This window comes from Anabaena sp. WFMT, from assembly GCF_051781005.1.
In the GTDB taxonomy this organism is placed as follows: Bacteria; Cyanobacteriota; Cyanobacteriia; order Cyanobacteriales; family Nostocaceae; genus Anabaena.
On sequence record NZ_JBPWOA010000017.1, the window covers coordinates 1 to 115,343 of the forward strand.

The window sequence follows — 115,343 nt, forward strand, 5'->3', positions numbered from 1 at the left end:
GATAGTAAAGCCATATTAATTATGAAAGAAAAAGCCATTTTCATAAGTTTGCGAAACTAGATAATAATCTTTTTCCACTTACATTAAATGATGTAAATTTCTATAATCAGTTGCAAGTATATGGCAGTAATAGATTTGTTTTTTGTTCTGAAAATAGATTTGATTCGGTGGAAGAAATTTGTAGAAATAACCCAGATGTCTGTTCTAGTAATAAAACGAGAATTCAGTTAAAAGAAATTCCCGCAGATGATTTATAAGTGATAAAAAACAATTAAGGTAGAATGCGGTCAAGTTAATTTAAATGATATAATAATTTATTGATATTATAGAAAATTATCTTTAACCAAACCAAGTAATTAAAAAAATCACTATGACACAACAACCAATACAAGTAATAGGCGGCGGACTGGCGGGAACAGAAGCAGCATGGCAAATAGCCCAAGCCGGCGTTCCTGTAATTCTCCATGAGATGCGCCCTAAACGGTTCAGCCCTGCCCATCATACGGAAAATTTGGCAGAATTGGTCTGTAGTAACTCTTTTGGCGCTATGGCAAGCGATCGCGCGGCAGGATTATTACACGAAGAATTACGTCAACTTGGTTCTATTGTCATTGCCAAAGCAGATGAACACGCAGTCCCCGCTGGTGGGGCTTTAGCTGTAGACAGAGGACAATTTGGGGAAGATTTAACCCAAACCTTAGCGAATCATCCTTTAATTGATTTCCGACGGGGAGAAGTTACAGCAATTCCTGAAGGTATTGTTGTTTTAGCTAGTGGTCCCCTGACTAGTCCTGATTTATCCGCAGATTTACAGCGTTTTACCGGGATGGAATATCTCAATTTCTTTGATGCTGCCAGTCCTATTATTTTAGGAGATTCTATTAATAAAGATATTGCTTTTATGGCTTCTCGCTATGACAAAGGTGAGGCAGCATATCTGAATTGTCCTATGAATAAAGAGCAGTATTTACATTTTTGGGAAGAATTACGTCAAGCTGAACAAACAGAATTAAAAGACTTTGAAAAGGAAACGGCGAAATTTTTTGAAGCTTGTTTACCAATTGAAGAAATGGCTCGAAGAGGGGAAGATACCATGCGTTATGGACCCCTCAAACCTGTAGGTTTATCTGATCCTCGCACGGGAGAACGTAACTATGCAGTGATTCAATTGCGACAAGAAGATAAAGCCGGTCAACTTTGGAATATGGTGGGTTTTCAAACTAATCTGCGTTGGGGTGAACAAAAACGCGTATTTCAAATGATTCCTGGTTTGGAAAAGGCTGAGTTTGTCAGATTAGGAGTTATGCACCGCAATACTTTTTTAAATGCACCGCAGTTGATGTCTGCAAGTTTGCAATTTAAGGATCGTCCAACTTTATTAGCAGCGGGACAATTAATAGGCACAGAAGGTTATACTGCTGCATCTGCGGGTGGTTGGTTAGCAGGAACAAATGCAGCGCGGTTGGCTTTGGGTAAGGAACCTCTAATTTTGCCTGTAACAACGATGATGGGGGCTTTGTTTGAGTTTATTCGATCCGCTGCACCTAAGCATTTTCAACCGATGGCTCCTAATTTTGGCATTGTGCCTGATTTGGGTGTGAGAATCAAGAGTAAACCGGAAAAATATGGACGTTACCGCGATCGCTCTTTGGCAGATTTAGCCAGTTGGAAAACGGAAAATTTAGCAGTTTAAATGTAAGGAGTCAGAAGTCAGGAGTCAGAAGTCAGGAGTAAAACTGGCTTGGTGTCTGGCTATGAATTTAGATTCTGTACCTCATTAATCTGCAATCTGCTGTATACCAATTCCGTATAAAGATGCGCCAAATTTAGACAGGAGCGAACCACAGAGACACAGAGAACACAGAGGAGGAAAAGACAAGGTTACAAAATTCAGCGCAGCCTCATAAAGAAAAGGATTCTCAAAAATTCTCTTTTTCCCCTCCTGACTCCTGACTAACGCCAATCGAAAATCCTCAAGCTACACACTTGAGGGTGGAGTCAATCCAAAATCCAAAATCGTAAATCCAAAATTGATTGACTCCTTCTTCAATCTTTCTCCTTCAATGTGACTAAACCATGAATACCTACAGATGCAATCAAACATCCTAATAATCCCCAAGTAGCATCTGCAAAAACGTTAATACGATGAGCTAAGGCTTGATGATAGGCATGATCTAACTTTCTTTGATTTGTATTTTCAGCTTCTGCCAATTGTGTCGCATAACTTTCAGCTTTGACTAGTGCTGCATAATCTGTACCAAAATAATACAGTGATATTGCTAATACTAGAAAGCCTGGTATAAGCAAAGTCAGCAAGAGAATTCCTTGTCGTGTCTTCATAAAACCATAAAATTTTATTGGTAGTCAGCATCTGAGCAGATGGGTGTTAAATTTTCGCAAAATTTGGGCATAATACTGTTGTGCTTGCACCTCTTTGGCTGAATATAACGGCATGAACACGGCATTTTTGGGAAAAATCGGATTTAGGTGGTGGTTTGGGACATTGTGCTGTATTTTGTTCAGCTTTTTAGTATTGCTACCAGTATATGGGACATCTTCAATTGATAATTTGAAACAACAGCAGCAGCAAATTCAGCAAGAACGTGAGAATGTAGTGAAGGAGAGCGATCGCTTAACCAATCTGCAAAAGGAAGCGCAAAAACACCTAACTGGTTTAAATCAAAATCTGCAAACTACTAATAGCTATATTCAAGAGAGCGAAGCCAGGTTAAAGTCGGCAACGCAACTCTTACAACAGTTAGAAGCTGATTTACTAACAGCAGAACGTGTTTATCAAGAACGACAAGTAGCAACAGTGGCAAGATTGCGGTATCTTCAGCGTTCTTCAGCTTCTCAAGGATTAGCTGTTTTACTACAAAGTACAAATATCAGTGATTTTATCAGTCGTCGTTATCAGTTGAAATTAGTTTATCGAGCAGATCAGCGAATTTTGGCTAAACTGGCAGCACAAGCAAAGTTATTAATTACCCAAAGAACCGAAGTAGAAGGGCAAAAAAATCAGATTGCTTTGATTAGAGAGCAATTATTAGGGCAAAAAGCCGATTATCAAACTCAGGCACAATCACAAGCGGAATTAATTCAACGCTTAAATAGCGATCGCTTGGCTTTGGCAGCAGCGCAAAATCAGCTAGAACAAGATTCCCAAAATTTGACAGTTTTAATTCAACAAAAGATCGCTGAACAAATAGCCAGAGAAGCACGGGAAGCAGCACAAGCAAAAACCAATAGTAAAATTTGGATTCGTGGTACAGGTATCTTTGCATTTCCTAGTGATGCACCCACCAGCAGTCCCTTTGGTTGGAGAATGCACCCGGTGCTTGGTTATCGACGCTTTCATGCAGGTTTGGATTTTGCTGCTAGTTATGGTAGTACCATTAGAGCCGCAGATTCAGGAACAGTAATTTTTGCAGGTTGGTATGGTGGATATGGCAAAGCTGTGATTATCGATCATGGTAAAAGTATCACCACACTTTACGGACATAGCAGCGAATTATATGTGACAGAAGGGCAATCTGTGCAACAAGGACAAGCGATCGCTGCTGTTGGTTCCACAGGTTTATCGACAGGCCCCCACCTACATTTTGAAGTTCGCCGCAATGGTTCACCCGTTGACCCAGCAAATTACTTGTAATTCAAAAAATGTGCTATAATAGAAATTGTATGAGGGCGCGTGGCTCAGTGGATAGAGCAACAGGTTCCGGTCCTGTGGGTCGGGGGTTCAAATCCCTCCGCGCTCGTTTTTTATACCAAGCTCAATAGAATTGAGGATAGGGTATATTTTCAGAGTAATGGCAAATTAAACTAAATGACTCTTTATTACTAAATTCCTGAGAGTCATTGACTTAGGCTTTTAAAAGTGTAGCCACCATTTAGAGCATTTTCATTGCCAGGGTCTATAGTCCCTAAGCTTTCAGCCGCCTGGCTAAGGGTGTAATCATCCTGGGATGTCTCTAGGAGTTGCACCAAAGCTGCGATCGCTATTTCATTGCCAATACCTATCTCCCCTAAGCTTCGAGCCGCCAGCCAATGGGTACCCTCATCCTGGGATGTCTTTAGGAATTCCACCAAAGCTGCGATCGCTATTTCATTGCCAGTGCCTATATTCCCTAAGCTATCAGCCGCTTGCCTACGGTTGCACACATCCGGGGCTGTCTCTAGAAGTTGCACCAAAGCTGTGATCGCTATTTCATTACCAGTGCCTATATTCCCTAAGCTTACAGCCGCCTGCCAACGGGTACCCTCATCCTGAGATGTCTCTAGGAGTTGCACCAAAGCTGCGATCGCTTTTTCATTGCCAGTGCCTATCTTCTCTAAGCTTTCAGCCGCCTGGCTAAGGATGTACTTATCCTGGGATGTCTCTAGGAGTTGCACCAAAGCTGCGATCGCTATTTCATTGCCAGTGCCGCCTATATGCCCTAAGCTTTCAGTCGCCAGGCAACGGGTGTCATTATCCTGGGATGTTTCTAGAAGTTGCACCAAAACTGCGATCGCTTTTTCATTGCCAGGGTCTATATTCCCTAAGCTTTGAGCCGCCCGCCTATGGGTGTACTCATCCTGGGATGTCTTGAGGAGTTGCACCAAAGCTGCGATCGCTTTTTCATTGCCAGCACCTATATTCCCTAATCTATAAGCCGCCTCCATACGGGTGTCCTCATCCTGAGATGTCTCTAGAAGTTGCACCAAAGCTGCGATCGCTGTTCTTCGTTCCGTTTCTTCCAGCGCTGCTTTGGCTGTATTTTTAATTTCTGACATCATTTTTTCCGACAAACTCCACTGGATGATTTGATTGACTATCTCAACTTTTTTGCAACTGTCTTTGAACTCAGCAATTCCTGCCGCAGCTAGAAAATAGGCTTGATCATCATAAAATTTCCCGATGCCATCTTTAAAGTCTACCAACTTCAACAACTGCCACATCTTTGATGCACCCAGGAAATAACTCTTCGTGATCATCAATGTAGCTAAGTATATCCCGCAAATCATAAATATTTAACCATTTAGGGAAGTATTCTGGCAGAGTTCTCATCTATTTAGACCACACTCTTGATTCCTCTCTGTACCTCTGCGCTACGCCAGTTGCTACAACGCGGGGAACCCGCGCAACGCACTGGCTCCTCTGCGTGAGAAAAAAGTGGTTCATTTACCCAAAAAGTTTTTAGGTTTCAACTTCGGGATTTTCAAGTAACATTGATTTATAAGGGAAACATATTGAAAACATAAAGTTTTAGTTATATTAAATACAAAAGCGCCTGAGTACTCAATAATTAAGAAAGAGTTAAGGCTTTAAACCGACTGCACTGGGTGGAATCACTAGTATGAAAAATAAATTGGCTTCTCAGCAAGAGGTGTATCAAGGCAACCTGCTCAGTTACATCACCGATCGCATTTCTCAATCTCTAGAGTTGCCAGAAATATTAGCCACCACAGCAGCGGAAATTCGCACATTTCTCAAGATAGACCGTGTAAAAATCTATCAATTTCATGAAGATGGTAGTGGTGAGGTAGTTGCCGAATCAATTGAAAGCGATCGCTTACCCTCATTACTAGGATTGCACTTTCCGGCCAGCGACATTCCACCTCAATCACGGGAACTCTTCATCACAGCCCGTCAAAGAATCATTGTAGACGTGAGTTCTCAGCGCAAAACCCTGAGCCGCATCAAATCTTTCGGGGTTCTTAACAATCAAAATCAAGAAGATATTCGCTACAAATCTGTAGATCCGTGTCATCTGCAATATCTAAAAACAATGGGTGTAGCCGCTTCCCTAGCTGTACCGATTTTGTACCAAAATGAATTGTGGGGGTTGATGGTAGCACACCACACTCAACCTAGACCCTTTACAGAACAAGAATTACAGATAGTACAACTCCTAGTAGACCAATTGCTGATTGCGATCGCCCAATCAAACCTATTTGCCCAAGCGCAACAGCAAGCACAGCATGAAGCCTCAATTAATCACATTAAAGACTGGCTCGGTACTGCCGTGGTTCCAGAAGAAGTGCGGCAGACAGTTCTCGAACACATAGTTACCACACTAGGTGCAAGCAGTGGGAGACTCTACATCACAGCTGATATGGCTGAACGCCCTGCTCAGATATATACCTGCGGTGAACAACCAAATCAAAACTTCATTGAAGAAAGCAAAGTATGGCAGAAACTAATGGGATGGCAAGGTGTGCTGGCAGTCAGCCCTCGTCAGTTCTCAGAAGTAATGAAAACCTGGGAAAAAACAGAATCATCAGTCAATCAACCAGGTGCTGTTTATTCCTATACCATTGCTGACTTTTACCAAGATGCCCGCCTGAAACCGCTAGTTGCTGCCTTTGAAGCCACCTCAATTAGATCAGTACTCATCATTCCCCTGCAATATCAACAGCAGTATTTAGGTTGCTTAACGCTTTTCCGTCCAGAAATGGAAACAGAAACCTTGTGGGCAGGACGCTGGAATCAGGACAAACGCAATTTACGCCCCCGTGAATCCTTTGAAGCTTGGAGAGAAATCAAAACCGGACAGGCAAAACCCTGGACTCAGAATGAAATCAAGCTAGTGCAATCCTTTGGAATGCATTTGTATATCGCTATCATGCAGAAGCGAGTCGAGAATTTACTACGTCATCACACTTCTTGCGATTTACTCACCAAGTTGCCCAATCGGCTGTTATTTGATGAACTCCTGGCCTTGGCATTGGTGAACATTCACCAACGGGGAGAAATGTTGGCAGTCATGTTTCTAGACCTAGATCGATTCAAACGGATTAATGATAGCTTGGGTCATGCTGTAGGCGATCGCTTGTTGCAAATTGTTGCAGAACGGCTGAAGGGCTGTCTCAAAGAAGGAGACACCGTAGCGCGTTGGGGAGATGACGAATTTACCCTCCTCCTCACTCACCTCAATTGTGCAAACGATGCCACCCAAATTGCTGAGAACATTCTCGAAGTCATCGCTAAACCTATTCAAGTAGACCAACAAGAACTGCATATCACTGCAAGTATTGGTATTGCCCTAGCTCCCTATGATGGTGAAGAGGCAGAAACCCTACTCAAACACGCAGATTCTACCCTGAACCGCGCCAAGCAACAAGGCAAAAATAATTACTTGTTGTATACAGCAACCATGAATGCCACTTCCTTTGAAAAGTTGGTATTAGGAAATAACCTCTACAAAGCTTTAGGTAGACAAGAATTATTACTGCACTACCAGCCTCAAATAGACCTAAAAACAGGGCAAGTTAAAGGAATGGAGGCATTACTACGCTGGCATCATCCAGATATGGGGCTAATTTCGCCTGCCCAATTTATTCCCCTAGCAGAAGAAACAGGATTAATCTGCGAAATTGGTGAGTGGGTATTACGCACTGCTTGTTGCCAAAATCGCATTTGGCAGTTAGCCGGATTACCACCTTTGCGAGTTGCTGTTAATCTTTCTGCCCGTCAGTTCCAGCAGCCTAACTTGGTGCAAATCATTACCGAGATTTTACAGGAAACCCAGCTAGATCCTGAATATCTAGAATTAGAAATTACCGAAAGTCTGCTGATGCAAGATGTAGATTTTACCGTTTCTGCCTTGAGGGAACTCCAGGCTTTAGGAATTCACATTTCTATGGATGATTTCGGCACTGGTTACTCTTCTTTAAGTTTGCTGATGTATTTCCCACTAACTAGCTTAAAGATAGATCAATCATTCATCCGCAACTTAACTAAAAATTCCAGCAATGCGGCAATTATCACATCTGTAATTTCTTTGGGACATGGACTCAATTTAACCTTAGTCGCTGAGGGTGTAGAAACTTTAGAAGAATTAGAATTTCTGAGATTAGCTAACTGTGATACTGTCCAAGGCTATTTTTTAAGTAAACCCTTGAGTGGGAAAGCTGCTACCAAATTCCTGCTAGAAAAATTACCCCAAGCAGACTCACAGCATATTCTTCAGCCTAGTATTGAATCTATTCAAGCTTGCCCTTTACCAGACAGAGAACCGCAACGATTAGCCGCACTGAGGAAATATCAAATTATTGATACGCCTCCCGATGAAGCCTTTGATGATCTCACCCGTTTAGCGGCGCAGTTATGCCAAACACCCATTGCCTTTATCAGTTTGATAGATGAAGACCGACAATGGTTTAAGTCTAAGTTGGGGTTAAGTATTACCGAAACTCCTAGAGCGATCGCTTTCTGCTCCCACACTATCTGCCAAAATGATTTATTAATCGTCCCAGATACATTAGCTGATAGTCGGTTTGCCACTAATCCCCTAGTAACATCCCATCCGAAATTGCGGTTTTATGCTGGCGCTTCCCTGGTGACAAATGAGGGTTTTGCATTAGGAACTATTTGCGTTGCCGATTATGTACCCAGAGAATTAAGTCCAGAACAACTAGAAACATTGAAAATTCTCGCAGGTCAGGTGTTAACTACACTAGAGTTACGCCGTAACCAGATATCGCAACGACTTTTAAAAAAGAAACTGCACCGCACTCATGCCTTGCAAGGGTTACAACAACAACTAGAACAAACCATCACAGCCTATAAAGACACAGAAAAATCATTAGTTGAACAAGTCAACTTGGCTCGGTTAGCATCTCATATCGCTAGTCTTCTCTGTCAGCAGGAAAAGTTACCTGTGCTGCTGCAAAAGTGTACAGAAGCCCTGGCTAAACATCTAGATATTGCCTTCCTTGGCATCTGGACGCTTAATCAAACTAGCGAAAACATGGATTTACAAGCGATATTTGCAGAGCGTGTGCCTTGCACTCTACCCTCCGTAGGCATCGCTACTATGTCTAACCCAGACATGGCTATTAGCGCATTTAAAGTTGATTGGATTACTCAAAACTCTCAGCCATTCCAGACAAATGCAGTCAGGAAAGAACTTGATTTAAGCGATCAAGAATGGGCAAAGCAAGAAAAATTACAGGCTTTTGCTGGCTACCCATTGGTAAGAGAACATTCAGTAGTCGGAGTGATGACACTATTTACCCGTCAACCACTAACTCAATGTGCTTTGGCTCAATTAGCCGTTATTGCTGAGGATATCGCCCGTTGTGTAGAACACAAACAAACAGAAGATTTACTCCAGTTGCAAAATCAACGGGAAAGATTGGTGGCAACTATCACCCAACGTATCTTGCAATCCTTGGATCTTGACGAAATCATGTATACCACGGTGCAGGAAGTCCGGCAATTTCTGCAAACAGACAGAGTACTTGTTTACCGCTTTAAGCCAAATTGGACTGGCGTAGTCGCAATGGAATCCGTCGCTAATGGCTTTAATCCCATTCTCAAAACAGTGATTGATGAACCATGTTTTAAAGATATCTATGTTCCCCAATATCGAGATGGAAGAGTGCGGGCTATTGAGGATATCTATACTGCGGGGATTAGTCAGTGTCATTTGGATTTACTCGCTGAACACCAAGTCCGAGCTAATTTAGTAGTACCGATTCTTCAAGGACAAGAATTGTGGGGTTTACTGATTGCCCATCAATGTAGTGGCCCGCGCCATTGGCGACAATTGGAAATTAGTCTGTTGAGTCAATTAGCCACTCAAGTAGCGATCGCTATTAAACAATCTGAATTATATCAACAAGTACAACGTCAAGCCACAGTAGACGGCCTAACCCAAATTCCTAACCGTCGCCGATTTGACGAATACTGGACTCAAATGTGGGAACAGATGGCACAGACACAAGCACCGTTGTCAATTATTTTGTGCGATATCGACTTTTTCAAGCTTTACAATGATACCTATGGCCATCCCGCTGGGGATGATTGTTTGCGCCAAGTAGCTGCTGCTATCAACAAAGCCGGAAATCGGCCAGATGATTTAGTCGCTCGTTATGGCGGTGAAGAATTTGTAATAGTGCTACCAAACACCTCTATACAAGGGGCTGTACAAGTTGCAGAACGCATTCGCGCCGAAGTAAAAGCATTAAAAATTACCCACGAAAAGTCTGCTGTCAGCGATTACGTCACTATCAGTATGGGCGTTGCCAGTATCATTCCTGATCAGATATCTTCCCCTGCCGCTATAATTGCAGAGGTAGATCAGGCACTTTATCAAGCTAAAACAGAAGGACGCGATCGCTTAGAGAACTCCACAAAAAGAAATGCCCAATGTCATTCTGTTCACGAAGTGTGGCGTTAGCCATACGGAACGAAGTGTAGTGAAGAATCCTCCGAGATGCTAGAGCCTCCGGCACGCTAACGCGAACGTTTCGCTTTGCTACACTCAGCATGACAAAACAGGATCATTTATTTTGTGGCTTACTCTTAGTAATTCTGAATGCGGACGTTCCATGTAACGTCTCTATCAGGGTTTAAAGTCACGCACATTTAATTCTCGGAGATGTCTAGTATATGCAGCGATACTTTTAGTCTATCTTGCCCCTCAAGAAACCCTCGCTAGATTTACCCCTACCCGAAAAATAAAACTATTGACATACAGCCATATCTATAAAAAGAAATAAAAGCTACTCCCATAAAAAATATAACATTTACCTAAGTTTGAAATGTTTGTGATTGACTTTTAACTGTCTTAACTGTCCTTGCATTCTCATAAACATTTTGAAATCTTCAAAGTATGAAGTGCGCTGACATACACTTCATGCAGCTTATAGTAAAGCATTTGTCAAGCTAGACGCTTTAAGCAGCGACTATATGTACTGCTTCAATAGTATTCCTCCTTGGACTGATGTCTTGAGGCAGATACTGTTGTATTGAGTTGTCTTTTGTGTTGATAAAAACCAGCACTCATTCATTTTCAAAATCTAGTAATCTTCAGAGGTCAGATCATGGTAACAACAACAAGTATGCAAACTCAGACATTATCAGTATTGGATCAACGTGGTGGGATTATTGATCCTTTAGATGCAGATCGTTATAGAAATACTTGGCATAAGGTGACATTTGATCTGCCTTTTGCTAACAACAAGAAAGTAGTAGTTATACCAATGACCCAAACCTACAATGGAAATGGTACACCTGGCTTAAGAATCAAAAATGTAACTCCTTTAGGTTTTGAGATCCGCTTTGACGAACTTATTGGTATTGGCGATATATCTGATGGCAGTCATCTCACTGAGGTAGTCGGCTGGGTAGCTTATGGACTACAACTCTAAATAGAAATTTGAGGCTATGTAGTTAAGCCTTTGATTCTTATTGCTTTAAATAACAACTAATTTTTCTTTAACCGGCTACTGAATTTTAAGGAGTCGGTTTTTTTCCTTGGATTTCTCCTCCCAAGCGATCACCTACAGCGGTACATACACGTTGCCATTATCATCCAAGGAAGTTGCACGGTCGAGCTTTGCAGAGGGGAAAAGTATTGGGATTGAGCCATAATACTTACCATACATCCAATTTTTTGAATAATGACATTGTGTAATTAATTCTGTCTGACTACCTAAAATATCTTCAATTGCTGCTTTAACTCTGCTGGCAGATTTTTTGCTATTTCTAAACCTTCCACATTTTTCCAACTTGTCTTTTCATCCCAGCAAATATCACCTAATAAGCCATTACTCAACTTAGCACCACTGAAATTAACATCTTCCAAGTTAGCACCGCTGAGATTAGTACCACTCAGATCTGCAAGGCTTAAATCTGCGTAATTGAGGTCAGCACTACTCAAATCAGCACCAGTTAAATTAGCACGAATAAAGTTTGCTTCATGCAAATTTGCATGGGTAAATAATGCTTCGCTGAAATTAGCACTAATCATGTATGCACCACTACAGTTAGTCCGGCTGAAATTAGCACAATTGAGGTTAGCACGACTGAGGTCTGCATGAGCAAGATTAGCACCACTGAAGTCAACCTCAGCCAGGTCAGCACCTCTCAAATTAGCACCACTCAAAAACGACCCAACTATTTGATTAAAATTCTCTCCTGACAAGCAATTACTGTAGTTAATAATATTCTGTAATTGGGTAGTATCAACATCATTCTGCGGTTGACCAGATGGATAAAAAATGATGTCTTCCTTGAGTACATCATGCTCTTGAGCATAGCGGTGTAACTCCAACAGAAAAATCATCACATTCAAACCAGTATAGACATCTACCTGAGTTTGCTCTAAGTGATGAATTCCATATCTTTGTAATTGTTGCAGCTTGATTTTAGGTAAATTATTTTCTGAATCATTGATGAATTGTTTTTGACACCAGTTATTATAAAAATTCTCTAAACGTTTAAACAGCATCACCCAATCAAAATTGGGAACTTCTATCAGCAATTGCACCAAAAATTCAATAATTTCACTTGTGATTTTACCAAAACCTAGCAAATCATAAATTTGCCAATTCATCTCGGTTTCACTAACAACCACTTCCTGAGTATCTTCTGTTTTCTGAGTCCAAGCTATCAGCATCTCTTTGAACCGTTCCGCAAACAGAAAATCTCTAAAATTTCTATGAAAAAATTCAAACCGACCTTCTACTGAAAAAACACCACAAGCAACTAAACTTGTTTTCAGGAATTGATCATCTTGTTGGGTAATTATATCTTGAGTTTTGTGATCCTCTTGTAAATATGTTTCTAACATTAACATTGAGGTAGAATTACCTCCTGACTGCACAACACAATTTGCTGCTGCGGTGAAAATAGCTTTAAAATCTATTATTTTTTGCGAATTTAAATCATCGTGATGTAAATATTGATTAATCAACCAATTAATAGCTTCATGATAAATAAAAGCCTTAGCTGTTTTTTGTTTTGCTCGCTCTAATTTATCAACAGTTAACTGACCATCTCTATACATTGCTGCTAATAAATGCAGTAAAAGCGGTTCATGGGCTAATATTTGTAATGAAGATGGGAGTTTTTTTGGTTGTAAAAATTGCTGAAAATCTGTATTTTTACCTTGATTTACTGGTAATGCTGCCCATTTTTGTAGCCATTTCTCTTGTAGGGTTTCATTCAGAGCAATTATTTCTACCTGCTCTAAATTTTCAGGTAGCTTAGAAATAGCTTGTAAAGCATTTTTGTGACTAGTGATTAACACCCGATGACCCATAAAAGCATTACTTTTACATTTCTGCTGAAATGTGCCAAGTTGTTGCATGAATTGTGATAAATTTATTTGACTGATTATATCAGCAGTTAACTCATCTAAGCCATCTAGAATAAAGAAAAAGCGATGATTATTATTGTTTAACCAATCATCAGCTTGACTAAAATTAAATGGCAAGGCTAATTTTAAAGTATCCTCTAATTGTATAGAAATAAAATTAAGATTTTTTAAATCAATAACGATTGGTGTCCATAGAGGATAAAGATGTGTTTTTACCCAATTAGCAAATATTCGAGCAAATATACTTTTACCTCTGCCTATTTCTCCTTTAATTAATATTAATTGGGCTGCTTTATTAGGATTAAGTAGCATTCCCTTAGTCCATGTTTCTAAATCCAAAATGTCAGAACTTAGATTTTGAGATTTAGCCTGGAGAGGAATATAAATATCTTGAATAGAGTAGCCTTGTTGAAAAACTGTTTCTAAAGCTAGTGAGGTAATATACTTTTCTAAGTATTCATCAATACTGTAAATATTTGCTTGTGCTTGCTGCCAATATGTCAAATCTGGTTTAATTACATTTTCAATTACATCACCTAAATTAATCCAAGCTTGAATCATGTAACGCTGAGTATTAGCAGCAATTCTCTTTGTCAAAAGATTAGCTAAATATTTAGTGACATCTGGTGCTATTAATCGTCCTGATAATATTTGATTGAATGCTGTTGCTAGTTGGGATTCATGAAAACAGGAAATTGTATCTATAGCAATTTGATTATCTAATTCAAGATGATGAATATTTTGGAGTTTCTTTCTAATTTCTTGCGGATTATCAGTATTAGTATCCCAATTTATCGCCGGATATAAAGATAAAATTTCTTTGGTACTTTCTAAATAAGCTGCTTGACTGATTATAGATACACAGTCTTCTAAAGTAAGATTTACTGGAGATATGTCACCGTAAAACTTCAGTAAAGCAATACCTAAAGATACGAAGGAAAATTCCGAATCTATGATTTGTGCTAAAGGTAAACAAAACACATCTAATAAAGAAGATGAATTTTGCAGTACAGATTTTAAAGTTTCTAAACTAGCACCTTGCCTTTGAATGGTTTGTGTTGCTTCTATAACTGCTTGACCAGTTTCTATTGTTGTATTGAGATTTTCCTCTACCGAAAAAGATTGCTGAAACTGATGCCAAATTTGTGACAGGTTTTTTTTCATGAGTATTATTTGGGATTTTGCAGCTTGAATTTTCAACTTAGTTGGAAAAAGTAGGGGCGTATTGCAATAAGCCCCTAATTTCTCGTATCTGAGAGGATTTTTTAAAAGTCAGAGAAGGTATCATTTTGTCATTCTGAGCGAAGAATCTGAATCTAGGGTTTCATCTGTACACAGAGATATTTCACTCCGCTGCGCTGCGTTCAATATGACATAGAAAAACCCTTTTAAAACAGCCTCTGACAAAGATTCTAGAATTTACTGGCGGTTAATCCAAATACCCCTCATACCAGCGCTTCTAGCACCATGATAGTCGTCTATAATACTATCGCCAATGTGCCATGCCTCCTCTGGTGAACAGTTATGGTTTTGCAAGGCGATATCAAAAATTTGCGGGTCTGGTTTAGCTGTACGGACTTGGGTTGAAATGGTAATAGATTGGAAATAGTCTTTTAGTCCCAAGCTTTGCAATACAGAGTACAGACGGGAATCGAAATTAGACAACACACCCAATTCAACTCCTAACCGTCGCCAGTTTACCAAAGCTAGAGGCACATCTGGATAAACAAACCAAGGTTCAGCAGTACCAAAGTGGATATAGAGTTCGCTAAAAAAAGCTGAAAAATCGGTAAATTCTTGGAGAACACCTGCACCTTCAAAGGTATTGAGGGCAATTACCCGCCACCAATCAAATTCTCTTTGGGGAATATCTTTAATATCTGTATCGAGAAATATGGGTGGTGGTGAGGCTTTGAAGCTTTTAAAAAATTGTTTATTCAAGGTTTCGGGGGAAACCACAACGCCAAAGTCTTGGGCTATTTGACTATAAATTATGCCTACACTGCCTTTGACACCAAAGAGTGTACCTACAGCATCTAAAAAAATAACTTTCGGTTTTTTCATAAATCAAGAATGCTATTTACCCCTACACCAGCGTCATACAGGAATTTTACCTTTGAGGAGGTGTCATTACAGATTTGTTATTATTTTTAGTTTGCCATTGTCAGGTAATTTGATTTCAGAATCTTGATGATTTTTGGCATGAGGAATAGGAAACAGATAACAAAATCTCAGTCTATCTGTCATCTGTTACCTTTTTACTGAGAAAGAGTTTCGATAATCGGACGCACTAGCCAGTTGAAGCCAACTTTGAGTTGATGATCTAAAGTTGGTAAACGATATAGATAAGCTAGACGACGGGCTAGGTATGCGAGAGAACCGTCTAGTTTGATGCCTAAACCGGTGAGGGTGGCGTTGTCTATTCCTAATGCCATCATTTCTCCTAACTGTTGATAGCGGAAGGGAAGTAAAGGGCGATTTGTTAAAGATGCCCAGATGTTCCAAGCGGTATAATCAGCTTGTTGAAAGGCGACTTGCGCTGTAGCAGGTACTTGCTTTCCTTCGGCATCAATACAGTCTGCTAAATCTCCTAAGGCGAAAATTTCTGGATGTTCTAGGACTTGTAGGGTTGGGGTGGTGGTGATTTGTCCACGCTGGTTTTGTTTGAGGGGCAGGGTTTTTACCACTGGGGCGGATCTTGTACCTACTGTCCAAATTACCAAATCTACAGGAATTTCGTCTATTTGATTTTTATACTCTAGGGAGATGGTTTTTTCTCCAATTGAGACTACTTTGGTTTCTAAATCTATAAAGACGTTTCTGGCATCTAGGGCTTTTTTTGCAGCTTCGCGGTTAAATTCTGGGGAAGTTCGTAAAATTTGATCGCTGATTTCAATGAGGCGAAAACGTCCTTTTTCTCCAATTCTATCTGCGAGTTTACAAGCTAATTCTACGCCACTGTAACCTGCACCAACTATGGCAACACGAATTTTGTCGGTATCTAATTCTTCTAAGACTCTGAGGCTTTCTTCTAGGTGATAAGCATCTGTGATGGTACGGAAGGGGTAAGCCTGGGTTGCTGCGCCGGGAACTAGGTCTAGGGGGGTTTCGCCACCTAATGCTAGGACTAAGCGGTCATAGGAAATTCCTGGGCTATCTTGTAACTGTACTCTTTGTTTGTCGATGTCAATTTCGGAAACAGTTGCTTGATGAAAACGTACACCTGTGTTTTGTAGCAGTTCTTGGTATGGTGGGGCAATTTCCCAAGTTTGTAGTTCGCCGGTGAGGAGTTCGTAAAGGAAGGGAGAGAAGAGAAAGCGATCGCTCTGATCGACTAAAATAATCTCAGGTTTGGGTGTAGATTCCCACGGTAGCTGGCTTAAACGGAGGGCGGTGTACAGTCCACCAAAGCCACCACCTAGTATACAAATTCTTGTAGTTGGTTCAGTCATGGTTTTTATAAGAAGCTAAATCTCAGCAAGGCATTATAGTATTAGTGTAATGATTTATTGCGGTCTATTGCCATCAGCCAGCAATCCTGATATTTACCTTCATGCAGGTCATGACCGGGTAATAGCTTAATCTTCACAAACCCACATTTTTCATAGCAGCGAATAGCACGGGGATTTCTGACGTTGGGATCAATGACAATTTTAACAGCTTCTAGTTCATTAAAAATATAGTCTCTCGCAGCTGAAAGCACTTTTGTCCCAATTCCCTGATTCCAATATTTAGTTTCACCAATAAATAAATCAATTCCATATACATAATCTGTCTCCTCCAGAGAATACATTTGTCTAATATGTTCTGGTAGATGATTGAATAAATAATATTGTAAATAACCAATATCTATATTTTGATAAGAAAAAATGCACGGAATGAGAGGGTCTTTCCCCAAAATTCTTGGTTTATAGATGGCTATAACTTTTTCTAAATAATAAGGATAATCGCGTCCTCCATAAAATTTTAATACTTCCTCGTCGGTACGCCATTTAACCATTAATTGATAATCATCTATATCATTTTGCATGGGACGAATTTCAATTTCGTCTTCGATAATCAGCATATTCAATATTTCTATAGAAAAAACGGTCTACGTAAATTATAAACCGTCGGCAATGAAACATTGATTTAAAAAACGTAAGAATTCAGGAGAAAGAAGGAAGAAGGAAGAAGAATATTTTTCCCTTCTGTTAAGAGTTCCCTGCTATATCAAACATTCTGTATCCTGAATCCTTACTAAAAAATGATTAATTACCACCAGACATTACAGCTTTATGATGTATAGCGGGATCTTCTGGTTTTCTATGCCAGTTACCTTCTCTGTCTGCTTCATATTCATTATGAACACTATTCCAAGCTACTTCTAAAGCACCGTCTTCACTCATGCCATTACTTTGAGAAGCATTGAAAGCAGCTACAAAAATTTGTTGTGCGTGTTCTGGTAGTCGTGATTTAATGTCTTGAGGTAATTCATTTATTTTGTTATAAGGCATAAACCTAACTCCGATGCTCTAAGTTTGGTTTATATTAGTAATTTAGTGATTATTTTGCCTCTTTCTAGAAGCAGATATTTATATTACTAAACTAAGTTGCTGGTAATTGGCAAAATTAATGATTAAACTCTATTTTTCCTGTTACTCTTGCTTTAACTAACAACTTGGATGACTATACTTTAGATAGAGTTTAATGAGTAATATACAGAGGCTTGGGAATTAACAATTAGATTACCATGTTACACGTTCTTGCCATTTTTCTAAAGTTTTAGCACTAATACCGGGTATTTTTTCTATATCTTGTAAGGATGTAAATTTTTGTTTTTGACGGGCAATAATTATCTTTTGGGCTAATTTCTTACCCACTCCTGGCAGTGTTTCTAATTCTGACTGGCTTGCTGTGTTGAGATTGACTGTTGTAGTGCCTAATTTTCCCAGAGATAAAGGAGTTTGAATTTGAGGACATTTTTTTACTTGTGCATCAATTTTAGCTTGAATATTTGGTGGTAAACCTGGTTTAACTTTGGTGTAAAGACGGTTAAACTCACGTTGATAATGCTCCGCAACTGTAGGATTTTCAATTACCACTAAAGTTTCATCATTACCGTTATTAGCAGCTTCTGACCAATTATGTGAACCTGTAATTACGGTTTTTTTATCAATTAGTGAGAATTTATGATGTAGTAAGTCCCCTTTGGCTAAAATTGTTACTCCAACAGTAGAAATATAATTTTTCCAAGGACGGTTATTAAGTTCATATTTGCAGTTATCACTTAAAGATAAACCCATCATATCTAAAGCTTCACTATAGGGACGATATGCAAATTGGGGTTCAATTAAAGCACGAATTTCTACATTTTCTGCATGGCGCTTTTCTAGGATATTGGCAAGTTTTTGATCGGAAAATACAAATAATGCCATGTCAACAGATTTTGTGGCTGTTTCTAATGTTTTAGCAATTAACCCATTACTACTATTACTCCAAATTTCCCTTGAGGATGTAGGGGAAAAGTGTACGGTAATTTTAGTATTAGTTAAAGTAATTTCTTTGGGTAAACGGACAAGCTTTTTAACTCCAAATTTACTATCTGGTTTTCCTCCTACCCCATCACCCCACATGATGTTAAACTCTTGGGTAAATAAGGTTGCTAATTCAGGACTATCGATTTTTAATAAATTATTGGTATTACCTAAACTGGTAAAATTTGTTAAATCCCCAGAAGTATCACTAAAAGTAAAATTAGCTGAAGTAATCACGACAAAGCGATTATCGACAATTACAAATTTATGATGCATTAAACTGCTGCCATTAGAACCATCAGCGGTATCATCTATCCAAGGAATTTGGGCATTTTGGATAATTACTAAAGCATCACGTTGATTAATTTCTGCTGGTGTGATTTGATTATTTTGGTTGATATCAACAAATTTACGAAATTCGTTATATCGTTCTTGTTCCCTTTTTTCTAGTTTCTGGACTTCATTTGCGGTTAAACTACTCCAAGGACGAGAATAGTTATTTTCTAAAATTATCCTCACTTTAACCCCAGCTTTTTGTTTTTCTGCTAGTGCTTGGGCAATTTTGGGTAAACGCAATTCTTGTACTGCTACATCTATTGTAGATTTTGCTTGGGATATAACATCTACAATCTGTTTTTCTAAATCATCACCTAAGCGGGTTTGTGAACGATATGTTTCTTGATATTTGGAGGATTGAGAATGATTGAAGTAAACTTGAATTAATGGATCTTGGGGTAATGGTGCTAAAAGCTGATTTGAAGACTGGACTTTTTGACAACCGATGAGGGTAAATAGTAATAAAAAGATATAAGATAAATATCTTTGGTGAGGGAAAATAGACACGGTAACCTGCTAAAAGTGAATTCAGGGTTAATGTATTTATTATTCCCCAAAAGGTGTATGTCGAATTATGTAGAATTCAGGAGTAAAACTGGCTTGGTGTCTGGCGTTAAATTTAGATTATGTACTTTATTGATCTGCAATCTGCTGTGTGTAGAAACCTGACTGCGCCAAAAAAGCTAAAAATTCCCTATATACATAAAAGTACTCGTACATGATAATTTCGGCAATATTTTACCAGTGTGTTATCTCGCTCAACTATTAATTTTATGCAAATATATCTAGATTACAGTGCAACTACTCCCACTCGTCCAGAAGCGATCGCTAAAATGCAAGCAGTCTTAACTCAAGAATGGGGTAATCCTTCTAGTTTACACGAATGGGGCAACCGTGCAGCTTTGGTTGTGGAAACAGCGAGAATGCAAGTTGCGGGTTTAATTAACGCTGTCCCCGAATCAATTATTTTCACTTCTGGAGGAACAGAAGCAGACAACTTAGCAATTATGGGTATTGTGCGTAATTACGCTGTTCCCCAACATATAATTATTTCTAGCGTGGAACATTCGGCTATTTCTGAAACGGTGCAAATGTTAAAAATGTGGGGTTGGAAAGTTACCCACTTGGGGGTAGATAGCAAAGGAAGAGTTGACCCTAACGATTTAAAAGCAGCTTTGCGACGGAACACCGTTTTGGTATCTGTGATTTATGGACAAAGCGAAGTGGGGACTGTTCAACCTATTGAGGAATTGGGGAAAATTGCCAAAACACATGGTGCTTTGTTCCATACAGACGCGGTTCAAGTTGCAGGACGTTTACCTTTAGATGTGGAAACTTTACCTGTTGATTTATTGAGTTTATCTAGTCATAAATTATATGGGCCTTTGGGTGCAGGTGCTTTATATGTGCGTCCAGGTGTGAATATCAGACCAGTCTTGGGTGGTGGTGGCCAGGAAAACGGACTGCGTTCAGGGACACAAGCGACACCAGCTATTGCAGGGTTTGGAGTGGCTGCGGAATTAGCGGCAAAAGAGTTAGAGACAGAAAGGGTAAGATTGATAGAATTGCGCGATCGCTTGTTCACTAATTTAGCAGATGTTCCCGGTTTAATTCCCACAGGTGACAAAATTAACCGTTTACCCCATCATCTCAGTTTTTTTCTAGAATATGCAGATGGTGAAAAAATCAGCGGTAAAACATTGGTGCGTCAGTTAAATTTAGCGGGAATTGGAATTAGTGCAGGTTCTGCTTGTCATAGTGGAAAATTAAGTCCCAGTCCGATTTTATTAGCAATGGGTTATTCTCAAACAGCAGCCTTGGGAGGAATTAGATTAACTTTAGGAAAACAGACAACAGCAGCAGATATTGATTGGACTGCGATGGTTTTAAAACAAGTTTTACAAAGACTATTACAGGATTTATACCCATCTAAATCCCTATTTTCAATAAGAGAGTGAACAGTTAGCTTAGAGGATGTTTGAAAATTATCAGAATTGATTGAGATCCACCCAACTCACCTTAAAAAGCCAGGGATAAATTTCTCAAAGTCCCCCTTTTTAAGGGGGATTTAGGGGGATCTACAAGTGTTAGATACCACACGACCAAGTTTTCAAACATCCTCTTAAAAGTTATATTCAAAAATGTCAATGGTGCATTAGCGATAGCATAACGCACCATACAAATTTCAACTTTACATTTTTCCGTGTGCCATCACTTGTTGCAGATGGTGACGAATTTCTTGTGCTTCTTCAATTTCTGACTGACGCAATTTTTGAAACAGTTCTACACAAGGCTGAGAATTAGCTTCTTGTGCATCTTGGATATAACGTTCGTAAGCTTGCACTGCTTCAGCTTTATTGTGAAGTACGGTAATGAAATCGTACTCTAAATTACTAATTGGTAGTTGAGATTGCCCGTTACCAGTAGTCATAAATTTACCCTTTTTAAAGTTTATAATTAATTTATACTCACTCTAAAATAGTCATTCATCTACCTAAAAGCTGAGGGAAAAGTATCAAGGCTGCTAGTGCAGCCTCAAGCATTTATAATTCCCACTTGCTACTTTTATGGCTTGGTTTATCTAGCCAGAGAATGATGTCTGTTGGCTTATTTATGCAGGAGGTTGGTTTTCGTCACAGGTTCGTGAATATCGAAATTCTAGTTCATTTTCCTGTTCTCTACGTCCTTGATGCACAATTGGGCAAAACTTTGTGTTAGCACTCATGCAATCCATGTGTGGTGTTTTCGCACACACTAATAATAGTCCACCCAACATCAACAATAAGCCACAAATTGCTGCTGTCTGTATTCCAGAAATTTCTAGCGCACCGTGAACAACAACTTCTCTGAGAACAGAAACAATTGTTACTTCGACTGCTACACCAACAGCAATACTATGCTCTTGTAAGTAAACCATGAGTAGTCGAAATAACTCAACTAAAATCAACACAAATAACATTTTAGCTGTTACTTGTTTGTAGTCTAGTGACTGGCTAAGAGAAATAAATATTCCCCACAATTGTACTAACATGACTGCAAACAAGGATAAACAGAGGAAAATGACAATTAAGTCTTGGAAGGCCTCCATGTTACGAACAATTGCATGACGATCTAACCAGCGGTCAAAAAATAAAAATCGACTCTTGAAGCGTTTCTGCGTATGCATTTTCATTCCTATTGGGATTCAGACCACACCAGCCAGTTCACCCAATTAACTTATTTTTACGTAAAATTAATGGTTTACGCCTCAGCGTGGTTTGTTATTTAAGTTTTGTGTCTGGATTAACAATTTTTCGGCATTTATTGCCCATTGGGAATTATTCTGAGTTTTATATAAATCTCTGGCATATTGGAATACTTTTACAGCTTCTGAATATTGCTTTAATTGTATAAAAACTAATCCTGCACCATAATAAGCATCAGCATAATTGGGATTTACTTCGGCTGATTTTCTAAAAGCTGCTAATGCTTCGTTAAATTTGCCCTGATTAAACCAAATTGAACCAAGATTATAATGAGACTCTGCATATCTGGGATTTATGGCTATTGCTTTGCTAAAGGCTTCCTTTGCTAATTGAATTTTACCTTGTTGCAAATAAGACATCCCTAAATGATAGGCTGGTTCTGGGGAATTCTGACTATATGTGATGGCTTTTTGAAAAGATGCGATCGCACTCTCCCAGTCTTTTTGCAGTTCTTTCACCAATCCCAAGTTATAATGGGCAAAGCCCAGTTGCGGATCTAGCTGTAGCGATCGTTGTAAATAATCAACCGCTAACTGTAAATTATTCCCTTCTAACAACGCACCTCCTAAATTAGCAAAAGCCGGAGCAAATTGAGGATCTGCTTGCGTCGCTTGATAAAATGCATCTGCTGCTGGTTGCAGTTGTCCCGCTTGTCGCAGTGCTAAACCTAGATTATAATGCGCCGGCGCTAACGTCGAATCTAGTTGAATTGCTTGACGAAAAGCGGTAATTGCATCTTGCATATTTCCCCCCTGAATCGCCTGTAAGCCTCGATTTAACCAATCTAACGCCGCTTGACGGGTAGATTGAGCTAACAAAGACCTAACCCCCCAACCAGGGAAATCCGGGTTAAAGCCTCTTTCCTTGTAGGAGAGAGGTTTTATATTCAATTGAGTTGAGTTGACTGGGGGAGAAGTTGAAATTACTGGACTAATATTTACATTTAGTACCAGCAAACTGACAATTCCAATGAGAGAATATTGTTTTAATGGTAATGTCATAAATTTACTAGATAGAAAATATTGTGACAAACGAATTATTTTACAAAAATTTTAGATTCAGAATAAAACTTAGTACTACTTAAATCTTCTTAAAGTAAATCTTACAACAAGCAACGATTTTTTTATCTTTAGATTAAAAGGAGGATAATAAAAAATTACAGCAGGAATAATTCTCCTGAACCAGAAATGAATTACTCCTGAAAAACACAGAATGCGGTTAAGGGAATCACCGCAAGGAGGATTTATGAACGAAAAAGTAAAATCCGGTTCGCGGAATGTGGCCATTGTTGGCCCTTATTTAAGTGGAAAAACCACTTTACTCGAAAGTTTGTTATTTGTCACCGGAGCGATTTCTCGCAAAGGTAACGTTAAAGATGGTAACACAGTCGGAGATAGCGCCAACGAAGCCCGCGACCGACGCATGAGTGTTGAAGTATCCGCAGCTAATACCGAATATGAAAATACTCGCTTCACATTTATAGACTGTCCCGGTTCAGTAGAATTTGCCCAAGAAACATATAATGCTTTAATGGGAGTCGATGCCGCAATTGTTGTTTGCGAACCGATACGGGAACGTGTACTTACACTCGCACCATTATTTAAATTCCTTGATAATTGGGAAATTCCCCATATCGTTTTTGTGAATAAAATGGATAGGGCAAATATTCACGTTTTAGAAACATTACACGCCCTGAAAGCCGTTTCTAGTCGTCCTTTAGTTGCTCACCAATACCCCATTATGCAAGGGGAACAACTCACAGGATTTATTGATATGGTAAGTGAACAAGCATATCAATATCATCCCGGCGCACCTGCTGATTCTATCCCTTTTCCCGAAGAATTAAAAGTAGAAGAACATATAGCCAGAGCAGAAATGTTGGAAGCTTTGGCAAATTTTGATGATCATTTACTCGAAGAAATTTTAGAAGATATCGAACCTCCCCAAGAGGAAATTCTCAAAGATTTAAAATTAGAATTAGGTGCAGATTTAGTTGTACCAGTTTTCTTTGGTGTTGCAGAACAAGATTATGGTGTCAGACCTTTATTAGAAGCACTGTTAAGGGAAGCACCAGAACCAGAAATCACAAGAGAACGGCGTTTAAGTAAAATCAGCGATACTCCCTTAGCACAAGTTCTCAAAACCTTTTATACTCCCCAAGGTGGTAAACTTTCTTTAGTGCGAGTTTGGCAAGGTACATTAACTGATGGTATTGTTTTAAATGGTGTTCGTGCTGGTGGTCTTTACCGTTTAATGGGACAACAACAACAGCAAATTAATGAAGCTGTCGCTGGAGAAATTGTTGCTTTAAGTCGGTTGGAGGGAATTAAAACTGGAGATACAATTTCTACAGATTCCCAAATGATGGAATTACCAAAAGCTGAACAATTAGAACCAGTTTTTGCTCTAGCAATTACACCAGAAAAACGCAATGATGAAGTCAAACTTAGTGCTGCTATTACCAAGTTATTGGAAGAAGATCCGGCTTTAAATTGGGAACAACATGGAGACACCCACGAAGTTATTCTTTGGGGACAAGGTGAAATACATTTGCAAGTTGCTTTAGATAGATTGCGTCGCAAATATAATTTGCCTATGTCTACTCATTTACCCCAAGTTCCCTATAAAGAAACTATTCGTAAATCTGTAAACTCGGTTCATGGACGCTATAAACATCAAAGCGGTGGACATGGACAATTTGGGGATGTATTTTTAGATATTCAACCTTTACCAAGAGGGGAAGGTTTCAATTTTAATGAAAAAATTGTTGGTGGTGTGGTTCCTAGACAGTACATTCCTGGGGTGGAAATGGGAGTGCGGGAATTTCTCACCCACGGGCCTTTGGGTTTCCCTATCGTAGATGTTGCAGTGACATTAACCAATGGTTCTTATCACAGCGTTGATAGTTCGGAACAGGCTTTTAAACAAGCTGCGCGTTTGGCAATGCAGACGGGTATACCCCAAGCCCAACCGACCTTGTTAGAGCCGATTTTAAAGGTAGATGTGACTACTCCCAATGAGTTTACCTCTAAGGTGTTGCAATTGCTGAGTGGTAGACGGGGGCAGATTTTGGGTTATGAAGGTAGACATGATTGGCCTGGTTGGGATAACGTAGCTGCATATTTACCCCAAGCGGAAATGCAGAATTTTATTGTAGAATTGCGATCGCTCACTTTAGGCGTTGGTTCTTTCCATTGGGAACAAGATCATCTCCAAGAAGTCCCAGAAAAACTGGCTGAACGCATTCTCACTAATGGTAATAATGGCGTAAATAGTAACGGTAAATAGTTAAACCTCCTACCTCGTTCCCTCGTTCCCAGTCTCTGACTGGGAATGCTATCAGGAAGGTTCTACCTTCCGTTTTTTATCTCACGCAAAGGCGCAAAGACGCAAAGTAAAGAGGAATGATAAGAAAAAAATCAAGGTTATTGTGGTAAATAATCTTGATTTAAACATTCATCTGTAGTAAACGGAGAATCTACAGAAACCCAATACAAAAATAACCCCAATTTAAAATCACCTATTGATGACCAAACCTTAAAGCCATGATTATACTTGTATGTTAAGTATATATAACATCTTAACAACACAGGAAAACTTTATGGGCTTTATATTCTCCCTCCTCACCAGTCTCATAGCAAGTCTCATATATCTCCAAACAGGCAAAATTACCAACGCCAAGACTCAAATTGCAGTCCGTGGAATTACCATATTGATTGGTAGTATTGCCTTACTAGCTTCAATTTCCAGACTTTTGGTGATTGTTCCACCAGGAAATGTCGGCATTGTCAACTTCTTTGGTAAAGTTTCTGATAATACCCTTGATTCTGGTGTCCACTTAGTTAACCCCTTTGCCAAAGTTCTCAATTTTTCCACTCGTCTTAAAGATATCAAGGAAAACATAGACACAACATCTCAAGAAGGTTTGAGTTTAAATCTTGATGTTAGTCTTCAATATAGACTTGATCCTCAGAAAGCAGCGATAGTATATACAACAATTGGAACTGATGAAAAAGAATTAATAATTTCCAGATTTCGTTCTACCGTCCGTGCTATTACAGCAAACTATCCAGCTAGTGCAATTTACTCAACACAACGCCAAGAAATAGTTCAAAAAATTGATCAACAACTCACCCCCCAGATAACAAATTTAGGTTTTATTGTTGACCAAGCACTTTTGAGAAATATAAAAATGCCGGATACTCTGCAAACAGCAATTCAAGAAAAACTCAAAGCAGAACAACAAAATGAGCAAATGAAATTTGTCTTAGAAAAAGAGCGTCAAGAAGCTGAAAGGAAGCGAATTGAAGCCAAAGGTGTAGCTGATTCTCAAAAAATTATTTCCGGTGGACTTACTAATCAAGTGTTGCAATTACGCGCAATTGAAGCTACAGAAAAACTTGCTCAGTCTAATAATTCTAAAATTGTAGTTCTTGGTTCGGAAAAGGGAGGAATGCCTATTTTAATCCAGCCAGATTCAGGAACAACAAAACCATAAAATCTTTTTAGATTTTTGCGTCTGTGCGCGAAACCTAATGAATATTAATCATCATTACCGAAAGTCACACAAGGACTGTCAACTTCTACTGCTGGAGTAAAGGAATTACAGAAAATGACAGTAGCACAATTAACCCCAAATTCATCAGGGTGAGTGCATTTCATCTGCATAAAAAAAGCACAGTCTCTACAAAGACTCTGATATGAGATTGGTTGTGAATGAATGGAGTCTGACATCAATCAAAATCCTGAAGAAAAGATAAAACCCACTACTTTGTGTGTTCTGTAGTGGGTGATAGCAGTAACAAACAATGTCGTTCCTATCATCTGTTATTTATGTAACCAATTCAATTGATTAATGTAATAATTGCATTATTATCTTGCATTTATAGTAAGTCAACTACAAATCAAAATTTTCAAATGACAGAACAAAATACACAAACTTGGTATATTGTCAAGCGCAAATCTGAAAAATGTGAAATAGTCCCCAGCCCACAATTCGAGGACAATAACCCAGAAATTATCGAGAAATGGGGGCCTTTTAGTTCAGAAGGGGAAGCTCTAGCTCGGCGTGTAGGACTAATTAGGGCTGGAAAATGCCAACCCATCTAATTTTAGATTTGTTTTAGATTTGAGATTTTGGATTTAATTTGTATTTGTTGGCATGGTATTTTGAGCAGCTTTTTTACCCAAAATTTCTACTGCTTTGGCAAATTGGGGATCTTCTAAAGTAGCCAATTTATCCCGTTCCCGTAACCATAAATTTTCTTTTTGGGCATCGGTTAAATCTACCACTACATCTGGATCAATACCATGCTTATTAATATCTTTACCGCTAGGAGTGTGATATTTGGCAATTGTCACTGCTAATCCTGATCCATCTTCCAAAGGCCGCACAGACTGCACTAAACCCTTACCAAAGGTTTGTGAACCCACAACAACAGCACGTTTATTATCCTGCAAAGCACCGGAGAGAATTTCACTGGCACTAGCTGAACCCTTATCCACTAAAACCACCAATGGTTTAGTTGTCAAAGCACGACCCCTAGCTATTTCCCGTTCTTGCTCACCTTGGCGGTCAATCGTAGAAACAATGATTCCCCTATCTAACCACATCCGGGCAATGTCTACACTGGAGAATAATAAACCACCTGGGTTTCCACGCAGATCCAAAATGTAGCCAGATACTTTTTTAGCTTCTAACTTAGTAATTGCCTCTCTCATTTCCTTGCCAGCATTGGCACTGAATTGATTCAGGCGAATGTAGCCAAGATTACCAGCCGGGGTTTGCTTCTCAGAATACTTGACCGGATGGATTTCAATCCGCGCCCGTGTGATGTTGAACTGTTTTTTCTGACCATTACGCTGAATTGTTAGCCTAACGGGCTTTCCTGGTTCACCACGAATTAAGGATACAGCCTGGTTAGTGTCCATTCCTTGAGTACTTTTGCCATCAATTTCTAGGATCACATCCTTAGCCAGAATCCCTATTTTAAAAGCAGGAGTATCTTCAATTGGGGCAATCACAACCAATTGCTTAGTTTTTTCATCTTGGCTGATAGTGATACCAATACCTGTGAGTTCTCCAGAGGTATCAACTTGCATACTCTTGAATTCCTCTGGGTTCATAAACCGGGTGTAAGGGTCTTCTAGCCTTTTAAGCATTTCCCGGATGGACTTATAAGCTTCCTCTTGATTAGTGTAGGACTTGCTTAAATATTCCTTACGAACAGCCTGCCAATCTACCTGATTAAAAGTGCCGTCTACATATTGGCGATGAACAATCTGCCAAACTTCATCTATCAATTCCTTGGGACTTGCTTTAAATAAAGCCTGACCACGAGAATGAATACCAAGACTAGTAACCGCAATTGTAGAAAGCGTCACTGCCGTAGCACCTAAAACAAGCCTACTCTTTGTAATCACCATAATGACAGCTGTGTCAGAGGGAAAATTTATAGTCAGTATGCCCAATCTAACACAGGGATTAGTAATTGGTGATTGGTAATGGGTAATGGGTAATGGTGATTATCCCCAATCCCCATCTCCCCATCTCATCAGTCCCTTTAAGGTTCAACCCAACGTCCATCTGCCTTAATGAGGTTGATTAACTCTTCTACACCTTGAGCTTCTGGGACTTTTTTAATTTCTTCTCTGCCACGATATAAAGAAATGTAACCGGGAGTTTTGCCGACATAGCCATAGTCAGCATCTGCCATTTCTCCAGGGCCATTGACAATACAACCCATCACGGCAATGTCTAAGCCTGTTAAATGTTTGGTGGCTTCTCTGACTGTGTGTAGCACTTCTTCTAGGTTAAATAAAGTCCGTCCACAGGAAGGACAAGCGACATACTCAACCATTGTTTTCCGCAAACCTAAAGCTTGCAGAATGCTGTAACAGACAGGAATTTCTTTTTCTGGTGCTTCTGTCAAGGAAACGCGAATTGTATCACCGATACCATCTGCTAATAGTGTGGCAATTCCGGCTGTAGATTTAATTCTGCCATATTCCCCATCACCTGCTTCGGTTACGCCCAGGTGTAAAGGATAGTCCATACCCAAGTTGTCCATGCGCTTGGCCATTAACCGATAGGCTGCTACCATCACTGGAACCCGTGAGGCTTTCATGGAAATTACCAAGTTGTGAAAGTCCAAAGATTCACAAATGCGAATAAATTCTATGGCTGATTCCACCATGCCTTCTGGGGTGTCACCGTAGGTAAATAGCATTCTTTCGGCTAGAGAACCGTGATTTACGCCAATTCGCATTGATTTACCTTGATCTCGCAAGGAAACTACGAGAGGTGCTAAAGTTTCGCGGATTTTTTCGCCAATTTCATCAAATTCGTTTTTAGTATATTCAGTGCGGGTAGTATTTGGCTTTTCAAATACATATAACCCTGGATTAATTCGCACTTTTTCAATATGTTTGGCGACTTCCAAGGCGATTTTCATGCCGTTGTGATGTACGTCGGCAACGATTGGTACATCACGGTAAGTTTTAATTAATTTTTGCTTGATTTCCGCCAACGCTTTCGCGTGTGCGAGACTGGGTACTGTGACACGGACAATTTCGCAGCCTATTTCATGGAGGCGACGAATACCAGCAACAGAACCGTCAATATCTAGGGTGTCTTCATTAATCATGGATTGCACCACGACGGGGTAGCCTCCCCCAATGGTGACATCTCCTACTTTGACTGCGCGGGTTTTGCGGCGTTTGATAGCTGTATCAAAGGCAGGTTCAGTGGATGTGGTGTTGATAGTTTCAAGAGTTGGCAGCGTTTGCATAATCTAAACAGGTAGATTTTCTGTAGCTAAAATATCAGATTGCAAGGGGTTCTGCTTCTCAGATTGCCACAGTTGGGGCTGTTTTGGGTGATGGATTGGTGAAAAAAAGGAACATCAGTTACATCATTTTATGTATTGTGGTGACAAAATGACACCTTAGCGTTAAAATGGAGTTCCATACACATCCAAAATCAGCTATGTCTTCCACTTCTTCTGTCAATGATGCAAGGGTGACAGCAAGGATTTCCTCTCAGGTAAAGGAAACTTTGGAACAAGCAGCAGCCCTATCTGGAGCAACTTTAAACCAGTTTTTGGTTCAGTCAGCCCTCAAAGAAGCTCACAAAATTCTAGAAGCAGAACGGGTAATTAATTTATCCCAACGAGATGCTGATACAGTTTTTAGCCTAATTGAAAATCCTCCTGAACCTAATTCAGCTTTAAAAGCTGCGGCTGTTAAACATAAAGAATTTTTCCGTGAAAATTATTGAACTTCTGAATAAATCCCATAATCGCGAAAGTTTTAATTGTGGAAATGAGATACTAAATCAATTTTTGACACGCACCGCACGTCAGCATATTCAAAAAGGGATTTCTCGCACTTTTGTTTTAGTTGAAACGGAACAACCTAAAACCATTATTGGCTTTTTTACTTTGTCTATTTCTGAGGTACAAACCGAAAAGTTACCGCCACAACTTGCTAAAAAATACCCTACAAAAGTTCCCGGCGTTAAACTTGCGCGGTTGGCTGTCACCCAAGACTGGCAATATCAAGGAATTGGTGAAATTCTGATGATTGAAGCGATGAAACGGGCTTTAGTAATTGCTGAAAATGCGGGAGTAATTGGTTTATTTGTTGATGCTAAAGATGAGAAAGCGAAAGCTTATTATCAACGTTATGGTTTTGTTAGTCTATTGGATAATACTTTAGAAATGTTTTTACCTCTAGAAACTATTAAACAACTATTTTGAGGTAAATGAATAAAAAAGCAAATACCCAATTTATCGAATAAATTGGGTATATTATTCACAGCATTGTTTTTGGCTATCTGAAATTTTGACTGCTATAATTCCATAATTTTCTGGTTCAAAAAATTAACTGTTTCTTCATCTTCTATTTGAGCAAAGTTTTTTGCAGCATTTTCTAATAAAGTTTTAGCTTCTTTTATTTCTCCCTGCTGTAACTTAATTTCGGCTAATTCCCATTGAATTGTTCCTAGTTTTACAATTAGGTCATTTGCTTTTTCATTGTTTGGAGGAACTGCTCCACAAAAAGAACTTAGAGAATATTGATCATCATCACTTACTTCTTTGACTTCTAGAGGATTTGCATCACAAATCACTTTTGCACTCCCACTTTGGATAACTAATAGTTCACCAAATTTCAACTTTCTAGGGGCAATAAATTTAACAGGAGCTTTAGGTGGTTTTCTTATTTTTACATTACCTGTAAAAGATATAATTGTCGCAGACATTATTTTTCTCCTTTCTTTAAAGTTTCCGAATATTTTTTAGCAATGTTTATCCATCTGTCTATTTCTGGTAACCGGGGATTACCTTCAGCATGACACAAGTCATATTCTTCAGCTATTTTTTGTTGATTAACATTGGATATTTTTTTATTTTTAAACTCTGCAACCAAAACTTCAGCCAGTAAGCAATGAACAGCACCATCTTTATATTTCTCATCATTGGGTAATTTATTATAGTAAACAATTGAGTCATTTAATCTTCTTCTTGTTTCTTTGTAATCTCTCTGCTGAAATCTTGACCAAGCAAAATTTTTATATAGTTGATATTTCAATAAAATAGTTTCCATTGTTTCATCTTTATTTACTTTCTTGGTCAAAGACTCTAATATATGGAGAATAGAAACAGCTTCATCTGGTTTTTTTTCTAATAAATATAACCTTGCTAACCGATTATATGCCGTTAATACTTTTCCCTGGACTGCTAGACGGTATTCACTTCTAGCTTTTTCTAAATCTTGTAATTGTTCATAAATAAATCCTAATTGATTGTGGGCTATAGAATTGTCTGGATCGAGACTAATAGCTTTTTCATATTTAGAGATAGCCTTATCCCAATCATCATTTTTATAATCTTGAGATGCTGGTTGAATGTACCAATGTTCAGCTATGGAAGGTAGTCCAACTTTAATTGCAAATAAAAATCCTACTAGTAATAATGAAATTACCAATTTAGCTTCTGCCAAAAAATATGCCGGAATTAGCATTTTAGATAACATTTTTTCAATGACTATTTTTCCGGTTGCTGTTAATACTCCTCCTGCTGTAAATAAAGTTAAAACACTAGGAAAAATTGTTCCTAAAGCACTACCAAATCCTACTCCACCCCCTAAAAATCTTGTAGAAATATCAACTAATAAACTCAATGATGCAGTTAAAGAAGCAATAGTTAAAGAGTTCCATAGCCAATCATTTTTATCAAAACGATGACTTTCTGGTTTTAAAAACCACCACCAATGATTAACAGGTATTTCTAGACTATTACGCCATGTATCTAATTGTGCTTTTTGATTAATTTTATTTGCTTGTTTTTTTAAGCGTTCATCAAATTCAAATAATTTCAACAGAATGTCTGCTGGAACATCTGTTTTGTCAGTTAATAATTTCTGGATGCGATCGCGCACCAAAAAAACTTGTAAAATTTCTTTAGGTAATACTTTGGTAGATTCTTCTAAAATCTGAAGTTCTTTTTCGTACTGGTCAATTAGTAGCGTTAACACAGCAAAAGCATTAAACTATACTTACTAAGGTTTCATCAGAATACCTGACAGAATTAAAATTATCAAGTATCAGGTTACTTTTCTTAACATTGGCTACTGCGGTTTTCCACTATCCAAACCTATCTGTTACCAAGTTTTAATACACTTATGACTACCCGGATCCAACTCCCCATTCCCGCACACTTCAACCCTGCAAAAGTAGGTGCAGTATGGCGTGTACCTTACCAACAACGTGCGGCTGAAGCGGAAACATTTGCAAAACAACAAAATATCTCACCAGCAGCTTTAGATAAAACCCGCATTTGTCTATTATTAATTGATGTCCAAAATACCTTTTGCATTCCTGATTTTGAATTATATGTAGGTGGACAAACTGGAACTGGTGCAGTTGATGATAATAAAAGATTGTGTGAATTTATTTATCGCAATTTGGGAGTAATTACAAAAATTGTTCCTACGCTGGATACTCACTCAGCGATGCAAATATTTCATCCTATTTTTTGGATAAATGCAGATGGGGAACACCCAACACCAGCAGCTACTAACATTACACCCGCAGATATAGAAAAGGGAATTTGGCAAGTTAACCCAGCAGTTGCTAATAGTGTCACTAATGGCGATTATGAATTATTAAAACAGCAGGCTTTTCATTATGTAAAACAACTTAGCCAAAACGGGAAATACCCATTAACAGTTTGGCCTTATCATTCCATGTTAGGGGGAATTGGTCATGCTTTGGTTTCATCAGTAGAAGAAGCGATATTTTTTCATAGTATTGCCCGTCAAAGTCAAACCCAATTTGAATTAAAAGGTGAAAATCCTTTAACTGAAAATTATTCTATTTTACGTCCAGAAGTTTTAGTAGGTTTTGACGAACAGCCAATTGCTAAAAAAAATACAAATTTAATCAAACAACTTTTAGAATTTGATGCGGTGATTATTGGTGGACAAGCTAAAAGTCATTGTGTTGCTTGGACAATTGATGATTTATTAACAGAAATAAAGCAGGTAGATAGCACCCTAACAAATAAAATCTATCTACTCGAAGATTGCACTTCTCCTGTTGTGGTTCTGGGAGTAGTTGACTATACAGAATCAGCTAATGCGACATTTGCTAGATTTGCTGAAGCGGGAATGCACATTATTAAATCAACGGAACAATTGGTAATTGGTAATTGGTAGTTGGAAAACCTTTTATCCAGTTCCCAGTCTCCAAGACTTATTTTGTGAAATAAGCTTTGGGATCTTTTGCTTCCCAACCCAGGGAACCATTAAAACGCATTTCAAAATGTAGATGGGGTTCTCTGGAAGTTGGTGTTCCTGTAGTGCCGACAGTTCCAATTGTTTCGCCTGCTTTAATCATTTGACCCAAAGTGACATTTATTGTCTCAAGTTGGGCGTAACGGCTCTGATAGCCGCCAACGTGGTTAATTATTACTAACTTGCCATAACTACCTTGATCTTTAGCAAATACTACAATGCCTGGTGCGATCGCTTCCACAGAAGTACCCACTGGTGCTACTAAATCGACACCACTATGAAAAAAAACTTTACCTGATGTCGGTTCTATTTGCCAACCATAAGCTAAGGCTACAGTTGTCCCATTCGGTAAGGGATAACCTGTTATTGTTGCAGATGGTGCAGTTTGTGTAGGAGAAGCAGCAATAATACGATTAGGTGATGCTATCACTCCAGGAACAACTGGCACAAAAACAACTCTAGGGTTTTGTTGGCAACCATTAATCTCAAACAATGTATCTGGACGGACTTTGTACCTAGCGGCGACTTGTCGCCAAGTTTGCTCACGAGGTACTTCTACGACAGTTCCATTGAAGGGAGGAATCTGAAGTTGAGTACCAGCTGCGACTGTACCGTTGTTTACTGATGGATTCATGTTGATGATTGTTGCTGGCATCAGCTTGTAGCCCTGTGCTATGCTCTCCACAGTTTCGCCACGAGTAACTTGATGGCGTTGGATACGAGATAGGGCAGGAGTTTGACAACTGGCTGCATTGGCACTTTCCGGTTGTAGGAATGTGGAGATTAGTCCGAAAGTGCTAACTAAGCTACAGAGAAACATGGAACGAAAGGGAAAACTCATGTCAACAAGTCCAGAGATCGCTAATTCTAGATTTTAGTTGGGTAATTGTAAAGATGGGGTAATTTTTTTGCTTGACTGGAGGTGATCCCCAATTGTGTAGTCAAAATGATATAAATTCATCTTTTCAGTTATCAATTGCTTGACTACACTTAGAAATTAGTAACTGTCTTTCTGTCAGCTTAATTATTCTTAATTAATTAATATGAAGTTATCTGTGAAGCAACTGGCCGTTTATCTGAGTTTGGTGGTGGTTGGCGGTGGTGCAGGTGTTTTTGGTAGTCGATATTTCGTGCCATACAATCGCTCGTTTCAAGAGCTAAAAAATGTCACTGCCGCTTTACCTCCAGAATCTCTTACTGCTTATCCTGCTCAAGGAGTGGGAAATGCTGTTGGAGGTGATAATGTAAATTTTATTGCTGCTGCTGTACAGAAAGTAGGGCCTGCGGTTGTACGAATTAATGCGACTCGCAAAGTGGCAAATCCGATTTCTGAAGCTTTGAAAAATCCCCTGTTTCGTCGTTTTTTCGGGGAGGATGAAGAACCAATTCCCCAAGAAAGAATTGAACGTGGTACAGGTTCAGGTTTTATTTTGAGCGAAAATGGGGAATTATTGACTAATGCTCACGTAGTAGCAGATACAGATACAGTGCTAGTTACCCTTAAAGACGGTCGGACTTTTGAGGGCAAGGTGGTAGGAGTTGATACGGTGACAGATGTAGCAGTGGTCAAAATTCCGGCTGATAAGTTGCCTATAGTTAAGTTAGGCAATTCTCAAAACTTAATTCCTGGTCAATGGGCGATCGCTATTGGCAATCCTTTAGGTTTAGATAATACTGTCACTATTGGCATTATCAGTGCCACAGATCGCACCAGCGCCCAAGTTGGTGTTCCCGATAAACGCGTTAGCTTTATCCAAACGGATGCAGCCATTAACCCTGGTAATTCCGGTGGACCCCTCTTAAATGCTCAAGGTGAGGTAATCGGTGTTAATACCGCTATTCGCGCTGATGCTCAAGGACTCGGTTTTGCTATCCCCATTGAAACTGCTGCTCGTATTGCTAAAGAGCTATTTACCAAAGGACGAGCAGACCACCCTTTTTTAGGGATTGAAATGGTAGACCTTTCCCCTACGAAAAAACAGCAGTTAAATAAGGAAGATAAACTTAACATTCAGCCAGATGTTGGGATTGCGATTAAGAAAGTTCTGGAAAATTCACCAGCACAGCAAGGAGGAATACTCCCCGGAGACGTGATTCAAAAAATCAACGGTAAACCAGTGAAAATTGCAGCCCAAGTCCAGAAGATAGTTGATTCTAGTACAGTCGGTGACGTTCTCGAAATTGAAGTCAACCGCAAGGGCAAAACTCAAACCTTTAAAGTCATATCAGGAACTTATCCTCAAAAGTAGTGAACAGTACAGGCGCATTTTATAACGTCTGTACCATTGACTATTGATTAGACAAATGCTCTAATTGCATCCTTTGTTCCATCTGACGCAAAAAATACCCCGTCATCATTGCTGATGCTAACAGCCCCGCTAAGTTATCCCGGTCTGTAGTAATTTGGACGTTAAAACTTTCTGCTGGGAGCATTCCGACTAGCCCTTGGACGTTTTGGGAAATGATTTGTTTAATTTCCGGGCTAACAGACTGGGCTACACGGGCTAAGACTTCGGGAGATTGATGCTGTAAATATTTGAGTAACTGATTAGGGTTTTCCCCGAAGTGATCGTTCAAAAGCTGATTAGGGTGTTGCTCAGAGTTGTCATTCAAAAAGTCAGGATCAAACACCATTGGCAATTTCTTTTAGCTTAGTTGCTAATTCTACTTTAAACCATAGTACAAGCCTAACGCATTTTTCGCAGGTATTAGGAGTCAGGAGTCAGGAGTCAGGAGTCAGTACTCACTACTAGGTACTTCTAACTCTAGTTCTAGTTGTTGTTCTTTTGCGGCTGTGGGGAATATTTGGGGGAGTTGATCGATTTGAAAATATTGGTGAAATTTCGGTGTGATTTGTAATGAATACGAACGAGAATCGCTGTCTCGGCGTTTGCGAACAAAACCCAATTCCACTAGTTCGGGAACGTGTTGATATACTCCTGAACCCCGGAGTTCAATCAAGTCGCTTTGCAGAATGGGACTGTTAAGAGCGATCGCAGCTAAAGTCCGCAAAGCTCCTACACCTAATTCTACAGGTATCAAAGTTTGTACTAAATCATGAAAATCTGACCGTACTTGTAAACTGTAACCATTTGGGTTTTCTACGACTTCTAAGGCGCTATCTCGACGGGCATAATCATCCATGAGTTCAATTATCCCTTCTTCGGCTGTAGCGCGATCGCACCCAGCATATTCGGCAATCTCAGCCAAAGACAAGGGTTTCCCCTTTAAATAAAGGATTGCTTCTATTTTGAGGGCTATAGGTATATTTTTTTTGGACATTATGAAGCAGGAGGCAGGAGTTCAGGAGTCAGGAGTCAGGAGTCAGGAGTCAGGAGGCAGGGGGCAGGGGGCAGGGGGCAGGGGGCAGCCCTTCGGCTTCGCTCAGGGCAAGGGGGCAGGAGAAGAACAATACTCTCCTCTATCTTTCCAATTACGAATTACGAATTACGAATTACGAATTACGAATTACCTATTACTGAGGATAAATTCTGCCATCGCTAAATCTTGGGAAGTGGTAACTTTCAAATTAGTCTCCTCTCCCATCACTATATGTACTTCAATACCGCATTTTTCAAATAAAGCCGCATCATCCGTGACTTCCCACCCTTGACGTACACCCTCAGCATGACATTGTTTTAACAACTCCACATCAAAACCTTGGGGAGTTTGAGCCGCCCAAAGTTGACTTCGGTCTGGTGTACTTTGAATTATGCCACTTTCATCAACAATTTTAATTGTGTCTTTCACAGGTACAGCGGCAATTAACCCACGATAATGGCGAATAGCTTCAGCACAAGCATTCAGTAAATCAGGTGTAGCTAAACACCTAGCACCATCATGAATTAATACTTGTTGAGCATCTGCTGGTAATGCCTGCAAGCCATTGTAAACTGACTCTTGTCGGGTAGAACCACCGGGAATAAATTCAATGGGCTTTGATATTTTTAGATTAGCTATAATATCTTTAAAATCTTCCCAGTCATGAGGTTGAGAAATAATTCCAATCCAACTAATAGAACTCGCAGCTTCCGCAGCTAACAAAGTCCAAGCAATCAGGGATTGCGATCGCACTTGTAATAAAAGTTTATTGCGATCTGCACCCATTCTTTTACCACTACCTGCGGCAGGAATTAATAAATACACAACATTTCTCCAAAAGAGGGAATTAGGAATTAGTAATTTTTATACTCTACTGCTTTTTTTTGCGTTGCATAGTTGTCAATATTCAGCCGGCAAAGTCCACAGATTTTTGTCCAAATGATTTTTTCTCTTGTCAGAAATCCGGGTTAGACCTACTTGAAATACAAGTGCGTTGCAGCGATTGATTATTATGTAATTAAAAATACAACTTTACGCTTAAGGGATTGATAAATCATTTATACTTAAAGTATCTTCCTGGCTGTATGGTTAAACTTTCTTCATTCCATTTAATTAAACCTTATTGATGTAATTGCTTACCCTACTGGAAGCAGACTCTGCCCTTGTTGTTGCGTTCGTGGTAGCGTGCCGGAGGCATCAGCAACATTATATATATTTGCTGTTGTTTTTTTAGACATCCTCATAAAAATATCTAATCAATAAAAAAATATGCAAACACTAATTGTTGATAATTATGATTCTTATACCTTCAATTTGTACCAGATGATTGCTGAGGCAAATGGAAAATATCCCTTAGTAATTCGTAATAATGAAGTCACCTGGGATGAATTAAAAAAAATTGCCTTTGACAATATTGTGATTTCTCCAGGTCCAGGCCGCCCAGAAAAGTTGGAAGATTTTGGAGTTTGTCGGCAAATTATTAAAAATAATATAGATGTTCCTTTATTGGGAGTTTGTTTGGGACATCAAGGGCTTGGCTACCTACATGGTGCTAAAGTTATTCATGCACCGGAAGTTAGACACGGTAGACTAAGTAAAATTTATCATCATGAATCTGAATTATTCCAAGGTATTCCTAGTCCATTTTCTGCGGTGCGATACCATTCTTTATTAGTTGCAGATGAATTACCTGAGTGTTTAGAAAAAATTGCGTGGACTGAAGATGGATTGGTGATGGGATTACGCCATCGGTATCTGCCCTTTTGGGGTGTACAGTTTCATCCTGAGTCTATTTGTACAGAATATGGATCAACATTATTAAAAAATTTTAGAGATATTACACTACAATTGTCAAAGAAATTATCAATAAGTTCAGAACAACAATATTATCCAGGATATCAATCTCTTTATTCTTCTGTTGATGACATCTGTCAGCAAAAAGAGAAGTTTGAACTTCATACCAGAAAGTTGGATATTTGTCCGAATACAGAACAGATATTTGTCCATTTATTTCAGGAAGCACCAAATAGCTTTTGGTTAGATAGTAGTAGAGTAGAACCGGGTCTGTCTCGCTTCTCATTTATGGGTGATGGCAAGGGGAAAAACAGTTTATTGGTACGTTATCATACTCAAACTCAAGAACTGATCATCACGCAGTCAGATAGCGTTACTCGTCGTACCGAAAGTATTTTTGAATTTCTCAAACGGGAAATTGGACTCCGAAGTTGTCAAACTGATGAGTTACCTTTTGATTTTAACTGCGGATTTGTGGGTTATTTTGGTTATGAACTTAAAGCAGAGTGTGGAGCAAAATTAGTACATTCTTCACCATTGCCAGATGCAATTTTTTTACTAGCCGATCGCATGATTGCTATAGATCACCAAGAACAGTGTCTTTATTTGTTGCAATTAGTCAAAATAGGACAAACAGAAAAATCAGAAACTTGGTTTGATGCGACCCAACAACAACTGGAAAGTTTGAATATTCTTCCTCCCTTTGTAGCAAAGGGAAATGGTGAACCAATAAAGTTTTATTTAAGTCGTTCTTACCAAAACTATATTAATGATATTCGCCATTGTTTAGAGGAAATTCATGAAGGGGAAACCTATCAAGTTTGTCTGACTAATCAACTTCACACTGATATCAGCCCTGATCCATTAACATTTTACCGCCGATTACGGCAGATTAATCCCGCGCCATACTCTGCGTTTTTGCGGTTTGGTGAGATAGCGATCGCCTGTTCCTCTCCAGAACGATTTATGCAAATTGATCGCCAGGGGTGGGTGGAAACCAAGCCCATTAAAGGAACGCTACAACGAGGAGAAAACCCCGAAGAAGATTTTAGTCTACATGAACGACTGCGAAACAGCGAAAAAGACCAAGCTGAAAATCTCATGATTGTGGATTTGTTACGTAATGATTTAGGACGAGTCTGTGAAGTAGGTAGCGTTCATGTACCAAAATTAATGGATGTAGAAACTTACGCCACAGTGCATCAATTGGTGACAACTATCCGTGGACATTTGCCATCAAATCTCCAAGCCGTAGATTGTATTCATGCAGCATTTCCAGGAGGATCGATGACAGGAGCGCCCAAGATTAGAACTATGCAAATTATTGACCGAATCGAACAAGAAGCACGGGGAGTATATTCAGGAGCGATCGGCTTTTTGGGATTGAATGGTGCAAGCGATTTAAATATAGTTATTCGCACTGCTATTTTCACTCCTGATGGAACTTCTATTGGTATTGGTGGTGGTATTGTGGCGCTTTCTGAACCAGAAATGGAATTTCAAGAAATATTACTAAAGGCTAAAGCATTAATCCTGGCTATGGTGATGACGATGCACGGTACATTTGAGGAAAACCTATATAGTATCTTGGGAGTGGAATTAAAAACTTCAGATAATTATGAAACATTAATCGTGTAATCAGAGTTCAGCTTCAACCTGGTCTGTATTGTATTAGTCTATATTGTTCTAAGTGGTATGCAGTTATTGTTACCTCTTTTCCTAGAAATTGGGCAGAATTACCCTATCTGCCCCTACTCAAGAACAGCCTGTCGGATGTAGCAATCTTAAAGTAAAACGATATTACCTATATTCCCTTAAAATAAGGAGCGAGTAAGCGTCAATAAATATTATGCGTGTAGTAGCCCTTGTACCTGGTGGAATTGGCGATCAAATTCTCTTCTTTGCCACCTTAGATGATCTAAAGCGTGATTATCCCCACGCTCAAATAGATGTCATTGTCGAACCCCGGTCAAAGGCTGCCTACCGAGTGAGCAAATCAGTTCACGAGGTATTAACCTTTGATTACAAAGATCGCAACAGTCTAGCAGATTGGGGTAACTTGGTAGGCATGATGCGCGATCGCGAGTATGATGTCGCCATTACTGTCGAACCAAGCTGGTTTGTGGGTTTGTTACTTTGGTTGACGGGAATTCCCACACGCATTGGCTATAAAGGCAAAGGTGCAGGTTTTCTCACTAACACTGTATCTTTAAACACATCCCAATATTTAGCGGCAATGTATCATGACCTATTGCAACCTTTGGGTATTAACACACCTTGCCCAGATTTAGCAGTAAATGTACCCAAATCAGATCTGGAATGGGCGCAACAAGAACAAAAACGCTTAGGGGTACATGAAACAGGTTACATCCTGATATCTGGTGGTTCTGGCAATCGTTCAGACACAAGTTATCCTGTAGCAAGTTGGCAACAAATTATTCAAGATTGTCAAAATAAACAGCCTAATTTACCAGTGATGGTAATTAAAGAGGCTGGTGATGAGCAATTTGTACGCTCACTTCAAGAATCTTGTCCAGATATCAAAATAACTTCCCCTGATGATATTGGCAAATTAACTGCCATAATTGGCGGTGCAAGTTTAATGCTTTCTATTGAGAGTGCGCCACTACAACTAAGTGTAGCCGTCCAAACCTATACTATCTCCCTACTCGGTTCTACAGATCCAGGTAAGTTGTTACCAAAAAGTGATAAGTTCCTAGCGATTAAATCCCCCACTGGAAAAACGGCAGATATCCCACCTGCGATCGTTTTAGAAAAAATTTGGGGTGGTTGATAAAGCGTAGGGACAATTCATAAATTGTTCCTACAGAAAATTTCGGACTGTTACAACCTACTCTTTTCAATCATGTCAAAAAAAGTATCTTCTAATTCATAACCCAGGATTTGTGCTAAAGACTTGAGCCGGAATTGAGTGGGGATGCTTTGCTGTTTTAGCCAATCACTCAAAATAAATATCTTGTGCATCAAAAAGATTTCTAAGGCTTCAGGATTGTACTGTATCCCTTCTTTAGAACTAAATTGATGGGGTACTAGCATGGCTGTGTAACGGACAAATTCTCCCGCTTTCCAGTCCAGTAAAAATGGCAACCAAGGATACTTGGCATCAAGACGCACAAACCACAACCGTACCTCTGGTATTTCTGAAAGCTCTCTTGGATCATTTGCATCCCGTGTGTAGTTAATCTCAAAGCACAATTGCTGTTCCTGAGATGTAATGGATTCTTCTTGCAGCAGTGGTTCAATTACCGTTAATGCAGGTGACAAATCCAGATTGTTAATGGAGTCGTTATTGAGGGCGATTGTGATTGTCATTGACTGATTGCTGCTTTCTTGGTTTTTAAACAGTAGAATCGAGAATCCACAGTACCAGTTTTTAGCACTTGACGCTACTATCTATTGAGTTGAAGTGCAGTTCATCACTTTTTTATCTACTAATTGTTACTCATAAACTATTGATCATTTAATTTACTTGTACAAAAAGTACACCTACCCTCACCTGGACATTTACGGCATTTGTAAGCTAAAGTTGTAATGACTTTGTTTTAGAGTTAGGATTTAACATCATAACTGCCAATCAACTGCTAAGTAAGTTGGCACAATAAAACCGAGGTATGTGTAGTTTTGTAAAAGCAGTGAAATGACCTAATTATCAACGTATTTGTTAATGTTACATTTCGTTATATAGGTTGATTTTTTAACGCCAACTTACTTAAACTTGCTTAAACCTATGTTAACTAACGTTCTTAACAGCAACAACATAGGTAGAAGCAAAAAATTTTGTATTTAATATCCTGGCAGAGAAAAATCAACAATCGTCATTGAAAAGGAAAACCATCCCGATAGTTAAAACTGAAATATGCAAAAACAAGCTATTTCTACGAGACCAATTCGTTCCTTAGAAGATGCTATAGATCGGTGTCAATTGCTGGGTATGCGTGTCAGCCGTCAGCGCCGTTTTATACTAGAGCTATTATGGCAAGCAAATGAACATCTTTCTGCTAGAGAGATTTATGATCGCTTGAATCAACAAGGTAAAGAAATCGGACACACTTCTGTTTATCAAAATTTAGAAGCGCTATCCAGTCAGGGTATTATTGAGTGTATTGAACATTGCGACGGGCGTTTATACGGTAATATTAGTGATGCTCACAGTCATGTCAACTGTATAGATACAAATCAAATTCTCGATGTGCATATAGAACTACCGTCAGAGTTGATCCACCGAGTTGAGCTACAAACAGGAGTGAAGATTACTAGCTATACTGTTAATTTTTTTGGACACCGTAACTCACAAGAAACAGTACCGATTAACGAGTGCTGAGTACCGAATACTGAGTAGAAAGTTAAATACAGAGAGAATTTAGTTTTTTTTACTTGTTGCCTATTACCTACTGCCTATTGCCTTTTTCTGCTGACAACTGATGTCTGGGAATAAAGTCTACGTGTATTTGATCTGACTATGAGCGATCGCCCTTTAAGATTATTGTTAATTGACCCAGATCCCATATTTCGTCTAGGATTAAGGGTAGCTCTAGAAACAATTTCCCCCCTACAAATAATAGCAGATGTTCCCACAGATACCGCAGCCTTGCAAGTTTTAGCGGAAATTGCTGCTCTAGACCCCAGCCAAGTAGATTTAATAGTTTTAGAGTTAGGTAATGGAAGTTCTACCGACTCTCAGCAGATGGGTTTGCAATTTTGTAGACAACTCAAAGCTTTATATCCCCATATACCTATTTTGCTTCTGAGTTCTATTTCTACACCAGAACTGCTCTTAGCTGCCAAAAATACTGGTATAAAGGGGTATTGTCACAAAGGTATATCCATTGCTGAATTAGTTCCCATCATCCAAGAAATAGCAAACGGTGGTTACTATTGGTCAGCAAGAACAGAAATAAAAGATTTTCCATCACCTCATTTACCTTTAGCTAGGCTGCGGAATAATGTCCGTTTATCAGGAATTAGCTACATTAATACTACTCTTACCGCAGTTACAGCACAACTGAAAATACCTGGACTACCAATATTAGATAAAGCTATTCTCGCTGGACATCGCCGAGAACTATTAGCTGCTCGCTGGCTGGTTAATAAATTATTATCTGCACCGCAAGAAAGGCAAACAATACAAGCACCTCAACCACCACCAATTCCATTTCTGAGTAGTGCTATTAGCAAACCAGAATCACAACAAATGCAAACTTTTGTACCACCTTTACTGAGTCCAAAAGCACTACAATCTACATTATTTGCATCTTGTATTAATAAACTTCAGTTTTCTTTACAAAATATCACAGATATACCTTTAGAAATTGATATTTTTCGGGAAGATAAAAAGAGAGAATTACTTTATCTCATCTTACAAAAAGTATCGCAACAGTTAGACGAGCTAAATAATTCACAAGTAAAAATTAAGCAATTCCCTGATTTAAAGAATAAGATATTAAATAATTTATGGCAATCAGCAGTTACTGATTTTTATGGTAAATATTCACAAATACGTGTAGGCGATACAAATATAGAGATAGTCAGTTTTTTATTGAATAATGCAGCAGGTGTAGAAACTGAAATTCTGAATAAAATTCCCTTGGTTGAAGAGTTGTTTTCTTATCTACTATGGCAAACTGATTTGTATGTCGATAACACATCTTATACAGCAGGCAGTGAACAAGCAAATTCCCAAGCATCAATAATTTTAGAGAATTTATTAATTCAGATTGCTAATGGTGTAGTCCAACCATTGCTAAATTTTTTAGCCGATGTAGAAACAATTAAACAAAATTTTTATGATCGTCAATTGATTTCCACACGAGAAATTGAACGCTTTAGAAACAATTTATCTTGGAAATATAGATTAAACAATTATGTAAATGAGCCACAAGCAATATTTGAAAGTCGTTATGAACTATTCATATTTGCACATCGTGGCATTGCTAAAATATCAACTTATGCACCTCGTAATCAAGAGTTAGAAAAGCTTTCTGGTATTCCCTTAGTAATGACATTGTTGCTAGAATTTCGTGATGCGATCGCACCTAGAATACAATCTATAGTCAGCTTTGCAGGTAGTGGTATTGTGTTTATACTCACCAAAATAGTTGGTCGTGGTTTAGGTTTAATTGGACGTGGTATTCTCCAAGGTGTAGGTAGCGTTTCCTTAACAGAAAAAAGTCTCAAGCGTAATAGTGAAAAACAAAATAACAACTCAAAATTCTAATAATGAATCATGAATTGATCACTAACCAAGACTTAATAGGATTATTTACTTCCTATATCTACGCCATTAGTCTGCTTCTCTTTGGGGAAGGATTACATAGATTTTTTGGTGTCAAACAGGATATCACCCGCAAAATCATTCATATCGGTGGAGGAATGTGGGTTTTTGCTATTTTACTTTTATTCAAAAACTGGCAAATAGGAATTATTCCCTTTGCTACTTTTATCGGTATCAATTATCTTTTGTACCGTTACCGATTCATTAGTGCAATGGATAGAGAAGATAGTTCACCAGGTACTGTATATTTTGCCATTTCTATTACCTTGCTATTTGCCTTACTATGGCGACCAAATGGCCTCATTGATAACGTTCCCATTGCTGTAGCTGGGGCGATGTCTATGACTTGGGGAGATGCACTAGCAGCGTTAATTGGTAGGCGTTTTGGAAAACATCAGTACCAAGTAGGAAATTCTATCCGTTCTTGGGAAGGTTCAGCAGTAATGTTTTTGGTGAGTACAACTGTAATATTTTTGGTACTGCGGCTACTCCCTGGTTCATTATTTAGCCCTTTAGCAACTCTGGTAAGTATAAATAGGGCAATTTTAGCGGCTATTCTTAGTGGTGCTTGTGCCACCTTAGTAGAAGGAATTTCCCCTAGTGGTACTGATAACTTGAGTGTGCCTTTAGTAGTAGCAGGTGTAGTATGGGTGATGTTGCAAGTGTAAACTATGCGATTTATTGAAATTGGCTCATACTAATTTTATGTGAGGCTGCACATCATCCTGAAATCCCTTGATTAATCGCTATTTATCTGTGTTCATCTGCGTCCATCTGCGTTCAATTATTCTTCTCGCACTATTTAGGGCTTGCTGAATAAACCAAAAACCTAGATATATCAACAGTTTCAGGCTGAAAAAAGTAGGAGAAGGTGCAAGAAATAAGCGATGAAATCATCAAAAACTGTTCATTTACCCAGATTTGAGAATATTCTGATCTACTTCTAATTCTTCCTCCTGACTCCTGACTCCTGACTTCTGACTCCTAGCTCTAACGGAAAGACTTTTTCAGCAAGCCCTATTTACAAATTATTTTGAATTTACACGTTAAAAATTCCAATCACGACGAAAATGAAAGAAACTTTGTAAAAATTCTTGTAAAGTATGGTTTTTATTTAACCGTTTCTTACCCCATTGTTGTGCCGTTTCTACCAAAATTTCTGAGAAACTTGGATAAAAAGGCGCTAAATTTCCTAAATGCTTAACTTTGATATTTTGTGACATTGCCAAAGCAATTAAATTAATTAACTCTCCTGCTTCTTCTCCTAATATAGAAGCACCTAAAATTTCCCCATTTTCGCGGACAACTAATTTACAAATACCTGTAATTTCTCCCCGGATTTGGGCGGCTGTTAATGTTTTAAAATATTGCTTAAAAACTAAAACCTGATTTCGACCATATTGGCGTTGAGCTTGCACTTGTGTTAAACCTATTTGTGCTACCATTGGGTGCGAAGATATTACCCAAGGAATACAACGATAATTAACTGAGTTTCTAGGAAAAAATAGAGCATTCTTCAGAGCAAGGTTAGCTTCATAATTGGCGATGTTGGCAATATCATAACCACCGATAACATCACCGCAAGCGAAAATGCGTGGGTTAGTAGTTTGTAATTTTTGATTGACGATTAAACGGCGTTGATTCCATTTCACACCTACTGCTGCTAAATTAAGAGATTCTAAATTTGGCTGTTGTCCAGTTGCGACTAAAATTTCATCAGTTTCAATGGCTTTATCTCCTGCCTGAATCCATTTTTTATCTTCAATTTGCCGCACTTGAGTTACTACTGTTTCGGTGAGGACGCGTACTCCATCACTTTCTAATTTTGCTATCAATAATTGGGCTATTTCTGGGTCGAGAATAGAAAAAATATAGGGATGATTTAGTATCAGTGTAGTGCTGCAACCCAACCTTTTTAAGGTTTGGGCAATTTCAATGCTTTGGGGTAAACCACCAAGAATTACCCAATTTTTTGGTGGGTTTGGTTTTTCTAATGATTGCCAAATATTAGCTAAGGTTAGATAACCAGTAGTTTGCAATCCTTCAATGTTGGGAATTGTTGGATGTGAGCCACAAGCGAGTAAATAGGTACGAGCGCGTAACATTCGCTCATTAACTGCAAAACTTAGTTGGGGAGAAGATTGAAATTGACCATTACCAAGGATAACATCGACTCCTTGGGCGGCTAAATTAGTCAGAGAATTGATTTGTGTGAGGTTTGCTGCGATCGCATGGGCATATAATATTGTTTCTTTACAAGCTTTGGTGTAGTTGGTCGGAGACATCCCTATCTGTAATTTTTTCGCTAGTACTGCAGTACCGTTCGTGCGGTCTGAGTAAATATCTGGTGTTGTATTTACCTGTGAGTCAAGAATGCCAAGATTCGCCGCTTTACCCAATTCGCTAAGTGCGTAATGATAATTTAACTCATAGTTGATTTGAGGCTGTATCAAGGCAACTTTGGCGTGTAGTTGGGTTGCAGCTAAAGCAGCTTTGTATCCAGCAATAGTACCGCCAATAATTACGAGATCATAATCAATATTCATAGGGAACAGGGAATAGGGATTTTAGAATTGATTTCTCTACAAACTCGGTACTCAGTACTCGTTACTCAGTACTGATTGAAGGGCTGTTAGTAAGCGTTGGTTATCAGCGTCAGAACGGATAGATACGCGGAAATAGCGATCGCCTAATTCTTTAAAACTAAGACAATCACGAATTAAAATCTGGTACTGCTGGAGTAATTTTTTTTGTAACTGGGAGGTAGATTGTTGAGACTCCACCAATAAATAGTTAACAGCACCTTCTAGGGGTTGTAATCCGGGAATTGAGGCTATACCTTGAAAGAGTTGATTTCGTGCCTGTGGCAGCCATTTCCAGGTGTGTTGTTGAAATTCTGTATCTTGGAGTGCGGCGATCGCAGCAGCTGCGGCTAAGGTGTTGACAGGCCAGGGATCTCGCCATGATTGCCATTTAGCGAGACGGTGAGGGTGAGCGATCGCATAACCTAACCTGAGTCCAGGCAAACTATAAAATTTTGTGAGCGATCGTAATATCACTAAATTTTCATATTCCTGCACCAAACCAATCAGGCTTTGTTCCTCATCAGGAGGCAGAAAATCCATAAATGCCTCATCCACCACCACCAAAGCAAACTCTTCCAGGTAAGGCAAAATAGAAGCCCGTGAAAATAGCTCACCTGTTGGATTGTGGGGGTTATTCAGCAGTAAACCGCAATCAGTGCTGAGTGAATTTGGTAACTTAGCATGGGCTAAACGCCCTGCCACCGCTAACGGCACTCGTTGCTCAGAACTGATTAGGGGAAACTCCAGAACTTTAGCGTTATAAGCCGCTAGAGTGCGGTAATAATCGCCAAAGGCTGGAGTAATTAACATCGTTGCGGATAATTGCGCTAGTTCCCTACCTATTAACGTAAGTAATTCCGCAGAACCGTTACCAGGCAGAATCCACTCAGAAGGCACTTGATGGAAATGACCCAGAGCTAGTCTCAATTCACTATATTCTGGGTCTGGATAGTGCCTCAGATTACCTAGTTGGGACACAATCGCAGCAATAACGCTGTCTGGTGGTCCCAACGGGCTAATACTGGCAGAAAAATCCACAATAGCATCAGGGGAACAGCCAGCCAGTGCTGCTGCCCAAGCTAAATTTCCCCCGTGTGCTTGTTGTGGCATAAAAAAAAGATTTCCTAGAACAGAACCTACTCTTTTGGGGGTGCTACTCTTTCTCTAAACATCTTCCCAGCGGAGAAAGCAGGAACCTTGGTAGCAGGGATTTCCATTTTCTCATTGGTTTTAGGGTTACGACCTTCACGAGCTTTGCGTTCCCGTGATTCAAAAGACCCAAATCCTACCAAAGTTACCTTATCACCAGAGGAAACAGCCTCAATAATTGTTTCCAAAGCGGCGCTTAAAACAGCATCCGCTTGTTTTTTGGTAACACTTGCCTTTTCAGCCACTGCATCAACTAATTCGCCCTTGTTCATATCAAACTCCTTAATGTTTACTGAGATTTTTTCCAGATGTAATTTGTCCCATCTTTACGGAAATCTCTGTTTGCAGAATTACAAAAATCGTCCCTTAAGAGTATTTACACTCAAAACCGCTGTAAATCCGATTGGCTCGACTTTTCAATGAATCATTCTAAGGCGTTGTAGCCAGAAGTGAACAGATGAAAGCATTAATTTATATAGATTTCAGGATTTTTTGTGTTTTTTGGGTCATTGTTGCACTCAAAACACCCAATTTTTAAGCATAAATACTTACTTGGGACTGGATTTAGGGGACTGGGAATAAAAGTTATTTTTTTCCTTAGAGTTAAAATGGTACTAACGTTTTGAGGTTAAGAGTCAGGAAATTTTACATGGAGAAGGATCGCTTTCACAATAATTGCGAGAAATCGAATTAACCTACTCGTTTATGAGCCAAAAGAGGAGAGAATTGTTCAATGGCAGTAGAAGAGTATCGTCAAATAATTCAGAATTTAATTCTAGAAAGAGTGAAAAAGCGATTTTCGCCAGAAGAAATTGAAGCACAAGCGGTTATAGATACCCAACACGACCACTATCTTCTACTTCATAGCGGTTGGTGTGGGAATAATCGCACTCATGGCTGTAGTATACACATTGATATCAAAGACGGCAAAATTTGGATACAGCATGATGGCACTGAAGTAAGAATTGCTACACTACTACTTGAATAAGGTGTACCTAAAGAAGATATAGTGTTAGATTCCACTCTCCTAATATGCGTGAATTTACAGAATTTGCTCCACATTAATATTATCTGCGATACCCAACTTTTTGTATAAGCCGGGTATCTGCACAGCCTATTGTCTGCCAGGAACCTGCAAACCACGACGTTCCAGGACTTGCCGTACCTGTGGACTAGGAGTGTAGTTATAACCGTAACTAGAACGCTCAGAGTCATCCATCACCTGCGGGGTGAGCAAAACAATTACCTCTCTGCGTTCATTGGTTCTGTTTGTTCTTCTAAACAGTGAACCAATCAGGGGAATATCACCTAAGATAGGAACCTTGCTGATACTTGTCCGATCTTGGTCTTGAATAATACCGGAAAGAATTAGCGTTTGTCCGTCTCGCAGACGAATTGTGCCAGAATTTAGAGAGCGTTCAGATACTAAAAATATTGTTTGAGAGCCTGTACCAACGTTAATATTTGCTGGTGCTTGGGGTGCTTTAACTACAGGTGCAACCGATAGGGACACAAAACCGTTATCGTCAATGCGATCGACTTTCACCGCTAGGGTTAAACCTACTTCCTCCTTTTTTGCTTCTATCGTTTGTGTAGTAGCACCGTCACCACGAGTAATTTCATTCGTGATGTTTCCTATTACTTCTTGAGTAAGTTTGACATTAGCTGTTGAACCTTCTTGAACAATTAAGGTTGGGTCAGTCAAAATCTTGGCATTGCCGCTTGTAACTTGAGCTTGCAAACTAGCTAGAAGACGTTTGGGAAATTGGTATAATGTTGGTAGCTCGTATGTGATTTCAGTAGGAGTATCTGGTGTTCCTGGGGTAATTTCTGTTATACCTGCTACTCCAGGGTTCGTGCTTACACCAGCGGTGGGACTTCCTGTACTTGGATCTCTGCGATCCAGAAAAATATTTGCACTACCCAGTGGATTGGCTGTAGTAGGCGTATCATTCACAATACTTCTAGCTTCAGTGCTAGTAGGAGGTCTCGAACCACCAAAGTTCAGACTGGCAGCACCGCCATCAACAGAGAAGTAATTATTACCAATCCCAAAAGCAAAACTGGTGTTATACAGTTGGTCTCCTGATAAGTTAACATCAACAATTTTGACATTAACCACCACTTGACGACGGCGGATATCAAGTTGAGTTAATTGAGTTGTTGCCATCTCAACTAGCTTAGGAGAACCAATCAAAGTCACAGCATTTGTGCGCTCGTCTCCTAGTGCTTGTAACCCCCTTAGTAAAGGCGTTGAGTCTGTATAATTAATGCGTTGAGTTTCTACTTTTGTTTCTGTAGTGGTCTGAGTTTGGGTAATGGGAGCAACTCCAGTACCTACAGGCACAGCATTTACACTAGTAACTTGTCGTTCACGACTAACAGCACTTTCTGCACCCATACTAACTAAAAAGTTCAACGCGACTCCCACATTTACCTGATTTAGTCGCAGACTCCGCATCACAATATCACGGGTGGAATTAGGCAGTTTAGTACCGACAAAAATTGTTCTGCCACTACGGTTTGCTTCTAAACCACTCAAGCGCAAAACGTAGTTAAATACATCTTGAACCGGTTCATTTTCTATATCTAGGGAAATAGATTGGCTATTTGCTGTAGCACCTGGCTGACCTCCCGCAGATGGCGCTCCTGCTCCTTCGCTACCGACAAAAGCTAGGTTAAGACCAGCAGCACGAGCCAGCAGTGACAAAACTTCCCTAACTGGTGCATCTCGCAACACTAGACGCGGAACCCGTTCTTGAGTGCCTAAATCAATCACGGTTGGAGAAGTATCAGTATTAGATTGAGTAATATCTCCAACTGGTGGGGCAACTGCTCTAGGTAAAAAAGGAGGAGCTTGGTTATAAGGTTGATTAGGACCGGCTGCTTTTGCAGGTTGTCCGTCAATAGATACTTCTGGGTTAGGTACTAGCACCTCTATCTTTTTACCAGGTTCAGATGGAGTTGCTGATGATGATATTTCTGTATTTGGTGTAATGGGTACTGATGCTGTTCCATCTGTGCTGGGTGTAAAGCCAAGAGTTAAACCGTTATTTTGTCGGACTACAGGCTTACCAGTGGGGGCATTATCACTACCTGTCACTGTCACCCGCACACTATTAGCATCTAACTGATTAACCTCAACTGAGACAATTCCCGGTGCAGGATTTTCTTGTCGGAAACTTTTACCCTGAGGTAAACGCAATTGGGTATTAATAATATCTGCGACTAGGGCTTTATCCCTCTTGGTGGTAAAAACCTGAGGCTTGTCACCAGAGGAGGTCTTTAAAATAACACTAATTCCTCCATCAGCAGGATTTAGTTGCACTTCAGTAATTTGAGTTGTCTGAGCCAAAACTGGCTGCGCTGCTAAGATTACACAAGCAGTCACACTTGAAATTAAAGCATTACTATGAACCTGTTTCACAGTTCATTCCTCACATTAAATAGAAACCAGTCTGTATGTCTACTTGTTAACTAACCATCTGGAAGCAACCTTTCGTGCCTTAAATTTGCTTTTATACAAATCAGCACTCAGTAATTTGGATGGTTAGGGTTTAGGTGGAGCCGCTTTTGCTGTTGCTTCTGCGGCTTCTTCTGCTGTTAATGGCATTAATGCCTCTAATTCAAAAGAAGTACCCAGTTTAGCTGGGCCGGTCTGAACTATTTTCTGTTTTCCATCTACAGTTTCTGCTTCTGGTGGCACTAATTTAGAATCATAGTTTTTGACTAGCAATAAAGGCTGTAAACGCTCAATATTACGCATAATTGATTGCGTTTGCTCAAAAGTGCCTTCAATATCAACTTTGATAATGCTGCGTTTGAGTTTATTGTTGACTTTTTCTCCAAGACTGCTATCAGTAACTATTTGTGCTTCTTCTCCAGATGGTACAAACTTTTTGAGTTTGGCTCTGACGTTATTTCCAGCGCCTTGACCATTGCTAGACTCGACCAAGCGATTAGTATCCATCAACAATGTGCCTAAACTTTTTTCATTAGCAAATAACGCTAAAACTTGGATTTGTTGCTGCTTGGCTTGGGCTAACTCTGCTAATACATTGTCAATTTGTTTGGCTTGAAGTCTCTTTTGGTCAACTTGTCCTTGGAGTGTGTTACTTTCAGCTTGTTTCTGCTGATAGGTATCCCAAGCAGGCATAACCATGTTCAGTATCATATAACCAGCCGCAAGAACCCCTATACCTCCAACTAACGCACCAATAATTGGTGGTGTGAAAGTAATACCGAAAGCAACAGGATAGGATGATGGGGCATCATCAAAATTGTTAGCGTGTTGTGAAAAACTTAAATCATCACTCAGTGTCATTTGGTAATGGCTCCTGTTTTTTGAATGCTACGAAGCCTAGTCACTAGTCCGACTGTGCCTTTTTGCTCTAATTCACGAATTAATTCAGATGCTGGTACGTTACTCAGACCAGCTTTAATGGTGTACTTCACCACTTGAATTGGTTTAATTTTCTCCTGACCTTGACCTTCAGGTTGAACAGCACCTGTTTGTGAAGGTGCATCAATTAACTCTGCTGTACTAATTGTGCTGTTTGATGCATCCAAGAACTTAGATTGTCCGAGACTCAATACAAAATCGTTGACATCGTTAAAAGAGCGAGCAAAACCGTTAATTTCTAGGCTGCCAGCGGGATTGCTAGGCGTTTTATCCTGTGCTTGGATCACACCGGCCGTTTGCTTGATATTTTCAATCTGCACATTCGCAGGAATGCGATCGCGCAAATCTTGTAACATGGCAGACCAAGGACGAATTTGATCAAACACAGTCACTAAAGCTTGTGTTTGCACTTTAATATTTGTGGTTTCATCCTGGACTTTCTTAATGTTGGCTATTCTACCGTCTAACTCCTTATTTTCCTGATCTAGTTTTTGGATTGCCTGCGTTAACTCATCTGTTTTGGCTTGTAAAAACAACAAACCACCAAATACCAAAGCTGGGAAACATAAACCCACACCGACTCCCAAATACACTGGCATTAAATCTCCCAGATTAATTGGTTGTCTGACGGGTTTTTCCTTATTGATTTCAACAGGCGATCGGTCTTTAAGAAAGTTAATATCTAGACTGTACACGTTGTTATGCCTCCCGCATTCCTAAACCAAGTACTATCCCCAAACCAGGGCGTTGTACCAATGGATATTTTTCAGCTTCTACTTCCAAAGACAGATCTCTGATTGGATCTATTTGGGTAGTTGGAAAACCTAATCGTTGAGTAAAGAACTCATCTAGCTGTTGGAGTCCTCCTCCTGTACCCGCTAGGAGAATCTGCGCTACTTCTAAACCTTCACTCTGATTGATATAAAAATCTATAGACCGGCGCAATTCATCCGATAATTCTCCCAATACTTTCAACATCGGACCCATACCAGGATTAACACCTGTAGTCCCAGTTCTGCCCAAATCCATAGGATTAGCGGGAATAGTCATACCCATCAACATATCCATATCTCGTGATGTGGGTAAATTCATTGCCCTTGATAAAGCAGCTTGCAATTGATATGTACCTATAGGGACGGTACGCGAAAATTGCGGTACGCCATTGATAATGATGGCAATTTCAGTGCTATCAAACTCAATATCAACTAATACTGCTGCTTCTTGGGGTCCGAATAGCCTTAACTGATCACGAATAGTCCGAATGAGAGCAAAGCTGTTAATTTCTAAAACATCAATCTTTAATCCTGCTTCAGCAAAAGTATTAATATAGGTATTTGTCACTTCCTTGCGAGTGGCTACCAAAAGTACCTGTACTTTTTCAATTCCATCCTCATCTACAAAGTACCCCAGTTTCTGATAATCTACATCAGCTTCCTCTCGTGGATAGGGCAGATACAATGCGGCTTCATGGTTCAGCACCATCTCCCGCAGTTCTTTATCATCCAACTCTGCTGGCACAGGAATGACACGCACAATAGCGTCTCTTCCTGGGATACAAGTGGCAACGCGGGAAGCTTTAATTTTGCTTTCAGCCAATGCCTCCTGGATCAGTTCTGCCATCCTTGGAGAATCGTTAATTTGTCCGTCGCTAATTAACCCCTCTGGTACTGGTATCGTTGTCAATGATTCTAGTTTTAAGCCTTGGCGCTGCTTACGTAACTGAACTATGTTCATTCGTTCTGGTGCAAGCTCAATGCCAATTCCTTTATTAGATTTACCAAGGAGATTACTGAGTTTACTGAAAACGTTCACCACAGTTTTACCCACTAGACTACTAAATGAAAAATTTAAATCTGGTTCCAAGCAAACTTAGTACCAAGTAATCTATATAGCCTATAATCTCGACATTTCTGCATAAGTTTTGCACACCTTTCAAACGTAAAAATATTACCACGATGATTCAATCACAAAAATTCAAACAACTAACTGTTTGGGCGCTGCTGGGCTTACTTACCAGTTGGGTTGTAAGTTGCAGCACAGGTAACTTTGGCGCAAGTACAAAACCAGTTGCTTCAGAAGCAGCAACCATTGAGTTTTGGACGATGCAACTCCAACCCCAATTTACAGACTACTTTCAAAACCTAATTGCGAGCTTTGAATCGCAAAACCCTAGTATCAAAGTAAAATGGGTGGATGTACCTTGGTCAGCGATGGAGAACAAGATTTTAACAGCTGTCTCCGCAAAAACGCCACCTGATGTTGTCAACCTTAATCCAGATTTCGCATCCCAACTTGCAGGACGAAATGCCTGGTTAGATTTAGATGCAAAAGTGTCAAGTGAAGTTCGTTCCTCCTATTTGCCTAATATTTGGCAAGCTAGTACCCTCAATGGCAAGAGTTTTGGGATTCCTTGGTATCTCACCACAAGGTTAACTATTTATAACACTGATTTATTAAAACAAGCAGGTATCGACAAAGCTCCGGCAACTTATGCAGAATTAGCGCAAGCGGCGCAAAAAATTAAAGATAAAACGGGTAAATACGCCTTTTTTGCAACTTTTGTACCCCAAGATTCTGGGGAAGTGTTGGAATCATTTGTCCAAATGGGAGTCACTTTAGTAAATGCTGAGGGTAAAGCAGGTTTTAATTCCCCACAAGGAAAAGCAGCTTTTCAATATTGGGTAGATTTATATAAAAAAGGATTACTACCTAAAGAGTCATTGACACAAGGACATCGTCATGCCGTTGATTTATACCAATCTGGAGAAACAGCACTGTTAGCTTCTGGTCCTGAGTTTCTGAAGACGATATCGAATAATGCACCAAAAATTGCTCAAGCTTCTGCGATCGCACCGCAAATTACTGGTGATACAGGCAAAAAAAATGTAGCTGTTATGAATATAGTCATTCCCCGCGCTACAAAAAATCCAGATGCAGCGGTTAAATTTGCCTTGTTTGTTACTAATGATGAAAATCAACTAGTATTTGCTAAAGCTGCTAATGTCCTACCATCAACTGTCAAAGCACTTGCTAACAGTTATTTTAGGGATGTTCCTGCTAATGCTTCAACTGTAGAAAAGGGGCGTTTTCTCAGCGCTCAACAGATGGAAAAAGCTGAGGTGTTAACCCCGAAAATAAAAGATTTTAAATTCTTGCAAAAAACTATTTACGAAAATTTACAAGCGGCGATGTTAGGGGAAAAAACAGTGGATAAGGCTGTAGATGATGCAGCGCAGCAGTGGGATAATAGGTAATTCGTAATTCGTAATTCGTAATTCGTAATTATGAGTTACCTAGAAAATGACCAATTAGATAGAGGGAACCGCAGAGAACGACTAGGTTATCTGTGGAGGTGAAAGCAGCATCTAAGGCAGAAAATACATCTGGATAGGTGCTGCAATAACTTAATTCTGGGCAAATTTCATGAGCTAAATTTGTTAATTTATCAAGATTTGCTGAATTACTATCTGGAACTGGCACTAAATATAATTTATCTTCTTTTTTGAGTAGTGCTTGAAAAATATCAGCATGATCTTTAGTTGCTAACATTCCCATAACCCAGGTTATGTTCTGGGCATTAAAAGTATCTACATAATTGCGTAAAACCTCTGCTGCGGCTGGGTTATGTGCGCCATCAATTAATAGTTGATAATTTTGATGATCGTTTTTCCAGGTTATCCATTGCATTCGGCCTGGCCATTTAGTTTTTCCCATCCCGTTGACTATGGCTGTTTCCGAAATCTGCCAACCTTTTTGTTGCAATATTTCCAAAGCGGCTAAAGCCAAAGCTGAATTAGTTAATTGAATTTGTCCCTGTAGTGGTAGAGGATATTTTATTGATTCTGGAGTGAGAATTTTTTGATATTCTGCCCAATCTGTTGTTATGGGAAATCCTGGCTGAGGCGTGATAACAGGGCATTGTAATTCTATAGTAGGCGATCGCGTCAGCGTTTCCCCTTGGAACTCAGCGCTGCTGCAAGCAGTTCGCACCACTTTTTGAGCATCTGGTGGCAACGGACCAACTACTACAGGACATCCAGGTTTAATGATACCAGCTTTTTCTCTAGCAATATCGGCAACAGTGGGGCCTAATTGCTGCCAGTGTTCCCGGCTGATGGAAGTAATTATTGTCACCAAGGGCTGAGAACAGACGTTAGTTGCATCCAAACGCCCTCCTAGTCCCACTTCTATAACTGCTATATCAACTTTTTGTTGTGCAAAATATAACCAAGCTGCTGCGGTAATTACTTCAAACTGAGTTGGTGATTCTTCTTCAGAGTCAATAGCAGCTTTGACTTCTAGAATTAATTGAGAAAAATCATCTGTGTCGATTGGTTGTTCATTTATACAAATGCGTTCAGTCCAATCTACTAAATGGGGTGAAGTGTAGCGTCCTGTCCGATAACCAGCTTCAGTAAGTACAGAGGAAAGATAGGCACAAACAGAACCTTTGCCATTAGTGCCAGCAACATGAATTATGGGGACTTGGTGATGAGGATTGCCGAGATTGTCTAATAATTTGACAATGCGCGAAAGTCCCAGATTGACACCAAAGTGTTGAAAGGGTTGGAGTAAGAAATCTATATTCACAGGAACTGAGGATTGGGGGCAAGTCAGTACAAAGCAATGAGTAACAAGTCATGAGTAGAAGAGTCAACCACTCGGTACTCGGTACTCAGTACTTGGTACTCAGCAATTACCCCTTACCCATTACCTAATTATGCTTCTTTGTTCAAGAAGTTTTGTACTTGTCTTAAAGCCGCAGCACCGATGTTAAACACAGCCCAACCAGCAGCAATAGCGATTGGTGCTAAAACGATTACTACACGCATATCCATGTCCATATCTAGAATCCTTCTGTTAAGTAGAAATTAAAGTTTTATCAACAGCTCTCAATTTTTATTTTTAGCCGAAGTGGGGTATTTTTCCAAGCTTAATTGTAAAGAATGATTAAGTTGGTCAGTTGTCATTGCTTAATTCCTGTCAATTACCAATTACCAATTACCAATTACCAATTACCAATTACCAATTACCAATTACCAATTACCAATTACCAATTACCAATTACCAATTACCCTTTACCTAAAACCAATATCTGTGCCTTTACCAGCGTGTACTAGGGCTAATTTGTGGTATTTTTCGGCGTGTTCGATGAGGTCTGCGGCTTCGGTTTCTGTGAGTTGACGCGCTACTTTAGCCGGAATGCCTACTACTAGAGAAAAGGGAGGTATATCTTTGGTGACTACTGCACCAGCGCCAATGATGCTACCTGTACCAACTCTGACTCCACCTAAAATTATTGCCCCAATGCCAATTAAACTCCCACGTTCAATGTGGGCAGAATGTACCACAGCACGATGTCCTACGGTAACATGATCTTCTAAGATTGTCGGACAACCAGGATCACCATGTAGGATGGCTCCATCCTGAATGTTTGTGCATTCGCCAATTTCAATGCGTTCTACATCCCCCCTAACCACTGCTCCATACCAAATGCTTACCCCTGCTGCGATGTTGACTGAGCCGACAACAACGGCATTGGTTGCGATAAAGGCAGCTTGAGAAAAATCGGGAGATGTCCAGTAGGAAACAGTAGACACGATAGAATATTGATATGGTACCCAGGAACACTGGAAAAACTCCAACCTTTGAGGCTGGTTGCACAACCAGGATATCACAGCCGTTTGCTCTGTAGGCTAAGGAAGTCACTAGTACTACTGTGCGGAAGTCGAAAGTCGAAAGTCGAAAGTCAAAAAGCTCATATCATTAGCTTTTGTTTCACTGAGAATTTTAGCTTTATTTCTGCCGTGCGGTACTATTATGAGAAAGACTCTGGCTGCAACCCCTTTGGTTTGCAGTGACGAGCAAGTAACTCAAAGTGGCAGAGCCGAAGCGTAACATCAAACCCACTGGTGCTGGTGAAGACAAAATTATGCTTGTACGCACTTCATGATGAATCCAGGCTTGCAGTACCCAATATTTGGCCCTGAAATACAGTGTCCTCACTGTCGCCAGTCTATTCCCGCGCTGACGCTGACTGATACCTATCTGTGTACGCGTCATGGTGCATTTGAAGCAAATCCAAAAACAGGAGAGTTGGTTCATCTCCAATCTGGTCGTCATTGGCGCAGGTGGGATGGTGAATGGTATCGACAACATACTCATCCTGATGGGATTCGCTTTGAAATTCACGAAGCGTTAGATAAGCTATATACTCAAGGATATAGAGCTACAAGGGTGATTATTGCCCAACGCTATCAGGAGTTAATGAGTGGATATTTGGAACGCAGTAGTCCTTGGCGTTCTGGACAACCAGAAGCTACTCCGGCTCGTTTGTATGGCTTACCAGTAGAGTTTGGTCCTGATCCTGCGGAGGAACCTTGCTGGGAAGTGATTAATTTTGATTTGGACAAGGAGCCTGGTGTGCCTGTGCGTTATCCTTATTTTAGACTGTTTGAGTAGGGCGTAGGGAGTACCGAGTACCGAGTACTGAGTGTGGAGTTCTGAATGATAATAATTAGTAGTTAGTTGCTCTTAGTCATAGGTCTTCATGTACTTGTTTACGAGGAGTATTACTTGGTTCAGGACTCTAATAAGGTAATTTCTATTACTCGTTACTCGTTACTCAGCACTCATTACTGATTATGCATCATGCTTCTATTCGGACTGCGAATATTCATCTGGCGATCGCTTTTTATGAGCAGTTAGGATTTACAGTTGGCGATCGCTTCACTACAGGTTATACTCTAGCTTGCTGGCTGGAAGGATTGGATAGCCGCATTGAATTAATCCAAATTCCCCAGCCCAAACCAGCCCCTGATGCTTTTGCAGATGAGCATTATGTGGGCTATTATCATCTTTCCTTTGATCTAACTGAGATTGCACCAGATTTACACAGTTGGTTGGAAAGTTTAAAATCACGAATAGCTATGGTAAGTGAGTTGCAGCCCCTGCAAATCCTGTTAGAACCAACTCAGCAGCAAATAGGCGATCGCATTTTGGAAGTCGCTTTTATCGCTGATGCTGATGGCTTACCTTTAGAGTTTATTCGGTTTTTGGACAAACTTGGTTAATCTGGTCATCGGTAATGGGTAATCGGTAACGGGGAAGATAGGGGAATATTCTCCTTCTTCCTTAACTACGGATAGCGTAGCTTGGCCTATGACTCCTACGTCGTCACGTAAGCTATAGCCATAATCTTTGTTCTGAAAATTTTCCAGAAAGATTAAACGAAAGATGTATAGGTAAAAAGAATGTAGTCTTATTTACTTATGGCTAAATAAATATATGTTTGTGATTTCTGGATTTTATCGTTATCGTATTCCCCTAATACTGTTCATTTTATCGCTAATTGCCACATTTTCATTAAAGCATACTGTTTCAGATAGCCAAAAATTAGTGAGTGCCAGCTGGGAACATTCTCAGCAAATATTCGTAGACACAAAAACAAATAATCTGACATTGACAAAAAATGTCATGCAGACAGTGCTAAAAAATGGTTTAACTGTATTGACTAAAGAAGTACATAATGCACCAGTTGTAACTGTGCAGATGTGGTATAAAGTTGGTTCAGTTAATGAACCACCGGGAATGAATGGTATTGCTCACCAGTTAGAGCATATGATGTTTAAAGGCACAAAAACCCGTCCTCTGCAATTTGGACAGTTGTTTAGTGCTTTGGGTAGTGATTCCAATGCTTTTACGAGTTACGAACAAACGGCATATTACAATACAGCCGAAAGTGATAAACTCCAAACGCTGCTAGAACTGGAAGCAGACAGGATGCAAAATTTGCTTATTGATAACCAGCAATTAGCTACTGAAAAGCGGGTAGTAATTTCTGAGTTGCAAGGCTATGAAAATAGTCCAAAATACGGTCTTAAGCGTGCTGTCATGAAGTCGGTGTTCCCTAATCATGCTTATGGTTTAGCTACAGGTGGGACTGAAGCCGATGTAGAAAAATTAACGGTTGAGCAGGTGCGAGAATACTATGAGCAATTTTACAATCCTGATAGTGCTACTCTGGTAATAGTCGGAGATTTCCCAACTGCACCAACCCTAGAAGCAGTAAAAAGTATTTTTGGCAAAATTCCCCAAAGTCAAAAATCTCCCCAAATCCCCAAATCTCCGACTCCCCAAATTTCTACTTCTCCAATTTGGTTGCAAGAATCAGGTGTTGAGAAGCTTTTACAAGTAATTTATCCACTTCCAGATTTAAATCACCCAGATGTACCAATTTTAGGGGTGATGGATTATATTTTAACATCGGGAAAAAATTCTTATTTATATGAAGTTTTAGTTAAATCAGGTTTAGCTATTGATGTTTCGGCTCATGTTGCTAGTTTGCGACAGTCAGGATGGTATGATTTGTCGGTTACTGCTGCACCAAATCAGGATTTACAAAAAATTAATGCGGTTTTGAAGAGTTCGCTGGCGAAACTGGCAAAAACTGGCGTAACATCAGAGCAGGTTGAACGGGCAAAAACTCAATTAGCAGCATCTGTAGTTTTAAATAGTCGTGATATCAATAGTCAAGCTATGCAGCTTGCTAATGATCAGCTAATTGGTGCTGATTATCGCTATACAGAACGGTATTTAGAAAATGTCCGCCAGGTAAAGCCGACTGATATTATATCTGTAATCAATAAATATCTCAAACCAGAAGCCCAGGTAGTTGGTTTTTTTGAACCAAACCAAAAAGAAGTGAACAGGGATACTCAATCATCCTCAACAGCAACTTCAGAAAATTTTTCTGCGGGGGTTTCTGTAGCTGCATCTGAGGTGATGAAATATTTACCAAGTACGAACGCTGTTGCTAATAATTCAAACCGAAATTTACCACAAAAGGTAACATTGGCCAATGGTTTGCGGGTGTTACTCTTACCTGATCAAAGTAGTCCAACAGTGAGTTTGAGTGGTTATATCAAAGCTGGTAAGGAATTTGATGCAGATGATAAAGCGGGATTAGCTTCTTTGGTGGCAGATAATTTGATGAATGGGACTACAACCAAGGATACATTGACTATTGCTAAAACTTTAGAGGCACGGGGTGCGAGTTTGAATTTTGCAGCGCAGCGTGAGGGTGTGCGTATTCAGGGTAAGAGTTTAAGGGAAGATTTACCTGTTTTGCTGGAGACGATGACGGATGTTGTCAAAAATAGTACCTTTCCTGTAAATGAGTTAGAAATCAGTCGTCAACAGGCTTTAAATGGGTTAAATGCAGATTTAAATGATGCTGACGAGGTTGCTAATAGGAAATTAATTCAATCTATTTATCCGTATAATCATCCTTTGCATAACTTTCCGACAGAAAAAAGTATACAGAATATTAATAGAGGTGATGTGATCGCTTTTAAACAAAAACATTATCGTCCAGATACTACAGTATTAACATTGGTGGGTGATTTTGATGTAGAGAAAGTGCGATCGCTCTTAGAAACTCAAATGGGTGATTGGCAAGTTAAAGGAAAACCACCAATATTAAAATATCCTACAGTGGTGATGGCAGAAAAGGGGGGAAATTTTAATTCAGTTCTGCCTGGTAAATCCCAAGCTGTGACTTATATGGGTTATACAGGTATTAAACGCCAAGATCCTCGCTTTTATCAAGCTTTAGTGTTGAACCAAATCTTGGGAGGGGATACATTATCTAGTAGACTGGGAGCAGAAGTGCGCGATCGCTTGGGTTTAACTTACGGGATTTATAGTAACTTCCAAGCGGGAAGGAACATCGGTACGTTTTTGATTGAAATGCAAACCAGTCCAGAAGATACTCATAAAGCGATCGCAAGCACCCGCAAACTATTAAAACAACTGCATCAGCAAGGTGTCACCGAACTAGAAGTAGAAACTGCCAAACGCACCCTGATTAGTAACTATAATATTTCCCTAGCAAAACCAGAGGAATTAACAGATAGAATTCTGATGAATGAGGTTTATGGACTAAATGAGATAGAATTGCGTTCTTTTGTCCAAAAAATCCAGAAAGTCAATCTTACTGAAGTTAATCAAGCAGCGCGTGAGTTACTAAATCCTGATAAAATTGTTGTGGTCACCGCTGGCCCGGCAATAATGGCAGAGCATAGATAAGTCACTCAGGGCTAAAGCCCTTAAATAGTTTACAGACATTAAACCCTAAAAACGTTTTTAGGGTCTAATTCCGGGGTTTTCAACTTATATTCTGATGAGATGACTCATAAATCGAGAAATTTCTTAGATTCTAGTTTCCCAAGGACCCCAAATCGCAAAAGTAATACCAGGACTTTGCATATTGACAAACATAGTCTTACCATCGGGGGAGAAACAAGCTCCAGCCCACTCACTACCATTCAAGGTATTACGGGCTAAATCATAAAGTTTTCCATCTGGAGTTACACCTCGTATGAAATTAGGAGAAGCTCCATCTTCGCAGAGAATGAGATCACCATTCAAAGGTGCCACACAAATGTTGTCGGGCGCACGGAGAGTAGTTGCACTTGGAGACTGAACAAACAGTTCAAGTGTATTAGTAGCAGGAGTATAACGGAAGACTTGACCACGGCTGCCAGGACCACCACTGGTACAACAGAAATAAATTTCACCGTTACCGTACCAAATGCCTTCTCCACGGGCAAATCGGGCTGCGCCTAAATTACGACCTTGTACACGGACATTATCTGTGGTTGGATCTGGATTAGGGATGTCTACCCAGCTGATATTAGTCCATGTTTGTCCTACGTTGAAACCTGTAGCAGTATTCACACTACCAGCACTACTGCTAGTGTAACCTATTCTGAGAGCTTGGAGTCTACCACCTTCTACTAACTTACCTGGTATGTTAGGAATAAAACGGTATAAGAGACTATCTCCGGTATCTTCAGTTTGGTAAACAATGCCAGTTGCGGGGTCTACAGCGATAGCTTCGTGATTAAAGCGTCCCATAGCCTTTAGAGGTACAGCTTTTACCGGCCCGGTGGCATTAGCTGGAACCTCAAAGTTATAACCGTGGTACTGTAATCGGCCGCTACCAGGTATGTCTACATTTTCTTCAGAGGTAATCCATGAACCCCAAGGTGTTGGACCACCTGCACAGTTACGAATCGTGCCACCAAGAGAAGCAAATTGTTTAATTAGCTGACGATTGGAATCTATAACCAGTGTTGTAGTACCACCTCTACAAGCAGGATCATAGGCTAAATCACTGGGTACTTGTACTTTTCCAGTAGTGCCAGTACCGCCAATTTCGTGGTTGCAAATTAGGATTGTTGTACCCCTGGGTCCTTGGAAGGCTGCCATCCCATCATGATTACTAGGCACTGGAAAGCCATCAGCCATGAGATTACCCGTGCGAGATATCTCCCGATATTGGAATCCATTTGGTAGTGCTAGAGGCGCACCAGGAATAGTGATCAGGGAACCATATCCTGTAGTTGTAGGTGTTGTTTGACCAAAAGCTGCTCTAGCCAGAAGACCTTCTAAAGGAGAGGCCGCTAAAGTGGTAGCCGCAGTTGCACCTGCGATGGAAAAGAACTTACGTCTTGATAATGTCATGTGGAAATTTTTGGTTGTGTAAAATGTTAATTAAACGCCTAAAACGTCTAATTTTCTCATGTGAATTAATTATTAGATGTAGAGACTATTGTGATTTGGTTAATGTCTCTAAAACTGTTATTTTGTCCAATTTGACAACCTTGATGGGATAACACGATGTTTCAATTCACATCAGATGTCATTAGTAAAATATGTGATATTGATTAAGTTTTGGTAATGATTAATTTAATAAAAGATTTTTTCTCGGTTATTAGTAGCTTTTTTTGAAAATTATTCTTAACAAAAACAAATTTTTTAGTATTTAAAGTTCAATGTAAATTAGTCAACTGTATAGAAGATAGGGGAAATTATTAGTTAATTAATTGTAATATATTGGTGGAATTATTTTCATGGTATTGAGAAAAATATTCAATAGATTATGTTCGTAACTTAATTTATTTAATTTTGTAATAGCGATCACTATATTTTATTAGGCAAACAAATATTCGATAAATATCTGGAAATTGTGATTGGATGAATTTTCTAATTTGTCAGGGTTTTTTGATCTAAATCTACATATGGAAATCCTATTTGCTTGTTGTTGGCATAGCCTAGAGCTATGTGTTTAAAGCTCAGTATGCCTTGATTTCCCTACATTTACAAGTGTTTATGGCTATGCCACACAAGCTATCAAGAATCAGATATGACCATTATATGACTTTATTCACTGTATAAATTTATTATATTATGCATTAACACAAATATTTTTTGATTAGGCCGGGATTAATGCCTAAAAGTGTCGAACAATCAAGGTTAAATGTCTAAGAATATGGCAAATACTATAAATAATTTTGCGGCTAAATAAAATAACAATATTAAGTTAAGGATAGATAAAGATTTATTTAATTAATGAAGAATATAATTTTTTATCAAAAACATCCAATATATTTTTTTGCTATTTTGAAAAATCCAGTTCGATTTATATTGATGAGATTGAATCTAATGATAGAATCTCCCCAAAGGTATTTTTTGGAAATGGATTAGGTTAAATCAGACCACTATTGCTATGATCCAAAATTAAAGCATTTGAGATTATAGAAGGTAAGCTAACCGGATTAGTTATATCCTCTTTTGTCGTGCTTAATTGGGCATAGAAATTCAATTTCTAAATTTCACCTTTTGTTAAGCTAACCAAAAATTAGCTGATAGCTAAAACAAGATCATAATGAGTTGGTATCAAAAAAAATGAAAAGTATTTACAAGCAAATCAAAGCGACAGTAGCAATTGCTGCCGTTTCCTCCGTTGCAACTGTTGTTAATATTCCCAGTGCGAATGCAGCCTTATTTGGTCTTAATTGGACAGGAGAACAAGGTTATTCTGCTGAAGGGCAATTCAGTTATAGTGATAGTCTCTCAGGTAGTGTTGTTACCCAAGATCAGCTAAAGACATTTACTCTTTCTTTCTTCAACCCCAGCGGCGATTTATTACAAACTTTCGCTTACAATTTCTCAAGTCCTACTACTAGTCCTAGCTTTAGCTTCAATTTCAACTTCGATACAGTCACCCAGACTGTTCTGCAATCAGGCAATTTTGGCACATCTACAGGTTTTGACTTAGGAGACGACTTTAACTCAGCTATCTCTGGGTTCTTTTACTATACTTTCCAAGATCCTGCACAAGGGTTGACTACAACTACCATTTTCTTGAATGATGGGCTTTCCACAGAAGTGTGTATCCAAAGTGGAAACTGTGGTTTAGACTTCGGTGGTCAGTTAACAGCAAATAAAATCCCTGAACCGGGAACAATTTTTGGTCTGTTGGTACTTGGTTCTGTAGCTGGATTCCTAAAGAAAAAGTCAGCTTCTGCCTCAGCAATCAAGCTAACTTAATTAAAAATCAAACTAATCGACTATTATTCTAGCTCCAGTACCCATCATGTGCAGGGCTAGAACTGCAAAAAATGTGACAGGGACTTATGCAAATAAGTCCCTATATACTTAGGATTTACGCAAGTGTCACACCAAACATCTATAATTTATGGTGTGGTTCGGCAAGCTCACCAACCATGTCAGATATCAAATATCTGTTTATTTGCAGGATTTATGAAGTCTGACGCACCCTACAAAGCAAGCCAGTTGCGTAAGTCCTGATACTTTTGGATCAGTCTGTGATATTGTCATTGCGATCGCTGCAAAGCAATCCTAAAATCTTACGTCTGCTGTCCTGGTAATAATAGCAGAGGTGACAGGGAACAAGAAAATAAGAGAGTTTGATTGAGAGATTTCGGCTCATATCATAGATAATGGTCATAGGTGTTACTAATAACCAAAGTGAGAAATGAGTAGTTTACTGACAAAAATTTCCAAACATCTATATCCAGTCTTTTGTTTATTGACATTCCTACTATGTCTAAGCTTCATGGGTGCAACTCCAGCCAGCGCAGCAAATTTATCTGGTGATCTACTCAAACAACCAGCTACAGAGATTAGAGTCAGTTTGGGTAACGCTGCTGGTGAACTCAAGTTTGAGCCAAACCATCTAGAATTACAGGCTGGTAAACGCTACAACCTCCACCTGAATAATCCTAGCCCTGAGAAGCATTATTTTACGAGTAAAGACTTTGCTGATGCGATTTGGACACAAAAAGTCGAAGCTGGTAATGTAGAAATTAAAGGTGCGATTCACGAACTAGAACTAAAACCTGATGCAGAAGCAGAATGGGTATTTGTTCCTCTCAAACCAGGTAAATATGATTTACGCTGTACCATCGCTGGACACGCAGAAGCGGGGATGGTTGGGGAAATTGTGGTTAATTAATAACTGTCTGATAGCGTGGCGCGAGCCATATCAGGATTTTTAGGATGTACTGGATAGCAAAAATTAACATCGATCAAAAATCCTGTTTATTTCTTCTTCATCCTGTAAATCTTGATTCTGAATTGAGGAGACAAACAGCCTTTCTGGAAAGATTTATACTAAAAACGGGTTAAAAGTGTCATTCTGATAGCGCAGCGTGGCGTTAGCCATACGAAGTGAATAATCTCTGAGATACTTCGCTGCACTACGTTACGCTCAGTATGACATAAGTCAAGATTTTACCCGTTCGCAGTATAACACAGGAAAACTTTTTGAGTATACAGGTATAATACCAGAAAAAATGTATAGGTCAATATCAATTGCTGAAAAAACCTAAATTCGTCAAATTATTGATAATGTTGTCAATAATATTGAGAATAGATACAACTTATTGCCAAAAAGCTGATGCTGCACAATTTTTATAAAATCCCTATTTAAAAAACTTATTGATTTGGAGTCATCCAACTGTGTGATACACAATTCACTAGGAATGAAAACTATATCTGTTGATTCACCTTTAACTTCTTCTCAATCCTCAATTACCTACCTCTATTTCTCCAGAGACGCAAAATAAGTTAAGTTAAATATAGATATTTTTCTCAACTAAGCTAGACAACTAATTAACACTTAGGCAGTCAAGCACCAGCAATTATTAATTTTCCCATGAACATTTTCAGTAACTTACTTTCTCAACCAACCCTGCCAAAACCCGAAAAAAGACAACGCCGAGGTATTGAAATTAAATCGCCGCGCGAAGTTGAAATTATGCGGCAATCCGCTAAAATTGTGGCAACTGTACTCAAAGAAATTTCTGAGTTAGTCCAGCCAGGAATGACTACGGCTGATTTGGATGCTCATGCGGAAAAACGCATTCGGGAAATGGGTGCAACTCCTAGTTTTAAAGGTTATCACGGCTTTCCGGCTTCGATTTGCTCTAGCATTAACAATGAGGTTGTGCATGGCATTCCCAGTCATAAAAAAGTGATTCGCACTGGAGATGTTTTAAAAGTAGATACAGGTGCTTATTACCAGGGTTTTCACGGGGATTCCTGTATTACAATTGCTGTGGGTGATGTGACACCAGAAGCTGCTAAACTAATTCGCGTCGCGGAAGAAGCTTTGTTTAAAGGTATTGAACAGGTAAAAGCTGGTGTACACCTAACTGAAATTGCAGGTGCTATTGAAGACCATGTAAAAGCTAATGGCTTTTGTGTAGTGGAAGAGTTCACTGGACATGGTGTAGGTCGAAATTTACACGAAGAACCTGCGGTATTTAATTACAGAACTCGTGATATTCCTAATGTGAAATTACGCTCAGGGATGACTTTGGCTATTGAACCAATTTTGAATGCTGGTTCTAGATTTACCCGGATTTTATCTGATAGATGGACGGCTGTAACTGTTGATAATGCGCTTTCTGCTCAATTTGAGCATACGGTGTTAGTGACAGATAGTGGTTATGAGATTTTGACAGATAGATCGGAAGTTTAATTTTTGTAATCTGAATTAAATAAAAATGCGATAACTGCCGTCAGCGTAGCGATCGCATTTTTATTTAACTTTCAATGAATATTTTATCAAGTTTGTATTTTATCAAGTTTGTGTCTCTAGACATAAGCATCCGCAAATGATAAATTGCTAAAAAGTAGAAGTACGATTAAAATTTTAATGTATGTATTCAGGATAGAGAATACTTCAAGTCAGGACAATAAAGGCTTTTTTAGTCAAGTTTGATGATTTTGATAAAATATCACTTCTCTCTATTCTTCATTTCATCAGCATTCTGACTCCTGAATTCTTACATTTTAATGTTTATAATTTTGAAATAGCCAGAATGTATAAATTTTGATAGATGAATGAAAATTACAGTTTAAAAAAACAACAATGAATGAAATTGATTTAGCTTTTACACCGGCTTTAGATTTAGCGCAATTAATCCGTCATCGAGAAGTTTCACCCCTGGAGTTGGTAGAAATATATTTAGAACGGATTTCTCGCTTAAATCCCCAATTGGGAAGTTATTTTACGGTAACGGCAGATTTAGCTATTGCTGATGCTAAAGCGAAAACAGAATTACTCACAACCACTTCAGAACTACCGCCATTTTTCGGTGTACCGATTTCTATTAAAGACCTCAATGCTGTCGCTGGTGTTCCCTGTAGTTACGGAAATCCGGCTTTGAAGAATAAGATCGCTAACCACGATGATGGCGTAGTGATCAGAATTAAACAAGCTGGATTTACGATTCTTGGTAAAACTGCAACCTCGGAATTAGGTTCTTTTCCTTACACTGAACCTACGGGATTTACCCCAGCTAGAAACCCTTGGAATTTGGAGTATACCCCTGGTGGTTCTAGTGGTGGTGCAGCCTCATCAGTCGCAGCGGGATTAAGTGCGATCGCACAAGGTTCCGATGGTGGTGGTTCCATTCGTGGCCCTGCGGCTTGTTGTGGTGTGGTGGGAATCAAACCAGCACGGGGAAGAGTGACAAAAGCACCTGTAGGCGATCGCTTGGGAGGAATAGCAGTAAATGGTCCTATAGCCCGCACAGTAGCCGATGCAGCCGCTATGTTAGATGTAATATCTGGCTATTTTATCGGTGATCCTTATTGGTTGCCAAATCCAGAACCCTCATTTCTCGCTGCAACTCAAACCAAAACCAGTAGTTTAAAAATTGCTTTTAGTACCAGTCTTCGTCCCTTTGGAGAAGCTGATGATAACTGTAAACAAGGAGTTTTGAAAACAGTTCAACTACTAGAACAATTTGGACATCAAATTGCAGAAAAATGCCCCGATTTCAGCGGGTTAGTAGAATCATTTCAAATAGTCTGGCAATCTGGAATAGCGGCTTCAGGAATTCCCGCAGAAGCTTTACAACCCGTCAATCGTTGGTTATTAGCTAGAAGCGGTTCTGTGGGTGAATATTTACAAGCACTTGCCGTCATGCAAATAGTTTCACGGCAAATAGTCGCGTTTTTTGATACTGTAGATATATTAGTGTTACCAGTTTATCTGCACTCACCAATTCGCGTAGGTGAATGGGCAAATTTGAGTCCAGAACAGACATTTGAAAATATTGTTAACTGGGTTGCACCTTGTCCGGTAGCCAATGCCACTGGATTACCTGCGATCGCAATTCCTGTAGGTTTTGATAGCAATAACTTACCCCTGAGTGTACAATTAATCGGTAAACCTGCCGCTGAATCTACTCTAATTAGTCTCGCAGCGCAATTAGAAACAGCTAACCCTTGGATTCAGTATCGTCCCGCATTTGCCCTATAATGCAAGCTTCCTTAGCACAAATTGCCCAAATTAAAGTACTTGCAGACTTAGAAATAGCAGATAGAATCACTCTGCAACCTTATACCTTGGTGCAAAGTTATGGAAAAGGCGAGATAATTTTTCATGAAGGCGATTCTTTACCCACTAAATTATATGCTGTTGCCAGTGGAGTAATTAAAGTTAGCAAAACAGCAACCACAGGTAAAGAAACAATTCTTCGCAACTTAGGAACTGGAGAAATTTTCGCCGCACCTGCATTATTAGGTAATGGCATTTCTCCAGCCACTGTCACCGCTGAATCTGATTGTGAAATTCTCACCATCGAACGAAATGCTTTATTAACAGCAATTCAACAAAAGCCTGATATTGCTTTGCGAATGTTAGTAGTTTTCAATAACCGCATTCAGCAATTACATGAAACAGTTCACGGCTTAGTTTCCGAAAGGGCAATTATTAGACTAGCCAGATTAATTCAATATTTTGCAACCACATCAGGAACAGAAACAACACCAAAAGGTGAAAAATTAAAAGAAAAATTATCTTATTATCGCATGGCGCGGAGTATTGGCATCACCTATGAAGAATGTGTGCGATTAATCAAAAGTATCAACTCCATCATATCCTATCATCGAGGTGGAGAAATCACAATAATTGATATTCATAAATTAGACGATATTGCAGATGGAAACATCGAGTAAAATGGGCATTAATAGCCCTTTCAAAGTAGTTAAAAATGTTAGACAAAACATCCCTCTTCCACCTCATACCTCTGCGTTCTCTGCGCCTCTGCGGTTAGATATAGCGGTATGCATTTGAATGAAATACATCATAGCCCCCTCATCGCTTGCGGGGAGGGGGTTGGGGGTGGGGTTCTTGTATCTCGCTCAACCGAGAACCGCTATAAATGACTTTTCAACCACAGAGACACAAATCGCGAAGAGAGGAAAGAACAGATTTTTCGAGTCACCTTAAAAGATCTGGGTGGACATTTTCCACCAAAACAATTAACACACCTTAGCAAGTTTTTCTTGTTCACGGGCATCAACAACCAAAACTAAACAAAGTGCAGCAACAGCCTTTTCCCATTCCTGACGAACTCTAATATCTTCCACACCATCAAATAAACCAACCAAACGAGGAACAGCCTCTTCTAAAGCAGCGTGTGGAACTGGACGATGTAACTCAACAAGGTGATTGATACTTTCTTGATTATGGAGAAAGTTAATTACCCATTTTGTCGTATGATCTGGACTATCAGGAACACGCTGAACTCCTAACTCATTTTTTAGCCAGTTATAAAAAGGCGGTAAATTGTCAGCTAATACCTGTCCTGCTGTGGGTAAAGTTTCTCGTAACAAGTTAACATCTAAACTGTCCAATTCTTGTTTTAATTCCGGTGAATTTAGCACCGCATTTAAAGGCGTTGAAAGTATTGCTTCTATTTCAGGTTCAGAAAAAGCTAGATTTTGAGTGAAGGTTGAAATTAGTGATGACATTTTGCAAATCTCCAAAAATAATTAATTAATATCTGCTGCTTTTTCAGAAAGTGTCAGCAGAAATGATAGATTAGATTCAGCCTGTAAAGCATGAGGTGCATTAGCAGGCATAAAAACAAAAACTCCGGGTTCTAATTTAATTTCTTCCCCTGATAAAGTCAGTAAACCTCCACCTTCCAAGACATTGACAGTAGCATTGCGCGTAGAGGTATGTTCAGAAATTTCAGTGTTAGCCGCTAGACAAAAGAGGGTATATTGACAAGCTGTATCTTTGACTAACACCTTGCTTAAAACTCCCGAACTGGGATATTCAATTTGTTCTTGTAATTGGGTAACAGTAGTAATCATAAAAAGTGTAAATTTCCAAAGTGTCTAAATATTATTCAGCAACAGCACAGAGAATTATGTAGCCTAGTTCTTGCTGATATTTCTGGAAAACATGACGCATTTCTAAAACCCGCTTTCTGATATCTGGCTTCGTCAAAATATTCCACAAAATCTGCATAGTTTTGAAAATGCCTTCATCTTGCAACATTCGCCACCAATTCAGTAAACTCATAGCACCGACTTCATGTTTCTGTACTTGTAAACCTGCTTGAGTAAAAACCTGAATCCAGTTAGTTGCTGAAAGAGGTGTAGAATTAGCTTTAATTACCTGCGCTAAATCTGCACGAATTTCTGCTTCTTTGTCATTAGCTAATAATTCATGGGAGAGAAATTTACCTCCCGGTTTCAGTCGGTTATGAATTTCTGTTAACAGCTTGGCTTTCCCTTGTGGGGACTGCATTGTCAGAATTGCTTCAGCGAAAACGTAATCAAACTTTCCTGGTATTATATCCAGGTGGAAAATGTCACCTTCAATAATTTCAATTTCATTTTCTAAGCCAGCAGCACGAATATTAGCACGCGCACTAGCTACACTTTCAGGATTTTTTTCTATTCCTACTACCTTTACATGATAGCGTTGAACCAGAGAAATAGCACTATAACCAAAGCTAGAAGCTAATTCTAAAACTGTTTCACCTGGTTGAAAATTAGCCCATTGGCATAATTTTTCTGTAGCTATGCGTCCACCCGGACGTAGATATTTTTTACCTGCTGCTGCTAAAACTTGGTGTCCTGAAGCAGTTGAGAAATTAAGGGTTGTGTTGGTCATCTGTCTGACCCTCTGAACTTGTTCTATCCCCAATCTGCCAGAATTTTATCATACTGTCTTTGAGGTAGCTCAAAGAAGGGACTTACCAATAAAAAATCTTCAATTTGTAGGGTGTGTTAGGACTAAAGTCCGTAACGCACCAGCAACTTAAAGAATAATGGTGGGTTAAGCTAGGGGAAAATTAATCTTTTACAAATTATTTAGGACTGCTATAGATAGGTCAAAAAAGGCAATACTTTACTTATAGGTTATGTATTCTATACACAAACACTGATGAAAGTTGTAGAGGAAACCCACACCAGATTAGTAGTCAAGCACCAACCAATTGTCAACTGGTTGTGGGGAAGCATATTATTTATAGGTGGTTTGAGTTTTTGGATTTATTTCATATTTTTCGATTTTGCTTCCCTCCGTTTCACCTGTACTCGTTCCGCACCTCCAGAAATTAACTGCGAATTGAAACGGTTTACTTTGTTGGGAAGTATGCAAAAAGTCAAGATATTTGATCCTCAACAAGCATACATCAAGACAATACTTGGTAGCAAGGGAAGTAAAAGCTATCAAACTATTGTTGTGAGTAGGTTTGGAGAATTTTCTCTACTACCTAATATTAGTTATGAAGACAATGAGGAGTTTATTATTAAAGTCAACAGTTTTATTAACTCTGGGGAAAGTTTCTTCATAGTGACACAAAATCGACGTATCTATCTCTTTTACATTAGTTTGTTGGCGTTCGTTCTCTCAGGAGTTGGTGCTTTTTTAGCAACATCACCTTTAAGTATCTGCACTTTTTATAAAAGTATCAATAAAGTATTCGTAGAACGTAAAGGTTTGCGTGGTAATATAACCATTGAATATCCGCTAGAAGAAATTGTCCGTCTTTATATTCAAGATCAGCAAGCTAAATATTATAGGATTTATCAGGCTGTGATTTTTCTCAAAGATGGTAAAAAAATTCCAATTAATCCACAATATACAGATCAACAAAGCGTTCAACACGTAGTTATGAGAATACGCCAATTTCTCAACATTGAAGTTTATTGATTTGGTAAGAGGTAATGCTTGAAAGTCAGTAATTAACAATTAAGCTGTTGAGCGTTTAATCTGCATATCAAGGGCAGGCAAGATGCCCACCCCACAAGACTTACATTAAATAATGGTATGCAAATTATAGGATTTTCAGCTTACCAATTACCAATTTTTATGCTTTTTTTAACCAGCTAAACATGGCGCGTAAATCTTTACCAACTTCCTCAATGGGATGTTCTGCTTCTTGACGACGCATAGCTGTGAAACCTGGTTTACCTGCTTGGTTTTCTAATACGAATTCCCGCGCAAATTGTCCAGATTGAATTTCGCTGAGGATTTTCTTCATTTCTGCTTTGGTGTCAGCAGTAACGACTCTTGGCCCACGGGTATAATCGCCGTACTCAGCAGTATTAGAAATACTATCGCGCATGGTGGCTAAACCACCTTCTACAACTAAGTCAACGATTAATTTGACTTCGTGCAGACATTCAAAATATGCTAGTTCTGGTTGATAACCTGCTTCAACTAGGGTTTCAAAACCGGCTTTGATTAAAGCACTCAAACCACCGCACAATACTGCTTGTTCACCAAACAAATCGGTTTCGGTTTCTTCACGGAATGTGGTTTCTAGGATACCTGCGCGTGTACCACCGATACCTCTAGCATAAGCCATTGCGCGATCGCGTGCTTTGCCTGTAGCATCTTGATATACTGCAAATAAAGCAGGTACACCTTGTCCTTGTTCATAAGTCCGACGCACTAAGTGTCCTGGTCCTTTAGGCGCAACCATCACCACATCAACATCAGCCGGTGGGACAACTTGTGCAAAGTGAATATTAAAGCCATGTGCAAAGGCTAAAACATTCCCTGCTTCTAAATTTGGTTCAATCTCGTTTTTGTAAATTGTTTTCTGCACTTCATCAGGTAATAAAATCATGATGAAATCAGCAGCTTTAGCAGCGTCAGCCACGTTTTTCACAGTCAAACCAGCAGCTTCGGCTTTTGCTGTTGACTTACTACCCGGATATAATCCTACAATTACATTTACACCACTGTCTTTTAAATTAAGGGCGTGGGCATGACCTTGAGAACCATAACCAATAATAGCAATCGTTTTTCCAGCCAAAAGGTCTAAATTGGCATCTTCATCATAGTACATCCGCGCCATAGAAGCATCTCCTGTCCGCAAGCATAGTTATAAAATAGGCAGACTTTTGATTTTACCCCAAATTGTGTTACCAAAATAAATACTCTAGGTTAGAATCTTGTCTCAAAGACATATCGGTATATTTTTTAACTTCAACTGCATTTGATATTAATCGTGCTTATCTTTAGGTGAAGAAAAGGTTATAGGACTTACGCAAAAACTCTCCCAAACTCTTATTCCTCTGTGTCCTCTGCGTCCTCTGCGGTTCGTTTCTTCATGATTTTGCGTAAGTCCTGGGTTATACACAAAACTTGCACTTTTATGTAGAAAATATGAATCCTGTAATTTTTTTTCAATAAGTTGAACATAAACCGAGAAAAATGTGACAATTTTGTTACAAATTTGTTAAAAATAGTTACAGCACCTGTAATACAAGGAAACATTTCTTATGGTTGATGCACATGACAATAACTCACCACATCAGGTAGTTATAGTTGGTGGTGGTTTTGGTGGACTTTATGCCGCAAAATCACTGAAAAAAGCAAATGTCAACGTGACACTGATTGATAAACGCAATTTTCATTTATTTCAACCACTTCTGTATCAAGTCGCTACAGGTGCTTTGTCTCCCGCAGATATTTCTTCACCGTTACGTTCTGTTCTCAGCAAGAGCAAAAATACAAAAGTGCTGTTGGGTGAAGTTGATGATATTAATCCTGACGCACAACAGGTAATTGTTGGTGGTGAAGCCGTAGCTTATGATACTTTAATTGTGGCTACAGGTGCAAAGCATTCTTATTTTGGCAAAGATGACTGGGAAGAATTTGCACCCGGTTTGAAGACTGTGGAAGATGCAATTGCAATGCGTCACCGGATTTTTATGGCGTTTGAAAACGCAGAAAAGGAAACTGATCCGGTACAGCGCCAAGCTTGGTTAACTTTTGTGATTGTGGGTGGTGGCCCGACAGGTGTAGAATTGGCTGGTGCGATCGCAGAATTGGCAACTAAAACCCTGAAAGAAGATTTCCGCAACATCGACACTTCAGAAGCGCGAATTTTGCTTTTAGAAGGTATGGATAGAATTCTCCCACCTTTTGCCCCAGAATTATCCCAAGAAGCAGAAACTTCTCTAACACAATTGGGCGTAAATGTCCAGACGAAAACCCTGGTGACAAATATTGCCAATGATATTGTGACTATCAAACAAGGTGATGATGTTAAACAGATAGCTGCGAAAACAGTATTATGGGCTGCGGGTGTGAAAGCCTCGGCTATGGGGAAAGTTTTGACAGAACGAACTGGGGCGGAGAGCGATCGCGCTGGTCGTGTTATCGTTGAACCAGACCTGAGTATTAAAGGGCATCCCAACATATTTGTAGTTGGTGACTTAGCAAATTTTGCCCATCAAAATAATAAACCCTTACCTGGTGTTGCACCAGTCGCCATGCAAGAAGGCGAATATGTAGCTAAACTAATTCAGAAACGCCTTAAAGGTGAAACATTACCACAATTTAATTATGTGGATAGAGGAAGTTTAGCAATGATTGGGCAACACGCCGCAGTTGTTGATTTAGGTTTCATCAAACTTAAAGGTTTCCTCGCGTGGTTTGTTTGGTTATTCATTCATATCTACTTCCTGATTGAATTTGATAACAAATTAGTTGTGATGATTCAATGGGTTTGGAGTTATTTTACTCGCAATCGTGGCGCGAGATTAATTACAGGGAAAGAAACTATTCCATCTGTACCAATTGAAAATAATGAACATTATCAACCAGTGAAAACTAGACAACCAATAAATGTGTAGTTATCCCTCGTTCCCAGTCTCCGACTGGGAATGCCATCAAGAGGCTCCGCCTCCCAAAAACTCGAAATCAAAAATTCATGTATCTCATATTTACTAATTATCGTTAATTATACGATGTATAAGTTCTGCCTCCCATATTAAAATCAAATCACCACATCTACCAAACCCAATCATCTAATGGGACGCAGTCGCTATCATGTATTAGGAACTCAACCACATTTTATAACCAGCACAATAGTCAATTGGATGCCATTATTTGGACAAACTGAACTTGTGCAAATTATCATAGATTCCCTCAAATTTCTGCAACGACAGCAGCGTATGACATTGTATGGTTACGTCATCATGGAAAATCATCTTCATCTTATCGCTGCGGCTGCAAATTTATCTAAAGAAATAGGCAATTTTAAATCATTTACTGCTCGTTCTATTATTGATTTACTTCATAAAAATAAAGCTGAATATATACTTGGTCAACTGGAGTTTTATAAAATAAAACATAAGATAAAACAAGAGTATCAACTGTGGCAAGAAGGGTTTCATCCCCAGGCAATTTTAGATGAGGAAATGTTGAGGCAAAAATTAGAGTATATGCACAAGAATCCGGTGCGACGTGGTTATGTTGATGATCCGGTTCATTGGCATTATTCTAGTTATCGGAATTATATGGGATTACCGAGTTTATTAGGAGTGGATTTGATTGATTTGTGAGATATTGAGGCGGAGCCTCATCTTAGCATTCCCAGTCGGAGACTGGGAACGAGGAATTGTGTATTTAGGGAATACAATTAATACTATGTCTAACGATAATATAAACGATATAAAAAGAAATTGGTTGATAGCCGCAGTGGTATTAATTCTTGCTATACCTATTTTAGTTACAAGTTATTCAATTTTCATGATTTTAACTACTAATAGGACAGAATTTGTTGTAAAAGAAAAATATGAATACATCATTGAAATTTTAAAGACTGCTGGCTTATTTATTGGTGGAATTGCAGTATTTATTAATATTTTCTTTGCAGCAAAACGAGCAGCCGCTATGGAAGAAACAGCTAAGGCTGCTAATGAAAGTGCTAAAGCTGCTAATAAAAATGCTGAAATTGCACAAGATAAGCAAATTACAGAACGCTTTGCTAAAGCGATAGAACAGCTTGCGAGTGATAAACCTGAAGTTATATTAGGTGGAATTTATACTTTAGAACGAATTGCGAGAGATTCCGCACCAGACCAATGGACAATTATGGAAGTTCTGACAGCTTTTGTCCGTCAGAATGCACCTTTTATAGAAGAAAATGAGTCACAATCTCCAGAAGATCAAGAAAAATTCCAAAAACTTAGAATTTCTATTCAAGCGTGTTTAACTGTGATTGCAGAACGTAAACACCCAGATTTAGAAAATAAATATCTTGATTTAACTAGAGTTAATATTAGTAAATTTAACCTCTCAGGATTCAACCTCACAGGAGCCGTCCTCACAGGAGCCGTCCTCACAGAAGCCTACCTCATAGAAGCCGACCTCACAGGAGCCGTCCTCACAGGAGCCGTCCTCACAGAAGCCTACCTCACAGAAGCCTACCTCACAGAAGCCTACCTCATAGAAGCCGACCTCACAAGAGCCGACCTCACAAAAGCCGTCCTCACAGGAGCCGTCCTCTTCAGAGCCAACCTCACAGAAGCCCACCTCTACGAAGCCGACCTCACAGGAGCCAACCTCACATTAGCCGACCTCACAGGAGCCAACCTCACAGGAGCCAACCTCACAGGAGCCAACCTCATAGAAGCCAACCTCACAGGAGCCGACCTCACAAGAGCCAAACTCACAGAAGCCGACCTCGAAGGAGCCTACCTCAAAGGCGCTACAATGCCTGATGGGTCAATTCATGATTAGGAAGATTTGATTATTGTACATTCTCAATAAACAAGACTTTCTCTCCCACAAAACCTAATATTCAAAATAGCCTCTACAATTTTCTAAACCAAATCATATTACTACATAATAGAAATAGAAATTCTATCTTTAGGATTGTCAAGAATGTATCAAACAGAGCCGCCACTTTCCCCTAAAGAAACATTACCGACAATGTATGATCTTCCTAGCGAAGACCCGGAGGAACCTGGTTTGCCAGATCAATTTCATTTATTGCAACCACAATTGTTATCAGAAACATTCCGTCCACCAAATTATCCTAGTCAAGAGATATTTACAGGAAGTGATCTGAATCTTTACTATGATTTGCGCCATCCTTCATGGTATAAACGCCCAGATTGGTTTGGAGTTTTAGGTGTTCCCTATCTTTATGAAAATAGAGATTTAAGATTAAGCTATGTAGTGTGGCAAGAAGGAGTAAACCCTCATATTATAGTTGAATTACTCTCACCAGGAACAGAAAAAGAAGATTTAGGTCAAACATTGCGAGATGTAGAAAAACCTCCTGGTAAATGGGAAGTTTACGAACAAATTTTAAGAGTACCCTATTACGCCATATTTGACCGTTATCAATCTGAATTTAGAATGTTTCAGTTAACCGGCGCTCGTTATGCTGAAGTAAATTTATCAGATTTCCGTTTTTGGATTCCAGAAATAGAATTAGGTTTAGGAGTGTGGCAAGGAAGTTATAAAAATGTAAATATGCCTTGGTTACGTTGGTATGATCAAAATGGTAATTGGGTGTTAACTCCCGCAGAACAAGAAAGACTAAAAGCTGAACAAGAAAGGCTAAAGGCAGAAGAAGAAAGACAAAAATTAGAACAAGAAAGACAAAAAACGGAAAGATTAATAGCCCAACTACGTGCGCTTGGTGTAGAACCAGATTTAGATTAGATGCACCCCTACTATTCTCTCGTTCCCAGTCGGAGACTGGGAATGCCATCTAGAGGCTCTGCCTCCACCTAAATCCCAATATAAATCAAAATCTTCATAGAAAATCATCTTCATCTTATCGCTGATGCTGCAAACTTATCTAAAGAAATAGAAAATTCTAAATTATTTACTGCTCGTTCTATTATTGATTTAATTCAGAAAGCAGATTGAGTTGATTTGTGAGGGATGAGGCAGAGCCTCTATGATAGCATTCCTAGTCAGAGACTAGGAACGAGAAACGAGAAACGAGAAATGAGAAAAATCAGCTTGTGCATTTTGAGTCAAAATAACCATTACATTAATAAGTAAGGATATAAAAAATAAACTGATGAATGCGATGTCTAACGAAAAGACACAAAGTGTCTACGCATCTACCCTAGCATCTATTATCAACACAGAAAACGCTGTCTTACCTTGGGAAAATCTCGAACCCATTCAGCAACAACGCATCCAGCAAGCGATGGACTCCAAAAGTCATCCCAGTTGTATCGTTTATCCCCACACCCAAGCAGAATTAGCCGCTGTCATCACCACCGCCAATCAGCATAAATGGCGCGTTCTTCCCTGTGGTAGTGCGAGTAAAATCAACTGGGGTGGTTTAGCTAAAAATATTGATATTGTCGTTAGTACAGAACGTATTAACCAACTTATAGAACACGCTGTTGGTGATTTAACTGTCACCGTCGAAGCAGGGATGAAATTTGCCCACCTTCAGGAGATTTTAGCAAAATCTCGCCAAACATTAGCCCTAGACCCTGCCACACCCAAATCAGCCACCATTGGTGGTATCGTCGCAACTGCTGATACAGGTTCTCTGCGTCAACGTTATGGGGGTGTACGTGACCAACTTTTAGGTATAACTTTTGTCCGTGCAGATGGACAAATTGCCAAAGCTGGAGGAAGGGTAGTAAAAAATGTTGCCGGTTACGATTTGATGAAATTGTTCACCGGTTCTTACGGTACATTAGGAATTATCAGCCAAGTCACTTTTCGAGTTTATCCACTACCAGAAACATCAGCAACGGTAATATTAACTGGTAAAGCTGAAGCTATATCCCAAGCTGCGACAATTTTGCAAGGTTCTGAGTTAACACCAACTCAAGCAGATTTGCTATCAAATAAGTTAGTTTCTAATTTAGGTTTAGGTACAGGATTAGGATTAATTACCCGGTTTCAAAGTATTAGCGAAAGTGTGAAGGAACAGTCAAATCGACTTTTAGCAATTGGGCAAAAATTGGGTTTAGATGGATCAATTTATTCAACAGAAAATGAAGCTGATCTATGGCAACGATTACCAGAACAAATCCATGCTGATGTTACAAATTCTCTAATCAGTTGCAAAATAGGAATATTACCAACTAAAGCAGTTGAGGTGATTAATCAGATAGAAATGGGTTTGATTCACCTTAGTAGTGGTTTGGGTTTGGTAAGGTTGGCAAGTCAAAATCAAGTTTTGTCATTACGTCAGTTATGTCAATCTAATTATGGATTTTTAAGTGTTTTAGCTGCACCAGTGGAAATAAAGGAAAGGTTAGATGTGTGGGGTTATACTGGGAATGCTTTACAACTGATGCGGGGAATTAAGGAACAGTTTGATGGTAATTTTATTTTAAGTCCTGGTCGGTTTGTGGGTGGAATTTAATTATAACGAACCGCAGAGGCGCAGAGTACACAGAGGTAATTAGGGAAAAAGAAATGCAAGTTTCAGATGGTGCTGTTAATAATGTTGCTAGTATTAAGAATTTAAAGGGGTTTGATGAAATTCATCCTCCTGATCCAAAGTTGATTGATAGTTGTGTTCATTGTGGGTTTTGTTTGTCGACTTGCCCTAGTTATCGGGTGTTAGGTAAGGAGATGGATTCACCAAGGGGACGCATCTATTTAATGGATGCTATTAATGAGGGTGAAATTGCTTTAAATACGGCAACCGTGGAACATTTTGATTCTTGTTTGGGTTGTCTGGCTTGTGTATCAACTTGTCCTTCTGGTGTGCAGTATGATAAGTTGATTTCGGCAACTCGGCATCAGGTGGAGAGGAATTATAATCGCAGTTTACCTGATAAGTTAGTGCGTCAATTGATTTTTTCTCTGTTTCCCAATCCTGATCTTTTAAGAATTTTACTTTTTCCCTTATTGGTTTATCAAAAGTTGGGAATTTCTAAGTTATTGCAAGCTACTGGGTTAATTAAAGCTATATCTCCTCGGTTAGCAGCAATGGAGTCTATTCTGCCACAAATTACTCTCAAGTCTTTTCAAGATAATTTACCGGATGTGATTCCCGCTAAGGGTGAAAAAAGATATCGCGTTGGGGTGATTTTAGGATGTGTGCAACGGTTGTTTTTCTCTCCTGTTAATGAAGCAACGGTGAGGGTTTTAACTGCAAATGGTTGTGAAGTGATTATTCCTAAATCTCAAGGTTGTTGTGCAGCGCTTCCTGAACATCAAGGACAAACTGAACAAGCTAAGGTTTTAGCAAGACAAATGATTGATAGTTTTGCTGATACTAATGTGGATTTTATCATTATCAATGCTGCTGGTTGTGGTCATACTTTAAAAGAATATGGTCACATATTAGCTGATGATCCAGAGTATGCAGAAAAAGCAACAGCATTTGCAGCAAAAGTTAAAGATGCACAAGAGTTTTTAATGAATGTGGGTTTAACTGCTAAACTTTCACCTTTAACTGATAAAAATTTAACTTTGGTTTATCAAGATGCTTGTCATTTATTACATGGACAAAAAATTAGTGTCCAACCTCGTCAATTATTAAGGAAAATTCCGGGTGTGACTTTAAGAGAACCAATAGATGCAGCTTTATGTTGTGGTAGCGCAGGTGTTTATAATATGCTGCAACCGGAAGTTGCTGAGGAATTAGGTAAGCAAAAAGTACAAAATTTATTAAATACAGGGGCTGAGTTAATTGCTTCTGCAAATCCTGGTTGTACGTTGCAAATTAGTAAGTATTTACCGGATAAGAAAATATCGGTGATGCACCCAATGGAGTTGTTGGATTATTCAATTCAGGGTGTGAGGTTGGAGATTTAGAAACTCACCTATAGCAATCCTATTTGATTTATGAACGGAATTTTTAAAACGAACCGCAGAGACGCAGAGAGCGCAGAGGTAGAGAAAAAGAGGTGTTCATATCTTATTTAGGATTGCTATATCAACCCCCTTAACTCAGTAAAAGGGGGCTAATTTTTATAAATTATGATGGTAATGTAAAGTTTTTAAAGATAAATTTTTCCTACCCAGTGGCAGACTTTTATTAGTGATTGTAGGATCATGAAAACATTAGACCAGGTTATATTTATCATCTTCGTATGAAAATACTAGTACTTAATGCCGGTTCTAGCAGCCAAAAAAGTTGTTTGTATGAAATTCCAGATGCAAGTTTACCTAACCAAGCACTCCAACCCTGTTGGGAAGGAAAAGTTAACTGGAATCAAGACGGGGGTGTGGCAGAAATTGAGGTAAGAACAGCGACTGGTGAGGTATTGCAAGAATGTATCTCTGGGGACTCGCTACAAGCACACGTTGTTTATATGCTGAATACTCTCAATAGCGGTGCGACTAAGGTGATTGGTCATTTATCAGAAATAGATGTGGTGGGACATCGGGTAGTACATGGTGGACAAAGCTACCGCGATAGCGTGGTAATTACTGAGGAGATCAAAAAAGAGATAGGTCGTCTTTCTACCCTTGCTCCAGCCCATAATCCAGCCGCTTTAGAAGGCATAGAAGCCATTGAACAAAGCTTAGGAAATGTGATTCAAATAGCAGTATTTGATACTGGCTTTCATAGCACTTTACCCGATGCGGCTGCAATTTATCCTGGCCCCTATGAATGGTTAGAACAAGGTATCCGTCGCTATGGCTTTCATGGGATTAGTCATCAGTATTGTGCTAGTCGTGCAGCGCAAATTCTGGGACGAGATTTAACATCACTGCGGTTAATTACCTGCCATTTAGGTAACGGTTGTTCTTTGGCTGCAATTAAAAATGGTCGCAGTATTGATACAACTATGGGTTTTACGCCTCTTGATGGCTTGATGATGGGTAGCCGTTGTGGTTCAATTGATCCAGGAATTTTAATTTACCTGCTACGCCAATCTGATTACCCAGTAGAAAAGTTAAATTATGTTTTAAATAAAGCTTCTGGCTTAAGAGGAATTTCGGGTGTTTCCAGTGATTTACGGGAAGTAATAGCAGCAATTAACCAAGGTAACGATCGCGCTCAATTAGCTTATGATATCTATGTACATCACTTGCGGGCTGGCATCGGTGCTATGCTGGCTAGTCTGGGGGGATTAGATGCTTTGGTGTTTACCGCTGGGGTGGGAGAAAACTCTTCAGAAATTCGTCAAGCCGTCTGTGATGCTTGGGAATTTTTGGGACTGAAAATAGACCTTGAAAAAAATCAACAACAGCCAATTGATATAGATATTGCTACTTCTGATTCAACTGTGCGAGTATTAGTGATACGCACTCAAGAAGATTGGGAAATCGCTCAACAATGTTGGCAAATACTGCAAAAATGACTTTTGTGAGTTTGAATTTCTAAATTATGTTTTTATCTCGTGAAGCTATTACTACGCCTTTGGTAGCCTGTTTGTGTATTTTAGGAATTAGTTTAAGTCAATTCCCTAGACTACAAAAAATCTTAATTAGCAAACAAACTGCATCTGTAGAAACCCTAGAAAAAGACCAGCAAAAAGAAAATCTGCGTCTGAATTTACTCAAACAAATGCCCACCTTTAGTTACGATAACGTCATTGCTGATTGGGCATATATAGATTTTTTGCAATACTTTGGAGACAATGAAGTTAGAGATAAAATCGGTTATAGTTTAAGTCCAGAATATTTTGAAGTTATTCTCAAACGTGACCCAAGATTTTTAGCAGCTTATCTAGGTCTTTCTGTCAGTACTTCTTTATATGCTGGAATGCCAGAAAGGTCTATTGCCTTAATGGAGAAAGGTTTAAAATCTCTATCTCCTCAAGTACCTAAAAAATCTTATTATGTCTGGCGCTATAAAGGAACTGATGAGTTATTATTTTTAGGTGACTCTCAAGCTGCAAAAGAATCTTTCTCACAAGCTGCTAGTTGGGCTAGTAATTTTGCTGATGATGAAAGTAAAAAGGCAGCTTTTATTTCGGGAAAAACTGCTGAATTTCTGCAAAATAATCCTGACAGTAAGTTTGCACGAATTGCTACCTGGACAATGGTTTTACAAAACAATGTTGATGAAAAAACTCGCAATAGAGCAATTGAAGAAATAGAAAAATTAGGAGGAAAGGTAGTGATTAATGCTGATGGCATACCTGCTGTAACTCTTCCTGAAAAAGATTAAAATAATTCGTAATTCGTAATTCGTAATTCGTAATTGGGAACTGGTAATAAGTAATAAAGTCTTCTTCCCCTGCTCCCTGCTCCCTGCTTCCTATTCCCTCTTTATGTATTGGTATTCTGGAAAATTAATTGCATCTCAAACTCTGGAATTAGATATTAATGATCCGGGGTTACTGTATGGGGCGACGGTTTTTACAACGCTGCGGGTATATGAAAATTCCCTTAAAAATAGTTTAACTAACTGGGAAGCACATTGTTCCCGGTTGAAATTGAGTTTACAAAGTTTTGGTTGGAAAGAACCCGATTGGAATTCTGTGCGTCAAGGTGCAGAAATCCTCTTGAAAGATTTTCCTGTTCTCAGAATTACTATCTTTCCTGATGGGAGAGAATGGATAATTGGTAGATTATTACCGCTTAACTTGACAGAAAAGCAAAATAATGGTATAATATGCGCTCTTGCTAAACCGGGATTTGCTCGTTCTCTCCCCAACCATAAAACCGGCAATTATTTGAGTGCTTGGTTAGCAAAAAATAGTGTGCAATCTTTGCAAGCCGAAGAAGCGATTTTAATAGATAGTGAGGGAAATTGGCTAGAAACCAGTACTGGCAATCTTTGGGGTTGGTTTAATGGCTGTTGGTGGACACCACCGTTAGAAGTGGGAATTTTGCCAGGAATAGAGCGATCGCACATCATCAGCCAGTTAAAAAATCGCCAAATCGCCATCCAGCAAGAACCTTGGACACCAGAGCTAGTCAAAAAATTAGTAGCGATCGCTTACACTAATAGCGTTGTTGAGATAATTCCCATCCATACCGTACAACAGCCTACAGGGTCGCTACAATATAATCCCCACCATAAATGTTTTTTGGAACTTAAAGGATTATTTGTATCATGACACGAACACCTTTTTGGTATACGTTAAGATAAGTTAACATAATTCTAATAAAGCTCTCTCTGATTTTAGAGCCGTGATGCTATCGCGCAGAACGCCTGCTAAAAACGAAACAGACAAAATATACAGGAGAATAGACCTCTGTGAATAAAAGATGGAGAAATGCGGGGCTGTATGCACTGCTTTTTATTGTTGTAATCGCTTTAGGGACTGCGTTTTTTGACAACCAACCCCCTCAAGTAGAAACATGGCGCTACAGTGAATTTATTCAAGAAGTTGACAAAGGCAGAGTAGAAAAGGTCAGCCTCAGTTCAGACCGTTCTACAGCAATGGTTACACCTAAATACGACCCTAATAAAAAGCGCGTCACCTTAGTTAACGACCCAGATTTAATTAATACTCTGACAGCTAAAGGCGTTGATATTGCTGTATTACCACAAACCGACGAAGGATTTTGGTTCAAAGCACTAAGCAGCTTATTTTTCCCTGTATTACTTCTGGTTGGTTTATTTTTCTTACTCCGTCGCGCTCAAAGTGGACCAGGTAGCCAAGCCATGAACTTTGGTAAGTCCAAAGCCAGAGTGCAAATGGAACCCCAAACCCAAGTTACATTTGGTGATGTAGCGGGTATTGACCAAGCCAAATTGGAATTAAACGAAGTTGTAGACTTTTTGAAAAACGCTGATCGCTTTACCGCAGTTGGTGCAAAAATTCCTAAAGGTGTACTTTTAGTAGGCCCTCCTGGTACAGGTAAAACCCTCCTCGCTCGTGCTGTAGCTGGGGAAGCAGGTGTACCCTTCTTCTCAATCTCCGGTTCTGAATTTGTGGAAATGTTCGTTGGTGTGGGTGCTTCCCGCGTCCGCGATTTATTTGAACAAGCTAAAACCAACGCTCCTTGTATCGTCTTCATTGATGAAATTGACGCAGTAGGTCGTCAGCGGGGTGCAGGTTTAGGTGGTGGTAACGACGAACGGGAACAAACCCTCAACCAGTTGCTCACCGAAATGGATGGTTTTGAAGGTAACACAGGTATCATCATCATTGCTGCTACCAACCGTCCTGACGTACTAGATGCAGCTTTATTGCGTCCGGGTCGTTTTGACCGTCAAGTGGTTGTAGACCGTCCTGACTACGCTGGACGCAGCGAAATCCTCAAAGTTCACGCACGGGGTAAAACTTTATCCAAAGATGTTGACTTGGATAAAATCGCTCGTCGTACCCCTGGTTTTACAGGTGCAGATTTATCCAACTTGTTGAACGAAGCCGCAATTTTAGCAGCACGTCGCAACTTAACCGAAATTTCGATGGATGAAATCAATGATGCCATCGACCGTGTATTAGCTGGGCCTGAGAAGAAAGACCGGGTAATGAGCGAAAAGCGCAAAACCTTGGTTGCTTATCACGAAGCTGGTCACGCTTTAGTTGGTGCATTAATGCCTGACTATGACCCTGTACAGAAGATTAGCATCATTCCTCGTGGTCGTGCTGGTGGTTTGACTTGGTTTACTCCTAGCGAAGACCGCATGGATACAGGTTTATATAGCCGTGCTTATCTGGAAAATCAGATGGCTGTGGCTTTAGGTGGTCGTTTAGCTGAAGAGATTATCTTTGGTGAAGATGAAGTTACCACAGGTGCTTCCAACGACTTGCAACAAGTAGCCAGAGTTGCTAAACAGATGATAACTCGATTTGGGATGAGCGATCGCTTGGGTCCCGTGGCTTTAGGTCGTCAACAAGGCAATATGTTCCTCGGTCGAGATATCATGTCTGAACGTGACTTCTCCGAAGAAACCGCAGCCGCAATTGATGAAGAAGTTCGGAAATTAGTCGATACAGCTTATATTCGCGCTAAAGAAGTGTTGGTCAATAACCGCCACATTTTAGATGAAATCGCACAAATGCTGGTTGATAAAGAAACCGTAGACGCTGATGAATTGCAAGAAATTCTGACAAATAACGATGTGAGAACTGCTGCTTTTGCTTAATAGCTAGTAGTGGGAATTTAAGATTTAAAATAGGGGTAATTCTGGGTTTTCTGGAATTACCCTATTTTTTCTGAGCTAAACCCCTAAATATACAGTGGTATAATTGCAAAAATGATTATAGCGGTATGCACTTTAATAAAGTACATCATAGCCCCTTCCTCGCTTGCGGGGAGGGGGTTGGGGGTGGGGTTCTTGTATCTCACTCAACCGAAAACCGCTATAAGACCACAAGACTTATGCTAAAAACAGTCGAAGGTATTTATAGATAACGTCTTTTTTCATAATGCTGAGGCAACTATGCAATCTCCTACCCTCATCAACCCATTAGACAATTTTCTTGGGCAACCCAATATTGAAGCCTCTCCTGCCTGGGAGTTTATACAGGGACAAGCCCAGCAAAAACCCATGCCAACACTGTTTCATTCGCGTCTCCAACGTAACCTTGTTAACGCCATCAACAGCCAAACTACAGCCTACGAAGCTATCCAAGAACTCCGGTGTATCGTACCTCCCATGTCTCCCGTACCTGATATTGCGGTTGTTAAGAGCAATCGTTTTTCTGATGAAGATGGACCGCTACAAGGTTCACCGGACTGGTTAATTGAAATTCGCTCCCCCGACCAAAGCACCTTAGATATACAACACAAAATCCTGCACTGCTTGAGTAACGGGACACAGCTTGCTTGGCTCATTGATATTCAGCGAAAGCAAATCTGGGTTTGGGAAAATAAAGAGTTACCACTCGTTTATGCCGATAATGATACACTCCCCACCCTTGGCAACATCTCAGAATTGACTGTCGCAACCGTGATGGCAATGACTCAGCAAAGATGATATTTTGATATATTAAAATAATGAATATGTTTATTATGATTTTGGATGCAGTAAACGAATAAAGCCTTCTTGCTCAAAGTGTCGATTATGCCAATAATGATACACTCCCCACCCTTGGTAATATCTCAGAATTGACTGTCGCAACCGTGATGGCAATGACTCAGCAAAGATGATATTTTGATATATTAAATAAAATAATGAATATGTTTATTATGATTTTGGATGCAGTAAACGAATAAAGCCTTCTTGCTCAAAGTGTCGATCTGTTGTTAAAGCTTCGTTAATACTTCTTTCACGCATCAGTACAAAGCTAATGGAGTCGCATAAAGAGTAACTTTTATCCTGCCTTATCATCAATAGCTCAATTGCTTTTCTGTACAATGATTCATTAATCCAAACCGTTTCAATATCTGGGTTATCCAATAAGTCAACAACAAAAGCAAGTATGGATGAGCGAGGAAAGCGTCTGGCATTTGCTAAAGCAACATATTCAGCAATGATGTAACTGTGAGTTAGTCTAACTGTAGCCTTTTTGTATGCAGTAAAAGCTAGACTATGAAGTGGCTCAGTTGGATAATGTAAACAAAGTAACCCGGAGGTATCAATTAGCATTAATCCTCCTCGTGGTTATTAGCATACTCTCTCGCTAAGTCTGCATCAATGCTTTCATTATCAATATTTGTACTACTATAGATATTGAGTGTGCCAAAATGACGCTCAAATTTCGCCTGTGCTAATTCTTTTTGCACATCTGTAGATACTGGCAAAACTTGGCTAAAATGCTGTTCTAGCAATGCTGTTGCTAAACTTTCTGGAGAAATACCGACATTATTAGCTTGTTGCTGAATGGCGATCGCTATCTTATCGCTCAGTTCCAGAGTTAGAATTTGGCTCATAATCAGGATACTCAAGAATTAATGTTATTATAACATTGATTGCGTACAGCGGAAAAAGGCAAATAATAAATCACCGTAGAAATTAAAAGCTTTATTATTCCGATTCTACCTGTTTAACAACCTCCAAAGGTAAATCTAGCACCTCTGCAATTTGCTCGTCACTTAAGCCAAAATGCCGTAATTTATCAATTCGTTCAATCTTATTTTTATTCTTACTTCGCTGCTGGAACTTAGAAGCAACAACCTGATTTTTCTCTGGTTTAGTTTTGGTTTTTTTAGAACCAATATTCATACAACCAATTATATTTTGATTAATGCTTTTATCACCCAAAAAAAGATTCACATTTCCTTGCCGTTCTAGAACAGATTTAAGATTACCTTTATCAATTGGTTCATCAAAAATATCAGATAACATTTGTAAAAGTTCGTAACCTACATCCTTTATATGACCCGCGCTACAACCACAAGTTTCTGCAATATCAGCATACTTTTGATGCTTTAGCGTTCCCTCAATAACTCCACGTTGTAAGTCATTGAGATATTGTCCTGTGTTGAGATAAACAGCCTCATCTACAAGTTGTAGTAGTTCGTTAATCTGCATATTTAGGAATGTAAAGCTACATAAGTAATTTTAGCAGACTTTATCCGTATTTATCAGCTTTTTTCCGTCTTTTTGGTAATTTTTTTTGCGATCCGCTTTTTTCCGCTTTTCAGGTTTGGGTGTGTGGTGTAGGGTATGTAAAAAGTAGAACTTACGCAAGTTTCACACCAAATATTTATTGTAGGGTGCATCAGATACCACAAATCTGTTGATTGAAATCATTTATGCGCTTCCTTCTACATAAAACGGTCATGCCTAAATTGGGTAAGTCCTCAAAATAAAGGAGATATAATCATGACTGACAATGAACGCAAATTTATCACCAGTGAAGCTATATCCAATGACAAACATGATACTCATGAGAAAATTTGGAAAACAACTAAAGATAGTTTTTCTAGTCGAGATTGCATAGGATATTGGCGTTATCCCTTATTCTCTAAAGTAGGAGAAGTCAGAAAAGAACCAGACATTCTGATTGTTGATCGAGAGTTGGGATTAATTACTATAGAAATAGAAAATATTAGTATTGATCAAGTTGTAGCTGTTAATGGTGATCAATGGGAATTTGCACATGATAGTACATTGCTTTCCAATCCTGCACAACGTTCTAATCGTTCATTACAAACATTATTAGGATATTGTGATCGAGAAGATACTATTTTTCGCAAAATTACAGGACGTGCTTTAGTTGCCTTACCAAAAATTACCATAGAAGAGTGGCAACAAAAAGGTTTTGATCAATTACCTAATTGTCCTCCTATTATATTTAAAAATAATTTGGGTAAAACAGCTTTTTTTGAGAGAATTTACCAATCACAACCAATGGTTACAGGAGATCACATCAATGATGAACAATGGAAAGTATTGCGTGCTGTTATTAGTGGGACTCCTGTACTTCGTAAACCTTCTACAGCTACTTTTTCTCATACTAAAAATAGATCAGCTATTCTTTCAATTCTTGGGGAGTGGCTTTATGAAACTGACTTACAACAAGAACATATTGGTAAAGAAATTCCTCCAGGAGCGCAAAGAATACGGGGAATTGCAGGTTCAGGTAAGACTGTTTTATTGTGCCAAAAAGCTGCTAATATGTATTTAAAACATCCTGATTGGGATATTGCTTTAGTGTTCTTTACCCGTTCTTTATATGAGCAGATTGAAAGTTTAATAGATCGTTGGTTAAAAAGATTTAGTAATGGCGATGTTTCCTATGATGAAAAAGTTAGGAGAAAACTAAAAGTTCTTCATGCTTGGGGTGGTAGCTATAGAGCAGGTTTATATTCAACTATTTGTGAGAGACAAGGCGTTTCACCTCTGAAAGTTATTCAGGGTTTAAGCCCAAGTGAAGGATTAGCTGAATGTACTAAGAGGTTGTTAGATGGGAAAGAAATCCAACCTCTTTTTGATGCTATTCTTATTGATGAAGGTCAAGACCTTGTAAGTGAAGATGAAAGAAAATTTGAAGAAAATAATGAATCTAAACAAGCTATTTATTGGATGGCTTATCAAGCTTTACGTCCTGTTGATAATGAATCTTCTGAACAACGTTGTTTAATATGGGCTTATGATGAAGCTCAAAGTTTAGATAGTTTAAAAATACCAATGGCTAAAGAATTATTTGGTAAAAGTTTGACAAATTTAGTATCTGGACAACATAAAGGTGGAATTAAAAAAAGTGAAATAATGCACCGTTGTTATAGAACTCCTGGAGAAATTCTAACAACTGCTCACGCAATTGGAATGGGATTATTGCGATCCGATGGAATACTACAAGGATTAACAGACAAGAAGAGTTGGGAATCTATTGGTTATCAAGTTAAAGAAGGGGAATTTCGTTCTGGGCAAAAAATTGTTTTACATCGTCCTCCTGAAAATTCGCCGAATCCTATTCCTAAGCTATGGGAAAAGCCAGTTCTTGAATTTGAAACCTATGAATCTCGAACTCAAGAATTAGAAGCTTTAGCCGCAAGAATTAAATATAATCTTGAGCAAGATGGATTAAAATCTAGTAGAGATATTTTAATAGTCGTTTTAGGTTCAGTGAGAGATGCAGGTCAGTTGGAAACAGAAGTAGGAAAGTTCTTGATGAAAGAAGGAATTAATATTTACATTGCGGCTGCTAAAACACTGAATCAGTTAAATCCAAATTTTCAAGCTGGAACATTAAATCAAGATAAATTTTGGTGTGAAGGAGGTGTAACAATTTCTCGTATTCATCGAGCAAAAGGAAATGAGGCTAATATGGTTTATGTTGTTGGAGTTGATAAAATTGCAGAAAATGAAAATGATCCTAATTTACGAAATCAGCTATTTGTTGCATTAACAAGATCGAGAGGTTGGGCTTGTATGAGTGGAATTGGTGACTATCCTTTTTATAGTGAAATTAACCAAGTGATTAAAAGTGGAGATACTTTTACTTTCACCTATAAGAAACCGCCAAAAGTCAATACAGGAGAAGAAACAGAGTAATCGTAGGGTGGGTTAGGCAAACAAGGTAATCAAGCCAGAGAGCAAGAGGCAAATAATAAACAAGCTTGAATATCTGCTTCTACTAAACCTTCATATTTGTCACAGATTTAAACATGATCTGGTGTTGATGTGGAAGTTCTCTCACCGATGCCTGTAGTAAGCGTTACGATCGCAATTTTTCCCACCGCACGCTCTCCTTCACTATACCGATGAGCTTCTACTAATTCTTGTAAAGGATAGGTGCGATTCCTACGGAGCGCTTCGCTATCGCTCACAGTTCGCATTTTACCCCCTTCAATCAAATCTTTTAAATAAAGCAAATCCTTGCTATTAGGTCTTTCCAACACAAATTTTACCTTTTGACCAGGTAGAAACATTGTTAAAAAACTCTGCACAATCACTTCCGGGTTAGGCAACGTGGAAACATAAACCCCATTTGGCTTTAAAACTTTTCTGCAATTAGAAAATGCTCGTTTGGCAACTGCATCAAAAATAATATCGTACTGCACATTACCTTCAGTAAAATCCTGTTGCGTATAGTCAATTACCATATCTGCATTCAAAGATTTCACCAAATCCAAATTTCTGGTACTGCAAACACCCGTCACCTCAGCCCCCAACGCCTTAGCAATTTGCACCGCAAAAATGCCCACACCGCCCGAAGCCCCATTAATCAATACCGTTTGACCTAATTTGATATTTCCCAAGTCTCTCAGGGCTTGTAGAGCCGTTAGCGCCGCTAAAGGTACAGTAGCTGCTTCCTCATAACTCATATTTGTGGGTTTGGGAGCCGCAAAATTTTCCGGGATAGCTGCAAATTCTGCATAAGCACCTCCAGGAAAACTAGTGCTGCCATAAATAGCATCTCCTACTTTAAAGCGCGTTACTTGTGAACCAACTTCCACCACTTCCCCAGCCACATCAAACCCCAGAATCATGGGGAAATTGTTCCCCGTCAATAAACTCAACATTCCCTGGCGAATTTTCCAGTCAATGGGATTAACACTACTAGCGTGAACCTTTACAAGTAACTGCTCAGGCTTGATTTTTGGCTGTTCCACTTCTTCATACTGCAACACTTCAGCAGAACCATAGCGACGGATAACAACAGCTTTCATGACATTTTCCCCTGCTTGACTTGTTCGCCATATATATAGTGTAGCGATGCCAAAAGTTCAGAACGATTAATTTTTTTCCTATTCCCTATTCCCTAATTTGACATTATTTATCATTCCCGAACAGCTTTAAGAACGTGAAACCAAGAAAAACTGCTGTAAAAAACTAAATTTATTGCAAATGATCTGCATTAAGGGTTATTATAATATTGAAGCTAAAATGCTTATTCAACATAGGTTAGAAGTGCAATTCACATCATTAATCATTGAAAAGTTAAAAGAATATGAACTGCATTTTTATCTCAAAAAAAATGATATGTTGGATACAGAATATAAACTGGCAGATATCTGGACTATGACAATGGTTTCTACTCCAGATTTACACTTCAAATCCCTTGCAAACTAAGGCTTTTAGCAGGATTTGAGGATCGTTTGAGTACATGAGTAATGTAGCTTAAATTAAACTAAATTATTACTCAATCCCTTACAGGTATTGGGTTTTGACTGAGTACAAATAAATCCTGAACCCCACTCGAAAAATACTCGTACCCCAACTGAAAAACACTAGAACCTCTACCCGAAAAAATTTTATTTAATTTTTGTAACCCTGGCAAAGATTGGGGTTTCTAGATTTGAGTACAAACATAATATATCCAATAAATCCTATCCTAGACAGCCCAAGCACCTATCTAGAAACGGCTGCTATAAATCATTTATCGCCAATCACTTAATGCTCCTTAACAAAGTTAGAAGCCAAAAGTGAGTGGAGGGATGAGATAGCACCATGCCTAGAGTGAATGGAAGTCGCGGCTGTACACACAAAGTCTACCCAAGACCCAAACGTTGACACACACCAGCCGAACCCCAAGAATTTTCTGCCCACCCTTGTATCAATTTTAGATTAGGGATTTGGACTTCGACTGCGCTCAGTCGAACGATTTTGGATAAAAAGCCTTGATTAATAGGCTATTTCCAGAAATATAAATCATCCTACTTATCTAAATTTGGTATCAATACCAGGTTAACACCTGTGGGCAAGTGAGTAAGACGCGACTTCGGTTCATAGGCATTGGCAGTAGTAAAAGCATCTCCCACAGTGGCTCTCTAGTCCACCGAACTTGCGAAATTCAATGACACTACCTGCTACAAACATTCTCACCTCCTCCAATCAGGAATCCATTATCACCCCAGCTAAATCTGGTAATTGTGGTTGCGACAGCAGCACAACCCCAGAAATGGACGAAAAGCTCATAGAACGCATTTCTAAACATCCCTGCTATAGTGAAGAAGCTCATCATCACTACGCCCGGATGCACGTTGCAGTTGCACCAGCTTGTAATATTCAATGTAACTATTGTAACCGCAAGTATGACTGTGCTAATGAAAGTCGCCCTGGAGTGGTAAGTGAGTTGCTCACACCTGAAGAAGCCGCACATAAAGTGTTGGTAATTGCGGGTAAAATTCCCCAAATGACAGTTTTGGGAGTTGCGGGGCCTGGTGATCCTTTGGCTAATCCCGAAAAAACCTTCCGTACTTTTGAATTAATTGCAGATAAAGCACCAGATATTAAACTGTGCTTATCTACTAATGGTTTGATGTTAACAGAATATGTTGATCGCATCAAACAATTAAATATAGATCACGTTACTATCACCCTTAACACCATCGATCCAGAAATAGGCGCACAAATCTATTCTTGGGTTCATTACAAACGTAAGCGTTATAGAGGCGTGGAAGGAGCAAAAATTCTCCTAGAAAAGCAGTTGGAAGGTTTGCAAGCTCTCAAAGAAGCTGATATCTTGTGCAAAGTTAATTCCGTGATGATTCCTGGAGTTAATGACCATCACTTGGTAGAAGTTAACAAAGCTATTCGTGAGAGAGGTGCATTCTTACACAACATCATGCCGCTGATTTCTGCACCGGAACATGGTACACACTTTGGTTTAACAGGTCAACGGGGACCCACAGGTAAAGAACTGAAGGAAGTCCAAGACAACTGTTCTGGTAACATGAAAATGATGCGTCACTGTCGTCAGTGCCGAGCAGATGCGGTAGGATTATTAGGAGAAGATCGTAGCCAAGAATTCACCAAAGATAAATTCTTGGAAATGGCTCCAGAATATAACTTTGAAACACGCCAAGAAGTTCACGAAGGTATTGAGAAATTTAGAGAAGAAATTAAAGCAGCGAAAGACAAAGCAAAAGCAACTGCTGTAGAGAGTAACAATGGCAAATCTCTACAAAACAAACCCAAAATCTTAGTTGCAGTAGCAACAAAAGGTGGTGGATTAGTTAACCAACACTTCGGACACGCTAAAGAATTCCAAGTGTATGAAGTTGATGGTAACGAAGTGCGCTTTGTCAGTCATCGTAAGATTGATCAATATTGTCAAGGTGGTTACAGCGAAGAAGCTACCGCAGATAATATAATGAAAGCGATCGCAGATTGTAAAGCAGTCTTGGTATCCAAAATCGGCAACTGTCCTAAAGAAAAACTAGAAGCAGCCGGGATACAAACTGTTGAAGCTTACGACGTAATTGAAAAAGTTGCTTTAGAGTTTTACGAGCAATATGTAGCGACTGGAGAATAGGGACTGGGGACTAGGGACTGGGGGACTAGGAAAGAAACTTTTCCCAATACCCAGTACCCAGTACCCAATCACTAATCACCAATTCACACAAAGGTAAATAATCATGGCTTACAAAATTACTAGCCAGTGTATTTCCTGCAAGCTTTGTTTGTCTGTTTGTCCCACCGGTGCAATTAAAGTAGTTGACGGTATTCACTGGATTGACTCTGAACTTTGCACAAACTGTGTTGGCAGCATTCACACCGTACCTCAATGTAAAGCTGGTTGTCCCACTGCTCATGGTTGCGTTAAACAATCAGGCGATTATTGGGAAGGTTGGTTTGCTAATTACAACCGCGTCTTAGCAAAGTTAACAAATAAACAAGATTACTGGGAACGTTGGCGGAATACTTATTCTCAGAAGTTCTCCGAACAGTTGCAAAAGCATCAAGTAGTGGTTTAGGTAATAGGTGACAGAAAAGAAGTAAGTTTTTACCAATTACCAATTACCCATTACCTATTCCCAATAAGTAATAACTAATAACTTAATGACTAAAATGCAAAAGAATTGCATCTATCTCGATAACAATGCCACCACCAAAGTAGATCCAGCAGTTTTAGAGGCAATGCTGCCTTACCTAACGGACTATTACGGTAATCCTTCTAGTATGCACAGTTTTGGTGGACAACTTGGTAAAGGTGTCAAAATAGCCAGAGAACAAGTTGCGGCTTTATTAGGAGCAGAAGAATCGGAAATCATCTTTACCAGTTGTGGAACTGAGGGAGATAATGCTGCTATTCGTGGTGCATTATTAGCTCAACCAGAAAAACGCCACATTATCACAACTCAGGTAGAACATCCCGCAGTTTTGAATGTCTGCAAACAACTAGAAACCCAAGGTTATACTGTTACCTATTTGTCAGTAAATGCGAAGGGACAGTTAGATTTAGATGAACTGGAAGCTTCCCTGACAGGTAACACCGCTTTGGTGAGCGTGATGTATGCCAATAATGAAACCGGCACTATTTTTCCGATTGAAGAGATTGGTGCTAGAGTTAAGGAATACGGCGCTATCTTCCATGTCGATGCAGTTCAAGCGGTAGGTAAAATACCCTTGAACATGAAGACCAGCACCATAGATATGTTAACTATATCTGGTCACAAAATCCACGCACCTAAAGGCATTGGTGTTCTATATGTGCGTCGTGGAGTTCGGTTCCGTCCTTTCCTCCTTGGTGGACACCAAGAACGGGGACGCAGAGCAGGTACAGAGAACGTTCCAGGAATTATTGCTCTGGGCAAAGCTGCGGAACTGGAAATGCTAAATTTAGAAGAGGCAACCAAGAGAGAAAGCCAGTTGCGCGATCGCTTGGAAAAGGCTCTTCTTGCTAAAATTCCCGACTGTGAAGTAAATGGTGATCCTAGTCATAGATTACCAAACACCACAAATATTGGTTTCAAATATATTGAAGGTGAAGCAATTTTGCTCTCCTTAAATAAATACGGTATTTGTGCATCATCTGGTTCTGCTTGTACTTCTGGTTCTCTAGAACCTTCCCACGTTTTGCGGGCTATGGGTTTACCCTACACCACTTTACATGGTTCGATTCGTTTCAGTCTTTGTCGCTACACTACCGAAGCTGAAATCGATCAAGTTATTGCAGTTATGCCAGAAATTGTTGAACGTCTCCGCGCTTTATCTCCCTTCAAAAATGATAATGCGGGTTGGTTACAACAACAATCATTAGTTAGTAGTCAGTAGGGGCGAAGCATTCGGAGAATAGCCTTTTGATCACCCGAATGCTGATGCCTACAGCACGCTACGTAAACGCCCGTACATTAGTAATGGGTAATAGGTAAAAGTCTCCTAAATCTTGTAAGGGTTTAGCATTGCTAAACCCCTACCCAACGCTCAATTATTTCTTATAATCCAAAATCTAAAATCCAAAATCCAAAATCAACTATGTGGGACTACACAGATAAAGTATTAGAATTGTTTTACGATCCCAAAAACCAGGGAGAAATTGAGGAAACAGGCGAAGCTGGAGTTAAGGTTGCAACTGGAGAGATAGGTAGTATTGCTTGTGGTGATGCTCTGAGATTGCATTTAAAAGTTGAAGTTGCATCTGATAAGATTCTCGATGCTCGGTTTCAAACCTTTGGTTGCACCAGTGCGATCGCATCTTCCAGTGCTTTAACCGAAATGGTAAAAGGTTTGACATTAGATGAAGCCCTAAAAGTGTCTAATAAAGATATTGCAGATTACTTAGGTGGCTTACCAGAAGCGAAAATGCACTGTTCCGTTATGGGTCAAGAAGCCTTAGAAGCTGCCATCTATAATTATCGAGGCATTCCTTTAGCTGCCCATGATGATGATGACGAAGGAGTACTAATTTGTAGCTGTTTTGGTATCACTGATACTAAGATTAGAAAGGCAATTGCACAAAATAATCTCCTCAGTGCAGAACAAGTAACAAATTATGTAAAAGCTGGTGGCGGATGCGGTTCCTGTTTAACGAAAATTGATGATATAATAAGAGAAGTAAAGCAGGAAACCGCCAAACCAAATCTCAACACCAACGGCGTGAAAGCTACTACAGAAATTGCTAATTCAGGGACACAAAGACCATTAACTAATGTTCAAAGAATTGCCCTGATTCAAAAAGTATTAGATGAAGAAGTCCGACCCGTATTAATTGCCGACGGTGGAGATGTAGAACTCTACGATATAGAAGGCAATAAAGTACAAGTTATTCTCAAAGGTGCTTGCGGTTCATGTTCCAGCAGCACAGCCACATTGAAAGTTGCGATTGAAGCGAGATTACGCGATCGCATCAACAAAGAAATCATAGTCGAAGCAGTGTAGGGGCTGGGTCTCCTCGCCCATGAAAAAACCAGTAATTCTTACAACCCAATAAACACCATGTACACAACCAAATTTTCTGTAGAGCGATCGCCTCCATAGCGACGTTCTACACACGCTCACTGCCGTAGATAAATAGGCGTGAGAACCAAAAGACAAAAGACAAACACCCCAATCAACCAACAAATTCTAGGAAAAAACGAACAATGAGTACTGACGCAAATATTAGACAAATAGCTTTCTACGGCAAGGGCGGTATCGGTAAATCTACCACCTCTCAAAACACCCTCGCAGCAATGGCTGAAATGGGTCAACGCATCATGATCGTAGGTTGCGACCCTAAAGCTGACTCTACCCGTTTGATGCTCCACTCCAAGGCTCAAACCACCGTTCTTTCTTTGGCTGCTGAAAGAGGTGCTGTTGAAGATTTAGAACTCCACGAAGTCATGTTGACCGGTTTCCGTGGTGTTAAGTGCGTAGAATCTGGTGGTCCAGAACCCGGTGTAGGTTGTGCAGGTCGTGGTATTATCACCGCTATTAACTTCCTAGAAGAAAACGGTGCTTACACAGACTTAGATTTCGTATCTTACGACGTATTAGGTGACGTTGTATGTGGTGGTTTTGCTATGCCTATCCGTGAAGGTAAAGCACAAGAAATCTACATCGTTACATCAGGTGAAATGATGGCGATGTACGCTGCAAACAACATCGCTCGTGGTGTTCTTAAATATGCTCACTCCGGTGGTGTACGTTTAGGTGGTTTGATCTGTAACAGCCGTAAGGTTGACCGTGAAATCGAATTGATCGAAACCTTGGCTGAACGTTTGAACACTCAAATGATTCACTTCGTACCCCGCGACAACATCGTTCAACACGCAGAATTGCGTCGGATGACAGTTAACGAGTACGCACCTGATAGCGATCAGGGTAATGAATACCGCGCATTAGCTAAGAAGATCATCAACAACAAGAACCTCACCATCCCCACACCAATTGAAATGGATGAGTTGGAAGCATTGTTGATTGAATTCGGTATTCTTGATGATGACACCAAGCACGCTGAAATCATTGGTAAGCCCGCAGGTGCTACTAAGTAGTAATTGATTATTTAGGAACAGGAAAAAGGAAAACACTACATAATTTCCTTTTTACCTTCCTTTCCCTCCATTCCCCACCGGGGACATTAAGTCCCCAACCCTATCCCCCGTTCCTTAGGAGCAAGAGAGACAGAATATGACTCCTCCAGATGACAAGAAGATTGTTGAACAAAGAAAAGAACTAGTTAAAGAAGTTCTGAAAGCTTACCCCGAAAAAGCTGCTAAAAAGCGCGAAAAGCACTTAAACGTATTTGAAGAAGGTAAGGCTGATTGTGGTGTTAAATCTAACATCAAATCCCTTCCTGGTGTAATGACTGCTCGTGGTTGTGCTTACGCAGGTTCTAAAGGTGTGGTTTGGGGTCCTATTAAGGACATGATCCACATCAGCCACGGTCCCGTAGGTTGCGGTTACTGGTCTTGGTCTGGTCGTCGTAACTACTACATTGGTACAACAGGTATTGACACCTTTGGTACCATGCACTTCACCTCTGACTTCCAAGAACGCGACATCGTGTTTGGTGGTGACAAGAAACTCACCAAGTTAATTGAAGAATTAGACGTATTATTCCCACTCAACCGTGGTGTTTCTATTCAATCTGAATGTCCTATCGGTCTAATTGGGGATGACATCGAAGCAGTAGCTAAGAAGACATCCAAAACCATCGGTAAGCCAGTTATTCCCGTCCGTTGCGAAGGTTTCCGTGGTGTGTCTCAGTCTTTAGGACACCACATCGCTAACGACATGATTCGTGACTGGGTATTCCCCAGATCAGATCAAGCTAAGAAAGACGGTACATTAAAGTTTGAAGGCACTCCTTATGATGTAGCCATCATTGGTGACTACAACATCGGTGGTGACGCTTGGGCCAGCCGCATTCTGTTAGAAGAAATCGGTTTGCGCGTTGTTGCTCAATGGTCTGGTGATGGTACAATCAACGAAATGTTGATGACCCCCAACGTGAAGATGAACCTCATCCACTGTTACCGCTCGATGAACTACATCAGCCGTCACATGGAAGAAGCTTATGGTATTCCCTGGTTAGAATATAACTTCTTTGGACCTACCAAGATTGCTGCATCTTTACGTGAAATCGCTTCTAAATTTGACGCGAAGATCCAAGCAAATGCTGAGAAGGTAATTGCTAAGTACCAACCCACAATGGATGCGATTGTAGATAAATATCGCCCCCGTTTGGAAGGTAAGACTGTAGCTATGATGGTTGGTGGTCTACGTCCTCGTCACGTTGTTCCCGCTTTCCAGGACTTGGGAATGAAGATGATTGGTACTGGTTATGAGTTCGGTCATAATGACGACTATAAACGTACTACCAACTACATCGAAAACGGAACTATCGTTTATGACGACGTTACCGCTTACGAATTTGAAGAATTCATCAAAGCATTGAAGCCAGACTTAGTTGCTTCTGGTGTGAAAGAGAAGTATGTCTTCCAAAAGATGGGTCTTCCTTTCCGTCAAATGCACTCTTGGGATTACTCCGAACCTAGTGATATGGGTTGAAACGTGCGTTAAATTCGGATTTTTTTATTGGTGAATTAAGATAAGTTGGTTTTTAGTCTAAATCTAATTAATTATGTTCTATCATAACATTGTTTTTGGGTGACAGCAAATTATAAAGTTCTGATTCTATCTAGTTTTGGATAATTGTTAAATTTTAATTATTTGCTAATTTGTAATATAGGAAAACTTTTTTCAGGGGATTTTTTTAGACTAAATTTATCTATTTTTAAATAAAAGTATTTATTTTTGGCTATATTGATAACAATAAAGATGAAGGTAATTGGTTGAAAATGTGCGAGTCTATTCATAGTATTCCTGCACTCGTATCGGAAAATGATTTTTGTAATATGAGTGTGTTTATTGGCAGAGACAATATACGAAAAGCATTACCTTTTCATTGATGGATAGGAATTTGAATTATAAACTCAGTACCTTTTTCTGGATTTGAATAACATTCAAATTTACCACCATGTCTTTCTGTTATAATTTGATAACTAATAGACATTCCTAAACCCGTTCCTTTTCCAATAGGCTTAGTGGTGAAAAATGGATTCATTATCTGTTTTTGAATATCATCATTCATTCCTATGCCGTTGTCTATGATGCTAATTTTTATCCACTGAGAATCAACTACTCTCGTTTGTACTTTAATTTTGCCGATATTGTCGTAAATTTGTGCTACTCTTTGTTGAAGTTTTCGTTGTTCTATGGCATCAATAGCATTAACCAAAACATTTATAAATACCTGATTCATTTCTCCAGCGTAACATTCTAGTAAAGGTAATTTTCCATAGTCTGTAATCACTTCAATATCCTGGAGACGATGTTTTAAAATCATTAATGTGCTATTAATACCTTCATGAATATCCACTTCTTTAAATTCTGCTTCATCTATCCGAGAAAAGGTTCGCAAAGATAGAACAATTTGACGGATGCGCTGAGTACCAACTGTCATGGAATTCAGAGTTTTTGGTAAATCTTCTTTGATATATTCTAAATCAATCTCTTCTATTAGTTCCTGAATTTCTGGTTGATTGCTAAGTCCGTATTTTTGATATAGTTCAGTTAGCCGTAAAAGATCCTGAATATATTCCTGAAGGGGATTCAGATTACCGTGAATAAAATTTACAGGGTTGTTGATTTCGTGAGCTACTCCTGCTACTAATTGTCCCAAACTAGACATTTTTTCTGAATGAATCATCTGGGTTTGGGTGAGTTTAAGTTCTTGAAGGGTTTGCTCTAAATCTTGTGCTTGTTGACGTAGTTGATCTTCCAGACGTTTGCGATCGCTAATATCTCTGGCTACTACAACTACTTTATCTTCTCCCATAGCTGCAATACTAGCCTCAAACCAAACTACTTGATCACTAATTGGTAAGCTATACTCTATTTTTACAGTTTTCTTTGTACCAAGTGTCTGTTGAATACAATTGAGGAAATTATCCGCAAAAGCATGGGGTAAAACCTCATGCATAGTTTTTCCCACCATTTCAGCAGGAGGTTTGTATAAAGATGGTGCGCTGCTAGGGGCAATTTTTAGGTATCTTCCCTCTGCATTTAAAACCAGAATTACATCATGGATAGCATTGAACAATGCTAGTAGTTCTATTTGAGAATCTTGGAGAGATTCCTCTGTTTTTTGATATTTGTTAATATCCCCTGCTTCTGAAGTCATGATTTTTTCCCCTTTCCTTGTGAACTGGGATTTGAATCACGAACTTAGTAGCAATGCAACTTTTCTTGATATCTTCTTCCCACATACATATTATAAGTACGCATTTCAATCAGGGAAAGCTAAACCGGTTCTAGGATCACGGATATATAATCCCAGTGTAAGACTACGCATAACTTCATCCCATACTGGTATTAATTGCTCTGCTTGATCTGCCCAAAAATCAAAGGTAATCAAACACTGAATATTTGAGCCTAAACCAACACAAGTCCGCGAAAAGGCTTCCCTTGGTTCGGTTTGAGTATCAATAAATTTAATCTCACACCACATAATCCGAGCAGTTTGTCGCTTGACAGTTATCACTTCTCCTCTTTCAATGACATCACGGCTATCATCTTCCATGATTTTCTTCAAAGTAGATTTGAGGGGAAACAGAGTCCAGTCGTTCGGTGGTAGGTGATTATAAGATACTTCTAAACAACAATCATCCTTAGGTGGTTTTTTATCCATGAACTTGAATGATTTTTCCTGTGGCTCAAACACCCAACTTTGGGGAACATTAAAGCGAACTGCACCCCTCCCGGCTACAAAAATCTTATAACCATCAGGTCCTTCCCAGTGATGATCTGGTTTTAAGTCTAGGGTTTCTTTAATCCACTGGAGATTGCTTTTCTTCCGCTTGGCCATAGTGGTTTTTGTAAGTCTGCTATTTTTGCCGCTTTGTTAATAGTATCAAATTCAAACTCAAAAGTAGGGTGTGTCATCGCCTAGCGCAACGCATCCTTAGATTGTATATAATTTTAAGCTGATATTTCTAAAAGCCTGGGAGCTTACCAAAATAGACCAATAACAGGATTGCTGAGATAGACAACCACAAGTTTTTTGTAAGTTCTTGGCTATACTTGAATTTTTCAAAATCATTGGCAAATGCAGTAATACCCCGTTCGTATAAGTAACAGAACTCAAACCACAACCATAGAGGTGGAATAATAATCCAAAAACCTATCAGTGCCTTCTTGATATTATCTGACCACCCGAACAAAACAGCACTTACAACTGAGATCAGAAGCAGAATTATGGTAGCTCTGAAAAATATTCCTGTTGGATTAGATTTTAGGCGATTCATATTACATTTTTGTGTATATTATACAAGAATTGTAGAGTTTTATAGCTAAGAAAAAGCAACTTACAGTCGGCATTAATTTTTACCATAAACCAACTCCAAGTGCGATCGCTCTAAAACTACAGGAATCTTACCAAAACTAAAATTTCTGCTTATAATCGGAATAATATACAGAAAATTTCTTGATATCATTTTCTAAAAGGTGAATATCAGAACGTTATTAATTTATGGAAGTGGTTTCTGATGTTGCAAAAGATATATTGGTTGGGGCATATCCAAAGCGATCATATCAATAATACCCAAGAATTTCGGACTTTTTTTTGTAAACATGAGTTTCCTCATCTGACTTTCTTAAGCCCAGCTTTTGCTATGGTCGGTGGAGGGCTGGTATCTAATGCTTATGCTTGGACATTAGCCATCAATAATTGTTCAATTTTTGTCGGTGCTGGTTCAGTTGTCACACCAGTAGATGAGGTATGTGAGCAAATTCGTCTCCTCATGATCCTACGAATGAATTTATTTTTTGGTCAGTCACCAGAAGAGGTTGAACAGCACTGCAATACACAGCGTTCTACAGGAAAGAAAATCTTACCTGATGTTTTCACTGATACAAGGAGGCCGCTCCACGAGGAGATAAAAGTTCTTAATCCCTGGTTTCAAAAAGTGTTGTCGCTACCTCGGCAAAAATATCTTACCATTTGCCAAGCTCTTACCGCGTATGAACGCGCCCTCCACGTTTTTTCCAGTGATCCTACCCTTGCTTACTCGCTGCTTGTGTTTGTGATCGAAGCATTGGCAAATAGTCATTCAGACTATCAGGCAACTTGGGGTGATTTATCAAATGAGCAGAGGAATCTTTTTGATACCCTTTTTGAAGATAACCGTATTTCCCCTATTGATGATAGTTGGACTGATGATCTACGCAAAGCTTTGGTAGAAGTTGTACATCCAGGAGCTACAAGAAGGTTCACCAAGTTTGCTCTCGACCATATTCCTATCAACCTATATGATGCGTCCAAAAGTGATTTGAAGTCCCCATTGAGACGTTCCAGAATTCACCAAGGTATCCAAAATGCTTACAAGTTGAGATCCGACTTTTCTCATGCACTGAGACTACTCCCTCAATCCTTTGTTAGTGAATCATATCGTGCTGAAGAGGTTGAACAAGAGGTTGAACAAAAGGGTAAGAAGGTTAAGACATCATATTTAACTCTGCGAGGTTTATTTCGCGTGGTGCGTTCTATTGTGATGGAGTTCATTGAGCAACAAGAAACCGTGGATCTTCGCTCTCATGCCTGGATAGAAGAATTAGATCAGGGCGTGGTCAGGCTGTTTCGTAGTCCAGCCTATCTTCGCATGAAAAATCCTGAAGGACAGCTTTATGCCATCGAAGCTCAATATGCTCAAAACTGGTTTGAAGACATTCTGGATATCTACCAAGACAATTACGTGGAGTGCCTTCATGAGCAAATCTCAGAAAATCGGGCAGAAGCAGATTTGTTCATGGGTATAGCTACTTCTGGCCCTATGGCAGGTAGAGCGATTTTTCGTTTTGATCCTAGCCCATCTTATGATTGGGAGTCTCTCAAAGAGCAATCGTTACATTTACTATCGCTATCTCAAGCCAAGAAAGAGCAGAAGGGATACCTTCAAGCTATTGCACTACTTTGCGCCCATCTCGAAATGATGGATGGCAAAGATGGAACATGGGATGCTGTATTAACATCACCTGCTTTTGGTGATCCTTTACTTGAACTCGGACGTTTTGTTGTGGATGTGATTCACGACAAGACACAGCATTGGTCAAGTAACCAAGCTGAAGAAATTTTTGAAAAACATTTGAAGAAAAGAAAGGTTTCTCTCTCAAACCGTCTGGAAGTGGCTTGTATGCTTTATCTCGCCAGACTTTTCAAGAGTGAAGGTTCAGATGAAGGGCGGCGAAAGTGGTTGAATACTGCATATGGAGATACAGCCCTATATCCAAGTCTTCAGAGTTTAATACAAGATGCGATAAATTCTAACGATATTGTGGTTGAGCCACAAGAAGTTCTGAACCTTTCTCGTATTTCATCTTAAGTATTTAGTGGAAAGGTGTAGTATATCTTACAATATTAATGTGATCACTGCGGATTTATTCTAATCAAATCCGTCAGAATACTATCCAAACTACCATTAACTTGAATCCGATCAATTTTCTCAGCAATTCGTTCTAAAACCTCCAATTCCTTCAAACGCAACGCTACCGGATTATCTTCCATTACTTTGGCAGTATTCAACATACTCCGAGTAGCAGCAGTCTCTTCTCTGCGTCTGACAACATTAGCTTGAGCAGATTTTTCAGCTTCAACAACTTTACTTAAAATTGCCTTAATTTCCCCAGGTAAAATAATATCTTTTACACCTACAGAATCTACTTCAATTCCATAATCTGCGGCTTTTTGGCGAATATATTCAGAGATGCTTCTATCAATTGCGCCTTTATCTTCCAATAAAGTATCTAAAGTTCGTTCACCAACTGCACCACGCAAGGCAAATTGCAATTCTTTGTACAAAAATCCAGTAATATCTGATAACGCATTTTTGGCTCTTAATGGGTCTTGAATACGAAAACCAGCAGTCAAATTTAACCGCAAAGGTACTTTATCCTTAGAAAGGATTTCTTGACCAGAAATTTCCATATTTTGCAATCGCAAGTCTATGGTTTCTGTTTGTAAAGAACGTCCAAACAACCACCAAGCGTGTACCCCTGGTTGGAGTTGCCCTTGAAATTCTTGATTAATGTACAATAATCCAACGTGCTGGGTGGGAACTTGGCATAGATGCAAATAGTTACGAGTGAGCAATTTTATTTCTGCTGCACCTTCAACTAATTCAGCCACTAAGGGAGATTGTAATTTTGCATTATTGCTAATATCAATAATTTCCACTTCCACTCCTTGCCAAAATAGCTTGCGGCTGGTGGGTGGTAAAATAGAAATTACTTTCCCCCTATATCGGACAATTGCGACTTGTGAAGGCAATAATTCCACAATTTCACAGTAAGCAGCAACAAAATCAGGATGTCTTTCAATTAAGATATCTTCCAGGGGAAAATCTGGGTTAGGGACAATCCGGCTGATATTCCGCACTGCTACAGTCTTATCTATTGACCAAAAAGCATATTCTCCTGGTTCTAGAGGTCTGACAAAATTATTTTGGAGATATAGTAAACCAATTTCAGATTCAAAGATTTGGAATTTCTTCAGTCCATTTAATGCAAATGAGCGTAATTGCTGGACAAAGTAATTAGGTAATTCCCAGTTTTCTTCTAAGTTAAAAAGATGAGATTCTACTTCTATGAAACCACGCCAAAAAGCCCGTAATTGATTAGGGGCAATGGTTACCCAATTCTGACCCAAACGGACTAAAGCAGCTTCGTTGAATGCGGTTCTTACAATCAATAGATATTTTTGCAGTTCTGTACCATGATTTCGCAATAATAATTCTAGGTTTTCAATTTCCGCTTCTGGTTCGTTGAGGTCATAAGTTTTAATTTGCCAATGACGACCAAAATAAGTATATTCACCAGGCTGTAAAACTTTTTTAAAGTCGCTGCGGTGATATAAAATCCCGATTTCGTTGGGTTTAATATAAAATGTTTGCCAGATAGTAATTTGCATATTTAAACGATTATCTTGTCTAATTGTAATATTATACTACAACAGTATATTACTCTGTCAATGCAAGTGTTCACAGTTTATGTGTGGGCAAAAACTTCGCCAAAACTGGATTAAGATGAATGTAACTTTTTTCTGGTTGCTTCGTAGAAACCGAAGGAAAGAAAACATCCTGCAAATATGCCGTTCAGTTGTCCTAATGGAAACCGAAGGGACAAACTCAAGTTAGGGAGAAAGGCAGTTGCGCTTACTCATTTACTGTAGCTACTAAACATTACTCTTGCGAGTAATGACCGTTAGCAGAACACTTGCACCGCAGAGTTACTGAAAAATTACGGAGTCGAACCGCAGGATTGCTCCTTTACCATTTGCTACTTCCCATAAGTAGTGTCCTGTAACCCGGACAGGGTTGGGTGAAAGTACAGGATTTGAACCTGTTACAGATCGATTAAAAGTCGATTGCTCTACCAAATGAGCTAACTTCCTGGAGTTTGATACAGGATTTGAACCTGTGACGCATTGATTATAAGTCAACTGCTCTACCAAACTGAGCTAATCAAACGATAGAATAGGTTGGAGTACTCGGCGGTATACGCTCATACTAGAGTTTGGCGCACCAGTTAGGTATATAGAACCTAAACTATAGCTTTGTAACTTTACTACTATCCCGTTTCAAATGTAGCATATTGTAATTTGCTATGAATTTTCTTTTTAATTCTTGCCAAAATCTGAAAATCAAAGTAGACTAAGTTTGTAGACTTAGCTAGAAAACTGTGGAAACTGTAAATATCCATCAAGCTAAAACCAATCTCTCACGTCTATTATCCCGTGTAGAACATGGAGAAGAGATTATTATTTCTAACCGGGGTGTTCCCGTCGCTAAGTTAGTTCCGTTTAGTGTTTCGTCTCACCGCAGAGATAGCTTAGGACAAGATCGAGGAAAATTTGTAATTCCAGAAGATTTTAATGCACCTTTACCAGATGACATTTTGGCAGCGTTTGAGGGTAATGAGGAGTGAGACTTTTACTGGATACACAGTGTTTTTTATGGTGGTTTGCTGAACCTGAGCGTTTGCATGAAGAAGCGATCGCACATATTGCTGATGAAAGCAATGAACTATGGCTTTCTGTTGCTAGTGTGTGGGAAATGGGGATAAAAGTTGCAATTGGTAAGTTAGCATTACCAGAAGCACTGGATAGTTACATTTCTAGCCGCATGATGAAATTGGGGGCGAAATCTTTGGAAATTACAACTTCCCATGCACTCAGAACGGTGGCTTTACCTTTGCATCATAGAGATCCTTTTGACAGAATGCTCATTGCACAAGCACAGATGGAAAGTATGAGGCTTGTGACTGCGGATTTAATGCTTAAAGAGTATCAAGATACTGCTATTCTTTGGGCTGGGAATAAAAGTTAGTTTGGGAAATGCGATCGCGTAGCTACTGTAGAAAAATTTCCACTTTTTCCTGATATTATCTTGCCAATAACCACTCGCAGTTATAGACATCCTTTTTTCACCCATTGTTGTAATAAATTGAGGTAAATTTTCCTTTTTAAATATTTGTGTAGATGATGAATAAATAAGCATACTTAGGGAATATATTGCTTGCAATACAGAATTTTTACCAGCACTATTTTTTCCTACAATTCCATGTAAACGGGAATTATCGAAATTAAGTTCTGTATATTTATGGCTTTTGAAATTATGAAGTATGAGTTTTTCTAGCATATTTTTATAGATCACAATAATTCAGGAATATGGTCATCTTCATGGTTTTCAATTAATACACCAATTACTTCCATAAGAGATGCAAGAGGATGGGTTTCATCTTCACCAATTTGATCAATGAGCGCATCAAGTATATTAACTAAATGTTCATATTCTTCTTCTGTGTGAGGAACAAAAACATTCTCGGCAATGGATGACCAAGCTGTGATAGTTTGATTGATGTTTAAGGTTTGCATTATTTTTTTCTTGAATGTACCTCAAAAGCCAAATCTGCACGGTAAAAACACACATCAAACTCTAAAAAGAAGTTCATACGCCCTAATAATAAAGGTACATCATCAGATAAGCACCACGCAAAAACTAAGCGAATAGGCTCAAATGATCCAATCTGGGCAGATACCAGTAAACCTCTTGCCTCTACTGGTGCTAAATTGCCAGCCAATATCACGGAAGTAGTTTGTTCCTCCCAAATTGCACCTAGCTGAATACCTACATTGTATGGGAGAACGTTAACACTTGCGCCAGTATCCAATAAACCGGAAACATCTACTGATGAGTTACGATAAGTAAGTGTTAATGGTAACTTTGGCAGAGCATCAGGAACACCAAAGGTATCATATCCCTCTGTAAAGGCAAATCTTTGAGTTTTAGCCATTGTGCTTTTGATCGTCCGCTTCTAGTAGTTGAGCAAGTTGATGTGCGGCTGCATGGGAATTAAGCGGGGATAAAATAGAATAGGTTGCTCCCTGTTCTAATGATGGTTCTTCATCCCTAGATAATTCGGAGACTAGAAACTGCATTACTTTTAGTTTGTCTGCACGATTTAGATTTCGCAGGGTAGGAAATAGTTCTATGGCGTTCATAATTGTCATAGTAGAGAGAATTTTATATTTCTATTTTTCCACAATTTTTATAATTGTGCGATCGCTCGTTAGGGTTTGGGAAGATGCGATCATACTAGTAAATATCTATTCGAGCATTGCTATGTCTTTAGACACTTACAGAGCAAATAAGATTATTCGTTTCATATTCACTTTGTGTTTTCTATCTTAATGGCTTGAGTTATTGAGTCCATATAATCAATAATATTGTCAATGTAAATAATCAAATCAGCCATAGAAACGTCATTAGCCTGACTATTATGATGAGTAATGTTATTTCTTTTGACAACAATAGCGTTAACAATGTCTTTTTTATAGACAAAACTATCAATGGCATTTAAGTTTATACCAATTTTCTTAAAGAGAGTTATTGTTCTGTATGGATTTCCTGAAATATGTTCATCTAAATCCTTTTTTGTGATCGTTATCTTCAGGTCTTCAAATTTAAAATCATTATCTTTGATTTCTTTATGACGCAGAATATCCCATTGGACTAAATTACGTGGTATTGAAATTCTTGAAAGCTTAGTGTTAATAACTTCAATGCGTATAAAAGCTATTTCCTTAAGATATGACTCTAAATATGCACAAATGCTAATCAGGAATGACTTAACGAAGAAATTCACATTATTTTCAAAGAATGGATCTGGTTCTGCACAAATTATTCTGTTTTGAGTTTGTTGTATAATTTCCTTCAATTGATCAAATAGGGTTACATATTTATCGTGAATTTCTTGATCATTCATTAATTGCAGCCTCCAGCAGATCCCTCCATAATTGTCTTCTTCTTAAAATTGAGCTTTTATTTTGCAAGCCACCACTTAAGGTTCTTTGAAAATCATCTAATCCACAAAGTTCTTTAAACTTATTCTGGATATTTTCCTTATTTTGAATGAGAGTTTCTTTGTCAATATCACTAAAACTGTACATTAACAGATCATAGTAAACCATGCTTTGCCGTCGTCTCTGTTTAGTTGTATCTATAAAAACATCGTTCTCAAATATTGCAACACACTTATCTAGGGTACTATTAAATTCATTTCTAAGTAATTCAATTTCCTCCGAAGTTATATCCTGTTTTGACACCATGTATTCATCGAGATACTTGGATAACCTATCCTGGTATCGGTCAAGTTGTCCTTTTAGTGCAAAATATCTGAGAACTTGCTCCTCAGCCTCTAGGCTATCTTTAACTCTTTCACTATCTTCACCTAAACCAAAGTTTTTAACTGTTTCTAGTTCAGCTAATACAGAAAGGAGATTGTCAAATTCACCAGGATATATGGCGTGTCTTATTTCCTGATCTGACAGTTTGACTGCTCCCTGATTGAGTCTCGAAAAAATTTCTCTAATTAGATATTTAGGATTTTCTTTTCTGAGGATAATACACCTTATTGTAGTTGTTTCTAATTCTGATTTATATTGACCAATCTCCGAAAATTTTTTTCCTTCTAATTCTTTGAATGAACTAAGTCCTTCTAAAGCAAATTGATCATCAAAAAAACGAACAATAGTCGTAAGACGCTGCACACCGTCAATGACCATGTGCTTCCCGTCTTCAATTTCTGCAAAATAGCAAGAAGGTAGAGGTATCCTCATTAGACAGGACTCTATAAATTTTGATGACCGCTCCCAGCCGTCCTTATCCCATTTATACTTTCGCTGAAAGTCAGGATTTAAAATCAGTTTTGGAGGCTTTGCAGTAATGCGGGTACATAACGTTTCAAACGGATAATCAACAGGATATAGATTGAGAATTTTGTTTTCGTTGTCTTGATTCATATTATGGGTATTCAATTCAGCATAATTTTTACCGATAACCCATATTATACAGTGATTTTCAATCTAATTATCTTAATTGGAGTTATTACCTATATTTCTTATTTATGAAATACCTTTCTAGACATTAAAAATTATTATATTTAAATTATTTAGTAAAGAGAGTGTTAATACGTTAATTTTGGATGTTTTAGAGCAAACAGTTGAGGTAAAAGATCAATTTGACCAATCAAAATGAGGTAGTTGATAGGAGAAGTATCGGAAACAATAATCATTTAGTACCTAACAGATTACGAATTGCTTGGACATCTTCTTCTAAGTCTTCTTCAGTGTAGGGTAAGTAAGCCTTTTGATCTTTAAGAAATTGATATGTTTCCCATCGAGAAGAAAAATTCAACATTTTGTGAACTTCTCCCGCTCCAATAAGACCTTGACGATAATTATCAGCTACAATAAGTTCCAACACCTTTTGGGAAATTTGACTCGGTTGTAGTTGTAATTGATTAGCAAGATTATCAGGAATTTCAATCATTATTTGCATAATTTATACTCCTTGTTAACTGTTCACTTTTAAATTATACCACATCGCAGAAAAATATTATTCTTGATTCACCAAACTTAACTGCGTTTATAAACCATTTCCATCCTCAACTTCTCCATCTCAATCTTCAACCTTTCATTCTCCATTTTCAACCCTGTATTTTCATCCTTAATCAACTCTACCTCATTCCGTTTACTCAAAGCCTGATTAATTGCCAACTTTCGCATATCCAAAGAAAACCAACGTTGATAAGTTTTCGTATGAATCTGCACACCATGACCCAAATTATCCGCCGCAGCTTTAATAGGAACTCCCAAAATATGCGCTCGAATTGCCCAACCATGACGTAAATCATAGGGTTTAAAATCTAAACCTATTTTTCTAAACCACCAACTCACCCTTTGGATTAAAGCCGTGATTTCTGCATGATTATTTTGGTCTTTTTTACTAATTGCGATCGCTAACATTTCTAAATATTTCGGATTCCTTAAATCAAATTCATCAATCCATTCCTTATATAAAGGTAAAGCTTCCCTTTCACCAGTTTTACAATCTTTATCAACCTTCCAAGTTAAATCTATGTTTTCATTACTTAACCACCAAGCAATATGAGGATTAATAAAAAGCTCACGGGGACGTAAACCAAAAACCACTAACATTCCATAAATCCAGCGCCAAAGTTGCCAGCTATCTTTCACATCTTGATTAACTTGCTTACCTCTGTTATTCAGATATTCATCAAACTTGTAGAATCCTGTAACTATTTCTTTATCTGTAGGAATATTCCGAGAATTACTCTCAGGCATTTTGGAATATTTAGATAAATCAATTTCGATATTGAAAGTCTGACAAAAAGCAGAAATAGCTCTAGCGGCATTATATTTTGCCCATTGTTTATCTATTTTTTCAACTGAAGTAATCAAATTTTCCGCAGTTGCCAAATATTGGGGATTAGTATAGCGTTTTGTTCGGGAAAAATAATAGAAAAAAGTATGCTCGCTTTTAGTAGTGCGTTGATGAGTTTTAAAATATTCCTCTTCAAACTGTTCGAGTAATTCTCCTATAGTTGTTAAATCCTTTTTAAGCGCCTCA

100 protein-coding genes, 3 tRNA genes and 1 pseudogene (1 of these 104 running past the window's edge) are annotated in these 115,343 nt (G+C 39.1%); 51 read left to right on the plus strand and 53 right to left on the minus strand.

The annotated features are described in order from the left end of the window. The first annotated feature begins 370 nt into the window (after positions 1-370). Positions 371-1,693: an FADH(2)-oxidizing methylenetetrahydrofolate--tRNA-(uracil(54)-C(5))-methyltransferase TrmFO gene (gene trmFO / locus ACSQ6I_RS08825; protein WP_438889985.1), complete on the plus strand. Its 1,323-nt coding sequence runs from the start codon at positions 371-373 to the stop codon at positions 1,691-1,693. 353 nt (positions 1,694-2,046) lie between these two features. Here trmFO and ACSQ6I_RS08830 read toward each other — a convergent pair whose 3' ends face one another. Beyond that, on the minus strand, positions 2,047-2,340 hold the full coding sequence (locus tag ACSQ6I_RS08830) for a hypothetical protein (RefSeq protein WP_438889986.1): 294 nt from the start codon (positions 2,338-2,340) through the stop codon (positions 2,047-2,049). 112 nt (positions 2,341-2,452) lie between these two features. On the opposite strand from ACSQ6I_RS08830, the gene ACSQ6I_RS08835 reads away from it, so the two are divergent. Together ACSQ6I_RS08835 and ACSQ6I_RS08840 are read left to right on the plus strand one after the other, a co-directional pair. Further along, positions 2,453-3,652 carry a murein hydrolase activator EnvC family protein gene (locus ACSQ6I_RS08835; RefSeq protein WP_438889987.1) on the plus strand — a complete coding sequence of 400 codons (1,200 nt, stop codon included), beginning with the start codon at positions 2,453-2,455 and terminating at the stop codon, positions 3,650-3,652. Between the two features lie 33 nt (positions 3,653-3,685). Then, positions 3,686-3,758, plus strand: a tRNA-Arg gene (locus ACSQ6I_RS08840). A gap of 97 nt (positions 3,759-3,855) precedes the next feature. Here ACSQ6I_RS08840 and ACSQ6I_RS08845 read toward each other — a convergent pair. Continuing rightward, entirely contained in the window at positions 3,856-4,938 is a 1,083-nt protein-coding gene (locus tag ACSQ6I_RS08845; protein ID WP_438889988.1) for a HEAT repeat domain-containing protein, read from the minus strand. Beyond that, positions 4,907-5,047: a hypothetical protein gene (locus ACSQ6I_RS08850; RefSeq protein WP_438889989.1), complete on the minus strand. Its 141-nt coding sequence runs from the start codon at positions 5,045-5,047 to the stop codon at positions 4,907-4,909. Before ACSQ6I_RS08850 ends, ACSQ6I_RS08845 begins: the two co-directional genes overlap by 32 nt. 289 nt (positions 5,048-5,336) lie before the next feature. Between ACSQ6I_RS08850 and ACSQ6I_RS08855 the strand changes: the two genes are divergently transcribed. After that, positions 5,337-10,166 (plus strand): diguanylate cyclase domain-containing protein, encoded by a 4,830-nt coding sequence (locus ACSQ6I_RS08855; RefSeq protein ID WP_438889990.1) that lies wholly within the window; start codon positions 5,337-5,339, stop codon positions 10,164-10,166. Between the two features lie 646 nt (positions 10,167-10,812). After that, a complete protein-coding gene (locus ACSQ6I_RS08860) occupies positions 10,813-11,139 on the plus strand; it encodes a hypothetical protein (protein WP_438889991.1) in 327 nt (108 codons plus the stop codon). A 284-nt stretch (positions 11,140-11,423) separates the two neighbouring features. Here ACSQ6I_RS08860 and ACSQ6I_RS08865 read toward each other — a convergent pair whose 3' ends face one another. From ACSQ6I_RS08865 to ACSQ6I_RS08890, 6 genes are all read right to left on the minus strand, one after another. Next, positions 11,424-14,255 (minus strand): NACHT domain-containing protein, encoded by a 2,832-nt coding sequence (locus ACSQ6I_RS08865; protein WP_438889992.1) that lies wholly within the window; start codon positions 14,253-14,255, stop codon positions 11,424-11,426. A gap of 255 nt (positions 14,256-14,510) precedes the next feature. Then, positions 14,511-15,155, minus strand: coding sequence for an HAD-IA family hydrolase (locus ACSQ6I_RS08870; RefSeq protein WP_438889993.1), 645 nt, complete (start codon positions 15,153-15,155; stop codon positions 14,511-14,513). 194 nt (positions 15,156-15,349) lie between these two features. Continuing rightward, positions 15,350-16,543, minus strand: a complete 1,194-nt coding sequence (locus ACSQ6I_RS08875; protein ID WP_438889994.1) for an NAD(P)/FAD-dependent oxidoreductase — start codon at positions 16,541-16,543, stop codon at positions 15,350-15,352. Between the two features lie 41 nt (positions 16,544-16,584). Continuing rightward, a complete protein-coding gene (locus ACSQ6I_RS08880; protein ID WP_438889995.1) occupies positions 16,585-17,157 on the minus strand; it encodes a GNAT family N-acetyltransferase in 573 nt (190 codons plus the stop codon). A gap of 184 nt (positions 17,158-17,341) precedes the next feature. After that, the gene (locus ACSQ6I_RS08885; protein WP_438889996.1) at positions 17,342-17,587 is read right to left on the minus strand and encodes a ChaB family protein; all 246 of its coding nucleotides are present in this window, start codon (positions 17,585-17,587) and stop codon (positions 17,342-17,344) included. A gap of 231 nt (positions 17,588-17,818) precedes the next feature. Then, positions 17,819-19,450: a DUF655 domain-containing protein gene (locus tag ACSQ6I_RS08890; protein ID WP_438889997.1), complete on the minus strand. Its 1,632-nt coding sequence runs from the start codon at positions 19,448-19,450 to the stop codon at positions 17,819-17,821. A 266-nt stretch (positions 19,451-19,716) separates the two neighbouring features. On the opposite strand from ACSQ6I_RS08890, the gene ACSQ6I_RS08895 reads away from it, so the two are divergent. Further along, the gene (locus ACSQ6I_RS08895) at positions 19,717-20,901 is read left to right on the plus strand and encodes a cysteine desulfurase family protein (RefSeq protein WP_438889998.1); all 1,185 of its coding nucleotides are present in this window, start codon (positions 19,717-19,719) and stop codon (positions 20,899-20,901) included. A 233-nt stretch (positions 20,902-21,134) separates the two neighbouring features. On the opposite strand, the gene ACSQ6I_RS08900 is transcribed toward ACSQ6I_RS08895, so the two are convergent. The 3 genes from ACSQ6I_RS08900 to ACSQ6I_RS08910 form a co-directional block, all read right to left on the minus strand. Then, positions 21,135-21,374 (minus strand): hypothetical protein, encoded by a 240-nt coding sequence (locus ACSQ6I_RS08900; RefSeq protein WP_438889999.1) that lies wholly within the window; start codon positions 21,372-21,374, stop codon positions 21,135-21,137. Positions 21,375-21,554: 180 nt separating this feature from the next. Beyond that, complete coding sequence (locus tag ACSQ6I_RS08905; protein WP_438890000.1) at positions 21,555-22,109, minus strand: phosphate-starvation-inducible PsiE family protein; 555 nt, start codon at positions 22,107-22,109, stop codon at positions 21,555-21,557. Between the two features lie 81 nt (positions 22,110-22,190). Beyond that, positions 22,191-23,189: a tetratricopeptide repeat protein gene (locus ACSQ6I_RS08910; RefSeq protein ID WP_438890001.1), complete on the minus strand. Its 999-nt coding sequence runs from the start codon at positions 23,187-23,189 to the stop codon at positions 22,191-22,193. 244 nt (positions 23,190-23,433) lie between these two features. Between ACSQ6I_RS08910 and ACSQ6I_RS08915 the strand changes: the two genes are divergently transcribed. From ACSQ6I_RS08915 to ACSQ6I_RS08925, 3 genes are all read left to right on the plus strand, one after another. Then, a complete protein-coding gene (locus ACSQ6I_RS08915) occupies positions 23,434-25,476 on the plus strand; it encodes an elongation factor G (protein ID WP_438890002.1) in 2,043 nt (680 codons plus the stop codon). Positions 25,477-25,789: 313 nt separating this feature from the next. Next, positions 25,790-26,686, plus strand: a complete 897-nt coding sequence (locus ACSQ6I_RS08920) for a prohibitin family protein (protein WP_438890292.1) — start codon at positions 25,790-25,792, stop codon at positions 26,684-26,686. A gap of 419 nt (positions 26,687-27,105) precedes the next feature. After that, a complete protein-coding gene (locus ACSQ6I_RS08925; protein WP_438890003.1) occupies positions 27,106-27,297 on the plus strand; it encodes a DDE transposase family protein in 192 nt (63 codons plus the stop codon). 33 nt (positions 27,298-27,330) lie between these two features. On the opposite strand, the gene ctpC is transcribed toward ACSQ6I_RS08925, so the two are convergent. Next, positions 27,331-28,614: a carboxyl-terminal processing protease CtpC gene (gene ctpC, locus ACSQ6I_RS08930; protein WP_438890004.1), complete on the minus strand. Its 1,284-nt coding sequence runs from the start codon at positions 28,612-28,614 to the stop codon at positions 27,331-27,333. A 137-nt stretch (positions 28,615-28,751) separates the two neighbouring features. Then, a complete protein-coding gene (gene ispG, locus ACSQ6I_RS08935) occupies positions 28,752-29,978 on the minus strand; it encodes a (E)-4-hydroxy-3-methylbut-2-enyl-diphosphate synthase (protein ID WP_438890005.1) in 1,227 nt (408 codons plus the stop codon). Positions 29,979-30,175: 197 nt separating this feature from the next. On the opposite strand from ispG, the gene ACSQ6I_RS08940 reads away from it, so the two are divergent. Together ACSQ6I_RS08940 and ACSQ6I_RS08945 are read left to right on the plus strand one after the other, a co-directional pair. Further along, complete coding sequence (locus ACSQ6I_RS08940) at positions 30,176-30,466, plus strand: DUF1778 domain-containing protein (protein WP_438890006.1); 291 nt, start codon at positions 30,176-30,178, stop codon at positions 30,464-30,466. Between the two features lie 64 nt (positions 30,467-30,530). Then, the gene (locus ACSQ6I_RS08945) at positions 30,531-30,947 is read left to right on the plus strand and encodes a GNAT family N-acetyltransferase (protein WP_438890007.1); all 417 of its coding nucleotides are present in this window, start codon (positions 30,531-30,533) and stop codon (positions 30,945-30,947) included. 92 nt (positions 30,948-31,039) lie between these two features. On the opposite strand, the gene ACSQ6I_RS08950 is transcribed toward ACSQ6I_RS08945, so the two are convergent. Next, entirely contained in the window at positions 31,040-31,450 is a 411-nt protein-coding gene (locus ACSQ6I_RS08950) for a hypothetical protein (protein WP_438890008.1), read from the minus strand. After that, a complete protein-coding gene (locus ACSQ6I_RS08955; protein ID WP_438890009.1) occupies positions 31,450-32,724 on the minus strand; it encodes a tetratricopeptide repeat protein in 1,275 nt (424 codons plus the stop codon). Before ACSQ6I_RS08955 ends, ACSQ6I_RS08950 begins: the two co-directional genes overlap by 1 nt. Before the next feature lie 147 nt (positions 32,725-32,871). Between ACSQ6I_RS08955 and ACSQ6I_RS08960 the strand changes: the two genes are divergently transcribed. Continuing rightward, a complete protein-coding gene (locus ACSQ6I_RS08960; RefSeq protein WP_438890010.1) occupies positions 32,872-33,906 on the plus strand; it encodes an isochorismatase in 1,035 nt (344 codons plus the stop codon). A 37-nt stretch (positions 33,907-33,943) separates the two neighbouring features. Here the strand turns inward: ACSQ6I_RS08960 and ACSQ6I_RS08965 are convergent, their stop codons facing one another. Further along, positions 33,944-34,825 carry a LysM peptidoglycan-binding domain-containing M23 family metallopeptidase gene (locus ACSQ6I_RS08965; protein ID WP_438890011.1) on the minus strand — a complete coding sequence of 294 codons (882 nt, stop codon included), beginning with the start codon at positions 34,823-34,825 and terminating at the stop codon, positions 33,944-33,946. 202 nt (positions 34,826-35,027) lie between these two features. On the opposite strand from ACSQ6I_RS08965, the gene ACSQ6I_RS08970 reads away from it, so the two are divergent. Beyond that, positions 35,028-36,233: an HhoA/HhoB/HtrA family serine endopeptidase gene (locus ACSQ6I_RS08970; protein WP_438890012.1), complete on the plus strand. Its 1,206-nt coding sequence runs from the start codon at positions 35,028-35,030 to the stop codon at positions 36,231-36,233. Positions 36,234-36,273: 40 nt separating this feature from the next. Here ACSQ6I_RS08970 and ACSQ6I_RS08975 read toward each other — a convergent pair whose 3' ends face one another. From ACSQ6I_RS08975 to ispD, 3 genes are all read right to left on the minus strand, one after another. Then, on the minus strand, positions 36,274-36,618 hold the full coding sequence (locus ACSQ6I_RS08975; RefSeq protein WP_015214169.1) for a DUF760 domain-containing protein: 345 nt from the start codon (positions 36,616-36,618) through the stop codon (positions 36,274-36,276). 102 nt (positions 36,619-36,720) lie between these two features. After that, positions 36,721-37,266 (minus strand): SMC-Scp complex subunit ScpB, encoded by a 546-nt coding sequence (scpB, locus tag ACSQ6I_RS08980; protein WP_438890013.1) that lies wholly within the window; start codon positions 37,264-37,266, stop codon positions 36,721-36,723. Positions 37,267-37,452: 186 nt separating this feature from the next. Next, a complete protein-coding gene (gene ispD / locus ACSQ6I_RS08985) occupies positions 37,453-38,130 on the minus strand; it encodes a 2-C-methyl-D-erythritol 4-phosphate cytidylyltransferase (RefSeq protein ID WP_438890014.1) in 678 nt (225 codons plus the stop codon). A gap of 444 nt (positions 38,131-38,574) precedes the next feature. Here ispD and pabB point away from each other — a divergent pair, with 444 nt between their 5' ends. Both pabB and ACSQ6I_RS08995 read left to right on the plus strand, forming a co-directional pair. After that, a complete protein-coding gene (pabB, locus tag ACSQ6I_RS08990; RefSeq protein WP_438890015.1) occupies positions 38,575-40,737 on the plus strand; it encodes an aminodeoxychorismate synthase component I in 2,163 nt (720 codons plus the stop codon). Between the two features lie 211 nt (positions 40,738-40,948). Continuing rightward, a complete protein-coding gene (locus ACSQ6I_RS08995) occupies positions 40,949-41,893 on the plus strand; it encodes a glycosyltransferase family 9 protein (protein WP_438890016.1) in 945 nt (314 codons plus the stop codon). 50 nt (positions 41,894-41,943) lie between these two features. Here the strand turns inward: ACSQ6I_RS08995 and ACSQ6I_RS09000 are convergent, their stop codons facing one another. Next, positions 41,944-42,432: a CRR6 family NdhI maturation factor gene (locus tag ACSQ6I_RS09000; protein ID WP_438890017.1), complete on the minus strand. Its 489-nt coding sequence runs from the start codon at positions 42,430-42,432 to the stop codon at positions 41,944-41,946. 544 nt (positions 42,433-42,976) lie between these two features. Here ACSQ6I_RS09000 and ACSQ6I_RS09005 point away from each other — a divergent pair. From ACSQ6I_RS09005 to ACSQ6I_RS09015, 3 genes are all read left to right on the plus strand, one after another. Next, complete coding sequence (locus tag ACSQ6I_RS09005) at positions 42,977-43,441, plus strand: Fur family transcriptional regulator (RefSeq protein WP_438890018.1); 465 nt, start codon at positions 42,977-42,979, stop codon at positions 43,439-43,441. 138 nt (positions 43,442-43,579) lie between these two features. Next, positions 43,580-45,334 carry a DUF3685 domain-containing protein gene (locus ACSQ6I_RS09010; RefSeq protein ID WP_438890019.1) on the plus strand — a complete coding sequence of 585 codons (1,755 nt, stop codon included), beginning with the start codon at positions 43,580-43,582 and terminating at the stop codon, positions 45,332-45,334. Between the two features lie 2 nt (positions 45,335-45,336). Next, positions 45,337-46,059 carry a diacylglycerol/polyprenol kinase family protein gene (locus ACSQ6I_RS09015; protein WP_438890020.1) on the plus strand — a complete coding sequence of 241 codons (723 nt, stop codon included), beginning with the start codon at positions 45,337-45,339 and terminating at the stop codon, positions 46,057-46,059. Between the two features lie 378 nt (positions 46,060-46,437). Here the strand turns inward: ACSQ6I_RS09015 and ACSQ6I_RS09020 are convergent, their stop codons facing one another. Genes ACSQ6I_RS09020 through ACSQ6I_RS09030 form a run of 3 tightly spaced genes read right to left on the minus strand, consistent with a single transcriptional unit; the run spans position 46,438 to position 49,397 of the window. After that, positions 46,438-47,937: a dihydrolipoyl dehydrogenase family protein gene (locus tag ACSQ6I_RS09020; protein ID WP_438890021.1), complete on the minus strand. Its 1,500-nt coding sequence runs from the start codon at positions 47,935-47,937 to the stop codon at positions 46,438-46,440. Positions 47,938-47,988: 51 nt separating this feature from the next. Continuing rightward, the gene (gene cobD / locus ACSQ6I_RS09025) at positions 47,989-49,086 is read right to left on the minus strand and encodes a threonine-phosphate decarboxylase CobD (protein ID WP_438890022.1); all 1,098 of its coding nucleotides are present in this window, start codon (positions 49,084-49,086) and stop codon (positions 47,989-47,991) included. Between the two features lie 26 nt (positions 49,087-49,112). Continuing rightward, positions 49,113-49,397 (minus strand): HU family DNA-binding protein, encoded by a 285-nt coding sequence (locus tag ACSQ6I_RS09030; protein WP_015214180.1) that lies wholly within the window; start codon positions 49,395-49,397, stop codon positions 49,113-49,115. Positions 49,398-49,858: 461 nt separating this feature from the next. Between ACSQ6I_RS09030 and ACSQ6I_RS09035 the strand changes: the two are divergent. Next, positions 49,859-50,190 (plus strand): annotated as a pseudogene (locus ACSQ6I_RS09035) (XisI protein). Between the two features lie 49 nt (positions 50,191-50,239). Here the strand turns inward: ACSQ6I_RS09035 and ACSQ6I_RS09040 are convergent. From ACSQ6I_RS09040 to pilM, 4 genes are all read right to left on the minus strand, one after another. Beyond that, on the minus strand, positions 50,240-52,552 hold the full coding sequence (locus ACSQ6I_RS09040; protein WP_438890023.1) for an AMIN domain-containing protein: 2,313 nt from the start codon (positions 52,550-52,552) through the stop codon (positions 50,240-50,242). A gap of 123 nt (positions 52,553-52,675) precedes the next feature. Then, a complete protein-coding gene (locus tag ACSQ6I_RS09045) occupies positions 52,676-53,449 on the minus strand; it encodes a pilus assembly protein PilO (protein ID WP_438890024.1) in 774 nt (257 codons plus the stop codon). Continuing rightward, positions 53,446-54,222, minus strand: a complete 777-nt coding sequence (locus ACSQ6I_RS09050) for a PilN domain-containing protein (protein WP_438890025.1) — start codon at positions 54,220-54,222, stop codon at positions 53,446-53,448. Before ACSQ6I_RS09050 ends, ACSQ6I_RS09045 begins: the two co-directional genes overlap by 4 nt. 4 nt (positions 54,223-54,226) lie before the next feature. Continuing rightward, positions 54,227-55,342: a type IV pilus assembly protein PilM gene (gene pilM / locus ACSQ6I_RS09055; RefSeq protein ID WP_438890026.1), complete on the minus strand. Its 1,116-nt coding sequence runs from the start codon at positions 55,340-55,342 to the stop codon at positions 54,227-54,229. Positions 55,343-55,482: 140 nt separating this feature from the next. Here pilM and ACSQ6I_RS09060 point away from each other — a divergent pair, with 140 nt between their 5' ends. Continuing rightward, complete coding sequence (locus tag ACSQ6I_RS09060) at positions 55,483-56,781, plus strand: ABC transporter substrate-binding protein (RefSeq protein ID WP_438890027.1); 1,299 nt, start codon at positions 55,483-55,485, stop codon at positions 56,779-56,781. Between the two features lie 28 nt (positions 56,782-56,809). On the opposite strand, the gene ACSQ6I_RS09065 is transcribed toward ACSQ6I_RS09060, so the two are convergent. From ACSQ6I_RS09065 to ACSQ6I_RS09075, 3 genes are all read right to left on the minus strand, one after another. Beyond that, positions 56,810-58,117: a bifunctional folylpolyglutamate synthase/dihydrofolate synthase gene (locus ACSQ6I_RS09065; protein WP_438890028.1), complete on the minus strand. Its 1,308-nt coding sequence runs from the start codon at positions 58,115-58,117 to the stop codon at positions 56,810-56,812. 128 nt (positions 58,118-58,245) lie between these two features. Next, positions 58,246-58,371 (minus strand): photosystem II protein Y, encoded by a 126-nt coding sequence (locus ACSQ6I_RS09070; protein ID WP_015214189.1) that lies wholly within the window; start codon positions 58,369-58,371, stop codon positions 58,246-58,248. A gap of 234 nt (positions 58,372-58,605) precedes the next feature. Continuing rightward, entirely contained in the window at positions 58,606-59,127 is a 522-nt protein-coding gene (locus ACSQ6I_RS09075) for a gamma carbonic anhydrase family protein (protein ID WP_015214190.1), read from the minus strand. A gap of 349 nt (positions 59,128-59,476) precedes the next feature. Between ACSQ6I_RS09075 and ACSQ6I_RS09080 the strand changes: the two genes are divergently transcribed. The 3 genes from ACSQ6I_RS09080 to ACSQ6I_RS09090 all read left to right on the plus strand — a co-directional run bounded on the left by ACSQ6I_RS09080 (position 59,477) and on the right by ACSQ6I_RS09090 (position 63,616). Beyond that, positions 59,477-59,989, plus strand: a complete 513-nt coding sequence (locus ACSQ6I_RS09080; protein WP_438890029.1) for a TIGR02652 family protein — start codon at positions 59,477-59,479, stop codon at positions 59,987-59,989. Positions 59,990-60,171: 182 nt separating this feature from the next. Next, positions 60,172-60,600 carry a VOC family protein gene (locus tag ACSQ6I_RS09085; protein ID WP_438890030.1) on the plus strand — a complete coding sequence of 143 codons (429 nt, stop codon included), beginning with the start codon at positions 60,172-60,174 and terminating at the stop codon, positions 60,598-60,600. 214 nt (positions 60,601-60,814) lie between these two features. Further along, complete coding sequence (locus ACSQ6I_RS09090; RefSeq protein WP_438890031.1) at positions 60,815-63,616, plus strand: M16 family metallopeptidase; 2,802 nt, start codon at positions 60,815-60,817, stop codon at positions 63,614-63,616. Between the two features lie 123 nt (positions 63,617-63,739). Here ACSQ6I_RS09090 and ACSQ6I_RS09095 read toward each other — a convergent pair whose 3' ends face one another. Continuing rightward, positions 63,740-65,056 carry an alkaline phosphatase PhoX gene (locus tag ACSQ6I_RS09095; protein WP_438890032.1) on the minus strand — a complete coding sequence of 439 codons (1,317 nt, stop codon included), beginning with the start codon at positions 65,054-65,056 and terminating at the stop codon, positions 63,740-63,742. A 1,224-nt stretch (positions 65,057-66,280) separates the two neighbouring features. Here ACSQ6I_RS09095 and ACSQ6I_RS09100 point away from each other — a divergent pair. The 5 genes from ACSQ6I_RS09100 (at position 66,281) to ACSQ6I_RS09120 (ending at position 71,872) form a co-directional block, all read left to right on the plus strand. Continuing rightward, entirely contained in the window at positions 66,281-66,925 is a 645-nt protein-coding gene (locus ACSQ6I_RS09100; protein ID WP_438890033.1) for a PEP-CTERM sorting domain-containing protein, read from the plus strand. A 529-nt stretch (positions 66,926-67,454) separates the two neighbouring features. Next, positions 67,455-67,853, plus strand: a complete 399-nt coding sequence (locus tag ACSQ6I_RS09105) for a cupredoxin domain-containing protein (RefSeq protein ID WP_438890034.1) — start codon at positions 67,455-67,457, stop codon at positions 67,851-67,853. 702 nt (positions 67,854-68,555) lie between these two features. Then, a complete protein-coding gene (map, locus tag ACSQ6I_RS09110; protein WP_438890035.1) occupies positions 68,556-69,383 on the plus strand; it encodes a type I methionyl aminopeptidase in 828 nt (275 codons plus the stop codon). 393 nt (positions 69,384-69,776) lie between these two features. Further along, positions 69,777-71,174: an amidase gene (locus ACSQ6I_RS09115; RefSeq protein WP_438890036.1), complete on the plus strand. Its 1,398-nt coding sequence runs from the start codon at positions 69,777-69,779 to the stop codon at positions 71,172-71,174. After that, positions 71,174-71,872 (plus strand): Crp/Fnr family transcriptional regulator, encoded by a 699-nt coding sequence (locus tag ACSQ6I_RS09120; protein WP_438890037.1) that lies wholly within the window; start codon positions 71,174-71,176, stop codon positions 71,870-71,872. The genes ACSQ6I_RS09115 and ACSQ6I_RS09120 overlap by 1 nt, the downstream gene beginning before the upstream one ends. 306 nt (positions 71,873-72,178) lie before the next feature. On the opposite strand, the gene ACSQ6I_RS09125 is transcribed toward ACSQ6I_RS09120, so the two are convergent. Genes ACSQ6I_RS09125 through ACSQ6I_RS09135 form a run of 3 tightly spaced genes read right to left on the minus strand, consistent with a single transcriptional unit; the run spans position 72,179 to position 73,826 of the window. Beyond that, entirely contained in the window at positions 72,179-72,670 is a 492-nt protein-coding gene (locus ACSQ6I_RS09125; RefSeq protein WP_438890038.1) for a hypothetical protein, read from the minus strand. 21 nt (positions 72,671-72,691) lie between these two features. Then, positions 72,692-73,018, minus strand: a complete 327-nt coding sequence (locus tag ACSQ6I_RS09130) for a cupin domain-containing protein (RefSeq protein WP_438890039.1) — start codon at positions 73,016-73,018, stop codon at positions 72,692-72,694. Positions 73,019-73,049: 31 nt separating this feature from the next. Continuing rightward, a complete protein-coding gene (locus tag ACSQ6I_RS09135) occupies positions 73,050-73,826 on the minus strand; it encodes an SAM-dependent methyltransferase (RefSeq protein WP_438890040.1) in 777 nt (258 codons plus the stop codon). A gap of 273 nt (positions 73,827-74,099) precedes the next feature. On the opposite strand from ACSQ6I_RS09135, the gene ACSQ6I_RS09140 reads away from it, so the two are divergent. Further along, positions 74,100-74,870 (plus strand): hypothetical protein, encoded by a 771-nt coding sequence (locus ACSQ6I_RS09140; protein ID WP_438890041.1) that lies wholly within the window; start codon positions 74,100-74,102, stop codon positions 74,868-74,870. Between the two features lie 157 nt (positions 74,871-75,027). Here the strand turns inward: ACSQ6I_RS09140 and ilvC are convergent, their stop codons facing one another. Continuing rightward, positions 75,028-76,023, minus strand: coding sequence for a ketol-acid reductoisomerase (gene ilvC, locus ACSQ6I_RS09145; RefSeq protein WP_438890042.1), 996 nt, complete (start codon positions 76,021-76,023; stop codon positions 75,028-75,030). A 427-nt stretch (positions 76,024-76,450) separates the two neighbouring features. Here ilvC and ACSQ6I_RS09150 point away from each other — a divergent pair, with 427 nt between their 5' ends. From ACSQ6I_RS09150 to ACSQ6I_RS09200, 11 genes are all read left to right on the plus strand, one after another. After that, entirely contained in the window at positions 76,451-77,809 is a 1,359-nt protein-coding gene (locus ACSQ6I_RS09150) for an NAD(P)/FAD-dependent oxidoreductase (protein WP_438890043.1), read from the plus strand. A 177-nt stretch (positions 77,810-77,986) separates the two neighbouring features. Beyond that, a complete protein-coding gene (locus ACSQ6I_RS09155) occupies positions 77,987-78,520 on the plus strand; it encodes an REP-associated tyrosine transposase (protein ID WP_438890044.1) in 534 nt (177 codons plus the stop codon). An 85-nt stretch (positions 78,521-78,605) separates the two neighbouring features. Further along, a complete protein-coding gene (locus ACSQ6I_RS09160) occupies positions 78,606-79,700 on the plus strand; it encodes a pentapeptide repeat-containing protein (RefSeq protein ID WP_438890045.1) in 1,095 nt (364 codons plus the stop codon). A 144-nt stretch (positions 79,701-79,844) separates the two neighbouring features. Then, entirely contained in the window at positions 79,845-80,633 is a 789-nt protein-coding gene (locus ACSQ6I_RS09165; RefSeq protein WP_438890046.1) for a Uma2 family endonuclease, read from the plus strand. A 367-nt stretch (positions 80,634-81,000) separates the two neighbouring features. Beyond that, positions 81,001-82,314 carry an FAD-binding oxidoreductase gene (locus tag ACSQ6I_RS09170; RefSeq protein ID WP_438890047.1) on the plus strand — a complete coding sequence of 438 codons (1,314 nt, stop codon included), beginning with the start codon at positions 81,001-81,003 and terminating at the stop codon, positions 82,312-82,314. 53 nt (positions 82,315-82,367) lie between these two features. Continuing rightward, entirely contained in the window at positions 82,368-83,717 is a 1,350-nt protein-coding gene (locus ACSQ6I_RS09175) for a (Fe-S)-binding protein (RefSeq protein ID WP_438890048.1), read from the plus strand. A 278-nt stretch (positions 83,718-83,995) separates the two neighbouring features. Further along, positions 83,996-85,213 carry an acetate kinase gene (locus tag ACSQ6I_RS09180; protein WP_438890049.1) on the plus strand — a complete coding sequence of 406 codons (1,218 nt, stop codon included), beginning with the start codon at positions 83,996-83,998 and terminating at the stop codon, positions 85,211-85,213. Positions 85,214-85,239: 26 nt separating this feature from the next. Continuing rightward, positions 85,240-86,025 carry a hypothetical protein gene (locus ACSQ6I_RS09185; RefSeq protein ID WP_438890050.1) on the plus strand — a complete coding sequence of 262 codons (786 nt, stop codon included), beginning with the start codon at positions 85,240-85,242 and terminating at the stop codon, positions 86,023-86,025. 103 nt (positions 86,026-86,128) lie between these two features. Next, a complete protein-coding gene (locus ACSQ6I_RS09190; RefSeq protein ID WP_438890051.1) occupies positions 86,129-86,920 on the plus strand; it encodes an aminotransferase class IV in 792 nt (263 codons plus the stop codon). 140 nt (positions 86,921-87,060) lie between these two features. Then, positions 87,061-88,902 carry an ATP-dependent zinc metalloprotease FtsH3 gene (ftsH3, locus tag ACSQ6I_RS09195; protein ID WP_438890052.1) on the plus strand — a complete coding sequence of 614 codons (1,842 nt, stop codon included), beginning with the start codon at positions 87,061-87,063 and terminating at the stop codon, positions 88,900-88,902. 297 nt (positions 88,903-89,199) lie between these two features. Next, positions 89,200-89,736: a Uma2 family endonuclease gene (locus ACSQ6I_RS09200; protein WP_438890053.1), complete on the plus strand. Its 537-nt coding sequence runs from the start codon at positions 89,200-89,202 to the stop codon at positions 89,734-89,736. A 210-nt stretch (positions 89,737-89,946) separates the two neighbouring features. Here ACSQ6I_RS09200 and ACSQ6I_RS09205 read toward each other — a convergent pair whose 3' ends face one another. The 3 genes from ACSQ6I_RS09205 to ACSQ6I_RS09215 form a co-directional block, all read right to left on the minus strand. Continuing rightward, complete coding sequence (locus ACSQ6I_RS09205) at positions 89,947-90,348, minus strand: type II toxin-antitoxin system VapC family toxin (RefSeq protein WP_438890054.1); 402 nt, start codon at positions 90,346-90,348, stop codon at positions 89,947-89,949. Further along, a complete protein-coding gene (locus ACSQ6I_RS09210) occupies positions 90,348-90,632 on the minus strand; it encodes a hypothetical protein (RefSeq protein ID WP_438890055.1) in 285 nt (94 codons plus the stop codon). The genes ACSQ6I_RS09205 and ACSQ6I_RS09210 overlap by 1 nt, the downstream gene beginning before the upstream one ends. A gap of 94 nt (positions 90,633-90,726) precedes the next feature. Then, positions 90,727-91,233, minus strand: coding sequence for a hypothetical protein (locus tag ACSQ6I_RS09215; RefSeq protein ID WP_438890056.1), 507 nt, complete (start codon positions 91,231-91,233; stop codon positions 90,727-90,729). Between the two features lie 294 nt (positions 91,234-91,527). Here ACSQ6I_RS09215 and ACSQ6I_RS09220 point away from each other — a divergent pair, with 294 nt between their 5' ends. Continuing rightward, positions 91,528-93,702, plus strand: a complete 2,175-nt coding sequence (locus ACSQ6I_RS09220; protein ID WP_438890057.1) for a DEAD/DEAH box helicase — start codon at positions 91,528-91,530, stop codon at positions 93,700-93,702. Between the two features lie 107 nt (positions 93,703-93,809). On the opposite strand, the gene ACSQ6I_RS09225 is transcribed toward ACSQ6I_RS09220, so the two are convergent. Beyond that, positions 93,810-94,820: an NAD(P)-dependent alcohol dehydrogenase gene (locus tag ACSQ6I_RS09225; RefSeq protein WP_438890058.1), complete on the minus strand. Its 1,011-nt coding sequence runs from the start codon at positions 94,818-94,820 to the stop codon at positions 93,810-93,812. Positions 94,821-95,037: 217 nt separating this feature from the next. On the opposite strand from ACSQ6I_RS09225, the gene ACSQ6I_RS09230 reads away from it, so the two are divergent. The 7 genes from ACSQ6I_RS09230 (at position 95,038) to nifD (ending at position 102,867) form a co-directional block, all read left to right on the plus strand. Further along, positions 95,038-95,223 (plus strand): hypothetical protein, encoded by a 186-nt coding sequence (locus ACSQ6I_RS09230; RefSeq protein ID WP_438890059.1) that lies wholly within the window; start codon positions 95,038-95,040, stop codon positions 95,221-95,223. A gap of 724 nt (positions 95,224-95,947) precedes the next feature. After that, on the plus strand, positions 95,948-97,408 hold the full coding sequence (gene nifB / locus ACSQ6I_RS09235) for a nitrogenase cofactor biosynthesis protein NifB (RefSeq protein WP_438890060.1): 1,461 nt from the start codon (positions 95,948-95,950) through the stop codon (positions 97,406-97,408). Positions 97,409-97,511: 103 nt separating this feature from the next. Continuing rightward, positions 97,512-97,850: a DUF362 domain-containing protein gene (locus ACSQ6I_RS09240; protein WP_438890061.1), complete on the plus strand. Its 339-nt coding sequence runs from the start codon at positions 97,512-97,514 to the stop codon at positions 97,848-97,850. A gap of 94 nt (positions 97,851-97,944) precedes the next feature. Continuing rightward, on the plus strand, positions 97,945-99,150 hold the full coding sequence (gene nifS, locus ACSQ6I_RS09245) for a cysteine desulfurase NifS (RefSeq protein WP_438890293.1): 1,206 nt from the start codon (positions 97,945-97,947) through the stop codon (positions 99,148-99,150). A 201-nt stretch (positions 99,151-99,351) separates the two neighbouring features. Further along, positions 99,352-100,254, plus strand: a complete 903-nt coding sequence (gene nifU / locus ACSQ6I_RS09250; RefSeq protein ID WP_438890062.1) for a Fe-S cluster assembly protein NifU — start codon at positions 99,352-99,354, stop codon at positions 100,252-100,254. 203 nt (positions 100,255-100,457) lie between these two features. Next, the gene (nifH, locus tag ACSQ6I_RS09255; protein WP_250855155.1) at positions 100,458-101,348 is read left to right on the plus strand and encodes a nitrogenase iron protein; all 891 of its coding nucleotides are present in this window, start codon (positions 100,458-100,460) and stop codon (positions 101,346-101,348) included. A gap of 136 nt (positions 101,349-101,484) precedes the next feature. Then, positions 101,485-102,867, plus strand: coding sequence for a nitrogenase molybdenum-iron protein alpha chain (gene nifD, locus ACSQ6I_RS09260; RefSeq protein WP_438890063.1), 1,383 nt, complete (start codon positions 101,485-101,487; stop codon positions 102,865-102,867). A gap of 394 nt (positions 102,868-103,261) precedes the next feature. Here the strand turns inward: nifD and ACSQ6I_RS09265 are convergent, their stop codons facing one another. Next, positions 103,262-104,542: a PAS domain-containing sensor histidine kinase gene (locus tag ACSQ6I_RS09265; RefSeq protein ID WP_438890064.1), complete on the minus strand. Its 1,281-nt coding sequence runs from the start codon at positions 104,540-104,542 to the stop codon at positions 103,262-103,264. A 105-nt stretch (positions 104,543-104,647) separates the two neighbouring features. Further along, on the minus strand, positions 104,648-105,226 hold the full coding sequence (locus ACSQ6I_RS09270) for a hypothetical protein (protein ID WP_438890065.1): 579 nt from the start codon (positions 105,224-105,226) through the stop codon (positions 104,648-104,650). Positions 105,227-105,905: 679 nt separating this feature from the next. Between ACSQ6I_RS09270 and ACSQ6I_RS09275 the strand changes: the two genes are divergently transcribed. Further along, positions 105,906-107,738: a hypothetical protein gene (locus ACSQ6I_RS09275; RefSeq protein WP_438890066.1), complete on the plus strand. Its 1,833-nt coding sequence runs from the start codon at positions 105,906-105,908 to the stop codon at positions 107,736-107,738. Between the two features lie 44 nt (positions 107,739-107,782). Here the strand turns inward: ACSQ6I_RS09275 and ACSQ6I_RS09280 are convergent, their stop codons facing one another. From ACSQ6I_RS09280 to ACSQ6I_RS09290, 3 genes are all read right to left on the minus strand, one after another. Continuing rightward, on the minus strand, positions 107,783-109,321 hold the full coding sequence (locus tag ACSQ6I_RS09280; protein ID WP_438890067.1) for a slipin family protein: 1,539 nt from the start codon (positions 109,319-109,321) through the stop codon (positions 107,783-107,785). A 407-nt stretch (positions 109,322-109,728) separates the two neighbouring features. Beyond that, positions 109,729-109,804: transfer RNA gene (locus tag ACSQ6I_RS09285), tRNA-Lys, on the minus strand. After that, positions 109,804-109,880 (minus strand) — tRNA-Ile (locus ACSQ6I_RS09290). Before ACSQ6I_RS09290 ends, ACSQ6I_RS09285 begins: the two co-directional genes overlap by 1 nt. A 211-nt stretch (positions 109,881-110,091) precedes the next feature. On the opposite strand from ACSQ6I_RS09290, the gene ACSQ6I_RS09295 reads away from it, so the two are divergent. Continuing rightward, the gene (locus tag ACSQ6I_RS09295; RefSeq protein WP_438890068.1) at positions 110,092-110,337 is read left to right on the plus strand and encodes a type II toxin-antitoxin system Phd/YefM family antitoxin; all 246 of its coding nucleotides are present in this window, start codon (positions 110,092-110,094) and stop codon (positions 110,335-110,337) included. Continuing rightward, complete coding sequence (locus ACSQ6I_RS09300) at positions 110,334-110,738, plus strand: type II toxin-antitoxin system VapC family toxin (RefSeq protein WP_438890069.1); 405 nt, start codon at positions 110,334-110,336, stop codon at positions 110,736-110,738. Before ACSQ6I_RS09295 ends, ACSQ6I_RS09300 begins: the two co-directional genes overlap by 4 nt. On the opposite strand, the gene ACSQ6I_RS09305 is transcribed toward ACSQ6I_RS09300, so the two are convergent. The 8 genes from ACSQ6I_RS09305 to ACSQ6I_RS09340 form a co-directional block, all read right to left on the minus strand. Continuing rightward, positions 110,682-111,050, minus strand: coding sequence for an AAA family ATPase (locus ACSQ6I_RS09305; RefSeq protein WP_438890070.1), 369 nt, complete (start codon positions 111,048-111,050; stop codon positions 110,682-110,684). The two genes, ACSQ6I_RS09300 and ACSQ6I_RS09305, sit on opposite strands and share 57 nt — an antisense overlap. 11 nt (positions 111,051-111,061) lie before the next feature. Continuing rightward, entirely contained in the window at positions 111,062-111,286 is a 225-nt protein-coding gene (locus tag ACSQ6I_RS09310; RefSeq protein ID WP_438890071.1) for a hypothetical protein, read from the minus strand. After that, the gene (locus tag ACSQ6I_RS09315) at positions 111,286-111,705 is read right to left on the minus strand and encodes a retroviral-like aspartic protease (RefSeq protein WP_438890072.1); all 420 of its coding nucleotides are present in this window, start codon (positions 111,703-111,705) and stop codon (positions 111,286-111,288) included. The genes ACSQ6I_RS09310 and ACSQ6I_RS09315 overlap by 1 nt, the downstream gene beginning before the upstream one ends. Beyond that, complete coding sequence (locus ACSQ6I_RS09320) at positions 111,698-111,922, minus strand: hypothetical protein (protein ID WP_015214308.1); 225 nt, start codon at positions 111,920-111,922, stop codon at positions 111,698-111,700. The genes ACSQ6I_RS09315 and ACSQ6I_RS09320 overlap by 8 nt, the downstream gene beginning before the upstream one ends. A 158-nt stretch (positions 111,923-112,080) precedes the next feature. Beyond that, positions 112,081-112,677 carry a HEPN domain-containing protein gene (locus tag ACSQ6I_RS09325; protein WP_438890073.1) on the minus strand — a complete coding sequence of 199 codons (597 nt, stop codon included), beginning with the start codon at positions 112,675-112,677 and terminating at the stop codon, positions 112,081-112,083. After that, entirely contained in the window at positions 112,670-113,713 is a 1,044-nt protein-coding gene (locus ACSQ6I_RS09330) for a DUF262 domain-containing protein (RefSeq protein WP_438890074.1), read from the minus strand. The genes ACSQ6I_RS09325 and ACSQ6I_RS09330 overlap by 8 nt, the downstream gene beginning before the upstream one ends. Before the next feature lie 268 nt (positions 113,714-113,981). Then, positions 113,982-114,251, minus strand: coding sequence for a UPF0175 family protein (locus ACSQ6I_RS09335; RefSeq protein WP_071190949.1), 270 nt, complete (start codon positions 114,249-114,251; stop codon positions 113,982-113,984). Between the two features lie 77 nt (positions 114,252-114,328). Continuing rightward, positions 114,329-115,343, minus strand: the 3' portion of a protein-coding gene (locus ACSQ6I_RS09340; RefSeq protein WP_438890294.1) for a site-specific integrase. The gene runs 287 nt beyond the window's last position; the window shows 1,015 of its 1,302 coding nt (coding positions 288-1,302); the start codon falls outside the window, past its right edge — the gene reads right to left on this strand; the stop codon is at positions 114,329-114,331.

Excerpts from the sequence above, each read along its gene's own strand:
- ACSQ6I_RS08835 (WP_438889987.1), top strand. The coding sequence starts at position 2,453 with ATGAACACGGCATTTTTGGGAAAAATCGGATTTAGGTGGTGGTTTGGG.
- ACSQ6I_RS08865 (WP_438889992.1), bottom strand. The coding sequence starts at position 14,255 with ATGAAAAAAAACCTGTCACAAATTTGGCATCAGTTTCAGCAATCTTTT.
- ACSQ6I_RS09205 (WP_438890054.1), bottom strand. The coding sequence starts at position 90,348 with ATGCTAATTGATACCTCCGGGTTACTTTGTTTACATTATCCAACTGAG.
- ACSQ6I_RS08950 (WP_438890008.1), bottom strand. The coding sequence starts at position 31,450 with ATGTCTGCGACAATTATATCTTTTACAGGTAATGTAAAAATAAGAAAA.
- ACSQ6I_RS09185 (WP_438890050.1), top strand. The coding sequence starts at position 85,240 with ATGTTTTTATCTCGTGAAGCTATTACTACGCCTTTGGTAGCCTGTTTG.
- ACSQ6I_RS09230 (WP_438890059.1), top strand. The coding sequence starts at position 95,038 with ATGCTTATTCAACATAGGTTAGAAGTGCAATTCACATCATTAATCATT.
- ACSQ6I_RS08940 (WP_438890006.1), top strand. The coding sequence starts at position 30,176 with ATGTCTTCCACTTCTTCTGTCAATGATGCAAGGGTGACAGCAAGGATT.
- nifS (WP_438890293.1), top strand. The coding sequence starts at position 97,945 with ATGCAAAAGAATTGCATCTATCTCGATAACAATGCCACCACCAAAGTA.
- ACSQ6I_RS09045 (WP_438890024.1), bottom strand. The coding sequence starts at position 53,449 with ATGACACTGAGTGATGATTTAAGTTTTTCACAACACGCTAACAATTTT.
- ACSQ6I_RS09150 (WP_438890043.1), top strand. The coding sequence starts at position 76,451 with ATGGTTGATGCACATGACAATAACTCACCACATCAGGTAGTTATAGTT.
- ACSQ6I_RS09125 (WP_438890038.1), bottom strand. The coding sequence starts at position 72,670 with ATGTCATCACTAATTTCAACCTTCACTCAAAATCTAGCTTTTTCTGAA.
- ACSQ6I_RS09060 (WP_438890027.1), top strand. The coding sequence starts at position 55,483 with ATGATTCAATCACAAAAATTCAAACAACTAACTGTTTGGGCGCTGCTG.
- ACSQ6I_RS09315 (WP_438890072.1), bottom strand. The coding sequence starts at position 111,705 with ATGGCTAAAACTCAAAGATTTGCCTTTACAGAGGGATATGATACCTTT.
- ispG (WP_438890005.1), bottom strand. The coding sequence starts at position 29,978 with ATGCAAACGCTGCCAACTCTTGAAACTATCAACACCACATCCACTGAA.
- ctpC (WP_438890004.1), bottom strand. The coding sequence starts at position 28,614 with ATGGTGATTACAAAGAGTAGGCTTGTTTTAGGTGCTACGGCAGTGACG.
- cobD (WP_438890022.1), bottom strand. The coding sequence starts at position 49,086 with ATGCCACAACAAGCACACGGGGGAAATTTAGCTTGGGCAGCAGCACTG.
- ACSQ6I_RS09130 (WP_438890039.1), bottom strand. The coding sequence starts at position 73,018 with ATGATTACTACTGTTACCCAATTACAAGAACAAATTGAATATCCCAGT.
- ACSQ6I_RS08910 (WP_438890001.1), bottom strand. The coding sequence starts at position 23,189 with ATGACATTACCATTAAAACAATATTCTCTCATTGGAATTGTCAGTTTG.
- ACSQ6I_RS08875 (WP_438889994.1), bottom strand. The coding sequence starts at position 16,543 with ATGACTGAACCAACTACAAGAATTTGTATACTAGGTGGTGGCTTTGGT.
- ACSQ6I_RS09080 (WP_438890029.1), top strand. The coding sequence starts at position 59,477 with ATGATGAATCCAGGCTTGCAGTACCCAATATTTGGCCCTGAAATACAG.
- ACSQ6I_RS09140 (WP_438890041.1), top strand. The coding sequence starts at position 74,100 with ATGAAAGTTGTAGAGGAAACCCACACCAGATTAGTAGTCAAGCACCAA.
- ACSQ6I_RS09215 (WP_438890056.1), bottom strand. The coding sequence starts at position 91,233 with ATGCAGATTAACGAACTACTACAACTTGTAGATGAGGCTGTTTATCTC.
- ACSQ6I_RS09155 (WP_438890044.1), top strand. The coding sequence starts at position 77,987 with ATGGGACGCAGTCGCTATCATGTATTAGGAACTCAACCACATTTTATA.
- ACSQ6I_RS09070 (WP_015214189.1), bottom strand. The coding sequence starts at position 58,371 with ATGGACATGGATATGCGTGTAGTAATCGTTTTAGCACCAATCGCTATT.
- ACSQ6I_RS08995 (WP_438890016.1), top strand. The coding sequence starts at position 40,949 with ATGCGTGTAGTAGCCCTTGTACCTGGTGGAATTGGCGATCAAATTCTC.
- ACSQ6I_RS09000 (WP_438890017.1), bottom strand. The coding sequence starts at position 42,432 with ATGACAATCACAATCGCCCTCAATAACGACTCCATTAACAATCTGGAT.
- nifB (WP_438890060.1), top strand. The coding sequence starts at position 95,948 with ATGACACTACCTGCTACAAACATTCTCACCTCCTCCAATCAGGAATCC.
- ACSQ6I_RS09280 (WP_438890067.1), bottom strand. The coding sequence starts at position 109,321 with ATGCAAATTACTATCTGGCAAACATTTTATATTAAACCCAACGAAATC.
- ACSQ6I_RS09015 (WP_438890020.1), top strand. The coding sequence starts at position 45,337 with ATGAATCATGAATTGATCACTAACCAAGACTTAATAGGATTATTTACT.
- ACSQ6I_RS08870 (WP_438889993.1), bottom strand. The coding sequence starts at position 15,155 with ATGAAAAAACCGAAAGTTATTTTTTTAGATGCTGTAGGTACACTCTTT.
- nifD (WP_438890063.1), top strand. The coding sequence starts at position 101,485 with ATGACTCCTCCAGATGACAAGAAGATTGTTGAACAAAGAAAAGAACTA.
- ACSQ6I_RS08880 (WP_438889995.1), bottom strand. The coding sequence starts at position 17,157 with ATGCTGATTATCGAAGACGAAATTGAAATTCGTCCCATGCAAAATGAT.
- ACSQ6I_RS09135 (WP_438890040.1), bottom strand. The coding sequence starts at position 73,826 with ATGACCAACACAACCCTTAATTTCTCAACTGCTTCAGGACACCAAGTT.
- ACSQ6I_RS08850 (WP_438889989.1), bottom strand. The coding sequence starts at position 5,047 with ATGAGAACTCTGCCAGAATACTTCCCTAAATGGTTAAATATTTATGAT.
- ACSQ6I_RS09100 (WP_438890033.1), top strand. The coding sequence starts at position 66,281 with ATGAAAAGTATTTACAAGCAAATCAAAGCGACAGTAGCAATTGCTGCC.
- nifH (WP_250855155.1), top strand. The coding sequence starts at position 100,458 with ATGAGTACTGACGCAAATATTAGACAAATAGCTTTCTACGGCAAGGGC.
- ACSQ6I_RS09095 (WP_438890032.1), bottom strand. The coding sequence starts at position 65,056 with ATGACATTATCAAGACGTAAGTTCTTTTCCATCGCAGGTGCAACTGCG.
- ACSQ6I_RS09170 (WP_438890047.1), top strand. The coding sequence starts at position 81,001 with ATGAATGCGATGTCTAACGAAAAGACACAAAGTGTCTACGCATCTACC.
- ACSQ6I_RS08830 (WP_438889986.1), bottom strand. The coding sequence starts at position 2,340 with ATGAAGACACGACAAGGAATTCTCTTGCTGACTTTGCTTATACCAGGC.
- ACSQ6I_RS09330 (WP_438890074.1), bottom strand. The coding sequence starts at position 113,713 with ATGAATCAAGACAACGAAAACAAAATTCTCAATCTATATCCTGTTGAT.
- scpB (WP_438890013.1), bottom strand. The coding sequence starts at position 37,266 with ATGTCCAAAAAAAATATACCTATAGCCCTCAAAATAGAAGCAATCCTT.
- trmFO (WP_438889985.1), top strand. The coding sequence starts at position 371 with ATGACACAACAACCAATACAAGTAATAGGCGGCGGACTGGCGGGAACA.
- ACSQ6I_RS09160 (WP_438890045.1), top strand. The coding sequence starts at position 78,606 with ATGTCTAACGATAATATAAACGATATAAAAAGAAATTGGTTGATAGCC.
- ACSQ6I_RS09305 (WP_438890070.1), bottom strand. The coding sequence starts at position 111,050 with ATGCTAGAAAAACTCATACTTCATAATTTCAAAAGCCATAAATATACA.
- ACSQ6I_RS09335 (WP_071190949.1), bottom strand. The coding sequence starts at position 114,251 with ATGCAAATAATGATTGAAATTCCTGATAATCTTGCTAATCAATTACAA.
- ACSQ6I_RS08885 (WP_438889996.1), bottom strand. The coding sequence starts at position 17,587 with ATGCCTTATAACAAAATAAATGAATTACCTCAAGACATTAAATCACGA.
- ACSQ6I_RS08920 (WP_438890292.1), top strand. The coding sequence starts at position 25,790 with ATGGGCTTTATATTCTCCCTCCTCACCAGTCTCATAGCAAGTCTCATA.
- ACSQ6I_RS09265 (WP_438890064.1), bottom strand. The coding sequence starts at position 104,542 with ATGACTTCAGAAGCAGGGGATATTAACAAATATCAAAAAACAGAGGAA.
- ACSQ6I_RS08900 (WP_438889999.1), bottom strand. The coding sequence starts at position 21,374 with ATGACTACTGGTAACGGGCAATCTCAACTACCAATTAGTAATTTAGAG.
- ACSQ6I_RS08855 (WP_438889990.1), top strand. The coding sequence starts at position 5,337 with ATGAAAAATAAATTGGCTTCTCAGCAAGAGGTGTATCAAGGCAACCTG.
- ACSQ6I_RS08915 (WP_438890002.1), top strand. The coding sequence starts at position 23,434 with ATGAACGAAAAAGTAAAATCCGGTTCGCGGAATGTGGCCATTGTTGGC.
- ACSQ6I_RS09310 (WP_438890071.1), bottom strand. The coding sequence starts at position 111,286 with ATGCAAACCTTAAACATCAATCAAACTATCACAGCTTGGTCATCCATT.
- ACSQ6I_RS08975 (WP_015214169.1), bottom strand. The coding sequence starts at position 36,618 with ATGGTGTTTGATCCTGACTTTTTGAATGACAACTCTGAGCAACACCCT.
- ACSQ6I_RS09120 (WP_438890037.1), top strand. The coding sequence starts at position 71,174 with ATGCAAGCTTCCTTAGCACAAATTGCCCAAATTAAAGTACTTGCAGAC.
- ACSQ6I_RS09325 (WP_438890073.1), bottom strand. The coding sequence starts at position 112,677 with ATGAATGATCAAGAAATTCACGATAAATATGTAACCCTATTTGATCAA.
- ACSQ6I_RS09090 (WP_438890031.1), top strand. The coding sequence starts at position 60,815 with ATGTTTGTGATTTCTGGATTTTATCGTTATCGTATTCCCCTAATACTG.
- ACSQ6I_RS08970 (WP_438890012.1), top strand. The coding sequence starts at position 35,028 with ATGAAGTTATCTGTGAAGCAACTGGCCGTTTATCTGAGTTTGGTGGTG.
- ACSQ6I_RS09220 (WP_438890057.1), top strand. The coding sequence starts at position 91,528 with ATGACTGACAATGAACGCAAATTTATCACCAGTGAAGCTATATCCAAT.
- ACSQ6I_RS09180 (WP_438890049.1), top strand. The coding sequence starts at position 83,996 with ATGAAAATACTAGTACTTAATGCCGGTTCTAGCAGCCAAAAAAGTTGT.
- ACSQ6I_RS09030 (WP_015214180.1), bottom strand. The coding sequence starts at position 49,397 with ATGAACAAGGGCGAATTAGTTGATGCAGTGGCTGAAAAGGCAAGTGTT.
- ACSQ6I_RS09240 (WP_438890061.1), top strand. The coding sequence starts at position 97,512 with ATGGCTTACAAAATTACTAGCCAGTGTATTTCCTGCAAGCTTTGTTTG.
- ACSQ6I_RS09085 (WP_438890030.1), top strand. The coding sequence starts at position 60,172 with ATGCATCATGCTTCTATTCGGACTGCGAATATTCATCTGGCGATCGCT.
- ACSQ6I_RS09270 (WP_438890065.1), bottom strand. The coding sequence starts at position 105,226 with ATGGCCAAGCGGAAGAAAAGCAATCTCCAGTGGATTAAAGAAACCCTA.
- ACSQ6I_RS08860 (WP_438889991.1), top strand. The coding sequence starts at position 10,813 with ATGGTAACAACAACAAGTATGCAAACTCAGACATTATCAGTATTGGAT.
- ACSQ6I_RS09005 (WP_438890018.1), top strand. The coding sequence starts at position 42,977 with ATGCAAAAACAAGCTATTTCTACGAGACCAATTCGTTCCTTAGAAGAT.
- nifU (WP_438890062.1), top strand. The coding sequence starts at position 99,352 with ATGTGGGACTACACAGATAAAGTATTAGAATTGTTTTACGATCCCAAA.
- pabB (WP_438890015.1), top strand. The coding sequence starts at position 38,575 with ATGCAAACACTAATTGTTGATAATTATGATTCTTATACCTTCAATTTG.
- ACSQ6I_RS09320 (WP_015214308.1), bottom strand. The coding sequence starts at position 111,922 with ATGACAATTATGAACGCCATAGAACTATTTCCTACCCTGCGAAATCTA.
- ACSQ6I_RS09210 (WP_438890055.1), bottom strand. The coding sequence starts at position 90,632 with ATGAGCCAAATTCTAACTCTGGAACTGAGCGATAAGATAGCGATCGCC.
- ACSQ6I_RS08925 (WP_438890003.1), top strand. The coding sequence starts at position 27,106 with ATGACAGAACAAAATACACAAACTTGGTATATTGTCAAGCGCAAATCT.
- ACSQ6I_RS09165 (WP_438890046.1), top strand. The coding sequence starts at position 79,845 with ATGTATCAAACAGAGCCGCCACTTTCCCCTAAAGAAACATTACCGACA.
- ACSQ6I_RS09225 (WP_438890058.1), bottom strand. The coding sequence starts at position 94,820 with ATGAAAGCTGTTGTTATCCGTCGCTATGGTTCTGCTGAAGTGTTGCAG.
- ACSQ6I_RS08965 (WP_438890011.1), bottom strand. The coding sequence starts at position 34,825 with ATGAGTTTTCCCTTTCGTTCCATGTTTCTCTGTAGCTTAGTTAGCACT.
- ACSQ6I_RS08960 (WP_438890010.1), top strand. The coding sequence starts at position 32,872 with ATGACTACCCGGATCCAACTCCCCATTCCCGCACACTTCAACCCTGCA.
- ACSQ6I_RS09190 (WP_438890051.1), top strand. The coding sequence starts at position 86,129 with ATGTATTGGTATTCTGGAAAATTAATTGCATCTCAAACTCTGGAATTA.
- map (WP_438890035.1), top strand. The coding sequence starts at position 68,556 with ATGAACATTTTCAGTAACTTACTTTCTCAACCAACCCTGCCAAAACCC.
- ACSQ6I_RS09105 (WP_438890034.1), top strand. The coding sequence starts at position 67,455 with ATGGGTGCAACTCCAGCCAGCGCAGCAAATTTATCTGGTGATCTACTC.
- ACSQ6I_RS09010 (WP_438890019.1), top strand. The coding sequence starts at position 43,580 with ATGAGCGATCGCCCTTTAAGATTATTGTTAATTGACCCAGATCCCATA.
- ACSQ6I_RS09115 (WP_438890036.1), top strand. The coding sequence starts at position 69,777 with ATGAATGAAATTGATTTAGCTTTTACACCGGCTTTAGATTTAGCGCAA.
- ilvC (WP_438890042.1), bottom strand. The coding sequence starts at position 76,023 with ATGGCGCGGATGTACTATGATGAAGATGCCAATTTAGACCTTTTGGCT.
- ACSQ6I_RS08845 (WP_438889988.1), bottom strand. The coding sequence starts at position 4,938 with ATGTGGCAGTTGTTGAAGTTGGTAGACTTTAAAGATGGCATCGGGAAA.
- ACSQ6I_RS09275 (WP_438890066.1), top strand. The coding sequence starts at position 105,906 with ATGTTGCAAAAGATATATTGGTTGGGGCATATCCAAAGCGATCATATC.
- ACSQ6I_RS09175 (WP_438890048.1), top strand. The coding sequence starts at position 82,368 with ATGCAAGTTTCAGATGGTGCTGTTAATAATGTTGCTAGTATTAAGAAT.
- ACSQ6I_RS08895 (WP_438889998.1), top strand. The coding sequence starts at position 19,717 with ATGCAAATATATCTAGATTACAGTGCAACTACTCCCACTCGTCCAGAA.
- ACSQ6I_RS08905 (WP_438890000.1), bottom strand. The coding sequence starts at position 22,109 with ATGCATACGCAGAAACGCTTCAAGAGTCGATTTTTATTTTTTGACCGC.
- ACSQ6I_RS09200 (WP_438890053.1), top strand. The coding sequence starts at position 89,200 with ATGCAATCTCCTACCCTCATCAACCCATTAGACAATTTTCTTGGGCAA.
- ACSQ6I_RS09020 (WP_438890021.1), bottom strand. The coding sequence starts at position 47,937 with ATGAATATTGATTATGATCTCGTAATTATTGGCGGTACTATTGCTGGA.